A 114,286-nucleotide genomic window follows, 5' to 3' on the forward strand; every position below is an offset into this window, starting at 1 on the left:
GCACGCGGGCGGCATCGACCCCCGAGAAGCCCTTGACAGCCGGCCCGCTTCCCGCGACGCTTTCGAAAGCGGTTACGACGAGATTCGTCGGGACTGGCAGCGACGCAGCTCCAACCGTCCTCACCAGGCACGATGTCGCCGCGTCATCTTGACCGAAGACCGAAACACCGTTTCGACCGGCGACCGGCGCCGGGTCGAGGAACGTCTTGCTCGAGGAGGAGCACATGAGAGGCACCAAGCGCGGACCCCTGCGGGGGACGCTCGCCGCCGTGGCCGCGGCCACCCTGGTCGTGGGGCTCGCCGCCTGCGGCAGCGGGAGCGGCGGCGCAGGTGGCGGCGACCAGACCGCGTCCATCAGCGGCCCCTCCGGCAGCGACGACGGTGCGGACCTGACCCTGTGGACCCGCGCCCCGCTGGAGCTGCAGGCCAAAGCCCTGGTCGAGGCCTACAACGCCTCCCACGAGAACCACGTCGAACTGACGGTCGTCCCCAACGACGACTACGTCACGAAGGTGGGGGCGGCGGCCGGCAGCGGGGGCCTGCCGGACCTGTTCGCCGCCGACATCGTGTACACGCCGAACTGGACCTCCCAGGGCCTGTTCAAGGACATCACCTCGAACATCGACCAGCTCCCGTCGGCGGGCAGCATCAACGAGGGTCACCTCAAGGCGGGCACCTACGAGGGCAAGGAGTACGTCCTGCCCTTCGTCGAGGACCTCTCGGTCATGATGTGGAACAAGGAGCTCTACCGCGAAGCGGGTCTGGACCCGGACAAGGGGCCCACCACGCTGGCGGAGTTCAAGGAGCAGGCCGAAGCCGTCCAGAAGCTGGGCAAACCCGACACCTACGGCACCTACTTCGGCGGGAACTGCGGTGGCTGCACCGTGTTCACCTGGTTCCCGATGATCTGGGCCAGCGGTCAGGACGTCCTGAACGACGACGGCACCCAGTCGCTGCTGAACAGCGACACCGCCAAGCAGGTCTACTCGACCTGGCACGACCTGCAGGCCGCGGGCGCCATCGCCCCCGGATCGCGCGACGAGACCGGGGCGACGTGGACGGGCGCCTTCCAGAAGGGCCAGATCGGGGTCATGCCCTACCCCGCCACCCTGCTGTCGACCGTCAGCAAGACCGTCGACGTCGGCGTCGCGCCCATCCCCGGGGTCGAGGGCGGCGGCTCCACCTTCGTCGGGGGTGACGGGATCGGGATCTCCAAGGACTCCGAGAAGGCCGACCAGGCCTGGAACTTCCTGTCCTGGCTGATGTCGGACGATGCCCAGGTCGGCGTCCTGGCAGCCAACGGCACCACCCCCTCGCGCACCGACCTGGCCCAGAACAAGTACACCGCCGACGACCCCCGACAGGCCACCATCAACGAGATCGCCGGTGCGGCCGACAGCAAGACCCCGTTCGCGCCGAACTTCCAGACGGCCTTCAACGCCACCGGCAGCCCGTGGATCACCCTGGTGCGCGACCAGGTCTACAGCGACGACCCCGGTGACCTCGACGCCCAGAACGAGGCGATCACGGCCGCCCTGGCCGACTGACCGACCGGACGCCACCTCCGTCGGCGGTCCCGCGAGCACCGCGGGACCGCCCGCGGGGGCACGGTCCGGCCCCGGGGAGCCCCCGAACTCCCACCACGACCACGAACCAGACGAGAGAGCCGCACCGTGGCAGTCAGCAGCCCGTCCTCCACCACCGTCCCCGCAGCCCGCACCTCCCGTCCGCAGCGCAAGGGGAAGTCCCTGACGGGTTGGGCCTACGCCGCACCCACCGCGTTGTTCGTCGGGCTGTTCTTCCTCGTCCCCACCCTGCTGGTCCTGCAGATGTCCGTCTCGGACTGGGGTCTGTTCACGGGCAACCGGGGTCTGAACGCACCGGAGAACTTCACCGCGGCGGTGCAGGCCCCGCTGTTCTGGCCGGCGGTCCGGTTCACGCTGCTCTACACGGTGATCACCACCGTCATCCTGCTGGCACTGGCCCTGGGGCTGGCGATGCTGGTGCAGGAGTCCACCCGGTGGAGCGCGGTGCTGCGCACGTCCTTCCTGCTCCCGAGCGCACTGGGGCTGGCGTCGGCGTCGCTGCTCTTCTACGCGCTGTACTCCCCGCAGGCCTCCCCCCTGCCGGGCCTGCTGTCGCTCGTGGGCATCGACATCGGGCGGATCTCCTTCCTGGGGACCCCGGGAGCAGCTCTCACCTCGACCGTGGTGCTCATCGTCTGGCGGTTCGCCGGCTTCTACATGCTGCTGCTGCTGGTCGGCCTGCAGGGGATCCCGGGCGAGGTCTACGAGGCCGCCCGCATGGACGGTGCGAAACCGCTGCAGATCTTCCGGCTCATCACCGTCCCGCTGCTGAGGTCATCCCTCGCGCTGTGCACCATCCTGTGCGTCACCGGCTCGCTGCTGGCCTTCGACCAGTTCTACATCCTGACCAAGGGGGGCCCGGACAACAGCACGGTGACCATCGTCCAGCTCGTCTACAACGCGGCCTTCCAGGGGCAGAACGACCTCGGACGCGCCGCCGCCCTGTCCATCATCGTCCTGGCCGCACTCGTCGTCCTGAACGTCCTGCAGTTCCGCGGTCTGCGCGGCAAGGAGAACTGACCATGCCTCAGAACAGCGCTCCCGCCACACCGATCGCCGAACTCGGCGTGCCGGCCCGGACGGACCTGCGTCCCTCGGGCCGCCGCACCGCCGCGGTGATGCCGCGGTACGTCCTCACCGGCGGGCTCGCCCTCGTGTTCCTCGCGCCCCTGCTGTGGGCGGCGGTCGCCTCGGTCAGCCCGCAGGGCGGGACGGCCCAGGCCGTCGGGTGGGGCTTCGGCAACTACGAGACGCTGGCGAACTACCAGGCGGGTCTGCTCCGGTACCTGTGGAACTCCTCGTACCTGTCGGTCCTCACCGTGGTCCTCACCCTCGTCGTCTCCACCCTGGGCGGTTACGCCTTCGCCGTCTACCAGTTCCCCGGCAAGAACGTCCTGTTCCTGGCCGTGCTGGCCATCCTCATGGTCCCGTACGCCACCCTGCTCATCCCCCTGTACGTCCTGCTGAACCAGATCGGCCTGCAGAACAGCCTGGTCGGCACCTCCCTGGTCATGACCATGTTCCAGCTCCCGTTCGCCACGTTCATGATGCGCATCGCCTTCGAGGCGGTGCCCCGCGAACTCCTCGAATCCGCTCTCGTGGACGGGTGCAACTCCTTCACGGCGCTGGTGCGGGTGCTGCTGCCGGCGGTCAAACCGGGGTTGATCACGGTGGGGCTGTTCGCCTTCCTCGCCGCCTGGAACGACTTCATCACCCCCCTCGTCCTCATCAGCGACTCCGACAAGCTCACGTTGCCCCTGGCCGTGGCGAACCTGCGCAGCCAGGTGATGGGCGTCGTCGACTACGGCGCCACCGAGGCCGGTGTCGTCGTCCTGGCCCTGCCCTGCGTCCTGCTCTTCCTGCTGCTCCAGCGCCACTACGTCGCCGGCTTCATGTCCGGAGCCCTCAAGGGGTGAGCAACCCCCCGGGACGGCCCCGGGTTCACGGACACCGAACGCACGAACGACCACGAGGACCACCATGACCACCACCTCCCCCGTCCCGGCCGCCGCCGACGCACCCGCGCAGCCCGCGGTGACCGTGACGTCCCGCCCCCTGCCCGTGACGGCCGTCCGCCTCGACGACCCGTTCTGGTCCCCCCGCGTCGAGGTGGTGCGCCGACGGACGATCCCGTTCCAGCGCCGGCAGATCGACCGCGTGGGCCACCTGCGGGCCCTCGCCGGGGCACCCGACCCCGGGGACGCGCCCCCGCACGTGTTCTGGGACAGCGACGTCGCGAAGTGGATCGAGGCCGCCAGCAACAGCCTCGCCGTCACGCCCGACGCCCGGCTCGAACGCGACGTCGACGAGGCCGTCGAGGTGCTGGCACGGGCCCAGCACCCCGACGGGTACCTCAACACGTACTTCACCGCCGCGGCGCCGGGCGAGCGGTTCACCGACCTGCGCGACGCCCACGAGCTGTACTGCGCCGGACACCTCATCGAGGCGGGGGTGGCTCACCACGCCGCGACGGGGAAGACGAGCCTGCTGGACGTCGTCCGCCGCTACGCCGACCTCATCGGGGAGGTCTTCGGCCCGGGGCCGGGGCAGCTGCGGGGGTACGACGGGCACGAGGAGGTCGAACTCGCCCTCGTCAAGCTCGCACGGGCCACCGGAGAGGACCGCTACCTCCGGCTGGCGAGCTACTTCGTGGACGAACGCGGCCGCGAGCCGTACTTCTTCGACGCCGAGACCGCGCGCCGGGGGACGGACGGGTGGTTCGGCGAGCACTTCTCCGGTCTGGACCACCCCGGCCGCACCCGCGAGTACCTGCAGGCCCACGCTCCCGTGCGCGAGCAGCACGAGGCGGTGGGGCACGCGGTCCGCGCCACGTACCTGTACAGCGCGATGGCCGACCTCGCGGCCGACACCGGGGACGGCACGCTGCTGGCCGCCTGCCGCCGCCTCTGGGACCACCTGGCCGCGACCCGCACCTACGTGACGGGCGGCCTGGGCAGTTCCCGCGTGAACGAGGGCTTCACCCGCGACTTCGACCTGCCGGCCGAGGACGCCTACGCCGAGACGTGCGCGGCGATCGGGCTGGTCATGTGGAGCCAGCGGATGCTCACCGTGGACCGCGACCGGCGCTACGCGGACACGATGGAGCGCGCGCTCTACAACGCCGTCCTGGCCGGGTTGTCCGCCGACGGGGAGCACTTCTTCTACGACAACCCGCTCGCCAGCCGGGGTGGGGTGCAGCGGCACGAGTGGTTCGAGGTGGCGTGCTGCCCCCCGAACATCGCCCGGCTCCTGACGTCCCTGGGCGGCTACGCCTTCGCCCAGGGCCGCGACGAGCTCGTCGTCCACCTGGCGCTGGGAGCCGCGGTCCGCTTCGAGACCAGCGCTGGTCCGGCGACCGTCGACGTGAGCACCGACGCCCCCTGGGGTGGGCGCACCCAGCTGCGGGTGACCGACTCGCCCGGCGGTGAGTTCACGCTCTCGCTGCGGGTCCCCGGCTGGGCCGAGGGCGGGCAGCTCACGGTCGACGGGCAGCGGTTCGACGTCGCGGACCTCCTCGGCCCGGACGGCTACGTGTCCCTCACCCGCGCCTGGCAGGTCGGCGCGGAGGTCGTCCTCGACCTGGACGTCGCGGTGCGCCGGTGGTGGGCCGACCCGAGGGTGACCGGGGAGGCCCAGCACGTGGCGGTGACCCGCGGCCCGTTGGTCTACGCGGCCGAGGAGGTCGACAACGGCCCCTCGCTCGTCGACCTGCGGCTCGACCGGTCGGCGCCGGCGCGCGTGGTCCAGGTCCCCGGGCTCCCCGACGTCCTCGGGGTGCGGTTGTCCGGTGGACGCGTCGAGCACGCCGGCGCCGGCCTGTACCGCACCGAACCTCCCCGGCGCGTCCCCGCCGACCTGCTGCTCGTGCCCTACTACGCGTGGGCCAACCGCGGCGCGGGCGAGATGCGGGTCTGGCTGGGCGACTCCGAGGACTGAGGCCGCCACCGACGACGGCCCGCAGGACCGGCCCGCCCGGGCGGTCCGACCCCGTTCGACCACGAGAGAGAAGACGTTCGATGACGAACCCCGCAGAACCCCTGTCCCCGGCGACCGGCCGGGGCGGTGCGCCGCTCCCGTCGGATCCGGGGGGATCCACCTCCCGCCGCTCGGTCCTGGCGACCATGCTGGCCGCCAGCGCAGCCGCGGCCCTGGGCCCGGGGGTGCTGGCCCCCTCGCGGGCGGCGGCGGCCACCCGCCCCCTGCAGTCCGCACGCTTCGACGTGGCCGTCGACGAGGCCACCGGCGGGGTGTTCCGGTTGGTGGACCCGCAGGACCCCTACCGGACCAACTACCTGCTGAACCCCGACAACCGCCCGAACTTCGTCGTCGACGACTCGCGCTGGCTCGGGGACATGGTCTTCAGCGTCAAGGGCGCCGGGGACTCCGCACCGCGGCCGGCGGTCACCGGTCTGTCCGACGACGTGCGGACCGTCACCTCCGACGCGGACGGCGTGACGGTGCGGTACGCGGGGACGGCGGCGAACCGCTTCGGGATCAGGGGTTTCACCCTGACCCAGCAGTACGCGCTGACCGGACCCGACCGCAGCCGGCTGAGCTGGACCTTCACGGTGACGAACACGTCCGGCGCACCGCTGGAGTTCCTCGACGTCGGCCTGCCGCTGCCCATGGACTCCTGGTGGGCCAGCGACCAGACCGCGATCTACGAGCAGAACGTCAGCAGGCACTCGTTCGTGGCCGAGGACGGGTCCTACCTCTACTGGCAGCGCCCGAACGGCGAGGCCCCCTACCTGGTGATGGTCCCGCAGGAGGGAACCAGGCTGGAGTTCAAGAACAAGGCCCGCTTCAAGGAGGGGCCCTTCGCGGAGAAGGACCCGGCGTGGGAGGGTCTCGTCGAGTACTACGTCCACTCCAAGGACATCCAGGTGGCCCGCGCGGCCTCCACCGCGGCGTACCTGCCGGCGACCTCGCTCGTCCTGGCCCCCGGGGCCTCCAAGACCTACGGGTTCACGTTCCGGTGGGCCGGCAGCTACCACGACCTGCGTGACGTCCTGTTCGACGCCGGCGTCGTCGACGTGGTGTCCCTGCCCGGCATGGTCGTCCCCACCGACCTCACCGCGACGCTGGCCGTCCGGGCCGCCGGGGGCATCACCTCCGTCGTGGGCGAGGCCGGCAAGGGCATCGCCGTCCGGGCGCAGGGCACGCGCAACGGGTACTCCCTCTACCAGCTCACGATGCCGACCCTGGGGGCGAACGACGTCACGGTCACCTACGCCGGGAACCGGACCTCCGTCCTGCAGTACTGGGCGATCGAACCGGTCGAGAAGGTGATCGCGGCGCGCACCGCGTTCCTGGCGGGCAAGCAGCAGGCCCGGACCGCCCGCGGGTACGACGGCGCCTACCTGCAGTGGGACATGTCGCGCCAGCGGCTCATCACCTGGGACGACTACCCCGGCGGTGGCTGGAAGCAGTGGATGGCCGGTGGGTCCGACGACCTCGGCCTGGGCCCGGCCGCGTTCCTCGCCCGCAAGAACGTCTCCGACCCGGTACCGTCGGAGATCGCCTCGGTGGACCGGTTCATCCAGCGGTTCCTGCACGGGTACCTGCAGGCCCGCACCGAGAACGGCCAGCGCACCTACCAGGTCTACCGGTGGTTCGACGGCCGGGACGGCACCCCCCAGGACCAGGGCGTGTGGCGGGCGTACAACTACGCCCACATCGCCAACACGTACTTCCACATGTACGAGGTGGCGACCACCTGGCCCGACCTGAAGACCGCGTTCGGCGCGCTGGACTACCTCGACATGGCCTTCCGCACCTGGGAGGCGATGTACACGAAGATCCCGCTGCCCACCCCCATCGGGGACGCCGCCCACGACCTCGGCCTCATGGGCGAGGGGACCTACCCCGAGCTCCTCGCCGCTCTGCGGTTCGAGGGGCGCACGGCGCAGGCAGCGACCCTGCAGGGCTTCCTCGACGCGAAGGCGAAGCGGCTGTTCGCCCAGAAGTACCCCTTCGCCTCCGAGGCCAGCATCGACACCACCGGTTTCGAGGCGAACTACACCCTGGCCAAGGCGTACGGCAACACAGAACTGGCGCGCAAGGTGCAGCGCGCCTCCCTGGCGTGCCGGGGCCTGCAACCGCTGTGGTACTTCTACGGGTCCGACAACCGCCACATGGGCGAGTCGTGGTGGAACCTCGGGTACGAGACGCAGATCGGCGCCTGGCAGCAGCAGGACTACCTGAGGAACTACGCCGCACCGGACGACCCGGACTTCGACGACATGGTCCGGTCGACCTACGGCGCCTACCTGGCGGGGTGGGCCAACGTGAACTCCGGCCAGATCAGCCCCGCCGAGGCGAACCGCGGGGCGGCCTCGTGGCAGTTCCAGAGCGAGAAGGGGCGGGCGAACTACGACTGGATCCCCATCCTGGACGGCTGGTGGGCCTGGTCCGGGGAGGCGGACCTCGGGTTCTGGGGTGGGGTCCGCACCGCGTCGACGACGGTCGTCGAGGACCGTGCGGTGGGGACGTACGCGTACGGCGGCGAGGTGAGGACGACGGGCGCGGGGGGCGAGTACGCGGTCGTGCCCCGCGACGGGGTCCGGCAGCGTCTCATCGTGCACCCCGCCCGGGGGCTGACCGTCGAGGTCAGCCGGGCCAAGTACTCCCGGGCGACGGTCTCGCGGGCCGCGGACCGGGTCGGCCTGACCGTGCAGGGCGTGGGCGGGGCGGCGAGCGCGCCGCGCATCGGCCTGGCCAACCTCGCCGCTGGGACCTACGACGTCTCCGTGGGCGGGTCCGCGGTGTCGGCGCAGCTCACCAGCGACGGCCGGGGCGCGGCGGTGGCGCTGGGCTCCACCGCGTCCGACGCCGCGGTGCTCGTCTCCCGGACCGGGAACGCTCCGGGCGAGCGGGAGGTCGGGCGTGACGGTGTCGTCTCGGCCACGTACACGGCGTCGTGGAACCGGGTGGGGGCGCTCAACGACGGGCTCGTGGCCGCGGGCGGTGCGACCGACCAGACGGCGCTGTGGGGCACGTACCGGCGCACCGGCCGGTCGGCGTCGGACACGTTGACCTGCACCTGGGGCGAGCCCGTCACGGTCGCCTCCTCCACCCTGGTCTTCTGGGCCGACGCGGCGCGGGGTTCCGGTGACGGGGTGGCACTGCCCGACTCCTGGCGGCTGGAGTTCCGCGACGCCTCGGGCTCCTGGCAGCCCGTCCAGCCGACCGGGGCGGCCGCCTACCCCGTCAACCCCGCCGGGGCCCGGAGCACGGTGACGTTCTCCCCGGTCTCGACCACGGCGCTGCGGGCGGTGCTCACGGCCAGTGCCGCCGCCGGCGGTTCCCGTTCGGCCGTGGCCGTCTCGGAGTGGTCGGTGTTCACGCCGGCGCCGGCGCAGCCCGTGCCCCCGACGCAGACCCGGCTCTACCAGCAGGTGAACTCCGGGAACCCCGTCCGCGCCAACGTCGGTCAGCCCGTGCAGGTGGTCGTGCAGTTCGGCAACCGCGGAGCGGGCGTGGTGGACGGGAACACCCTGGTGGAGACCTGCCGGCAGACGAACGCCGGCGCCGCAGGTGCCACGACGTTCTCCCTGGCTCCCGCGGAGGGGACGCAGCAGCAGATCGCCCGGCCCTACCCCGCCGGGCAGAACGCGAACCTGACGCTGGTCGGGACCCCGACCTCGCCGGGGCGCGCGGTCTTCGAGTGCACCTTGAGCGGCCAGGACCAGGCGGGCGCACCGGTCAGCGCCACGACCACGGTCACGGTCGACGTGGTGCGCTGAGGTGAGCGCCGGGGCGGCCCGCGACGGTGACGGGGCTCGGCCCCACCCCGGTGCGGGCCGTCCCGGCGCAGGCCTGGCCCCGGGCGCCGGTGCGCGGGTCCGGACGGCGCCCCCGGACGGTACCGGGACCGGCCGGAGCACCGGACCGGGGCGTGGCGGTCCACCGGGGACACGTCGTTCCCGGTGGGTGCTGGTGTGGGCGGCGACGCTGTTGCTGCAGGCGGCCACCCTCGCGCTGGCGCTGCGGCCCTGGTCGTGGTGAGGGGCGCCACCGCTCGCCACCCGGCCACCCGGCGCCCCTCGCCCGGGGAGGGGAGCCGGAACCGGCGGCCGCGCCTTGTGCGGCCGCCGCGACCCCGGGTTGACTGCGGGACGTGCTCATCGTCCTCTCCGGTCTGCCGGGCAGCGGCAAGACGTCCCTGGCCCGTGCGCTCGTCACCGCCGCGGGCGCCACCCACGTGCGCCTGGACACCGTCGAGCAGGCGCTCGTCGACGCCGGGACCGCGACCCACCCCGTGGGTCCCGTCGGCCACTACCTCGCCCGCGCCGTCGCCGGTGACCTGCTGCGGCAGGGGCACCTCGTCGTGGCCGACGGGGTGAACCCGCTACCGGTGACGCGCGAGCTGTGGTGGGCGGTGGCGCGCGCCGCGGGCCGGCCGTGGCTCGACGTCGAGGTGGTGTGCGGCGATCCGGCGCTGCACCGGCGGTGGGTGCAGGACCGGGTGGCCGACATCCCCGGGCACCCGGAGCCCACGTGGGCCGACGTGCAGAGCGTCGACTACGCGCCCTGGACGTCGGAGCGCGTGCGGGTCGACACGAGCACCACCTCAGCGGTGCAGGCCGCCGAGGTGGTCATGGCCCACGTGCGCGCTCAGTCCTCCCAGACGATCCCGACCTTGCCGCCGACGCCGGAGTCGGCGGTGGAGTAGGCCCGCGCCGCCTGCGCGAGCGGGAACCGGTGCGTCACGACCGTCTCGGGGTGCAACCCCCACCGCGCCAGGTTCTCCAGCAGCTCGCCCATGCGGACCGTCGAGGTCACCCACGACCCGTGCACGGTGAGCTGGCGGTGGATGAGCACCTCGCTGACGTCCACGGACAACTGCCCGCCCTCACCGACGAGCGCGACCCGGCCCCAGCGGCGGGTGTGCCGCAGCGCGGTGAGCTGACCCCGGCCGTTGCCCGAGCAGTCGACCGCGGCCTCGGCGCCGTCGCCGAGGGCGGCGTCCAGTTCCCCGTCCGTCCCCGCGAGCGCCTCGTCGACCGCGCCGAGCTCGAGGGCCAGCTCCCGGCGCTGCGGGCTGGGGTCGGTGCCGACGACGCGGGAGGCGCCCATCGCCTTGGCCAGCAGTCCCGCGGCGAGCCCGACCGGTCCGAGCCCGGTGACGAGCAACCGGTCCCGGCCGGAGACCGCGAGCCGGCACAGCGCCTCGTAGGCCGTCCCGAAACCGCAGGCGACGCACGCGCCGTCGAGGAACGTCAGCGCGTCGGGCAGGACGAGCAGGTCACGTTCCTCGGCGAGCAGCAGATCGGCGTGCCCTCCGTCGCGCTGCCAGCCGTAGGCGGCGCGAGCCGGTGCACTGCAACTGATCTGGTACCCGCGACGGCAGTCGTCGCACTGCCCGCAGCCGCTGATGTGGTAGATGACGACGCGGTCGCCGACACCGATCCGGTCCACCCCGGACCCGACGGCGACGACGCGGCCGGCGGGTTCGTGCCCGCCGACGACGCCCTGGTAGGCCTCCGGTCCCTCACCGAGGTGCTCGCGGTAGATGGCGCGCAGGTCCGACCCGCAGATCGTCGAGGCGCGCACCGCGACGACGACCTGGCCGTGGCCGGGGCTGGGGTCGGGGACCTCCCGCAGGTCGACCTCGCGGTTCCCGGGCAGAAACGCTGCGTGCACGGTGGGGCTCCTCATCGGGTGGTACGGGTGGTGCGGGTGGTCGCCGGACGACGGTGCCGAGCATGGCACGGGCCCCCGGGGAGGTCAGCGGACCGCGGCGAACAGGAGGCTGTCGCACCGCCGGCCGCGGACCACGACGTGCGAGCGCAGCAGACCCTCGCGCTGCATCCCGATCTTCTCCAGGACCCGCCGCGATCCGGTGTTCTCCGGGCGGCAGGTCGCCTCGACCCGCGCCAGGCCCGCCGGACCGAACGCGAACCCGAGGACGGCGGCGGCCGCTTCCGTCGTGGTGCCCCCGCCCCAGCGGTCCCGGCGCAGCACGTACCCCAGCTCGCCCCGGGCGTTCTCCGGGCTGGTCACCGTCAGCCCGACGGTCCCGACCAGTTCCCCGTCGAGGACCACCGCCCACGTCCAGGGGCCCCGCTCCCCGTCCCGCTGCGCCGCGCGGACGGCGTCGGCGACGAAGCGGCGGGTGTCCCCGGGCGAGTTGGGACCCCAGGTCACGTACCGGCAGACCTCCGGGTCGCCGGCGTACCGGTGCACGGCGGCCTCGTCGCCGGGGGCGAACGCCCGCAGCCGCAACCTCGCCGTCGTGAGCTCCTGCACGCCACCAGTGGACCGGCCGCCGGTGACCGGGTGCAACCGGCCGGGGCCCCCAGCGGTCGTGTGGGGCGAGGGCGGGGACGGTCCCGGCCCGATCGGGAGGTCATCGTGGAGACGTCCAGCACCGGGCCGGCGCCCGGACGGGCAAGACCGTGAGGGAGGTCGTGGTGGACGGAGCCGAAGCGTTCGAGGCGTTCTACCGCACCAGCTCACGACGCGTCCTGGGGCACGTGCACCTCTCCACCGGGGACTTCGCGGCGTCCGAGGACGCGGTCGCGGAGGCGTTCGCGCGGGCCTGGCAGCGCTGGTCGACCGTGAGCCGGGCCGACTCGCCCGAGGCGTGGGTGCGGACCGTGGCCCACCGCGTGGCGATCGGCCGGTGGCGCAGGCTGAGCAACCGGCTGGTCGCGCAGCGCCGGGCCCACGAGGACGCTCCGCTGCCGGGGCTGGGCCCCGACCACGTGGCGCTGGTCGCCGCCCTGCGGGAGCTGCCCGTGCGCCGACGGCAGGCGGTCGTCCTGCACCACCTCGCCGACCGGTCCGTCGCCGAGATCGCTGACGAGCTCGACGTGGCCGTCGGCACCGTGGAGGCGTGGCTGTCGCGGGGCCGCACGGCGATGCGCGAGCACCTGCAGGAGGACCCGAGACGAGGAGGGACGACGTGACGGGTGACGGGACGGGCGAGCGGATCGAGCGGGCCGCGCACGAGGCCGCGCAGGGGGCCCGGCTCCCCTCGGCCGCCGAGGTGGTGCGCCGGGGTGACCTGCGCCGCCGGCGGGCCCGGACGACGCGCGTCGCCGCAGTGGCGCTGGTCGTCGTGGCGGGGGGCGGGGGGTGGTGGCTGGCCCAGGACGGCCCGGACCGCGGGGTCCCGACGCTGCGGGCGGACGCCGGGTACGTCTCGACGGGTGCGGACGGGGCGCTGACGACCACCACCGACCCGGCCGGGGCCACCCGGTTCACGGTGACGGCCGGGGACGGCGCGGCGGAGTGGACCCCGGGCGGCTGAGGGACGGTTCCCGGGGCCCGGCCGGTGCGGCGATCAGCGTCCGCGGGCGGTTCGGGGGGACTCCACAGCGGAGGTCACGGCAGGGTCAGGACGACGGGGCCGTCGGCCGTCACGGCGACGGTGTGCTCCTCGTGCGCGCCGCGGCTGCCGTCGGCGCTGCGCATCGTCCAGCCGTCGGGGTCGGTGCGGTACTCCGGGTTCCCCCCGGCGGTGAACCAGGGTTCGATCGCGACGACGAGGCCGGGTTTCAGCGTCAGCCCCCGGCCGGCCCGCCCGTCGTTGGGGACGGAGGGGTCCTCGTGCATGGTGCGGCCGACGCCGTGCCCGCCGAACTCGGTGTTCACGCCGCAGCCGTGGGCGTGGCCGACGGCCCCGATGGCGGCCGAGACGTCCCCGACCTTGTTCCCGGGCACGGCTGCGGCGATGCCGGCGGCGAGCGCCTCGCGGGTGACGGCGACGAGGGATTCGTCCTCGGGCCTGGCCCTCCCGACGCTGAACGTGGTGGCGGAGTCCCCCGCCCAGCCGTCGAGGACCGCGCCGCAGTCGACGCTCAGCAGGTCGCCGTCCCGGAGGGCATAGGGCCCCGGGATGCCGTGCAGCACCGCGTCGTTCACGGAGGCGCAGATGACGCCGGGGAACGGGGAGTCGGCGAAGCGCGGCTGGTAGCCGAGGAACGGCGACGTCGCACCGGCTCCGAAGATCACTTCGCGCGCGACGGCGTCGAGCTCGTCGAGCCGCACGCCCACCGCGGCGGCCTCGCGCACGGCGACGAGGGCCTGGCCGACGACGCGGCCGGCGGCGCGCATGGCCTCGACCTCGCCCGGGGTCTTGAGTTCCACCACGAGAACCTCCTGGTAAAAGTATCCCGGTATTACTATCACGTCATGGTCCGTCCCCCGCTGCCCGACGAGGTGCGCGCCCGCGGCCGCCGCCTCGGCGAACTGCTCCGCGCCGCCCGCGGCGACCGCACGGTCCCCCAGGTGTCGGCGCTGTCCGGTGTCCCCGCCGAGACGCTGCGCAAGATCGAGGCCGGCCGGGTCCCGACGCCGGCGTTCTTCACCGTGGTGGCGCTCGCGGACGCGCTGGACCTGCCGCTCGCCGAGGTCGTGAAGCACTGCACCCCACCGGTTCCCGCCGCGGGTGGGCCGATCGTGGAGGGGGTCGCGTGAGCACGCTCCCCGACCTGCTGCCCGGGTTGCTGACGGACGAGGCCGCCCGGGACGCCGTCGCCACCGACCGCTCGGGCCACCGTCCCGCCACCCTCCCCCACGGGGTCGTGCGCGCCCGGGACGTCCAGGACGTCGTCGACACCCTGCGCTGGGCGAGCGCGCACCGCACCCCGGTCGTCACCCGGGGCGGTGGGTCCGGCCTGGCCGCCGGGGCGAGCGCGAGCGCCGGTGAGGTCGTCCTCGACCTGTCCGGCATGGACCGGATCGTGGACCTGCGCCCGCAGGACCAGGTCGCGGTCGTCGAACCGGGCGTGATCACCGCGCACCTGGACGCCGCCGCGGCCGAGCACGGGTTGTTCTACGCCCCGGACCCGGCGAGCGCCGCGTACTGCACGATCGGCGGCAACATCGCCACGAACGCGGGCGGCCTGCGCTGCGCGAAGTACGGCGTGACGCGCGAGGCCGTCCTCGGCCTCGACCTCGTGCTGGCCGACGGCCGCCGGGTCTCGACCGGCCGGCAGACGGTCAAGGGCGTCGCCGGGTACGACCTCACCGGGCTCGTGGTGGGGTCGGAGGGGACGCTGGCCGTCGTCGTCGGCGCCACGCTGCGGCTGCGCCCGAAACCCCTGGAGACGGCGACGCTCGCGGCGCACTTCGACGACGTCGTGGCCGCCGCGGCCGCCGCGGCCGCGATCACCGCCGCGCGACTGCAACCGTCCGTCCTCGAACTGGTCGACGCGGTGACGCTGGAGGCCGTCGACGCCGCCCGCGGGTCCTCGTTGCGCTCCCTGGGGGCCGCGGCGCTCGTCGTGCAGTGCGACGGCCGGGGCGCCCGGGCCGACATCGACGCCGTGGCCGAGGTCGTCGGCCCGTTCGCGTCGTCGTGGCGGGCGACCACCGACCCCGTCGAGGCCGAGGAGCTGCTCGCCGCCCGGCGCGCGGGGCTGCCGGCGCTGGAGGCCACCGGTGACGTGTTCATCGAGGACGTCGCGGTCCCCCGCTCCCAGCTCGCCGCCGCCGTCTCGGGCATCCAGGCGATCTCCGCGCGCACCGGGGTGCGGATCGCGACGATCGCGCACGCGGGCGACGGGAACCTGCACCCGATCGTCGTCGTCGAGCGCGGCGGCACCGTCACCGAGGGCCCGCCGTGGGACGCGGCGTGCGCGGTGTTCGACCTGGCGCTGGAGCTCGGCGGGACCCTCACGGGCGAGCACGGAGTGGGGCTGCTGAAGCGGACGTGGCTGGCCCGGGAGCTCGGCGAGGACTCCCTGGGGCTGCAGCGCGGCATCAAGGCGGTGTTCGACCCGCTCGGGATCCTCAACCCCGGGAAGGGGATCTGAGGGACCCCCCACGAGCATCGTCGGGACCCGGCCGGACGGGCGTCGGCGCCCGCTCCGGTCCCGACTCCGGACGGCGTCGTCCCGCTCCTGCCCGTCCGGGGCCTCACGGGTGGCACGCTGGCGGGAGCCCACCTCACCGGCTTTGCATGTTCATGCACTAGTGTGCATACTGTTCCGCATGTCCAAGGTGCTCACCTCCCTGCCCGCCGGCGAGCGCGTCGGCATCGCCTTCTCCGGCGGTCTCGACACCTCCGTCGCCGTCGCCTGGATGCGGGAGAAGGGCGCCGTGCCCTGCACCTACACCGCGGACATCGGCCAGTACGACGAACCCGACATCGCCTCCGTCCCCGGCCGCGCCGAGGCCTACGGGGCCGAGCTGGCCCGGCTCGTCGACTGCCGCGCCGCCCTCGTCGAGGAGGGTCTGGCCGCCCTGACCTGCGGCGCGTTCCACATCCGCTCCGGCGGCCGCGCCTACTTCAACACCACCCCGCTGGGCCGCGCCGTCACCGGCACGCTGCTCGTGCGCGCGATGCTCGAGGACGACGTCCAGATCTGGGGTGACGGCTCCACCTACAAGGGCAACGACATCGAGCGGTTCTACCGCTACGGCCTGCTGGCCAACCCGGCCCTGCGCATCTACAAGCCCTGGCTCGACGCGGAGTTCGTCACCGAGCTCGGCGGCCGCAAGGAGATGTCGGAGTGGCTGCAGGCCCGGGACCTGCCCTACCGGGCCAGCACCGAGAAGGCCTACTCCACCGACGCGAACATCTGGGGCGCCACCCACGAGGCCAAGCGCCTGGAGCACCTCGACGTCGGCGTGGAACTCGTCGAACCGATCATGGGCGTGCGGTTCTGGGACCCCGCGGTCGAGGTCGCCGCCGAGGACGTCACCGTCGAGTTCGAGCAGGGCCGCCCCGTGCGCATCAACGGCGCGTCCTTCGACAGCGCGGTCGACCTCGTCCTGGAGGCCAACGCCATCGGCGGCCGGCACGGCCTGGGCATGTCCGACCAGATCGAGAACCGCATCATCGAGGCCAAGTCGCGCGGCATCTACGAGGCTCCGGGCATGGCGCTGCTGCACGCGGCCTACGAGCGCCTCGTCAACGCGATCCACAACGAGGACACCGTCGCGAGCTACCACAACGAGGGCCGCCGGTTGGGTCGCCTCATGTACGAGGGCCGCTGGCTGGACCCGCAGTCGCTCATGCTGCGCGAGTCGCTGCAGCGCTGGGTCGGCAACGCCGTCACCGGGTCGGTCACGCTGCGCCTGCGGCGCGGGGAGGACTACTCGATCCTCGACACCTCCGGGCCGGCGTTCAGCTACCACCCGGACAAGCTGTCGATGGAACGCACCGAGGACTCCGCCTTCGGGCCCGTCGACCGCATCGGCCAGCTGACCATGCGCAACCTCGACATCGCCGACTCGCGGTCCAAGCTCGAGCAGTACGCGGGCCTGGGGATGGTGGGCAACGCCCAGGTCAGCCTCATCGGGGCGCTGGAAGCCGGTGGCGCGCAGGCCATCGCCTCGCGCGGGGAGAGCGCCGGGGACGAACTGCTCGACCGCGCGGCCATGGAGTTCGGCACCGACTGAGCCAGCGAGGCGGTCGGCTCGGACCCGCCCGCGTCAGCCGACGTGGGCGGGTTCGGCGTCGCACAGGCGGACGAGCTCGGCGAAGCTCGTGGGGAACACGGCGTGCGGGGTGCCCGCCGCGGCCCACACGACGTCGTAGCGCAGCAGGTCGACGTCGATCACGGTGCGCAGGTGGCGGGGGTGCCCCACGGGCGACACCCCGCCGACGGGCTGACCCGTCGCGGCCCGCACGGCGGGCGCCTTGGGCCGGGCGAGTTCGGAGACCCCCAGGGCCGCGGCCGTCGCGTCGACGTCGACGCGGTGAGCGCCGCTGGTCAGGACGAGCACCGGCTCGCCGTCGGCGAGGAACACCCGGCTGTCGGCGATGGCCCCGACGGGGCAACCGAGCGCCTGCGCGGCCTGGACCGCCGTCCGTGCGGAGGCGGTGAGCTCGACCACCTCCCCCTCGGCCCCGGCCTCGCGCAACGCGCGGGCCACGGCGACTGCGTTGCGGTGCACGGCGGCTCCTCCGTCCGGGGGTCGATCGCCGTCGCTCGTCGTCGTGGCCCCGGCCGGTCGGGATCGCGCTGCGCGGACCGGTCGAGACCGCTTCGACGCGGGACGATGCCCCGAGCTTGGCGAAGATGCGCGAGACGTGCACGCCGGCGTCCGGGGTCCAGGCCGATCCGGGGGGGGGGGACGGCCCACCCCCTACTCACCGAGCGTCACGTCGTAGAACCGAGCGTCAGGTCGGGTGGACCACGACGGTGGAGTCCGGCGCCACGCACCGCGACCGGCTGCGACCGGACCGGTGGCGGGCGAGCATGGAGCCGTGGCCGTCTGGAAGTCGTTCATGGACCTCGTGCACCTCATCGGCGCGCTCGGCTGCCTCGCGATGACGGGCGGGTTCGCCGCGCAGGGCGAGGCGGCGCGCGCGGTCTTCTACGGGCTGTGCACGATGGCGTTCGCCGTCGCCCTGGCACGGCGCTGGCCCGCCCACGGCGCCGGGACCGTCCGGCCCCCGGCCGTGGTCGACCTGCGCGAGCAGGCCCCGGTCCGCGTGGTCCACCCGTCCTGACGACCAGCCCGGCTCCCCCGCCCCGGACGGCTCGGTAGCGTCACGCCATGGCCACCACCACCGCCACCGCCGTCCTCGACGAGGCCCACGTCGGCCCGATGGACAACGTCGCCTACGTCGTGCAGTGCCGCAGCACCGGGCGCCGGCTCCTCGTCGACGCGGCGGCCGAACCCGAGACGCTGCTGGCGCTCGTCGAGGAGGCCCTCGACGTCGTCGTCACCACCCACCGCCACCACGACCACGTCGGCGCGCTCGCCGCCGTCGTCGAGGCCACCGGGGCGCGGACCGCCGCGGGCACCGAGGACGCCGACGAGCTGCCGCTGCCGGTGCAGCAGCGGCTCGAGCACGGTGACGTGCTGCGCGTCGGGGACGTGCTGCTCGAGGTCGTCCACCTGCGCGGCCACACGCCCGGGTCCGTCGCCCTGCTGCTGCGCGACCCCGACGGCCCCGACCACGTCTTCACGGGCGACTCGCTGTTCCCCGGCGGGGTGGGGAACACCTCCGGCGACCCCGCCAGGTTCACGCGACTGCTCACCGACGTGACGGAACGGCTGTTCGACGTCCTGACCGACGACACCGTCGTGCACCCCGGCCACGGCGCGCCCACGACGATCGGCGCCGAACGCCCCCACCTGGCGCAGTGGCGAGAACGCGGCTGGTGACCGCCCGGCACCCCTGCCCCCACCACCACCCCGGGAGTGGGAACCTGGGGGCATGGGACTGGGCGGCGGACCGGGCGAGTACGCCGACTACGAGTGGTTCCGCCTCGAGGACGTGCCCGCCGCGGAGGTGGTGCGACCGGGGCCGGACCCGCTGAGCGACGCCCTGCGCGAACTCGTCGCGGGTTACCCCGTGTGGGCCGGGCAGGGCGCCACCCGGGTCCTGCTCGTCGACCTCGACAACCTGCGCGCCGGCCCGGCGCGGTTGCGGGCCCGCCTGTCGGTCGTCCTCGACCTGGCCCGCCAGGCCGACCGCGTCGCCCTCGCCGGGCAGGTGGGCGCGGTCGCGCGGTCCCGGCCGTGGCTGGAGGAGTTCGCCGACCGGGCGCAGGCCGTGCCGGACGGGGCCGACGTCGCCGACCTGGCGCTGCTCGCCGCGGCCCGGAAGGTGCCGGACCCGGTGGAGTTCGTCGTCGTGAGCAACGACGGCATCTTCGCCGACCTCGCCGAGCGCGGTGACCTCACGCTGCTGTCGCCGGGCACCAGCGCCCTGAGCGACCGCCTGCACGGGGAGGCCAGCCTGCTCGTCGACCTCGCCGCCCTCGAGACCGAGGCCGCCGCCGGCCTGGTGCGGCGCTGAGGCAGGCGCTGTGGCCCAGTTCAAGGTCTACGGCCGGGCCGACGTGCTGCGCCCCGCACGCGCAGGACTGTCCGACCTGCTGCACCGCGCCGCCGTGGAGGTCCTCGGCCTGCCGGAGGCGAAGCGCTTCCACCGGTTCTTCCCGATGGACCCCGAGGACTTCCCCACCCCCGAGGGCCGGACGCACCGGTACACGGTCGTCGAGGTCGTCATGTTCCCCGGCCGCAGCGTGGCGACGAAGAAGGCGTTCCTGCGGCGCCTGTTCGCCGACGCGCAGGCCCAGCTCGACCTGGACCCGGTGGACCTGGAGGTCGTGGTCCTGGAACCCCCGCGCCACGACTGGGGCATCCGCGGCCTGCCGGGCGACGAGCTCGACCTGACGTACCGCGTCGACGTCTGACCCGCGGGGTCAGTCCAGGGCCAGCCCACGCCGTTCGGGCAGCAGGAAGCTCGCCGACGCCGCCACGGCGAACGCGACGCCGAACACCACGAACACGAGGGGCCTCCCGCCGCCGTCGGACAGGAACGGCACCGACAGCGGCGCGAGGATCGAGGCGATCCGCCCGAACCCCGCCGCCGCGCCGGTGCCGCGCCCGCGGACGCTCGTCGGGTACACCTCGGGCGTCACGGCGTACAGCGCCCCCCACGCCCCGAGGTTGCAGAACGACAGGGCCATCCCCGCCGCGAGGATCGAGCCCGGGGTGTCGGCACCCGCGTAGGCGAGGGCCGAGACCGCCGAGCCCAGCAGGAACACCGACAGCGTCCGGCGCCGGCCCCACGTCTCGACGAGGATTGCCGCCACCGCGTACCCCGGCAGCTGGGCGAGGGTGATGAGGAGGGTGAACTCCAGGGACCGGACGAGGGTGAACCCGTCGTCCAGGAGCAGGCTCGGGATCCAGGTGAAGGCGCCGTAGTAGCTGAAGTTCACGAAGAACCACACGATCCACAACCCGGCCGTCCGGCGGCGCAGACCCCCCGACCAGATGCCCCGCCCCGCGACCGGGGGCGGGTCCGGCACCAGCGGGGCGTCCGAGGCCCGCCCCGCCGCCGCCTCGAACTCCCGGACGACCCGCGCAGCCTCCCCGGTCCGCCCCCGCGACAGCAGGAACCGCACGGACTCCGGCAACCCCCACCGCACGACCACGGCGTACAGCGCCGGAAGCGCACCCAGCGCGAGGGCCCACCGCCACCCGTCGTCGGAGGTGGGGACGAGCCAGAAACCCACGAGGGCGGCCAGCGTCCAGCCCACGGCCCAGAACGCCTCGAGCACCACGACGACCCGGCCGCGGATGCGGCGCGGGGCGAACTCGCTCACCAGCGTGGAGGCGACGGGCAGTTCGGCGCCGAGCCCGAGACCCACGAGGAACCGGAACACGAGCAGGGCCGCCAGCGACCAGGACAACGCGGCGGCGCCGGTGGCCAGGCCGTAGACGAGCAGCGTGAGGGCGAACACCTGCCGGCGGCCGATGCGGTCGGCCAGCAGACCACCGAGCGTCGCCCCGAGCGCCATCCCGGCGAACCCCACCGAGGCGATCCAGGACTGCTCGGTGGCGGTGAGGTTCCACTGCATCCTGAGCGCGAGGAGGACGTAGGCGACGAGACCGACGTCGAAGGCGTCGAGCGCCCAGCCCACCCCCGACCCCAGCAGCAGACGGCGGTGCCGGGAGGTGAACGGCAGCGCGTCGAGACGTTCGGAGACGGTGACGGGCTGGCTCACGCACCCGAGCCTAGATGGTGGCGACGGACCCGGAGTCGACGCGGTAGTTGCTGCCGTTGACGAAACTGGCCCGTTCGGAGGCCAGGAACGCGATGACCGCGGCGACCTCCTCCGGTTCCCCGCGCCGCTTCAGCTCCATGAACGGGCGTTCCTCGTCCAGGAAGCTGGTGATGGCTTCCTCGACGCTGACCCCGAGTTCGGAGGAGCGCTTCTCCATCATCTTGTCGGTCATCGGGGTGGAGATGAACGCCGGGGACACGGCGTTGACGAGGATCCCCTCACCGCCGTACGTCTTCGACAACCCCTTGACCAGGCTCAGCACCGCGGCCTTGGCCGCGCAGTACGGCAGTTCGTCGGAGTACGGCTGGACGGCGTCCTCGGAGGCGAGCAGGACGATCCGCCCCCAGCCCTTGCCGCGCATCCCGTCGAGGAACGTGCGGACCACCCGGACGGCGGAGAAGAAGTCGATCTCGAGGGTGGAGCGCCAGCCCTCCTCGTCGATCTCGTGGAAGAGCCCCTGAGCGCCGGTGACGCCCGCGGCGTGGACGAGGACGTCGGGGTCACCCACGCCCACGACGACCTCGCGGTGCAACCGGGCGACGTCGTCGGGGTCGGTCAGGTCCGCGGCGACGGCGAGGACGTCCCCGGGCAGCTTCGCCGCCGCCGCCTCCAGCGAGTCCGCGTCCACGTCGGTGATCGCGACCTTCGCGCCCTCCTCCAGGAGCAGACGCGCTGTGTGCCAACCGATACCGGAATCGCCGCCCGTGACCAGGGCGACGCGTCCCGCGAGTTCGAGATCCATGCCACTCACGCTAGGCACGGCTCAGCAGCACCGCGCGGCGAAACTCACCGGGGTGCGCGCCGCCACACCGACCGCGGGGTGACGGCCATGGCCGCGGCCAGCGCGCGCAAGGCCCCCGGCACCCACACCACCTCCCGACCCGCGGCCAGCCCGGCGGCCACGGCGTCGGCCACCTGGGCGGGCGTACTGGCGAGCGGCGCCGGCGACATCCCCGCCGTCATCCGGCCGACGACGAACCCCGGCCGGACGAGCAGCAGCCGGACCCCGCTGCCGTGGAGCGCGTCCGCGAGGCCGGAGGCGAACCCGTCCAGGCCGGCCTTGGCCGAGCCGTAGACGTAGTTCGCGCGCCGCACCCGGGCCCCGGCGATGGAGGAGAACACGACGAGCCGCCCACCGCGCAGGGGCCGCAACAGGCGCGCCAGGTGGGACACGACGCTGACCTGCGCGACGAAGTCGGTGTGCACGACGGCGAGGGCGTGCGCGACGTCGCGCTCGGCGCGGTCCTGGTCCCCGAGGACCCCGAACGCGACGACCACGTCCAGCGCACCGTGCCGGGCGACGAGGTCGGCGAGCAGCGGCCCGTGCGACGGCAGGTCGTCGGCGTCGAACTCCACCGTCTCGACGGTGGCGCCGAGGTCCTCCAACCGAGCGGTCTCGGCGGTCAGCTCACCGGACCGGCGTGCAGCCAGGACGACCGTCCGGGCGCCGGCGCGCACGAGCCGGTCGGCCACCTCGAGCCCGATCTCGCTGCGCCCGCCCAGCACCAGCACGGGGTCCACCCCGCGGTCCGCCGTCATCCGTGCCCCCCGTCCGAGGACCACGCCGTGCTGCCCGGTCCCGGGCCCAGCCTGCCCGAGACCGGCGCTGCACCGGGAGGCGGGTCAGCGCAGCCGGGTCGCCAGGTGCACCTTGCTCCCGTCCCGACTGCGGACGGCGCTGCTCCACCCGTCGCCCTCGCGCCGCGCGACGTGCCGGACGGTGGACGGCAGGTGCAGGGGGGATCCGAAGTCCACCTCGTACCGTGCGGCCCCGAGGGCCGGACCGCCCAGGTCGGCCAGGGCACGGGAGGCGGTCCACATGCCGTGCGCGATGGCCCGGCGGAACCCGAACGCGCGGGCGGTGAGCGGGGAGACGTGGACGGGGTTCAGGTCCCCGCTGACGGCGCCGTACCGGCGGCCGAGGTCGGCGGGGACGCGCCAGAGCGTCCCCTGGCCCGCCGGGGCGTCCAGCCGGGCGGCGTCGCGCGGGATCCCCGGCCAGTCCACGCCCCGGGCGAGGTACCGGCTCCGCCCGGTCCAGACGGGGGCCCGCTGTCCGGCGACGGTGAGCTCGGTGCGCAGCTCGACGGTCGCCCCGCGGCGGTGCGGGAGCATCCCGACCGCCCGCACGGACAGGTCGAACCGCTCGCCGACGCCGATCGCGCGCGTCTGCTCGAACTCCTGCTGCACGTGCAGGACGCCCACGACGGAGAAGGGGAACGGCTCGCGGACCATGAGGTCGACCTGGAGGCCGAAACCCGCGACCTGGGGGAACGGCAGCGGCACCTCGTCCCGGACGGGGAACCCCGTGAGGCGGCAGAACTCCGTCAGCCGGCCGGGGTCGAAGCGCTGGTCCCGCAGCACGACCCGGGTGCGGGGGAAGTCCAGCCGCCGGGTGGGCCGGTGCAGCAGGGACCGGGCGTAGAGCGCCGGGAAGGACGGTGGCGCGGTGAGTTCGCGGGTGTCCATCACGCCCCCAGGAGGTTCTGGCCGCACACGCGCAGCACCTGGCCGTCCACGCCCGCCGCGTCGGGCCGGGCCAGCCAGGCGATCGTCTCGGCGACGTCGACCGGCAGGCCGCCCTGCTGCAGGCTGGAGGTCCGCCGACCGAGTTCGCGCGGGACGGGCGGCATGGCGGCCGTCATCGGGGTCTCGATGAAACCGGGCGCCACGGCGTTGACGGCGAAACCCCGTTCGGACAGCGGACCGGCGAGCGCCTGGACGAGCCCGACCAGACCCGCCTTGCTCGTCGCGTAGTTCGTCTGCCCCTTGGCCCCGGCGATGCCGTTCATCGAGGACAGGCACACGAACCGCGCCCCCGGCGCCAGGGCCCCGGGGTGGTCCAGGAGGGCGGTGGTGAGGCGGATCGGCGCACCGAGGTTCACGGCGAGCACGGAACCCCAGGCGGCCTCGTCGAGGTTGACGAACGAGCGGTCACGGGTGATGCCGGCGTTGTGCACGACGACGTCGGCACCGTCGAACCGGTCGGCGAGGTGCTCGGCGAGCGTCCGCGGGGCGCTGTCGGCCGTGACGTCCAGGTGCAGCGTCGACCCGCCGACGCGGTTGGCGACGGTGGCGAGCTTCTGCCCGGAGGCGGCGATGTCGACGCAGACGACGTGGTGCCCGGACCGGGCCAGCACCTCGGCCGTGGCCGCGCCGATCCCCTGCGCCGCACCGGTGACGACGGCGACGCGGTGGTCCCGCACGGGGTGCGGCTCCCCGGGCCCGACGACGATCGGCTGACCGTCGACGTAGGCGGAACGGGCCGAGCAGAAGAACTCCACCGCGCTGCGCAGGGCGGACGTGGCCCCCTCGGCGACGCGCAGGAGGTTCACGGTCGTGCCGCCGCGGGCCTCCTTGGCGAGGCTGCGGACGAAACCCTCCAGTCCCTGCTGGACGGCGCGTCCCTCGGGGTCCGCCACGTCCGACGGGACGGCGGACAGCACGAGGACCCGGCCGCGGGTGCGCTTGAAGTCCGCAGCGGTGGCGAGGAGCCCGGCGAGCTGGTCGACGGTCCGCAGCCCGGACGCGTCGACGACCAGGGCCCCCGGGCTCCCGGTCCCCGCGTCGTCGAACTCCGCCCCGGCGGACCGCAGCGCGTCGCGGACGGCGTCGACGTGGGTGGCTCCGGTGAGCCCGGTGACGAGAGCGGGACCGGTCAGCAGGTCCTGCCCCTCCTCGTACCGGCGCAGGCGCGGAGGCCGCGGCAGGCCGGTGCGGGCCGCCAGGAACTTCCCGGGCCCGGTGCGGACGAAGGCGCCGTACGGGTCGCCGCCGCTCGCGCCGGCCATCAGGCTTCCACCAGCGCGACGATGCCCTGACCGCCCGCGGCGCAGACGGAGATGAGCGCCCGGCCACCGCCGCGCTCGTGCAGGAGCTTCGCGGTGGTCGCGAGCAGGCGGGCCCCCGTCGCCGCGAACGGGTGGCCGGTGGCCAGCGAGGACCCCGCCACGTTGAGCTTCTCGCGCGGGACGGCGCCCAGCCCCCTGTCCTCCCACGCGGAGAGCGTGGCGAGGACCGTCGAGGCGAACGCCTCGTGCACCTCCACGAGGTCGAGGTCACCCAGGCTCAGACCGTGCCGGGCGAGCAGGCGCGGGGCCGCCTCGACGGGGGCGGTGAGCAGACCCTCCCCGTGCACGTGGTCGACCGCCGCGGTCTCGGCGTCCAGCAGGTGGGCCAGGACGGGCAGCCGGCGCTGGGCGGCCCACTCGTCGGAGGCCAGCAGGACGGCGGCCGCGCCGTCGGTCAGCGGGGTGGAGTTGCCCGCCGTCATCGTCGCCTCGCCGTCCAGGTCGCGCCCGAACACCGGCTTCAGCGCGGCCAGCTTCTCCAGCGTGGTGTCCGGGCGCAGCAGGTCGTCCCGGCGGACCCCGAGGTAGGGCGTCAGCAGGTCGTCGAAGAACCCGCGCTCGTACGCGGCGGCGAGGTTGCGGTGGCTGGCCAGGGCCAGCTCGTCCTGCGCCTGGCGGGTCACGCCGGACGCCAGGGCGGTGCGCGCCGCGTGCTCGCCCATCGACAGCCCCGTGCGGGCCTCGGCGTTGCGCGGCGGGAGCGGGCGCAGCTGCCCCGGGCGCAGCTTCGCGACGGCCGCCAGCCGCTGCCCGGCGGTGCGGGCGCGGGACAGCTCCAGCAGCACGCGGCGCAGGCCGTCGTCGACGGCGATGGGCGCGTCGGACGCCGAGTCGGTGCCCCCGGCGATGCCCGCCTCGATCTGGCCGAGGGCGATCTTGTTGGCGACGAGGACGGCCGTCTCCAGGCCCGTCGCGCACGCCTGCTGGACGTCGTACGTCGGGGTGGCCGGGTCCAGGGCCGTCGAGAGGACGGCCTCGCGGGTGAGGTTGAGGTCGCGGCTGTGCTTGAGGACGGCCCCGGCGACGACCTCCCCCAGGCGCTCCCCGGCCAGGCCGTAGCGGGCGACGAGCCCGTCGAGGGCGGCCACGAGCAGGTCCTGCGCCGAGACGTGCGCGTACCGCCGTCCGGCGCGGACGAACGGTGTGCGGTTGCCTCCGACGATCGCGGCTCTGCGTGTCACGGGTCTCCCTGCGGTCCGAGTGGGCGAAGTCCTCCGAAGTTAACAGGTACTCCGGGTACCCGATACCCGGAGTGCGAGGTACCGTCGAGGAGTGGAGGTCATCGAGGACGGCACCGCCGTCGCAGCCGTCGCGACCGAGGACGGGCGCCGGACCCGCTGGGCCGAGCACCGCCGTCGCCGGCGCGAGGAGCTCGTGACCGCCGCCCTGCGGGCCATCACGGCCAAGGGGGCCGGGGTCGGGATGGACGAGGTCGCCGCCGCCGCCGGCACGAGCAAGACCGTCCTGTACCGCCACTTCGCGGACAAGGAGGACCTCTACCTCGCCGTCGCCGAGCGGGTGAACGCGCGCATCCTGCGCGAACTGTCCCGGGCCGTCGACAGCGCCGACGACCCCCGCGCCGGCCTCGTCGCGATCATCGGCGCCTACGTGCGGATGGTGGAGGCCGACCCGGAGGTCTACCGGTTCGTCGTCTCGCACCCCTTCCTCGAACGCCCCCTCACCACCGACCCCGTCCAGCGGATCTCCGGCACGATCGCCGCCGAGACCGCCCGCACCATCACCGCGCACCTGCGGGTGGGCGGCGCCCGCGGAGCCTCCGCGGACGTCCTGGCGCACGGGGTCATCGCGATGATCCGCACCGCCGCGGACCGGTGGATCTCCACCCCCGACCGCGTCCCCGCCGACACGCTCGTCGCCGATCTCACGCAACTCGCCTGGGGCGGCCTGCAGGCCGTCCTGACCCCGGAGGAGGTTCAGTGACCACCGTCGAACTGCCCGCAGGAACCCCCGTCGAGACCCCCGCCGCAGCGAGCGTCGCAGCACCGGCCGACCCGACCGCGCCGCTGGACACCGACGTGCTGCGCCGCCTGCTGGACGGCCGCTTCGCCGACGTCAAGGAGCAGTTCCGGGCCGAGGCGCCGGACCACCTGTTCAGCCCGTCGCACGACCTGACCACCGCCGAGCACCGTGACGTGACCCGCGCCCGGCTGCGCACGCTGGCCGAGCTGGGCGGTCACGAACTCGGGTTCTCCTCCCGGTACGGCGGTGGCGACAGCCCCGGTGGGCAGGTCGCCCAGTTCGAGATGCTCGGGTTCGGCGACGCCTCGCTCATGATCAAGTCCGGTGTCCAGTGGGGGTTGTTCGGCGGCGCCGTGCAGGCCCTGGGCACCGGGCGCCACCACGCCGAGCTCCTCGGCCCGCTGCTGCGCCTGGAACTGGTCGGCTGCTTCGGCATGACCGAGTCGGGGCACGGCTCGGACGTGTCCTCGATCGGCACGACCGCGACGTACGACCCGGCCACCCGCGAGTTCGTGGTGCACACCCCCGAGGAGTCCTGCCGCAAGGACTACATCGGCGGGGCGGCCGAGGACGCCGACGTCGCCGTCGTGTTCGCCCAGCTCCTCACCGGCGGCGAGGGGCGCGGCGTGCACGCCTTCGTCGTCCCGCTGCGCCGCGACGGGCAGGACCTGCCCGGGGTCTGGCGCGGTGACGACGGCCGGAAGATGGGGCTGAACGGCGTCGACAACGGCCGGCTCGCCTTCGACCACGTCCGCGTCCCCCGCGAGGCGCTGCTCAACCGGTACGCCGACGTCGCCGAGGACGGCACCTACTCCTCCCCCATCGCCAGCGCCAACTCCCGGTTCTTCACGATGCTCGGCGCCCTGGTCAAGGGCCGGGTCAGCGTCTCCGGCGGGGCGCAGTCGCAGACGAAGGTCGCCCTGGAGATCGCCCTGCGCTACGGCGCCGGGCGCAAGCAGTTCAAGACCCCCGGCGGGTCCGAGGAGGTCACCGTCCTGGACTACCTGGCGCACCAGCGCCGCCTGCTGGTCCCCCTCGCCACGACGTACGCCCTGTCGTTCGCGCAGGACGAGCTCATGGGCGAGATGGACGAGCTGCTGCGCGTCCAGCTCGCGGGCGAGGAGGCCGACTCCGCGCGCCAGCGCGCCTTCGAGGCGCACGCGGCCGCGATGAAGGTGGCCTCCACGTGGCACGCGACGCGGACGATCCAGACGTGCCGCGAGGCGTGCGGCGGCAACGGCTTCCTCGCCGACTCCCGGTTGCCGCTGCTGAAGGCGGACACCGACGTGTTCACCACGTTCGAGGGCGACAACACCGTCCTGCTGCAGCTCGTCGCGAAGGGCCTGCTGACGAGCTACGCCCAGCAGTTCTCCGACCTGGACACCCTGGGCATGGCCCGCTTCGCGACGAAGGACTTCATCTCCACCTACGCCGGGCGCAGCCCCGCGGCCTCGCTCGTCGCGGACGTCGTCGAAGCCGGCCGCGCCCCCGACGACCTGCACGACCGGGCGTGGCAGATCCGGATGCTCACCGACCGGGAACGGCACGTGGTGGAGTCGCTGGCCAAGCGCATGCGCAAGGCGCGCAGCAAGCCCGAGGGCGAGCGCTTCGCCGCCATCGACGACCTGCAGGACCACCTCCTGCTCGCCGGCCGGGCGCACACCGACCGCATCGTCGCCGAGGCGTTCGCCGCCGCGATCGCGCGGTGCGAGGACCCGGCCGTCGCGGCCCTGCTCTCCGACGTCTGCGACCTGCACGTGCTGGCGCTGCTGGAGGCCGAGAAGGGCTGGTACCTGGAGCACCGCCGCATGACCACGTTGCGCGCCAAGGCCATCACGAGCGCCGTCAACGCGCTGTGCCGCAAGCTGCGCCCGCGCACCGAGGAACTGCTCGCCGGGTTCGGGACGCCGCGGCACTGGCTGGGGTCGCGCCTGGTCGGCTGACCGGGGGGCGCGTGCCGGTGCTGCGGGCGCGCTGAGGACGTAGCCTGCGTCCGTGCACGGTGAGTACAAGGTCCCGGGCGGCAAGCTCGTCGTCGTCGACCTCGACGTCCGGGACGGCCGGCTCGCCGACGTCCGGCTGAGCGGGGACTTCTTCCTCGAACCCGACGACGCCCTGGAGTCGATCGACGCGGCCCTGACGGGGTTGCCGGCCGACGCGGAGGCGGCCGACGTCGCCGGCCGGGTCCGTTCGGCCCTGCCCCGCGGCGCGGTGCTCCTGGGGTTCACCCCCGAGGCCGTCGCGACGACGGTCCGCCGCGCCGTCGGCGGGGCCACCGGCTGGCTCGACCACGACTGGCGGTTCGTCCACACCGGTCCGCAGTCCCCGCTGACGCACATGGCCCTCGACGAGGTGCTGACGCGGGAGGTGGCCGCGGGCCGGCGCGGGCCGACCCTGCGGGTGTGGGAGTGGGCGAGCCCGGCCGTCGTCCTCGGCAGCTTCCAGTCCGTGCTCAACGAGGTGGACCGCGAGGCCGCCGACCGGCTCGGGGTCGAGGTCGTGCGCCGGGTCTCCGGGGGCGGGGCGATGTTCGTCGAACCCGGGAACACCATCACGTACTCGCTCTACGCACCGGGTTCCCTCGTCGAGGGCCTGAGCTTCACCGAGTCCTACGCGTTCCTCGACGACTGGGTGCTCGTCGCCCTCGGCGACCTGGGGGTCAGGGCCTGGTACCAGCCCATCAACGACATCACGACCGACCAGGGCAAGATCGCCGGGGCGGCGCAGAAGCGGCTCGGTGACGGGACCGTCCTGCACCACGTGACGATGTCCTACGACATCGACGCCGCGAAGATGCTGCAGGTCCTGCGGATCGGCCGGGAGAAGCTGTCGGGCAAGGGGCTGGCCAGCGCCGCCAAGCGCGTCGACCCCCTGCGCCGGCAGACGGGCCTGCCGCGCGAGGAGGTCATCGACTCGATGGTCGCGACGTTCCGCCGCCAGTACGGGCTGACCGACGGGCCGCTGACGGAGGCCGAGCTCGCCGCGGCGGGCGAGCTCGTGCGCACGAAGTTCGCGACGCCGGCGTGGACCGGCCGCATCCCCTGAGGTCAGCCTCCGGCCACCGTGAACGCGGCCCCCGTCAGCGCGCGCAAGGATTCGACGTCCTCCCCCTCGGCGACGTCGACGAGCACCAACCCGGCGTCGGTGACGTCGAACACCGCCCGGTCGGTGATGACGCGGTCCACGACGCCCTTCCCGGTCAACGGCAGGTCGCACTCCTGCACGAGCTTGGGCGACCCGTCGCGGGCGACGTGCTCCATGACGACGACGACGCGCGGGGTCCCGGCGACGAGGTCCATCGCCCCGCCCATGCCCTTGACCATCTTCCCCGGCACCTGCCAGTTCGCGAGGTCGCCGCACGCCGACACCTGCAGCGCACCGAGGACGGCGACGGCGACGTGGCCGCCACGGATCATCCCGAAGCTCGTCGCCGAGTCGAACACGCTGCCGCCCGGCAGGATCGTCACCGTCTGCTTGCCGGCGTTGACGAGGTCGGGGTCCTCCTCCCCCTCGTAGGGCCAGGGGCCCGTGCCGAGCAGGCCGTTCTCGCTCTGCAGCACGACGCGGACCCCGGGCGGCAGGTGGTTGGCCACCAGGGTGGGGATGCCGATGCCGAGGTTCACGTGGTCACCGTCGCGCAGCTCCGCGGCGGCGCGGGCGGCCATCTGCGCACGCGACCAGGTCACGTGCCCACCTCCTCGCGCCGGCGGACCGTGCGTTGCTCCACGGGTCTGTCGCGGTCGGTCCGCACGACCGACGTCACGAAGACCCCGGGGGTGTGGACGTCGTCGGGGTGCAGGAAACCCCCCTCGTCCAGGACGCGCTCGGCCTCGACGACCGTGACGGGTGCCGCGGTGGCGACCAGCGGGTTGAAGTTCCTGGCCGTGAGCCGGTAGCGCAGGTTCCCGGCGCGGTCGGCCGTCGCGGCGTGGACGAGCGCGAGGTCGGCGACGATCCCGCGCTCCTGCAGGTAGGTGCGACCGTCGAACTCCGCGGTCGGTTTCCCCTCGGCCACGGTCGTCCCGACGCCGGTGGGGGTGTAGAACGCGGGGATCCCGGCGCCGCCGGCGCGCAGCCGTTCGGCGAGGGTCCCCTGGGGCACGAACTCGACGTCGAGGTCACCGTCGAGGTAGCGCCGGGCGAACAGCTTGTTCTCGCCCACGTAGGAGGCGAGGACCTTGACCACCTGGTCGTTCTCCAGGAGAACGCCGAGGCCCTGTCCGTCCACCCCCATGTTGTTCGAGACGATCGTCAGGTCGCGGACCCCGGAGTCCCGCACGGCGTCGACGAGCGCGAACGGCACCCCGCACAACCCGAAACCGCCGACGGCGATCGTCATGCCGTCGCGCAGGACCCCGGCCAGCGCCTGCGCCGGGCTCTCCAGCAGCCTGCTCACGCCGCCCGCCCCCCGTTCCTCTCGCGCCGGCGCGACCGGGCACGGGCTCGGGGCACGACCGGCAGGTCCGTCAGGTCCGAGCCGGCGACCACCCTGTTCTCCACGCTCCCGATGCCCTCCACGTCCAGCCGCACGACGTTGCCCGGCCGCAGCGGCGGCGGGTCCTGGCGGCCCCGACGTCCCCACAGCTCGGCCAGGCACCCGCCGTTGCCGCAGGTCCCCGACCCCAGCACGTCACCGGGACGCACCCACGTCCCCCGGGAGGCGTAGGCGATCATCTCCTCGAACGTCCAGCCCGCGTTCGACAGCAGGTCGTGCCCGACCTGCTCCCCGTCGATCGAGGCCCGCAGCCGCAGGGCGAGGAAACCTTCCTCGTCGCGGAACCCCTCCAGCTCGTCGGGGGTGACGATCCACGGCCCGAGCGTCGTGGCCGAGTCCTTGCCCTTGGCCGGCCCGAGGTTGACCTTCATCTCGCGCCGCTGCAGGTCACGGGCCGACCAGTCGTTGAGGACGGTGTAGCCGAACACGTGCCGCGCGGCCCGTGCCGGGTCCACGTCGCGGCCGGCGGCGCCGACGACGACGGCGACCTCGAGCTCGAAGTCGAAGGCGGCGCACCCGGGCGGGACGGGGACGTCGTCGTGGGCGCCGACGAGCCCGTGCGGGTTCGTGAAGTAGAACGTCGGCGCCTGGTACCACTCGGGGGCCACCCCGCCCCCGGCGGCGCCGTCGACGCTGCGGACGACCCCCTCGACGTGCTCCTCGAAGGTGACGAAGTCGCGCACCGACGGCGGCTGGACGGGGGGCAGCAACCGGACGGAGGACACCGGGACGGCGTCGCTGGACCGCAACGCCCAGTCGGTCGCCTCCCGCGCCGCGCCGTGGTCCCCCCCGGCCAGGTCGACGACGGTCGTCGTGCCCCGCAACGCGTGCAGCACCTCGGCGCCGGGGTCGCCGGCGACGGCGGCCGTGACCTCGCGGCCCTGGAGGAGAGCCCGGGCGAACCTCACGCCGGCACCTCCACGAGAGCGGAGATGCGCCGCAGCAACCCCGGGACGTCGGCCTGCTCGCGCGGGGTGCGGTCGAGCATCCAGCGCCCGATCTGCACCGACGCGTCCACCACCTGGCGCGCCCGGTCCCGCCGTCGGTCGGCGTAGCGGACCAGGACGTCCTCGTCCCACACCGGGGCCTGCAGCAGCAGGTCGGCCAGGACGGCGGAGTCCTCCAGCGCCTGCGCGGCCCCCTGCGCGATGGTGGGCGGGCAGGAGTGCACGGCGTCCCCGACGAGCACCACGCGGCCGCGGTGCCAGGGCCCCTCGACGAGGTGGGTCTCGAAACGCGTGTAGTTCACGGGCGTGTCCGCGGTCAGGCTGTCCCGCAGCGCGTCCCAGGGCCCGTGGTAGGCCGAGGCGAGACCGCGCACGACCTCGACCTGCTCGGCGCGGGTGAGCCCGGAACGGTCCTGCACGTCCTCGACGAGGTAGGCGTAGACCGAGTCCGGCCCCGTCGGGCAGTACCCCGCGATGTGGCAGGGCCCCCCGTAGGTGAGGTCGGTGCGGACGACGTCGGCGGGCCGGGGCAGGCTCACCCGCCAGATGCCCATGCCCGTGCCCTCGGGTTCGGCGTCGATGCCGACGGTGCGGCGCGTCCACGAGCGGATCCCGTCGGCGCCGACGACGAGGTCGTACCGGCGGGCCGCAGCGTCGGAGAACGTCACGTCGACGCCGTCGGCGTCCTGCTCCAGCCCGGTCGCCGCGACCCCGAGGCGCAGCCTCGCCCCGGCCTCGACCGCGAGGTCGAGCACGATCCCCGCGAGGGCGGGCCGGGACATGCCCAGGGTCGCGGGCAGGTCCGGGCCACCCGTGCGGACGTCCGGCACCTCGGCCAGCAGCGTCCCGGCCGCGTCGGGGGCGCGCAGGCCCAGGGAGTCGAAGGCGAACCCGCGCGCCGACACCTCCGGCCAGGCCCCCAGGTCGCGCAGCACCCGCAGGGCGTTGCCCTGCAGGGTGATGCCGGACCCGGTGTCGGTCGTGCCGGGCCGGGCCTCGACGACCTCGACCTCCACCCCGGACCGGGCCAGCAGGACGGCCGCGGCGCAACCGGCGACGCCGGCCCCCACGACGAGGACGGAACGAACGGCGGGCGTCATCGCCCCACCTCCTCAGGATCGTCGGACTACTTCAGGGCCAGCGGGTTCAGGGGCGCACCGACCGCCCCCGTGACGGGCAGCGGGGCCGCGACGAGGAGGAACTCGTGCACGCCGTCCGCGGCGCAGTCGGCGGCGAGCTCCTCCAGCGCCCACATCTCCCCGACGAACAGACCCATGTTGGGGATCACCACCTGGTGCAGCGGCTGGAACGCCACGTCGAACTCGTTCGGTCGGACCTCGAAGCCCCACGTGTCCGTCGCCACGGCCGCGACGTCGTGCGCGTGCAGCCAGTCGGCCGTCCGGAACGACATCCCGGGGGCGGGTCCCCCGGCGTAGTCACCCCAGCCCTCGCGCAGCACGCGGCCGTACTGGCCGGTGCGGACCAGCAGCAGGTCCCCCGCCCCCACCTCGAGGCCCTGCGCGGCGCAGGTGGCGTCGAGGTGCTCGGGGGTGATCGCGAAACCGTCCGGGAGTTCCCCGCCCGTCCCGGCCGGGTCGTCCCCGAACAGCCGGCCGACGTCGAGCAGCACACCGCGGCCGGCGAAGTCGGCCGCGACCGTCTCGATCCCCGTCACCCCGTCACCGAGGGACGTCACGACGGCCCCCGCCCGGCGGCCGTTCCAGGCACGGCCGTGGTCGAAGATGTGCCCGAGCCCGTCCCACTGCGTCGAGCACTGCAGCGGCATCGCGACCACGTCGTCGGCGCCGCCGATGCCGTGCGGGAACCCCTGGACCCCCGCCTCGGCGTCGGTCCCCGTGTCCAGCATGGTGTGCACCGGGTTGGTGCGGCGACGCCAGCCCTTCTGCGGCCCGTCCACGGAGAACTGCTGGGCCAGGGAGAACACGCGCCCCCGCCGGACGAGTCCGGCCGCGGCGCGACGGTGCTCGTCCGTGATGAGGTTCAAGGTCCCCTTGACGTCGTCCTCGCCCCAGCGGCCCCAGTTCGAGACGCGGGTGACGGCCGCCGCCACCGCCCCCTCGGGGTCGGTGCGGTCCGGCGCCAGGGGTCCGGCCGTCACGACGTGCTCCCGCCGAGGCGTTCGGCGACCCAGTCGGCGATGAGGTCGGTGGCCACCGCCCCGTTGTCGACGCTGGAGTGCGCGGTGCCGCCCGTGCGGTCGGTGAACACCACGAGTTCACGGTCCGGGGAGTTCACGAGCTGCTCGTACGTGCGGTGCGCGTACCGCAGCGGGATCTGCCGGTCGTGCTCCCCGTGGGTGACGAGGAACGGGACGCGGATGCGGTCCAGGACCCCGTCGAGGTGCACGCGTTCGGCGACCTCGAAGAAGTCGTCGAGGTCCTCGGTGCCCCAGACCCACTGCACGTGGTCCCAGTAGTGCGGCACGGGCCGCTCACCCTCGCGCTCGCGGCGCGCCTTCTGCACCGCGCGCCAGTCGTGGTTGGCGCCCCAGGCCACGCCGAGGGCGAAGCGGGGTTCGAACGCGACCGCCCGTGGCGCGTAGTACCCGCCGAGGGAGACGCCGAGCAGGCCGACGCGGTCGGCGTCCACGTCCTCGCGCGCGGCGAGGAACTCGTAGACCGGGCTGGCCCAGCGCTCGGACTCCGGGACGGCGTGCAGGTCGTGCAACCGCAGCGCCTCCCCCGTGCCCGGCTGGTCCAGGGACAGCGTGGAGACCCCGCGGGCGGCGAGCTTGGCGCCCGGACCGGTGCGGTGGAGCATCTCCTTGGTCGAGTCCAGGCCGTTCACCATGACGAGCAGGGGTTTCGGGCCGTCACCGGGGGCCCGGGTCAGGATCCCCGACAGGACGGTCCCCTCGTAGGGGATCTCGACGCGTTCGGCGTTCTCCCGCGCCAGCTCGACGCCGCGGTCGAACGTCCGCCGGAACTTGGCGTACAGCGCGACGCGCGGGGCGTGCCCGGCGGCCTGCATGCGCTCGCCCGTGAGGAAGTAGGTCGCGGCACGACCCAGCTTCTGGCCCGCGGACAGCAGGCGGCCGGCGGCCTCGTCCTCGGCGGCCAGCTCGACGAGGGTGTCCCCCTGCGCCTCCCAGGCCGCCATGAGCTCGGCGGTGCCGGCGTCCTCGCCGCGGGAGGCGGCCTCCAGGAGCGGGCGGCAGACCGTGTCGACCTCACCGATGCGCGCCCCCATCTCCATGGCGAGGTTCACGGAGAGGTTCCACACGTAGTTCCCGGGGAAGTACTGGAACACGACGGCCCCCTCAGCCCTGGCCCTGGAGGGCGTACGGGTTCAGCAGCGCCTCCTCGGTGCCGGGCAGGACGCCCTCCTCCGTGGCGGTGGGGCGACCCGGGTCCGGCGGGAAGGACTCGGTCATCGACATCGGCATGGCGCCGTTGCGGTAGATGCTGTTCGACCCCATCGACGGCTTCCAGGTGTTCGGCTCCCAGTCCGGCACGTAGTTGCGGTAGCCGCCGGTGTTGAGCTCGACGCGCATGCCGCCGGGTTCGCGGAAGTACAGGAACGTCTGCTCCCCGACCCCGTGGATGGACGGGCCGTACTCGATGTCGACCCCGTTCTCCATGAGGACGTCCGCGGCCACGAGGAGCTCCTGGTGGCTGTCGGTCCAGAACGCGACGTGGTTGACGCGACCGCCGAGCTGGGAGGAGTCCAGCACGCAGCCGAGGTCGTGGGACTTCTCGTTCGTCGTGAGGACGCCGAACACCGTGACGGGCGCGTGGTCGAGCTCGGTGAACGCCATGGTGCGGAACCCGAGCACCTTCGAGTACCAGGCCGCGAAACCCTTGACGTCGGTGGCCGCGACGGTGACGTGGTCGAGGAACCGGGGCGCCGCGGCGTGCGAGGAGCGCTTCTCCGGACGGTCGGGGAACACCGAGACCAGCCCGGCCGGCGCCGAGTGCCTCGGGACGTCCCAGTAGACCTCCATGGTGTGGCCGTAGGGGCCCGTGAAGCGGAACGAGCGGCCGTGTCCCTGCCGCCCCTGCGACCAGGTGCCCTCGACGCCCTCGGCGGCCACGCGGCGCGCGACCTCCTCGACGGCGTCCTCGCTCGTGGTGCGCCAGGCCATCGTCAGCAGAGCCGGCTGCTCGCCCGGCGTCACGACGAGGCTGTACGGGTAGTGGTCGCCCCAGCAGCGCAGGTAGGCGCTGCCCTCGTCGTCGCGGTGGACCTCGCGCAGACCGAAACCCTTCTCGAAGAAGGTGACCGACGCGTCGACGTCGGGAGAGGAGATCTCCAGGTGGGCGAGGTGGGCCAGCAGGTTCGTCATCGAACGGTCCTCTCGAACGGTCATCTCTGGTGCGTCGTGGGCGGCGCGGGCGCCGGGGCCGTCCCGGAGGCGCTGCGTCGCGGCCTGGCAGCACTCTCCGCCACGCCGGAGGCATCAGGGAAGGTCGACTTGGCGATGCCGGTCATCACGTTCGTTGATGCCGTGCGGGCTGTCGGACCACGGCCAGCACCGCGGCCACGGCGAGCGCCGCGACGGCGACCGCCGCCAGGGCCGCCGGCAACCCACCCAGCACGTCCGCGAGCCCCAGGACGAGCAGCGGGCAGACGAACTCCCCGCCGAACAACGCCGAGGTCCACCAGCCCGTGGCCCGGCCGCGCTGCTCGGTCCCGACCCCTCCGAGGGCCCACGTCAGCAGCACCGGCAGGAGCAGGCCCGTGCCGGCCGACGCCACCGCCGCTCCCGCCAGCAGCGCGGGCACCGACCCCGCGAGCGCCACCCCGACGAGACCGGCGCCGGCCAGGGCGAAGGCCACGGGCAGCAGCGGACGTGAGCCCCGCTGCCGGTGCCGGGCCAGCCGGGCGAAGGACGCCGCCCCCACGCACGTGGCCACGGCGGCCGCCGCGCTCACCGCGCCGATCGTCGCGGTCGACTCCACCCCGATCCGGTCGAGGGCGAAGGAGAGCTCGACGACGGGGGTGTAGAACACGATCCCGCCCACGAACGTCACCAGCAGCGGGACGCGCAACCCCCGCAGGTCCAGCGGGGGCAGCGGACCGGACCGCACGGCGACGGGTTCGCGCAGCAGGACGGGCACCAGCACGGCGCCGAGGAACCCGACGGCGTACAGCCAGAACGGGGTGCGCCAGTCGTGCGCGGCCAGCGCCCCGCCCGCGGCGATGAACACGACGGCGGACAGGCTCGTCGCCACCGTCTGCAGAGCGAAGCAGCGGTTGCGCCGTTCCCCCTCGAACAGGTCGCCGATGAGCGTCGTGCAGCACGTCATGACACCGGCCTCCGCGATGCCGACGAGGGCGCGACTGGCCACGATCGCGGGCAGCAGGTCCAGCCAGAGCGGGGCCGTCCCGACGACGGCGTAGAGGACGAGCGAGGCGGTGAGCACCCGCACGCGCCCGACGCGGTCCACGACGCGACCGGCGACGGGGGCCAGCAGGGCGATCGCCAGGGCGGGGACCGTGAGCGTCAGCGGGACGAGCGCGTCGAGACCGGGTTGGCCGGCGAAGGCGCGGGCGATGCTCGGCTGCACCGGCGCGATGAGCACCGCACCGAGCACGGCCAGCGTGCTGAGGGCGACGAGCAGGGCGGCCTGCGGCGCCCCCGCGCGCGGGGGTCCGGCGGCGGGAGCGCGGCGGGAGAGGGACGTGGGAGAGGAACTGGACACGGGAACCTCCTGGGAGGGCCTGCTCCGTCGCAGGCGGTACCGGGAGTTTCGACGACCCGCTGCACCCCGGTACAGCGCGAATCGCTGAGGTTCCCCATCAGCGCGGTGGATGCCCCTCGACGTCGGGCAGCGTCGCGGCGGCCCGCCGGACGAGGTCGCGCAACCACGCGTGCTCGGGGTCGGCGGTGTACACGGGGTGCCACCACATCGCCTCGAGCAGCAGCCCGACGTCGACCGGCAGGGGCAGCGCCCGGACCCCGGAACCCGGGGGCAGCCGGTCGGCCAACCGCTGCTGCAGCAGGCCGAACCGCGCACTGCCGGCGACGAGGGCGGGGACGGTGAGGAAGTGCTCGGTGACGACCTGCACGTGGGGTTCGACGCCGAGCATGCGCATCTGCAGAGCGGCCGGGGTCGAGGCGACGGGCCCGTGGTAGGTCACGACCCAGGGCGTGGTGCGCAGCTGGTCGACGGTGAGCTCGTCGCCGACGTCGGGGTTCTCGGTGGCGACCAGGCACACCCAGCGGTCGCGGTGCAGGTCCTGGTGCGGCAGGTCGGTGAGGAAACCGTGCGGCAGCAGGAGCAGGTCCGCGTCGACGAGGACGCGTTCGGCGTCCTCCACGACGGGCGGGGTGTTGACGCTGAACCGCAGGCGCATCCGGGGTGCCTCGAGCGCGAGCAGGGCCGTCAACGGGCCACCCAGGACGGTCTCGGCGTAGTCGCTGCTGACGATGCGCAGGTCGCGCTCGGAGGAGGCCGGGTCGAAGTCGGGTTCGGCGCGGAACACCCGTTCGACGCCGGACAGCGCGACCCGCACCTGCTCGCGCAGCCGCACGGCCAACGGTGTCAGCTCGTGCTCGTTGCCGACGCGGGTCAGCAGCGGGTCGTCGAAGTGCCGCCGCAGCCGGGCCAGCGACGCCGACAGCGCGGGCTGGCTCAGCCCGAGCCGTTGCGCGGCGCGCGTGACGCTGCGCTCCTGCAGCAGCGCCTCCAGCGGCACGAGCAGGTTGAGGTCGAGCGAGCGCAGGTTCACCGCGGTGAGCGTAGGACCTGCACCACCACCCCGGCCGCACCTGCGCCGACCACGTGGACAGCACCGCGGCGGCGGAGCACACTCGGTGGATGGAGAAGGCCGTCGACCGCGGGATCCGCACGGGTGTCGTCCGCGACGCCGACCGGGTCGGGCGCGCCCTGCGGGTGACGACGCACCCCGAGGCGGGCCGGGTCGTCCTGTCCACCTGGCAGGACGCGACGTGCGTCTCCACCGTCCGCCTCGACCGCGCCGACGTCGTGGAACTGCTCACCGCCCTCGGAGCGGCGCTGCTCCCCCCGGAGCGCTGAGGTCCCGCCCCCGGACGTGCGCCGCCGTCCAGCAGGATGGCCCCGTGAGCAGTGCACCGCCCCCGCCGGCGCCGACCCCCCTGCGCGCGCTCCGGCGCCGCGTCACCGGCCCGATGAACCCGGCGCGGCTGACGATCGCGGGTTTCGCCCTGGCCGCGGCGCTGGGGACGGGTCTGCTGATGCTCCCGGAGGCCGCGCGCGACGGGCGGGGCACCGACGTGGTGACCGCCCTGTTCACGGCCGTCTCGGCGCTGTGCGTGACGGGGCTGGTCGTCGTCGACACGGCCGGGTTCTGGTCGGGGTTCGGGCAGGTGGTCGTCCTGGTGCTCATCCAGGTGGGCGGCTTCGGGATCATGGCGCTGGCCTCGCTGCTGGGTGTGCTCGTCGCGCGCCGCCTGGGTCTGCGAGGTCAGCTCGCCGCCGCCGCCGAGACCAAGACGCTGACCCCGGGGGACGTCCGCCTCATCCTGGTCGGGGTCGCCCGGACGAGCCTCGTGGTCGAGGCCGCCACCGCGGTGCTGCTGGCCGCCCGGTTCGCGACGGGGTACGGCGAGCCGCTGCCGAGGGCGCTGTGGCTGGGGGTCTTCCACTCGGTCTCGGCGTTCAACAACGCCGGTTTCGCGCTGTGGGGCGACAGCCTCACCCGGTTCGCCACCGACCCGTGGATCTGCCTGCCGATCACCGCCGCGGTGGTGGTCGGCGGTCTGGGGTTCCCCGTCCTGTTCGAGCTGCGCCGCCACCTGCGCCGGCCCTCGCGCTGGAGCCTGCACACCAAGCTCACGCTGCTGGGCTCGGCCGTGCTGCTCGTCGCGGGGCCGGTGATGGTGTGGCTCCTGGAGTGGCGCAACCCGGGCACCCTGGGGTCGTTGAGCGTGCCGGGCAAGCTGCTGGCCGGGTTCTTCCAGGGGGTCATGCCGCGCACGGCGGGTTTCAACAGCGTCGACATCGCGCAGATGAACAGCGGGACCTGGCTGGGCACGGACGTGCTGATGTTCATCGGCGGCGGCAGCGCCGGCACGGCCGGGGGCATCAAGGTGACGACCTTCGCCGTGCTGCTGCTCCTCATCGTCTCGGAGGTCCGCGGGGACGAGGACGCCACCGCCTTCGGCCGCACCCTGCCCCGCGGCCTGCACCGGCAGGCGCTGACGGTGGCGCTGCTGGGGGTGGGCGCCGTGGTCGCCTCCACGATGGCCCTCCTCACCACCACCCGCTTCTCCCTCGACCAGGTCCTGTACGAGGTGGTCTCCGCGTTCGCCACCGTGGGCCTGTCCACGGGGATCACCGCGCAGCTGCCGACCGGGGGCCAGCTGCTGCTGGTCGCCCTCATGTTCCTGGGCCGCACCGGGACGATCACGCTGGCGACGGCCCTGGCCCTGCGCAGCAGGCCGCGGCTCTACCAGCTGCCGGCGGAACGGGCGATCGTCGGCTGAGCACGTCGGGCACCGCGGGCCCGGTGCACCGTGAGCGTGGCGAGCAGGGCGAGCGCCGAGGTGGTGGACGCACCCACGAGGCCCGACAGCGCGCTGTGCAGCGGGGTCGAGACGTCGAAGCGGCTCGTCGTCCCGGCGGCGGCCCCGTCGATGAGCGCGCGGACGAGGCGCCACCGGGTCAGGTGGTCCTCGGAGCCGTCGGTCCGGTCGTGGCCCGTGCGCTCCCCCGGGGGCGGCAGCCCCTCCCGGGCGCAGGACTCGATGTCGGCACGCCCCGCGGGACGAGCGCCGGTGACGTGGCGCTGTGGGCCGCGGGCTCAGCCGACCGTCACCACGGGACGGCACCGTTGCGGTCGCGGAACTGACCCGTCGGGCCGTCCGGGCCGATGGAGGCGAGTTCGACGATCGCGTCCGTCCCCTCCGTCACGGTCTGCGTGCCGCTGCGCCCGTTGAAGTCGGTCGCCGTGTACCCGGGGTCGACGGCGTTGAACTTCACGTCCGGCAACGCCTTGGCGAACTGCAGCGTGAGCATCGTCAGCGCCGACTTCGAGGACGTGTAGAGCGGGGCGACCACGCTCGACTCCACGCGGTCGGGGTCGTGGGTGGCGGCGAAGGACCCGAGCCCGCTGGAGACGTTGACGACGACGGGGTTCTGCGAGGTCCGCAGCAGCGGCAGGAACGCGTTCGTCACGCGCAGCGGTCCGACGACGTTCGTCTCGTAGACGGCCTGCGCGTCGGCGGCGGTCAGGTCCTCGGCCGGCGTGGTCGGGCCGGAGATCCCGGCGTTGTTGACCAGGACGTCGATCGTGCCCTCGTGCGCGGCGACGTCGGCCGCCGCGGAGGCGACGGACGCGTCGTCGGTGACGTCGATCTGGACGAACCGGGCGCCGAGCGCCTCGGCGGCGACCCGGCCGCGCTCGGGGTCGCGCGCGCCGATCAGGACGGTGTGGCCGGCTTCGAGGAGCCGCCGCGCGGTCTCGTAGCCGAGCGACTTGTTGGCTCCGGTGATGAACGTGGTGGTCATGGGCACACCCTGCACCCCCGGCCCGACGACCGTGCCAGCCCCCCGCGAGGCGGGGTGGACGGGGGGAGGACCCGGGCGACCTCGGCGGCGCGAGGGGCTCGCCGACCACGTCGTCCGGCGGGAGCGGGGTCGCGCGGAACACCCCTCGACCCAGGTCGTCGCGGCCTGGGCCCGGGAACCGTCGACCCGTCCCCGTTCGGGCAGGAACGCGGTGCGGCGCAGCCCCTGCACGGGGCCCGCGGCGGTTCCTGCCGGCTCCGGGGCGCGGACGACGGCGCCGGACCCCGGGCAGCGGCGGCGCGAGCGCGCGCCGGGGCGCCGGTCGGGTCAGCAGCACCCCGCCTCGTCCCCTATGCTGGACGGGCTTCGGCAGCAGTGCCCGAGCGCCACGCCCCCATCGTTTAGTGGCCTAGGACGCCGCCCTTTCAAGGCGGTAGCACGGGTTCGAATCCCGTTGGGGGTACGAGCCGGTCTCGGCCCGGGAGGTGGTCACGACCACCGCCGCGGATCGGGTAAGGTCTTCTCAGCAAGCGCACGACAGCAACACCCAGCACAACAAGCAAGGTCTCTCTGAGGCCCCGTAGCGCAGTTGGTTAGCGCGCCGCCCTGTCACGGCGGAGGTCGCGGGTTCGAGTCCCGTCGGGGTCGCTCGTCGTGCCGGTTCGTCCGGCCCGGCACGGCCAGGTAGCTCAGTTGGTAGAGCGTCCGACTGAAAATCGGAAGGTCAGCGGTTCGACCCCGCTCCTGGCCACCTGGAACAGCTTCCCGAAGGGCCCCGGTGCACCGCACCGGGGCCCTTCGTCGTGCCGGGCGGACGGCGTCTACCCTCCTGGCGTGCCTGCGACCTCCTCGATCCCCAGCCCCGTCGTCCTCGCCCCCGCCGTCCTGGGCGGGTACGCCCTCGGCCGCGCGACGGGGAACCGGAAGCTGGCCGGGGCGGCGCTCGCGGCCGGGCTCGGCGTCGTCGTCCCCCGCTGGGCGGCCGTCTCGCCCGTGCTGGCCGCCGCCCTGGCCGCCGGTGCGGTCGGTCTCGTCGGGGCGTCGCACCCGCTGTCGCGGCGGACCGGGCCCTGGCCCGCCGTGCTCACCACGACCGCGGCGGCCGCCGCCCTCGCGGCGGCCGGCGACCGGCTCACGGCGCGCTGACCCTCACCGCTGCGTCGCGGTGAGGTCGCGCACCTGCGCGTAGCGCTCCCGCACGGCCGGCGTCGGGTCGGCCTCGAAGGTCTCCGCCGGACCCAGCGTCCACTCCGGCGGCGCGTCCCCCCCGGCGAGCACCCACGCCGCCTGCCGGGCCGCGCCGTCGGCGACGTACTCCCCGGGGGCGGGCACGACGACCGGACGGCCCAGGACGGCCGGGGCCAGGACGCGCACGGCCTCCGAGCGCGCCCCGCCGCCGACGAGGACCACCCGGCCGATCGCGCAGCCCTGCGCCTCCAGGGCGTCCAGACCGTCCGCGAGCCCGCACAGCAGCCCCTCCACGGTCGCGCGGGCGAGGTGGGCGGGCGTCGACGTCGCCAGCGTGAGCCCGTGCAGCGCGCCCGTGGCGTCGGGCCGGACGGGGGTGCGTTCGCCCTCCAGGTACGGCACGAGGACGAGCCCGCCGCTGCCGGCGGGTGCCGACAGGGCGAGGCGGGACAGCTCGGCGTGGTCCACCCCGAGCACCCGCGCCGCCGCGTCGAGGACGCGCGCCGCGTTGAGGGTGCAGACGAGCGGCAGGTAGCGGCCGGTCGCGTCGGCGAAGCCGGCGACGAGCCCGCTGGGGTCGTGCGTCGGGGCCTCGCTGACGACGCTGACGACCCCCGAGGTCCCGATGGACACGACGACGTCGCCGACCTGCGCGCCGACCCCGAGCGCGGCGGCCATGTTGTCCCCGGTCCCCGGCCCCAGGCGCGCCCCGCGGGACAGGGCCGAAGCGCTGTCACCGGCGGCCTGCGCCGGCCCCAGGACGTCCGGCAGGGACGGCACCGCGCCGAACGCGCGCTCCAGCAGGTCCGTCCGGTAGGTGCCGTCGGCCGGGGAGAAGTAGCCCGTCCCGCTGGCGTCGCCGCGGTCGGTGACCAGGCGCGCGGCGCCCCCGCCGGCGAGGCGGTGCGTCAGCCAGTCGTGCGGGAGGCAGACCGCGGCGGTGCGGCCGACGGCGTCCGGTTCGTGCTCGGCGATCCACCGCAGCTTCGTGATCGTCAGGGACGCGACGAGGACGCTGCCGACCTGCTCGGCCCACGCGCCCGGTCCGCCCAGCTCGGCGGTGAGGTCCGCGGCCGCGGCCGCGGACCTCCCGTCGTTCCACAGCAGGGCCGGCCGGACGACCTCACCGGCCTCGTCGAGCAGGACGGCGCCGTGCTGCTGGGCCCCGACCGCCAGCGCGTCCACGTCGTCGAGGCCACCGGCGTCGGCGACGGCGGTCTCGAGCGCCCGCCACCAGTGCGCGGGGTCGACCTCGGTCCCGTCCGGGTGGGCGGCACGCCCGGACCGCAGCAGCTCCCCCGTCGCCGCGTCCCGCACGACGACCTTGCACGACTGGGTCGAGGAGTCGATCCCGGCCACCACACCCGCACCTTCGCTGGTCATGGGCCCACCCAACACCATCGCGGCGCGGCGCCGGAGCGGGCCCGAACCGTCCCCGTGGGCCGTCCGGGCTGCCACGTCGCGACCGGGATGCCGGAACCTCTGCAGAACATGTACCGTTGGGGGCACGGAGAGATGACAGCTGCTCCGGGGTCAGCACAGACTGCCCCGGCCGACGCGCGAGGGGGTCGACGCCATGGGGCGCGGCCGTCAGAAGGCCAAGCAGACGAAGGTCGCTCGGGAGCTGAAGTACTTCAGTCCCGACACCGACTACAACGCTCTGCAACGTGAGCTTCACGGGCCCGACCCGTACCGCCAGACGGGGCGCGACACCGCCCCCGAGGCGCCGGAGTCTGACGTGGAAGACGACGACTCGGACGACAACCCCGAGAACTGGTCGAAGTACACCGCCACGGACGACTACGACGACTGGACGTCCAAGCGCCGGGCTTGACCGGGCGCACGGAAGACCAGGTCGCGCAGTAGCTCGCGGCACCGCACGAGGCGTGGCGATCCCCCGGACCTCACCAGCCCTGGTGGGAACCCCGGAGGACCGTCACGCCTCCTGCGATCCCCTTGCCGTTGCTCGCGCCGTCCTCCGCGGTCCGCTGCCGGACCTCACCGCACACCCACGCCGGGATGCCGGCCTGCTCGACGGTGTCGACGACGGCCTGCGCCTGCTCGGCGGACACCACGGCGATCATGCCCACCCCCAGGTTCAGGGTGCGCTCCAGGTCGTCGGTCGGCACCCGCCCGAGGTCGCGGACGACCGAGAACACCGCGCCCGGGGTCCACGTCGAGCGGTCGACCTCGGCGGTCACGTCGGCGGGCAGGCAGCGCGCCAGGTTCGCGGCCAGACCGCCGCCGGTGACGTGGCTCATGGCGTGCACCCCGCCGGTGGCCAGCGTCGCGAGCGCGGGCTGGGCGTAGATGCGGGTCGGGACCAGCAGCTCCTCGCCCAGGGTGCGGCCGAACTCCTCCACGTGCCGGTCGTAGGCCCAGCCGGCGTCGGCGACGACGCGCCGCACGAGGGAGTAGCCGTTGGAGTGCAGCCCGGAGGAGGCCATCGCCACGAGCACGTCCCCGGCGCGGACCTTCTCGGCGCCGAGCAGCTCGTCGGCCTCGACGACCCCCGTGACGGCACCGGCCACGTCGTACTCGTCCGCGCCCAGCAGCCCCGGGTGCTCGGCGGTCTCGCCGCCGACGAGGGCGACCCCGGCCTCCTCGCAGGCGCGCGCGATGCCCGCGACGATCGCGGCCATCCGCTCGGGCACGACGCGGCCGCAGGCGATGTAGTCCGTCATGAACAGCGGCGCCGCGCCGCAGACGACGACGTCGTCGACGACCATCCCGACGAGGTCGGCGCCGATGGTGTCGTGCACGTCGAGCGCCTGGGCGACGGCGACCTTCGTCCCGACGCCGTCGGTGCTCGTCGCGAGCAGCGGCCGGCGGTAGTCCTTCACCGCGGACACGTCGTAGAGCCCGGCGAACCCGCCGAACCCGCCGACGACCTGCGGGCCCTGCGTGCGGGCGACGGACGCCTTCATGAGCTCGACGGCGCGGTCGCCCGCGACGACGTCGACGCCCGCGGAGGCGTAGGTCGTTCCACTCACTGCTGGGCTCCCTCGGGGACGTCGTGCTGGTGCCGGGTGACGGCGGTGATCGGGAGGCGCGGCTTGTCCATCGAGCGCTCACCGAGCCGGTCGAGGTCGTTGAGCGGAACGGGGTACTCCCCCGTGAAGCACGCCGAGCACAACCGGTCGGCGGGCTGCTCGGACGCGGCGATCATGCCCTCGGCCGAGATGTAGCCCAGGGAGTCCGCGCCGATGCTCTGGGCGATGTCCTCGACGCTCAGGCCGTTGGCGATGAGCTCGGCGCGGGTGGCGAAGTCGATGCCGTAGAAGCACGGCCACTTCACGGGCGGGGAGGAGATCCGGACGTGGATCTCGGCGGCACCGGCCTCGCGCAGCATCCGGATGAGGGCGCGCTGGGTGTTGCCGCGCACGATCGAGTCGTCGACGACGACGAGCCGCTTGCCCGCGACGACGTGCTTGAGCGGGTTGAGCTTGAGCCGGATGCCGAGCTGGCGGATCGTCTGGCTGGGCTGGATGAACGTCCGGCCCACGTAGGAGTTCTTCACCATCCCCTGGCCGTAGGGGATGCCGGACTCCTCGGCGTAGCCGATGGCCGCGGGCGTGCCGGACTCCGGGGTGGGGATGACCAGGTCGGCCTCGACGGGGTGCTCGCGGGCCAGGACCCTGCCCATCTCCACGCGCGACTCCTGGACGACCTTGCCGTTGATGGAGGTGTCCGGGCGGGCCAGGTAGACGTACTCGAAGACGCAGCCCTTGGGCGCGGCCTCCGCGAAGCGGGTGCTGCGCAGACCGTCCGCGTCGATCGCGATGAGTTCGCCGGGCTCGATCTCGCGGACGAAGCTCGCCCCGCAGATGTCGAGCGCGGGCGTCTCGGAGGCGACGACCCAGCCGCGGTCCAGCCGGCCCAGGACGAGCGGGCGGATGCCCTGCGGGTCGCGGGCGGCGTAGAGGGTGTGCTCGTCCATGAAGACGAGGGAGAACGCGCCCTGCACGTGCGGCAGGACCTCGGCGGCCGTCGCCTCGAGGGTGTGGTCGGGGTCGCCGGCGAAGAGGGCCGTGAGGATCGCGGTGTCCGTGGTGTTCCCGCGGGCGATCTCGCTGGGCGAGGGGCGACCGCGCAGCGGCGGCTGCGGGGCGCTGGGGTAGCGCTCGGCGAGCATGTCCCGCAGCGCGAACTGGTTCGTCAGGTTGCCGTTGTGGGCGAGCGCGACCGTGCCGCCGGCGGTGTCGCCGAGCGTGGGCTGCGCGTTCTGCCAGCCGCCGCCACCGGTCGTGGAGTAGCGGGCGTGCCCGACGGCGATGTGCCCCTGCAGGGACTCCAGCGCCGACTCGTCGAAGACCTGGGACACCAGCCCGGTGTCCTTGAAGACGAGGATCTGCTCGCCGTTGCTCACGGCGATGCCGGCCGCCTCCTGGCCCCGGTGCTGCAGGGCGTAGAGGCCGTAGAAGGTGAGCTTGGAGACTTCCTCGCCCGGCGCCCAGACCCCGAAGACGCCGCACGCGTCCTGGGGTCCCTTCTCGCCGGGGAGCAGGTCGTGGTTCAGACGTCCGTCACCGCGGGCCACGACCCGAGTGTGTCACACCCCCGAGCGCTTGCCGCTCCGCCGACGGGGTTCGGCCCGGGTCCCGGTGCGCCGGTCGACGAGGACCGCGACGAGCGCACCGAGCAGGACGAGGACCAGCCCGAGGGAGCAGAACAGGTAGCCGAAGAGGGCCTGCTGGGAGTACCCGTCCGAGGGCGGCGTGGTGATCGCGATGGCGCCGGAGACGACGAACGCGACCACCAGGCCCGTCAGCCCGAAGGACCGGAACCGGGGCGCCCGACGGCGCGTGACCTGCACGAACGCCGTCCCCTCGCGCTCGACCTCCCCCTGGGGGGCGTCGGGGGTCGGGTCCTGCGTCGGCTCGCTCACGGGAGAACGCTACGGGCTCAGGCGGGCTCCGGCGGCACGAGGGGCAGCAGCTCACCCAGGTCGGTCCGCTGGCCGCTGGCCTGGACCCGTCCGCCGGCGCGGGCCTCGGCGAAGCTCAGCCGCCCGGTGGCCAGCGCGATCCAGGTGGGCCCGTCCATCTCGACGACCGCCGGCGGGGTGCCGCGGGTGTGCCGGGGGCCCGCGACGACCTGGACGGCCGCGAACGGGGGCACCCGCACCTCGACGCTGCCGCCCGGGTAGCGGGCCGCCAGTTCCTCCAGCCCGTACCGGACGGCGGTCGCGAGGAGGGGACGCGGCGGCTTCCCGCCCCCGTCGAGGACCCGGGTCACCTCCCGGACGGCGGCCAGGCCCTCGGCGGGATCGGTGCGTCGACGCGGGGGCACGGGCTCATGCTCGCACCCGTCCGGTGGCGCGCAGCGCGAGCGCCACCGCACCGAGGAGGGCGAGCACGACCCCGGCCAGGACGGGCACCGAGACGGCGAACGCGACCCCGGCGCTCGAGCTGACCCCGACCGCGAGCGCCGGGACGGCCATCCCGAGGTAGCCGGCCAGGAACACCCCGGCCGTGGCCTCCCCGCGCGCTCCGGCCGGGGCCAGGGCGACGGCCGTCGCGAGGGCCCCCTTGAGCAGGGCCCCCACCCCGGCGCCGGCGACGACACCGCCGCCGACGAACAGCGCGACGGAGCCGGCGAGGACCCCCGCGCCCAGGACGACGACCCCCGTCGCGGTGAGGACGAGGCCGAGCCGGAGCTGGTGGTCGGGGTGCAGGTGGGTCAGGAGGACCTGGCTGACCGCGGCGGCCGCGAAGACGGCGGAGGCCGTCGCCCCGCCGGGGACGGGACCGGCGTGCCCGAGGGTGGACAGGACCGACGGCGCCAGCGCGCTGAACAGGCCCAGGACGGCGAACAGCCCGAAGGCGGCGAGGGCGGCGGCGAGGTAGCGACCGCGGGCCTGCGGCGGGACGGCGACGCGCTGGGCGCGGTAGGGCCGGTGCTCGGCGCGGACGTCGGCGGGCACGGTCTCCGGAACGGTCCGCACGGCGACGGTCAGGACGACGAGCAGACCGAGGAAGAGCAGGTGCGGGACGCGCAGCGGGTCGCCGAGGTGCCCGACGAGGAACCCCGCGAGCAGGGAGCCGAGCCCGAGGCCGCCGAGGTTGGCGGCCGTGGCGACGACCGCGGCCGTCCCCGGACGCGTCGAGGCGCTCCGGCCGTGCAGCTCGGCGAGCCAGGCCGTCGCGGTCGGGGTGAGCGCGCCGACCGCGAGACCAGTCAGGACGCGGGCCACGACGAGCACGACGACGTCCGGGGTCAGGGCCAGGAGCAGGGCCGCGACCGCTTCGAGCGCGAGCGCCGGCACGAGGACGCGGCGCCGGCCGAGGTGGTCGGACAGGTGCCCGACGGCGAACAGGCTGACCGCGACACCGGCCGCGTAGACGGCGAAGGCGACGGTGACCACGACGGTCGGCAGCCCGTCGCGCTCGCGGTACAGCGCCCACAGCGGGGTGGGGACGGTGGCGAAGGCCATGGCCGTCGTGAAGGCGGCGGCGACGAGGAGGAAGCCCGCGCCGTGCCGGCGCGGGGACGGGACGTGCCGGGGTGCGGTCGTGCTCGCGGTGGTGGTCACGGGAGCTGCAACCCCGGGGGGAGGTGGTCCTTCCGTCCCATCGGTGGCCGGTGGGACCATCCATCGGGAAGACCGGTGGGAGGGGTCGTGGACCTGACGCAGCTGGAGACGTTCCTCGCCGTCGCCGAGGCGGGGACCATCAGCGCGGCGGGGCGGCGGTCGGGGTCGGCGCAGTCGACCGTCAGCACCGTCCTGCGCGCGCTGGAGGACGACCTCGGGGTCACCCTGTTCACCCGCACGTCGCGGCGGGCCGTGCTGACCGACGCCGGGCGGGCGCTGCTGCCGGAGGCGCGTCGGCTGCTGGCGGGGGCGGCGGAGGCGCGGACGGTGGTCCGGGAGGCCGAGGCGGGACCCGCCGGCCCGCTGACGGTCGGCGTCGTCACGACGATGCACCCCGTCGACCTGCCCTCGCTGCTGAGCACGTTCACCACGGCCCACCCGCGGGTGTCGGTGTCGATGCGCGTGGTGGCGGACGGGTCGCGGGGGTTGCTGCGCGGGCTCGTCGACGGCGAGCTGGACGTCGCGTTCCTGTCCTGGCCGTTCCGGCCACCGGCCAGCGTCGAGCTGCGACCCCTCGTGCGGGCCCCGTTCCGGCTGCTCGTGCCGCCCGCCCACCCGGCGCCGGCGGACCGGCCGGTGGCGCTCGCGGACCTGGCCGGGGAGCGCTGGGTGGACGGCCCGCCGGGGTTCGGCAACCGGCTGCTCGTCGACGCGGCCTTCGACCGCGTCGGGGCACGGCGGACGGTCGCGGTGGAGGTGCCGGACGTCTCGACGTTCGGCAGCTACGTGGCGGCGGGGCTGGGGATCGCGTTCGTCCCCGGGACGGTGCCCGTGCCGCCGGGGGTGCGGGAGCTGGTGCTGACCGAACCACCCCCGCAGTGGTCGCTCGCGCTCGCGACGCGGCGCGCCACCCCGGAGCGGCCGGTGCGCCGCGCCGTCGACGCGTTCGTGGCGCAGGTGCGGCTCAGCGCCCGGGGGCGCCGGCCCCCGCCGTGACGCGGGCGCTCGCGGCTCACCGCTCCCGGCGGTAGAACGGCAGGGCGACCACCTCGACCGGCAGCTCGGTCCCCCGCACGTCCACACCCAGGCGCGTGCCGGGCTCGGCCAGCTCGGCGTCGACGTACGCCATGGCGACGGGGTGCCCGAGGGTGGGCGAGAGGGCGCCGCTGGTCACCTCCCCGACCCCCCGGCCGGCCGCGACGACGGCGTACCCCGCCCGGGGCGCCCGGCGGCCCTCGCCGCGCAGCCCCACCAGGACCCGCGCGAGCGGCTCCTGCGCCGACCGCTGCAACGCCGCCAGGCCCACCGCGCCGGGCTCCTTGTCGAGGACGACGACGCGACCCAGCCCGGCCGCGAAGGGGGTGACGTCCCGGCTGAGCTCGTGCCCGTAGAGGGGCATCCCGGCCTCCAGGCGCAGGGTGTCGCGGCAGGCCAGCCCGGCCGGGACCCCCCCGTGCTCACGGGTCGCGGCGAGCAGGGCGTCCCACACCCGGCGGGTGCGCTCGACGGGGACGAACACCTCGAAGCCGTCCTCCCCGGTGTAGCCGGTGCGCGCCAGCAGGACCTCGACGCCGGCCAGCACGGCGCCGACCGAGCGGTAGTAGCGCAGCGTCGCCAGGTCGACGCCCGCCGAGGGGTCCAGGAGCGGGGCGACGATCGCCACCGACGCCGGTCCCTGCACCGCGACCAGGCCCCAGCGGGCCGTCTCGTCCGCGACGTGGGCCTCGAAGGGGCGGACCCGGTCGGCCAGGGCGACGACGACGGGCTCGACGTTGGCGGCGTTGGCCACGACGAGGAACTCCTCCTCGCCGAGGCGGTACGTCACGAGGTCGTCGACGATGCCGCCGTCGTGGTCGACGACCATCCCGTAGGCGGCCCGGCCGACCGCCATCGTCGAGGGGCGGCCCACGAGGGCGGCGTCCAGCGCGCGGGCGGCCTCGGGGCCGGTGACGCGGATCTCGCCCATGTGCGAGAGGTCGAAGAGCCCGGCGCTGGAGCGCACGGCCTTGTGCTCGGCGAGGTCGGAGGCGTAGCGCAGCGGCATCGACCAGCCGGCGAAGTCGGTGAAGGACGCGCCCAGCTCGGCGTGCGCGGCCGCCAGCGGGCTCGCGGCGGGCGTGGTCTCGGAGGTGGTGCTCGTGCTCACGGGGTTCCTCTCGTCACGGCCGCGCGTCGCGACCGGGCTGGACCCCCTCTGTCGCGGAACCTGAGAGCTTCACCGTCACCCGCTGCGTGGTGACGGTTTTCCCCGTGGGTGAGGACCTGCGCGGTCCTGCTTTCCAGAGCGGCCTGCCCGTGGCGGTACGTGGACCTGAGAGGTTCCGGGGTGGTTGCTCCTTCGGTGCCCACCGCGGACGGCGGGGCTCTCCCGCCGGGGCGGAGCGGCCGAGTGTTCAGTTGTCCCGCACAGCGTGGCACACCCCGGGACCCGGTGCCCCGGGTGTTCACCGGCAGGAGTTCAGGTAGGTCAGGGTGCGGGTCGCGACGGGCAGGGGCGTGTCGAACGAGGCCAGCGGGTACATGTCCTGCTCGACGATCGCGAACAGGTCGCGCCCCAGACCCTCCAGCGCGGTGAGGACGGGGGGCATGGCGGGCACGCCCCGCGGCGGTTCCACCATGACGCCGAGGGCGACGGCCTCGCCGAAGGGCAGGTCCTGCGCCTTCACCCTCGCGACGACCGCCGGGTCGACCTGCTTGAGGTGGACGTAGGCGATGCGGTCCGGGTGGTCGGCGATGATCTTGAGGCTGTCCCCGCCGGAGTAGGCGACGTGGCCGGTGTCGAGGCACAGCTTGACGACGTCGGGGTCGGTGATCTGCAGGAACCGGTCGACCTCGGCGTGGGTGTCGATGTGGGTGTCGGCGTGGGAGTGGACCGCGACCTGCAGCCCGTACCCGTCGCGGACGTCCCGGCCGAGGCGGTCCATCCCGGCGGCCAGCCGCGCCCACCCCTGCGCGTCGAGCTCGCGGGGTTCGATCTGCTCGCCGGTGGTGTCGCTGCGCCACTGGCCGGGGATGACGACGAGGTGCGTGCCGCCGAGGGCCTGCGTGAGCTTCGCGACCTGCTCGACCTGGGCCCACGCCTCGTCGTAGTGGTCGGGGCGGTGCAGCGCGGCGAAGATCGTGCCGGCGGAGACCTTCAGGCGCCGCTCCTCGAGCTCGTCGGACAGTTCCGCCGGGTCGGTCGGCAGGTACCCGTACGGGCCGAGCTCGATCCACTCGTACCCGGCCTCGACGACCTCGTCGAGGAACCGGGACGCGGGGGTCTGCCGTTCGTCGTCTGCGAACCAGACGCCCCAGGAGTCGGGGGCGGTGCCGATGGTGATGGGTCGGGCCATGGGGGACCTCACGTCCTCGTGCGGGTGCGGTGGGGTGGTCGGGTCAGACGAGGGGGCGCTGGCGCGCCTTGTGCCCCTCGTACCAGGTGCGGGCCGTGCGGGTGGAGTCCAGGTGCGAGACCTCCGAGACCGGGACGTCCCACCAGCCGCCGCCGTCGGGCGCCTCGGAGTACAGGTCGGTCTCGACGTGCACGACGGTCGACTCGCTCGACGCCTTGGCCTCCCGCAGCGCTTCGACGAGTTCCTCGCGCGTGCCCGCGCGTACCGCGCGCACCCCCAGGCTCGCGGCGTTCGCGGCGAGGTCGACGGGCAGCTCGTCGCCCTCCAGCCGACCCTCGGGGGTCCGCCGCCGGTACTTCGTGCCGTACCGCTGGGACCCGTGCTGCTCCGACAGGGCGCCGATCGAGGCGAACCCGTGGTTCTGCAGGATGACGACGATGAGCTTGACGCCCTCCTGCACCGCGGTGACGAGTTCGGTCGGCATCATGAGGTACGACCCGTCCCCGACGGTGACGAACACGTCCCGGTCGGGGGCCGCGAGCTTCACCCCGATCGCCCCCGGGATCTCGTAGCCCATGCAGGAGTAGCCGTACTCCACGTGGTACTGCTTCGGGTCGCGGCTGCGCCACATGCAGTGCAGGTCCCCGGGCAGCGAACCCGCGGCGCACACCACGACGTCGCGGTCCTCGGCCACCTCGTCGACCGCGCCGACGACCTCGGCCTGCGCCAGCAGACCCGTGCGCTCGCCGATCCCGGAACGGAAGAAGGAGTCGACGACCCCGTCCCACTCGCGGTTCAGGCGTGCCGCCCGCTCGCGGTAGGCGTCCGGCGTGGAGAAGTCCGCGAGGGCGGCGGTGAACGCCTCCAGCGCGACCTTCGCGTCGGCCTGCACCGGGACACCGGCGTGCTTGACGGCGTCCAGGGCCGCGACGTTGACGTTGACGAACCTCACGTCGGGGTTCTGGAACGCCGTGCGCGAGGCCGTCGTGAAGTCGGAGTACCGCGTCCCGACACCGATGACGACGTCGGCCTCGGCGGCGATCTCGTTGGCCCCCGTCGTGCCGGTGGAACCGATCGCGCCGAGGCAGAGCGGGTGGTCGTAGCGGATCGCGCCCTTGCCGGCCTGGGACACCCCGACGGGGATGCCGGTCGTCTCCACGAACTCCTTCAGCGCCTCGGTGGCCCGGGAGTACACGACCCCGCCGCCGGCGACGAGCAGCGGCGCCTTCGCCGAGCGGACGAGGGCGACGGCCTCGTCGATCGCCACCTGCTCGGGCACGGGCCGGGCGATGCGCCAGGTCCGCTCGCGGAACAGCTCGACGGGGAACTCCCACGCCTCGGCCTGCAGGTCCTCCGGCAGGCAGATCGTCGCCGCGCCCGTCTCGGCGGGGTCGGTCAGCACGCGCATCGCGCCCAGCAGCGCCGACGCCAGCTGCTCGGGCCGCCAGACGCGGTCGAAGAACTTCGACAACGGGCGGAACGCGTCGTTGACCGACACGTCGTAGCCGTGGGGCTGCTCCAGCTCCTGCAGCACCGGGGAGGCGACGCGCGTGGCGAACACGTCGCTGGGCAGCAGCAGCACCGGGATGCGGTTGACCGTCGCCAGCGCGGCGCCCGTCAGCATGTTCGTCGACCCCGGGCCGACCGACGCCGTCACGGCGAGCGTCTGCAACCGGTCCTGCTGACGGGCGTACCCGACGGCCGCGTGGACCATCGCCTGCTCGTTGCGGCCGGTCATGTAGGGGACCTGGGACGGCGCCGTCCAGTCGTCGCCGAGGGCGCCCTCCTGCGCTTCCAGCAGGGCCTGCCCGACCCCGGCCACGTTGCCGTGCCCGAAGATGCCGAACACCCCGCCGAAGAACGGCCGGCGCTCGCCGTCGCGCTCGGAGAACTGGGCCTGGAGGAAGCGGACGACGGCCTGGGAGACCGTCAACCGGACCGTCGGCACGGCGGGGTTCGCAGGGACTGCGCTCATCGGGTTTCTCCCAGTTCTCGGGCGGTGCCCGGTGCGGTCACTTCGGGGCGGAGTAGAACGGTAGCCGCGGGTCGACGCGCTGCCCGTCCCAGGTCGAGCGCACCCAGCCGTGGGCGGGGTCGTCGCAGATCTTCCAGGCCCGCTCGTCCTCGGGGCCGGCCATGACGTTGAGGTAGTACATGTCGTAGGCGGGCGAGGCGATCGACGGACCGTGCCAGCCGTGCGGGATGAGCACCACGTCGCCGGAGCGCACCTCCTCCAGCACGTCGATCGGCCGGTCCGGGTCCTGCTCGTCGCCGTAGACCTGCTGGATCCCCACCCCGCCGGGCACGGTGGGGACACCGTCCGGGGCCAGGGCGCGGAACCGGTAGTAGTAGATCTCCTCCAGCTCGCTCTCGACCTCGCTGCTGCGGTCGTGCCGGTGCGGCGGGTAGGAGGACCAGTTCCCGCCCGGGGTCAGGACCTCGCAGGCGATGAGCTTGTCGGTCTCGAACGCCGCGGGGGTCGCGAAGTTGTTGACCTGCCGGCTGGCCTGCCCGGCGCCGCGCAGTTCCACGGGGACACCGGCCGCCGGGCCGTACCGGGCGGGCAGGCGGCGACGCGCCCGGGCCCCCGGGAACGAGAACACGCCGCCGGCGGCGCTGTGGATCGTCAGCTCGCTGTCGCGGCCGACGTAGGCGAAGTCCGTCACACCGTCGAAGACGCTCCCGCGCCCCGCGAGCTGGAACTCCTGCCCCTCGGCGCGCACGGTGCAGGCGCCCGACAGCGGCAGGACGAGCAGCTCGTCCTCCCCCGTCGCGACGGTGCGCGAGGCGCCGGGCGCCAGGGTCAGGACGCGCAGGCCGGAGTACCCCCAGCCCGCGGACTCGGGGGTGACGACGAGGTCGAAACCGTCGCCCGTCGACGACCCCGCGGGGAGGTGGAGGTTCTGGTCGCTCACGTGACTCCTCACCGCACCAGGGAGACGGCGGTCTTCACGGCCGACTCCACGTCGCCGTCGGGCGGGTACAGCAGCGTCCGCCCGACGGTGAGCCCACGCACCGACGGCAGCGCCAGCGCCTTGCGCCACGTCGCGAACGTCTCCTCCGGGGACGTCGTCGGGTCCCCGCCGAGCAGCAGCGTCGGGAACGTCGTGGACTCCATGACGCGTTCCATGTCGTCGACGACCGGGATCTTCAGCCACGTGTACGCCGTCGTGCGACCCAGCGCCTGCGCGACGTTCACGGACTTCACGACGCCCTCGGCCGACAGGTCGTGCACGACCTTGCCGCCCTCGCGGCGGGACCAGAACGGCTCGATCATCGCCACGAGCCCGCGGGCGGCGAGCTCGCTGATCGCGTCGGCCGAGGCCGTCAGCGTCGGCAGCGTGCCGGGGTCGTCGAGGGCGATGCGGGTGAGGAACTTCCCGCCGTCGAGGTTCATGTCCGCGATCGCGGCCGCATCGTACCCCGTGAACCGGTCGTCGAGCTCGAAGCTGGCGCCCTGCAGCCCGCCGCGGTTCATGGAGCCGAAGACGACCTTGCCCTCCAGGGCCCCCAGGAGGGTGAGGTCCTCGATGACGTCGGCGGACCCGAGCAACCCGTCGACACCGGGGACGGCGAGCGCCACCCGCAGGCGTTCGAGCAGTTCGGTGCGGTCGGCCATCGCCATCGGGTTCGACCCCACGGCGTTGGCGCCGCGGGCGGGGTGGTCGGCGGCGATGACCATGAGCCGGCCGTCGGAGCCGAGCAGCGGGCGGCGGCGGCGGGCGCGGGACAGTTCCCGGACGCGACCGGGGTTCCGGGCGCGGATCTCGGCGACCTCGGCGAGGTCGCGGGCGAACCGCTGGTCAGGCACGGGACGCGACCTCCTCCAGCAGGGCCTCCACCTCGGCGGTCGTCGGCATGGCGGTGGAGCACTCGCGGCGGGTGGCCACGATGGCACCGGCGGCGTTGGCGAACCGCAGGACCCGTTCGAGTTCCCAGCCCGACAGCAGCCCGTGCACGAGGGCACCCCCGAAACCGTCGCCGGCGCCGAGGCCGTTGACGACCGCCACCGGCGTCGGCGGGACCTCGACGACCTCCAGGCCGCCCGCGCCGCGGGTCATGCCGAGGACGCCCCGGGGTCCCTGCTTGACGATCGCGACCTCCACACCGGCCTCGAGCAGCGCCTCGGCGGCGCGGCGCGGTTCGCTCTCGCCGACGGCGACCTCGCACTCCTCGCGGTTGCCGACGGCGACCGTGACGTGCTGCAGGGCCTGGCGGACCTGTTCGGCGGCGGCCGCCGGGGACTCCCAGAACATGGGCCGGTAGTCGAGGTCCAGGACGGTGAACCGTCGGCGCCGCCGCGCCCGCCAGGCCGCGAAGTGGGCGCCGCGGCTGGGTTCTTCCGACAGGCCGGTGACCGTCGCCCAGAACACCCCGGCGGAGCCGATGGCGTCCAGGTCGAGCTCCTCGGCGCGGATCTGCAGGTCCGGCGCCGTCGGCTGGCGGTAGAACAGCAGCGGGAAGTGGTCCGGCGGGTACATCTCGCAGAAGGCCAGCGGGGTGTTCAGGCCCTCGACCCCGGAGACGAACCGGTCCGAGACCCCGAACGCCGTCAGCGCCCGGTGGACGAACGTGCCGAAGGCGTCGTGGCCGGTGCGGGTGACGACGGCGGCGGACCGGCCGTGCCGGGCGGCGGCCACGGCGACGTTCGTCGCGCTGCCGCCCAGGTACTTGCCGAAGGTCTCGACGTCCTCCAGACCCACCCCGTCCTGCAGCGGGTACAGGTCGACCCCGACCCTGCCCATGGTCACCACGTCCAGCGCGGCCGTGCTGCTCACGCGAGGTCCTCCCCCAGTCCGGTGGTCTGCTGCGCCGACCCGGGCCGCGGCGGCGCGGTGGCTGGTCGCAGCCTGCTCCGCCGAGCGTCACCCTGTCAAGATTTGTCAGGACAAACGTACCTCCTGACGTGCAGACCTCCACCCGGCTACGATGCCGGTGCGGCGGTGCGTCGACGTGGTCGGCACGCCCCATCGACCCCAGGAGCGCGATGTGAACGACCTGTTCGTCGACCTCGACCGGTCGAGCCCCGTCCCGCTGTACTTCCAGGTGGCGCGGCAGATCGAGCAGGCCATCGAGCACGGCAAGCTGCCGCCGGGGTCCCGGCTCGAGAACGAGATCCACCTCGCCGACCAGCTGGGGTTGTCCCGCCCGACCATGCGCCGCGCGATCCAGCAGCTCGTCGACAAGGGCCTGCTCGTGCGCAAGCGCGGTGTCGGGACGCAGGTCGTGCACGGCCAGGTGACGCGGCCGGTCGAGCTGACGAGCCTGCACGACGACCTCGCGCGCTCGGGGCAGTCGCCCTCGACGCAGGTCCTGCTGCACGAGATCTGCGGCGCCCCCGACGAGGTGGCCGCCGCGCTGGCCACCGGCCCGGGCACCCCGGTCCTGCACCTGCGCCGGCTGCGGCTGTCCGGCGGCGAACCGCTGGCCCTGCTGGAGAACTGGCTGCCGGCCCCCTACACGGACCTGTCCGGTGAGGCCCTGGGCGAACGCGGCATGTACCAGCTGCTGCGCAGCCGCGGGGTGGGGATGCGGGTGGCGCGCCAGCGCATCGGGGCCCGCCGCGGCAGCGGTGAGGAGTGCACGCTGCTCGACGAACCCCGCGGCGCCCCCCTGCTGACGATGCAGCGGACCACGCACGACGACTCCGGTCGCGTCGTGGAGCACGGCCGGCACGTCTACCGCGCCAGCCGGTACGCGTTCGAGGTCACGCTCGTCGACCGCTGAGGTCCACCGCCCCCCTCCGGCAGGACGGTCGCGTGGGCGACGACGCCCTGCCCGTCGGGGTCGTCGGGGTCGTCGGGTCGGTCGCGGTCTCCGGCCCGCCGCGGGCCGAGGACCACGCGCTCGTCGTGGAAGTGCTCACGCCGTTCCGCACCACCCCCTAGGTTCGGGTCGTGGCGGTGGGAGCGGGGGACGTGCGGGAACCGGTCGAGGAGGTGGGCCCCGACCACGGCGGGCGGGTCCCGCTGCGGTTGCGGGTGGCGTCCCGGGTCCTGGCCGTCGCCGCGCTCGCCCTCCCCCTGCTGGGCGTCGCCGTGGCCGTGCACGTCCTCACCGGCGGCGTCGACGCGCAGTACTTCACCGGCTACGAGTACGACGGCGACGGCAACGAGGTCTCGGCCACGACGAGCGCCACCCTGGCGCAGCGCTGGCAGGCCCTCGACTACCTCGTCCCCCCGGACCACGTGCTCCTGGGCCCGGCGGCCGTGGTGCTGCTGCTGGCCGGACTGCACCTGAGCGGCCGGGGGCGTCCCGCGCTGTCCCCGGGCACCCGCCTCCTCGCCGCGGCGGCCGCGACCTCGTCGGCCCTGTACGCGGTCGGGGGCGGGGTCGTCCCGCTCGTCCTGCGCCAGGGCACCACCGCGGACGAGCAGGGGTTCGGCGGGCCACCCCCCTTCGTGCTGCTGGTGGGGCCTGCCGGCGTGGTCGTCTTCCTGGCCGCCGCCTGCGTGGTGGCCGGGGTGCTCCTGCTCCTCCCGAGGACCCCGCAGGAGGAGCAGGAACCGTGGTCGCCACCGCCCGCCGCGCAGGAGCCCCCCGTCGCGCCGCCACCCGACCCCGCGCCGGAGCCGGTCTCGGACCCGCCCCCCGTCCCGCAGGACGCGCCGCCACCCCCGGCGGTCCCGCGGCTGCGGGAGGAGGACCGCGCGTGGTACCGGCGGCCGGCGCCGTGACGGGCCCCCCGTCCCCGTGGTGGTTCCGCGTCGTCGCGGTGGCGGCGGCCGCGCCGCTGCTGGTCGCCGCGACCGTCACCGCGGTCGTGTTCCAGGACGACGAGGGGGTCTACAGCACGACGGGGGTCCCGGCCACGACGGTCCTGCGGTGGCAGGACCGGTGGCAGGCGGTGCAGAGCTTCGACCACTGGCAGGCGGTGCCGGCCTCCGGGTGGCCGGTCGTGCTGACCGCGGTGGCGTTCCTGGCCCTGGCGCTCGCGGCCGTCCGCGGCCGGCCGGCCCGGCTGGCTCCGCCCGAGAGCCGCGCCGTCGTGACGTGGTTCGCCCTCGGGTGCGGCGCCTGGGCCCTCGGGACGGCCGTGCTGACCACGTGCGCGCAGGTCGCGGGCCCGCCGGGACCGGACGCCGACCCCGGTGGGGGCACCCTCCTGCTGCTGCAGGGGGTCGTCGACGGCGGGCTGGCCCTGTTCGCGGCGGCGGTGGCGGCCGCGACCGTCCTGTGGTGCGGCCGCCGGGACCCCGACGAGCGGGCCGTGGAGGTCCTGGACGAGGACGCGCGCCCCGCGTGAGGACGTGCCCGGACGCCCGACCCGGGGGCTCGGGGGCTCGGGGACTCGGGGACTCGGGGACTCGGGCCGGTCAGGCGAGCACGGCGGCCCGGACGACGTCGGGGTCCACCTCGTACCGGGCGCCGAACCCGGCGTCGGGGACCGCGAGGCGCCGGGCCGACAGGTGCACGTCGGTGACGCCCGTGCGCGCCACGAGGTCCCGGACGCGCGCCGGGCGCACTCCCCCGCCCGCCGTGACGGTCAGGCGCCCCGCGGCCGCGGTGACCGTCCGGGCGAGCCGGTCGGTCCCGTCGTGCGCGCAGGCGGCGCCCCCGGAGGTCAGGACGCGGTCGACGCCGGCCGCCACCAGCGCCTCGACGTTGCCCTCGACGTCCGGGTGCACGTCGAAACCGCGGTGCGCGGTGAGGTCCGCGCTCCCCGCGACCTCGCGCACCGCCTGCAGCGCAGCGAGGTCGAACCGCCCGTCCGGCAGCAGCGGCCCGACGACGAGACCCGCCGCCCCGAGGGCCAGGACGGACCGCGCGTCCGCCAGGACCGCGGCGAGGTCGTCCTCGTCGTGGACGAAGCCACCGGGCCGGGGCCGCAGCAGGACGTGGACGCCGAGGGGGCCGGCGGCCGCGACGACCCGTTCCACGAGGCCCGGCGAGGGGGTCAGCCCGCCCACCTCGAGCCCGACGGACAGTTCGAGGCGGTGGGCCCCCGCCGCGCGGGCGGCGCGCGCCCCGGCGGGGTCGGTGACGGCGATCTCGACGGTCGGCACGAGCACAGCCTGCCGTGCCGGGGCCGCCGGGACCGCCCCGGCTCAGCCGAAGTAGCTGCCGCCGGCCAGGTCCGCGGCGAGCGTCGGTCCGCTGGGCCGCCAGTCGAGCAGGGCGCGCGTCCGCTCGCTCGTCGCGGACAGGTCCAGGCCGAAGAAGGACCCGATCCAGCCCAGTTCCTCCACGGCGCGGGCCGGGTCGACCGCGTCGACGGGCAGCCCGAGCCCGCGGCCGACGGCGGTGGCGATGTCCCGGGTGGGGACGCCCTCCTCGGCGGCGACGTGCAGCACGCTGCCCGCCGGGGCCCCCTCGACCGCGAGGCGGACGGCCCGGGCGGCGTCGGTGACGTGGACCGCGGCCCACCGGTGGCCGCCGTCCCCGACGTGGCCCGAGGCGCCGCGGGCCCGGGCCGCGGCGACGAGGGCGGCCACGAACCCGTGGTCCCCCGTGCCGTGGACGGTGGGCGCGAAGCGGGCGGCGAGGGCGCGGACCCCGCGCTCGGCGAAGTCGAGGGCGAGGCGTTCGGACCCACCGCGGACCGAGACCGGTCCGACCGCCGGGTTGACGTCGGTCTCGACGACCGGGCGCCGGACCCCGAACCCGGCGACCCCGGAGGCGATCAGCAACGGCCGGTCCGAGCCGGCGAGGACCTCCCCGATCGTCTGCACCGCAGCGCGTTCGGCGGCGTTGCTGACCTCGGGGTGGGCGAAGTCGTGCTTGTTGGCGAGGTGGACGGTGCCGTCGGTCGACTCCGCGCCGCGCCGCAGCGCGTCGAGGTCGTCGAGGTCACCGCGCAGGACCTCGGCACCCTTGGCGGCGAGCGCCGCGGCGGAGTCGTCGGAGCGGGCGAGGCCGAGGACCCGGTGGCCGTGGGCGAGGAGCTCGTCGACGGTGTGGGAGCCGATCCAGCCGGATGCACCGGTGGTGAAGACGCGCACGGGGGAACCTCCAACAGTGATGTCAGGACGTGACATCACAGTAGCGTCGATGTCAGGATCTGTCATCACCTAGGATGGTCCCGTGACGAGGTGGGCACCGGGAGCACGCGAGCGGCTGCAGACCGCCGCCCTCGACCTCTTCGTCGAGCAGGGCTACGACGAGACGACCGTCTCCCAGATCGCCGCCCGCGCCGGCGTCACCGACCGCACGTTCTTCCGCCACTTCACCGACAAGCGCGAGTCCCTCTTCACCGGGAGCGAGGTGCTCGTGACGCTCTTCACCGGCGCCGTCGAACGGTCGACGGCGACCGACCCGGTGGACCTGGCCGCCGCCGCGCTCGCCGCGGTGACGGAGTTCTTCCCCGAGGAACGCCGCACGTGGTCCCGGCGGCGGACCGCCGTCGTCCTGGCGAACCCCGCCCTCGCCGAGCGCGAGCAGCTCAAGATGGTGACGATCGCCCAGGCCCTCGCACGGGCGCTGCGCGAACGAGGTCTCCCCGACCCGGCCGCCACCCTGCTCGGGCGGTCCACGGTCACGGTGTTCCAGGTCGCCTTCGACCGGTGGCTCACCGAGGACGAGGACCGCCCGATGGCGGACCTGCTGCAGGACACCCTGTCCGCGTTGCGGGCCACGCTCGCCCCGCGGGGCTGACCCGCGCGGGAGGGGTTCCCCTCCCGCGCGGGTCGTGGCCGGCCGGGGTTCAGCCGAAGTGGCGCGGCAGCGTGGCGGTGTGCGCCTCGCGCAGCTCGGCGACGGGCACGGAGAACCGGCCCTGGACGTCGAGCGCGGCCTGCCCGTCGTCCCCGGTGTCGGTGACGCCGATGCGCAGGTGCGCCAGGCCCCGGGCGGTGCACATGTCGGTGAACCGCACCTCCTCCTCGCGCGGCACGGACACGATCGCCCGGCCCGCCGACTCGGAGAACAGCGCCGTGAACGCGTCGATCCCGTCGCGGTCGAGGAGTTCGTCCAGCCCGACCCGCACGCCCACGCCGTGGCGCAGCACCGACTCCACGAGGGCCTGCGCGAGACCGCCGTCCGACAGGTCGTGCGCCGCGTCGACGAGGCCGTCGCGCGAGCACTGCACGAGCACGTCGGCGAGCAGTTTCTCGTGCTGCAGGTCCAGCGCCGGGGGCAGACCCCCGAGGTGGCCGTGCTCGGCCCACGCCCACTCCGAGCCGCCGAGCTCCTCGCGCGTGGTCCCGAGCAGGAAGACGCCCTGCCCGGCCTCCCGCCACCCGGACGGGGTGCGACGGCGGACGTCGTCCAGGACACCGAGGACGCCGATGACCGGTGTCGGCAGCACGGCGGAGTCCAGCCCGTCGTCGCCGGTCTGGTTGTAGAGCGAGACGTTCCCGCCGGTGACGGGGACGCCGAGCTCCTCGCAGGCCAGGGCCAGGCCCTGCACGGCCTCGGCGAACTGCCACATGACGCCGGGGTCCTCGGGCGAGCCGAAGTTCAGGCAGTCGGTCACGGCGAGGGGTTTCGCCCCCGCCGCGGCGACGTTGCGGTACGCCTCGGCCAGCGACAGCGCGGCCCCCGTGCGCGGGTCGAGCCGGGCGAACCGGCCGTTGCCGTCCAGGGACAGCGCGACCCCGAGGTTCGTCTCCTCGTCCACGCGCACGACACCCGCGTCGTCGGGGGTCGCCAGCGCCGTCCCGCCCATGACGTACCGGTCGTACTGGTCGGTGACCCAGGCGCGCGAGGACAGGTTCGGCGAGCCGGCCATCCGCAGCAGGGTCGCCCGCAGCTCCTCGTCCGTCCCCGGCCGCGCCAGGCGGTCCGGGGTGTCGGCCTGCAGCGCGTCCTGGGACTCCGGACGCGCGTACGGGCGCTGGTACACCGGGCCGTCGTGGGCGACCGTGCGCGGCGGGACGTCGACGACCGTCTCGCCGTGCCACTGCACGACGAGGTGCTCGCCGTCGGTGACCTCACCGAGCACGGCGGCCTCGACGTCCCACTTCGCGGTGACCGCGAGGAACGCCTCGACGTTGCCCGGCGTGACGACGGCCATCATGCGTTCCTGCGACTCGCTCATGAGGATCTCCTCGGGCGAGAGCGAAGGGTCGCGCAGCGGGACGCGGTCGAGGTGGATGAGCATGCCGCCGTCACCGGCCGAGGCCAGTTCACTGGTGGCGCAGGACAACCCGGCACCGCCGAGGTCCTGGATGCCCTCGACGAGACCGGCGTGGAACAGCTCCAGGCAGCACTCGATGAGCACCTTCTCCTGGAACGGGTCCCCCACCTGCACGGCCGGCCGCTTCGAGGGACCGGTCGCGTCGAACGTCTCGCTGGCCAGCACCGAGACCCCGCCGATGCCGTCGCCGCCCGTGCGGGCCCCGAACAGCACGACGAGGTTCCCGACCCCGCGGGCGTTCGCCAGGTGCAGGTCCTCGTGCTTCAGCGCACCGACGCACAACGCGTTGACGAGCGGGTTGCCCTGGTACGTCGGGTCGAACACGACCTCGCCGCCGATGTTCGGCAGGCCGATGCAGTTGCCGTACCCGCCGACGCCGGAGACGACCCCGGGCACGACGCGGGCGGTGTCGGGGTGGTCGATCGCCCCGAACCGCAGCGAGTCCATCACCGCGATCGGCCGGGCACCCATCGCCATGATGTCGCGGATGATCCCGCCGACACCGGTGGCCGCGCCCTGGTAGGGCTCGATGTAGCTGGGGTGGTTGTGCGACTCCACCTTGAACGTCACGGCCCAGCCCTGGCCGATGTCGACGACGCCGGCGTTCTCGCCGATCCCCACCATGAGGTGCTCGGTCATGGCCTCGGTGACGTGGTCGCCGAAGGTGCGCAGGTGGACCTTGGAGCTCTTGTAGGAGCAGTGCTCGCTCCACATGACCGAGTACATGGCCAGCTCGGCGCCCGTGGGGCGGCGGTCGAGGATCTCGCGGATCCGCTCGTACTCGTCGGCCTTCAGGCCCAGCTCGGACCACGGCTGCGGGTGGTCAGGGGTGCCCGCGGCGCGGGTGACGGTGTCCAGCGCGGTGCTCACGCGATCGCCTCCAGACCGGCGCTCAGCACGGAGGTGAACAGGCCCAGACCGTCCAGCCCGGGACCGAACAGCTCCTCCACGGCGTGCTCGGGGTGCGGCATGAGGCCGACCACGTTGCCGCGGTCGTTGCTGATCCCGGCGATGTCGCGCAGCGAGCCGTTCGGGTTGCCGTCCAGGTAGCGGAAGACCACCCGGCCCTCGCCCTCGAGCCGGTCCAGCGTCGCGGTGTCGGCGACGAACCCGCCCTCGCCGTTCTTCAGCGGGACGGTGATCTCCTGGCCCGCGGTGAAGGACGACGTCCACGCCGTGCCCGTCCGCTCGACCCGCAGGCGCTGGTCCTTGCAGACGAACTTCTGGTGGTCGTTGCGCACGAGCGCGCCGGGCAGCAGGTGCGACTCGCACAGCACCTGGAACCCGTTGCAGATGCCGAGCACGGGCATCCCGCCCCCGGCCGCGCGCACGACCTCGGTCATGACGGGGGCGAAGCGGGCGATGGCGCCGCAGCGCAGGTAGTCGCCGTAGGAGAAGCCCCCGGGCAGCACGACCGCGTCGACGCCGCGCAGGTCGGCGTCCGCGTGCCACAGCGCGACGGCCTCACCGCCCGCGAGCGTCACCGCGCGGCGGGCGTCACCGTCGTCGAGGGAGCCGGGGAAGGTGACCACGCCGACCTTCACGCCGTGGCCCCCGCAGCGGCGTCGTCGGCCTCGCGGACGCTGACGACGTCCTCGACGACCGGGTTGGACAGCAGGGTCTCGGCGGCCCTGCGCGCCTGCTCCAGGACCTCGGGCGTGACATCGCCCGCGACCTCCAGCTCGAACCGCTTGCCCTGGCGGACACCGGTGAACTGGTCGAACCCCAGGCGTGGGAGGGCGCCGACGACGGCCTTCCCCTGCGGGTCGAGGATCTCGGGTTTCGGCATGACGTCGATGACGACGCGGCCCATGCGCGGCGCTCCTTCGGGGAGGGGGATCGGCGACCCCCAGGCTACCGCCGCTCAAGGTGGCGCCCGTCCGTGCCGAGGGGGGGACGTGGAGACCGCCTCGACCCCACCCCGGGGACCGCGCCGACCCAGCACCTCGGTGCTGCTGGACGGCGGGGTCTTCGTGCTGGGCCTGGCCGTGCTCGCAGGGGTCCTGCACGCCTGGTGGAGCGCCGGGGCCGACCCGCGCCTGACCACCGCGCTCGCGCTCAGCCTGCCCCTGGGCTGGGTCCTGACGCGCTTCCCGCTCATGGTCACCGGCGTCGCCTCGGGCATCCACGTGCCCTTCTCGCCCGTCGTCCTCTTCTACCTGCTCGTCGTGCACCGCCCGCGGGTGGCCCTGGCGGCCTGGGTCCTGACGGCGCTGCCCGCCTACTTCGTGGACCGGCGCCCCTGGCAGAGCCGGGTCTTCAACACCGGGTCCTCGATCCTGTCCGGCCTGCTGGCCACGCTCGTCGTCGGCTCCCTCGCACCCGCGCAGCCGGTCGACCCGCGGATGCTGCTCGCGGTGCTGGCCGGGGCGGGGACCTACTACGCGACGGACACGGTGCTGTCGGCCGTCTCGATCGCGGTGGAGCGACGGCGCACGCTGGTCTCCGAGCTCGTCGAACCCGGAGCCCTCGTCGGCGGCGGCCTGTTCCTGCTGGTCGCGGCGCTCGGCTACCTCGCCGGTGCCGTCCGGCAGGAGATGCCGGAGTGGGTCGCGGCGCTCACGCTGCTGCCGAGCATGGCCGTCGTCGTGGCGGCCTGGGCGTGGCGGCGGGCCCACCAGAGCCGGCGGCAGCAGCGGTCCCTGTTCGAGGCGGCCGTCCGGATCCACGCCGCCACCACGGTCGAGGAGCTGCTGCGGGCCGTCGAGGCGCACGGCACCTCCCTGGTCTCCAGCGGGAGCCTCGAGGTGCGCTCGCGCCCGCCCGCGGAACCGGAGATCGGCTGCGAGCTCGGCGACGACCCCCGCCGCTGGCTCGTCGCCGCCAGGCCCACGAGCCGGCACGCCGAGCAGTTCGACGCGGTGGCGCTCGCGTCCCTGGGTTCCCTGACCTCGGCCGCGCTGCTGCGCGTGCGGCTGGCCGCCGAGACCGAGCGCCTCGCCCTCGTCGACCCCCTCACCGGGCTGGCCAACCGCCGCGCGTTCACGACGCACCTGGAGCGGGGCCTGGCCGACGGGGCCGTCGTCGCGGTGCTCTTCGTCGACCTCGACGGGTTCAAGGCCGTCAACGACACCCTCGGGCACGCCGCGGGGGACGAGCTGCTCGCCGAGAGCGCCCGCCGGTTGCGGCGCGCCGCGGGGGTGGACGGGTTCGTCGCCCGCCTCGGCGGCGACGAGTTCGCCGTCGTCCTGCCCGACCTGTTCCCCGGCGCGGCCGACGACACCGCGGAGGCCGTCGTCCAGACCCTGCGGCTGCCGTTCCTGCTCGAGGCCGGGCCCGCGACGATCAGCGCGAGCGTCGGCGTCACCGCGTCCGCACCGGGCGACGACGCCGACGCGCTGCTGTCCCGGGCCGACGCGGCCATGTACGTCGCGAAGAGAGCTGGTGGAGGTCGCAGCGTCCTCGGCGTGTGAGGGTCCCGGACCGGGCAGCCTCGGAGCGTGCCCCGCCCCCGTCCCCGCCGCCGCGCCGTGCTCGCCGGAGCCGGCGCCGTCGTCCTCGCCGGCGCCGGTGCGCTGGCCCTGGAGGACCCGCTGCGCTCCTCCCTCCTGCCCGCGGTGCGCCGCCGGCTCGGCGTCGGGCAGGTCGACGCCGCCGTGCCCGACGCCGGGGCCACCGGCCCCGTGTTCGCGACGTTCGCCTCCGCCGCCCGCGGGCGGGACGTCACGTGGGGCTGGGCCGCGCCACCGGGGCACGACCCGTCGGGGTTGCCGGTCCTGCTGACCCTGCACGGCCGCGCCGCCGACGCGCGCGCCGCGTTCACCCAGCTGGGGGTGCACGAGTTCCTGGCCGCCCACGTCGCCGCCGGCGGGACGCCGCTGGCGGTGGTGAGCGTCGACGGCGGCTCGGCGTACTGGCACCCCCGGACCGACGGGGACGACCCGCTCGCGATGCTCTCCGGCGAGCTGTGGCCGCGGCTGTCCGCCGCGGGGTTCGACCTGTCGCGGTGGGCCGTGGCCGGCTGGTCCATGGGCGGGTTCGGCGCGCTGCTGCTGACCCGCGAGACCGTCGCCGGCCGGTTCGCACCGGGCGGCACCCTCGTCGCGGCCGCCGCGGGCAGCCCCGCCCTCTTCGCCTCCCCCGGCGCCACCTCCCCCGGGTCGTTCGACGGCCCCGGCGACTGGCACCGGTACGGCGACCTCGTCACGGACCCGGGCACCGGGGACGTGGCGCTGTCGGTCTCGTGCGGGCGGGACGACCCGTTCCGCGAGCAGACGCAGCGCTACCGGGACGCCTGCCGTCCCGCACCGGCGGGCGGGATCGGCGACGGCGCCCACACGACCGGCTACTGGCGCAGCCTCGTGCCCGGCTGGCTGCAGCTCGCCGGGGCCGGGCTCACGACCTGAGCCGGGCCTCGCCGCGCAGGTCCTCGAGCTCGCCCAGGTCGTCGAGCGCCGCGCTCAGCGCCGTGACCCGGTCGCGGCCCGCCGCGCCCCGCGCCGCGAGCACCCCCTCGGCCAGGACCGCGGCGGCCGTCATGGCGGCGGCGTAGCTGTCGAAGGCGCCGGGCCCCTCGACCGGGACCTCGAACCGGTGCGCCACGGGGACCGCGGGCGGGCCGGCGGCGGGGTCGGTGAACAGGACGGCCGGCACCCCCTGCGCGTGCGCCAGCCGCAGGGCGGCGGCCGCGTGCGGGGTCCGGCGGCGGAAGGCCACGAGCACGACCACGTCCCGCGCCCCCAGGCCGGTGAACTCCTCGGCCACCGTCTGCCCCGGCTGGGGCGCGAGCGCCACGTCGGGGCGCGCCTGCAGCAGCTGCTCGCGCAGGTGCAGGGCCACCGGGAAGCTGTTGCGCCAGCCCGCGACGAGGACGCGACGGGCCCGGGCCACCAGCCGCGCGCACGCGGTCAGGTCGGCGCGGGCCAGCGCCTCGCCCGTGCGGGCCAGGTTCGCCGCGTCGTGCTCGACGTGCAGCGCCACCGGCCCCGCCGCGCTCGGGGGCAGCCCCCCCGTGGGGACGCCGCGCGCCCGCGCCGACCGCGCAGCCGTCCGCGCCTGGGCGAAGGAGCCGAACCCGAGCCGCCGCACGAAGCGGCTCACCGACGCCTTGGAGGCCCCGGCCGCGTCGGCGAGCTCGGTCGTCGTCCACGCCGCGAGGTCGTCGTCGGCCCGTTCCAGCAGCAGCTGGGCGATCCGGCGCTCGACGGGGCTGAGGTCGGGCCAGGACCGCTCGATGCGCTCGCGGACGCCGTCGTCCCCGGCCTCAGCCGGCACTGCGGGTCCGCGCCACGTCGAGGACGGCCGCCTCGAAGGCGTCGAGCCCCACCGCCACGTCGGCGAGCGTCACGCGTTCGTCCGGGGCGTGGCTCACCCCGTCCTCGCACCGCACGAAGATCATCGCCACCGGTGTCACGGCGGCGAGGGCCATGGCGTCGTGCCCGGCGCGCGACCACAGCCGCAGCGGTGCGGTGTCACCCGTGGCGGCGATGCCCGCGGTCACCGACCGCTGCAGCGCCTCGTCGCAGTAGACACCCCGCGCGGAGTGCACCTCGGTGAGTTCCAGCGTCAGACCCCTTGCGGCGCAGTCCTCCTCGGCGGACGACCGGATCGCCTCGACGAGGGCGTCCCGGTCGGCGTCGTGCTCGTCGCGCACGTCGAGGGAGAACTCGACGTGCCCGGGCACGACGTTCACCCCGCCGGGGAACGCCTGCAGCCGGCCGACGGTGGCGATGCCGTCGCGCTCGCGGGCCAGCCGCTCCACGGCCAGCACCACCTCGCAGGCCCCGACGAGGGCGTCCCGGCGGCGCGGGTACGGGGTCCCGCCGGCGTGCCGGGCCTCGCCCACGACGCGGCCGGTGAAGCGCCGGGCGCCCGCGATGGAGGTGACGACCCCGAGCGCGCGGTCGGCGGCCTCCAGGTGCGGGCCCTGCTCGATGTGCAGTTCGAGGTACCCGAGGAGGTCCTCGGGCCGTCGCGCGGCCTCACCGATCCGCGCCGGGTCCAGGCCGAACGCCTCGGCGGCCTCGCGGACGGTCGTCCCGGCCGCGTCGGCGCGGTCCCACCACTCCTCGCGCCACGTCCCGGCCACGGCCGAGCTGCCCATGAGCGCGGTCGCGAACCGGGCGCCCTCCTCGTCGGAGAACGCCACGACCTCGACGGCGAACGGGAGGGCCGCGGCCCGGGGCCGCAGGCGGTGCACCACCTCGACCGCGGACAGGACGCCGAGGATCCCGTCGTAGCGGCCGGCGTCGGGCACGGTGTCGAGGTGGGAGCCGAGGACGAGGGCGGGCAGCCCCGGTTCCCGCCCCTCGAGGCGGCCCCAGAGGTTCCCCGCCTGGTCGGTGCGGGTCCGCAGCCCGGCCTGCGCCATCCAGGCCGCGACGACCTCGTTGACCCGGGCGTGCTCGGGCGACAGGTGCACCCGCTCGATGCCGTCCGGGGAGGCGGACACCGCCGCCAGCTCGTCGCAGCGGTCCAGGACGCGCCGGGCGTCCGCCTCGCCGCCGGCGGAGGTCACGCGTAGACCTCCTGCGCCGCAGCGCACCCCGCCCCGGCCTCGACCCGGGCGCCGTGGCGGCGCAGCACCTGCTCCAGAGCGGCGAGGGTCACGAGGACGGCGTCCTTGCGGGCGTTGTAGCCCATCGACCCGATCCGCCAGACCCGGCCGGCCAGGGGCCCGAAGCTCGTGCCGATCTCGATGCCGTAGTCGTGCAGGAGCTCGGCGCGGACGGCCTCGCCGTCGACGCCGGCGGGGATCTCCACGGCCACGACGTTGTGCATCTTGTGCGCGACGTCGCCGAAGACCTCCAGGCCCAGGGCCCGGACGCCGGCGAGCACGGCCTCCCCGTGCAGGCGGTGCCGGGCGATGGCCGCGTCCAGCCCCTCCTCCAGCAGGAGCCGGGCGCACTCGCGCGCGCCGTAGAGCATCGTCGTGGCCTCGGTGTGGTGGTTCAGGCGCTTCTCGCCCCAGTAGTCCAGGACCATCCCGAGGTCGAAGTAGTTCGAGCGGATCCGCACGGGCGCGGGGGCGGCGTCCTCGTCCTCGGAGCGCAACCCGGCCTCGACGCTGCGGCGGCCGTCGACGACGGCCACGGCCCGCGGCGACAGCGACAGCGGGGCGCTGCCGGACGGCCCGCCGAGGCACTTCTGCAGACCCGCGGTGGCCGCGTCGATCTCCCACGCGTCCATCTCGAAGGCGTTGCCGCCCACGGAGGCCGTGCAGTCGACGTAGAGCAGGGCGCCGTGCCGGTGGCAGACCTCCCCCACCCCTTCCAGCGGCTGGTTCATCGTCGTCGAGGTGTCGCCCTGGACCATCGCGACCAGGTGCGGCCGGACCTCGCGGACGGCCTGCTCGATCGCCTCGAGCGTGAACACCTCGCCCCACGGGACCTCGCGGACGTGCACCTCGGCACCGCACCGTTCGGCGATCTCGCGCAGGAGGTGGCCGAAGCGGCCGAACACGGGGACGAGGACGCGGTCGCCGGGGTGGACGAGCGAGACGAGCGCCGCCTCGATGCCGGCGCGGCTCGTGCCGTCGACCAGGAGCGTCGCCTCGTTGCGGGTGCGGAACACCTCGCGGTACAGCGCCTGCGTCTCGTTCATGTAGGCCGTCATGGCCGGGTCGTACTGCCCGACGAGCTGGGCGGACATGGCCCGCAGGACCCGCGGGTCGACCGTGATGGGGCCCGGACCCATGAGGAGGCGGGGCGGCGGGGCCACCGGGGCCCCCACGGCCGTCCGCAGCAGCGCCTCGTCCACCGTCGTCGTCACCTGCACACCCACCTCACGAACCGTCTGTTCCACGAGAGGGATTCTATGCAACGATCGTTCCACCGCGCCAGACCCCCGGGAGGTCCGCTTGACCGTCCACCTGCTCCCCTCGACGCCCGGCACCGTCCGCTGGGGCGACCTGCCCCGCGCCGGGGACCGTTCCGTCCTGACGGTCGACCCCGGTGACGTGGTCGTCGTCGACACCGTCAGCCACGAGGGGATCCTGGAGGACCAGGGCCGGGACCCGCTGGCGTTCTTCACCGCCCGCGGCATCGCGGCCGACGCCGTCCTGCCCGACGCGGTCGAGATCGCGCGCACGGTCGAGCACGACCCGCTGCGGCAGGGCCCGCACGTCGTGACCGGCCCCGTCCACGTGCGCGGCGCCCGCCCCGGCGACGTGCTGTCGGTGACGGTCGAGGAGCTCGTCCTGCGCGCCGACTTCGGGGTGGTCAGCAACCGGCACGGCCGCGGCGCCCTGCCCGGGGAGTTCCCCCGCGACGGGCAGGACGTCGTCTCGGTGCTCGCCCGCGTCGAGACCGACCCGCGGACCGGCGCCCGCTGCGGGGCGATGCCCGTCGCCGCGGGGTCGCGGGCCCGGGTCCGGTTCCCGCTGCGCCCCTTCCTCGGCCTGGTCGGGGTCGGCACCCCCGGGCCCGAGCACCTGCACTCGGTCCCCCCGGGGATGCACGGCGGGAACCTCGACGTGTCCGTCCTCGGCGCCGGGTCGACGCTCCACCTGCCGGTGCAGGTGGAGGGCGCCCTGTTCCACGCCGGGGACCCGCACTACGCCCAGGGCGACGGCGAGGTCGCGCTGACGGCGTTCGAGGCCCCGCTGCGCGCCCGGCTCCGCCTCGACCTCGTGCCCGAGGCCGCCGTCCGCGTCCGCGACGTGCTGTGGGGGGAGACCCCGGAGTTCCTCGTGCCGATCGGTCTCGACGTCGACCTCGACGAGGCCGCGCGGCGCGCCGTCCGCACCGCCGTCGCGCTGCTCGCCGACCTCGGGATGGACCCGGCCCACGCCCTCGCGTACCTGTCCGCCGCCGGCGACTTCGCCGTCTCCCAGGTCGTCGACCGCGTCAGCGGGGTGCACGGCCTGATCCGCAAGGCCGACCTCGCCGACCTCACCGGCTGACCCACCGCACCGGCTGACCGACCGGGGGCCTGCGGGGGATCTGCGGGGACGCCGGGACGCCCCGACCCGCGGGTGCGGGCCGGGGCGTCCCGGTGGTGCGGGGTCCTCAGCGCAGGTCGAAGCGGTCCAGCTCCATGACCTTCTGCCACGCCGCGGCGAAGTGCCGCACGAACAGCTCCTTCGCGTCGTCGGCCGAGTAGACCTCGACGATCCCGCGCAGGATGGAGTTCGAGTTGAACACCAGGTCGACGGCCGTGGCCGTGCGGACGACGTCGCCGTCCGCGCCCAGGCCCTCGTAGACCCCCTCGGTGTCCGTGGCGGTCCGCCACTGCACGCCCAGGTCCAGCAGGTTCTTGAAGAAGTCCTGGGACAGCACGCCCGGGGTGTCGGTGAACACCCCGTGCTGCACGCCGCCGGTGTTCGCGCCGAGCACGCGCAGGCCGCCGACGAGGACGGTCATCTCCTTCGCGGTCAGGTCGAGCATGGCGGCGCGGTCGAGCAGCAGGGTCTCCGGCTGCAGCTTGCTGCCGGGCTTGACCCAGTTGCGGAACCCGTCGGCCCGCGGCTCCAGCCAGCGGAAGTTCGCGACGTCCGTCTGCTCCTGGGAGGCGTCGGTGCGACCGGGCGAGAACGGCACGGTGATCGAGACGCCGGCGTCGGCCGCCGCCTTCTCCACCGCGGCGGTCCCGCCGAGGACGACGAGGTCGGCGAGGGAGACCTTCGCACCCGTCGCCCCCTCGAACTCGCCCTTGACGCGCTCGAGCACCGGCAGCACGTCACGCACGCCCTCGTTGACGGCCCAGCCGATCTGCGGGTCCAGGCGCAGCCGGGCGCCGTTGGCGCCGCCGCGCTTGTCGGTGCTGCGGAAGGACGCCGCCGACGACCACGCGGTGTGGACGAGCTGGGAGACGCTCAGCCCGCAGGACAGCAGGCGCTGCTTGAGGTCGGCGATCTCCGCCTCGCCCACGAGCTCGTGGTCGACGGCCGGCGTCGGGTCCTGCCACACGAGTTCCTCGGCGGGGACGTCCGGACCCAGGTAGCGGCTGCGCGGACCCATGTCGCGGTGCAGGAGCTTGAACCAGGCACGGGCGTACTGGTCGGCGAAGTACGCGTGGTCGGCGTGGAACCGCTTGGCGATCTCGTGGTAGGCGGGGTCGGCCATGAGCGCGAGGTCGCTCGTGAGCATCATCGGGGCGTTGCGCTTGCCCTCGATGTGCGCGTCCGGCACGAGGTCACCGGCCGCGGGGTCCTTGGGCTTCCACTGCTTCGCGCCGGCGGGGCTCGTCGTGAGTTCCCACTCGTGGGCGAACATCGTGTCGAAGTAGGTGTTGTCCCACTGCGTCGGCGTGGGCGTCCAGGCGCCCTCGAGACCGCTGGTGATGGCGTCGGCACCCTTGCCGGTGCCGTGCTGGTTCTTCCAGCCGAGGCCGTTGCCGTGGACCGGGCACCCCTCCGGCTCCGGGCCGACGAGGGCGGCGTCCCCGGCACCGTGGGTCTTGCCGAACGTGTGACCCCCGGCGACGAGGGCGACGGTCTCCTCGTCGTTCATGCCCATGCGGCCGAACGTGACGCGGATGTCGTGCGCGGAGCCCAGCGGGTCGGGCTGACCCTTGGGGCCCTCGGGGTTGACGTAGATCAGGCCCATGGTGACGGCGGCGAGGTCGCCCTCGTCGAGGTCGAGGGGGTTCTCGTCGGCGTAGCGCTCGTCACCGAGCCAGGTGTCCTCCGGCCCCCAGAACACCTCGGTGGGCTGCCAGGTGTCGGCGCGGCCGAAGGCGAACCCGAAGGTCTTCAGGCCCATGTCGTCGTGCGCCACGTTCCCGGCCAGGACCAGCAGGTCCGCCCAGGAGATCTTGCGGCCGTACTTCTGCTTGACCGGCAGCAGCAGGCGGCGGGCCTTGTCGAGGTTGGCGTTGTCGGGCCAGCTGTTCAGCGGCGCGAAGCGCTGACCGCCCTCGCCGCCACCACCGCGGCCGTCGGCGATGCGGTAGGTGCCGGCGGCGTGCCAGGACATGCGGATGAACAGCGGGCCGTAGTGGCCCCAGTCGGCCGGCCACCAGTCCTGCGAGGTGTGCATGACCTCGGCGACGTCCCGCTTCAGGGCCTCGACGTCGAGCGTGGCAAACTCCGCGGCGTAGTCGAAGTCCTCGCCGAGGGGGTCGGAGTCCCGCGACGGCTTGTTCAGGACCGACAGGTCGACCTGGTTCGGCCACCAGTCCTGGACGGTGCGGGGCCGGCCGTTCGTGGACGGCTCCGGCGCCGGGATCACCGGGTTCTCGCTCTCGGTGGTGGACGCGGTCTGCGCCTTGTCCTGGGCCTTGTCTCGGGCGTTGTCGAGCTCGGTCACGTCACGCTTCTCTCTGCTGGAGGACGACCGGGGTCTGGGGGGTCGGTGGACGGGTCGGTGGTGAGGACCGGGGCCGTCGCGCAGGACCGGCACCGGCCCCAGTAGATGACCTCGGCCTCGTCGACGTCGAAACCGTCGAAGACGGGGGGCGTGAGGCACGGCGCCTGCGCCGTGGCGCAGTCGACGTCGGTGATGTCCCCGCACACCCGGCACACCAGGTGGTGGTGGTTGTCGTGGACCCGCGCCTCGTAGCGCGCCACCGAACCCTGCGGCTGGATGCGCCGCACCAGGCCGTGGTCGGTCAGGACGCGCAGGACGTCGTAGACCGCCTGGTGCGAGACCCCTTCGACGCGCGCGCGGGCGGCCCCGATCAGCGCCTCGGTGTCCCCGTGCGGCAGGGCGTGCACGGCGTCGAGGACGGCCAGGCGCGGACGGGTGACCCGCAGACCCGCGGCGCGCAGCACGCGCTCGAGGTCCGGGGTGGTGGGCACGGCGCCATCCTGACCGCTGGACTTGAACGAGTCAAGACCAGGTGGTCCGCCGGTCACCCGGTCCTGCCCCACCGTCAGACCTGCCCCACCGTCAGACCAGCCGCATCGCCTCGGTGAGCGTCGCGCGCAGGATCTGCTCCATCTCGTCGAACTCCGCCTGCCCGCAGGTCAGCGGCGGCGCGACCTGGATGACGGGCTCGCCGCGGTCGTCGGGGCGGCAGTACAGACCGTTGCGGAACAGCGCCCCGGGCAGGAACTGCTTGATGAGCGTCTCGCGCTCGGCCGGCCCGAAGGTCTCCTTCGTCGCCTTGTCCTTGACGAGCTCGAGCGCCCAGAAGTACCCGTCGCCGCGGACGTCGCCGACGATGTCGAGGTCGAGCAGCCTGCGCATCGTGTCCCCCAGCGCCTGCTCGTTGTCCAGGACGTTCTGGTTGAGGCCCTCGCGCTCGAAGACGTCGAGGTTGGCCAGGGAGACCGCGGCCGAGACGGGGTGCCCGGCGAACGTGTAGCCGTGCGGGAAGAAGTTCTTGCCCTGCAGGAACGGTTCCATGATGCGGTCGGTCGCGATCATCGCGCCGATGGGGCCGTACCCGGAACTCATGCCCTTGGCGCACGTGATGATGTCGGGCTGGTAGCCGAACTTCTCCGCGGCGAACATCGTCCCGTGCCGGCCGAAGCCGCAGATGACCTCGTCGGAGACGAGCAGCACGTCGTGCCGGTCGCAGATCTCCCGCACCCGCTGGAAGTACCCGGGGGGCGGGGTGAAGCAGCCCCCGGAGTTCTGGACGGGTTCGAGCACGACGGCCGCGACCGTGTCGGGCCCCTCGAAGAGGATGGCCTCCTCGATCCGGTCGGCGGCCCAGCGCCCGAACTCGACCGGGTCGGTCGGTGCGCCCATGCGCTCGGCGCGGTAGATGTTCGTGTTCGGCACCCGGAACCCCCCCGGGGTGAGGGGTTCGAACGCCTGCTTCATGGCCGGCAGCCCCGTGATCGCGAGCGCCCCCTGCGGGGTCCCGTGGTAGGCGGTGGCGCGCGAGATGACCTTGTGCTTCATCGGCCTGCCGGTGAGCTTGAAGAACTGCTTGGCCACCTTCCAGGCGCTCTCGACGGCCTCACCGCCCCCGGTGGTGAAGAACACCCGGTTCAGGTCGCCGGGGGCGTACCCGGCGATGCGGTCGGCCAGTTCCACCGCGGGTTCGGTGGCGTAGCCCCAGACGGGAAAGAACGCGAGCCGGCGGGCCTGCTCCGCCATGACCTCGGCGAGCTCCTCGCGCCCGTGCCCGACCTGGACGACGAACAGCCCGGAGAGGCCGTCGAGCACCTCGTGCCCCCGGTCGTCCCAGATGCGGGCCCCCTCGCCCCGCACGATGACGGGCGCCGGCGTGTCCTGGTAGGCGCCCATCCGGGCGAAGTGCATCCACAGGTGGTCGCGGGCGGCCTCGGTGAGCCCGGAGGCCCCCGCGCCCACCACGGTCTGCTCGGTCACGGTCATGTCCGGTCCTCCTCGGCTGCCGGTCCGCCTGGCGGCGCTCCCCGGCGGGACGGGTGTCCCGCCGATCCTCCCACCCTGGCCCTCGACACCGGCCCGGACCAGCGACGGAACGTCGGCGCCCGCCGCTCGGCTCCGACGGTCCGTCGTAGGCTCTCCGGGTGCTCACCGTGGCCGACGTCCTCGCCCTGCCCGTGCTCGCGGCCGGTGAGCCGCAGGTGCGCACCGGCCGGGACCGGCTCGACGTCCCGGTGCGCTGGGTCCACGTCACCGAGCAGGTCGACGTCGCCGGTCTGCTCGGTGGCGGGGAACTGCTCCTGACCACCGGGATGGGCTGGGCCGCCGGCGACTTCGACGTCGCGGCCTACGTCGCCTCCCTCGTCGAGGCCGGGGTCGTCGGTGTCGTCGTGGAGCTGACCGAGCACCTGGGCCAGGTGCCGCCGGAGCTGGTCCACGCGGCCCGCGCGGCGCAGCTGCCCCTCGTCGAGCTGCACCGCGTGGTCCGGTTCGTCGAGGTGACCGAGCAGGTGCACGGGCGGCTGCTGCACGACCAGTACGACCGGCTGCGGTTCGCCGACCGGGTGCACGCGACGTTCGCGTCCCTCGGCGTCGTCGGGACGCGGGTGGAGGAGGTGCTGGACCGCGCGGCCGGGCTGCTGGGCGGGCCCGTCGTGCTCGAGGACCTCGCGCACCGCGTCGTCGCGCACGTGGCGGGGCCGGTGGGGACGGCGGAGCTGCTGGTGGACTGGTCCCGGCGCTCCCGGCGCGACCCGGGGTCGCAGGGGTGGGTCGTCGTCCCGGCCGGTCCCCCCGGCGACCGCTGGGGCCGGCTCGTCGCCCCCGGCCCGCGCGCGGCGCCCGACCCGCTGCTCGTGCTCGACCGCGCCGCCGAGGCGCTCACCGTGGTGCGCCTCATCGCCGGTGGCCCGCCCGAGGGGGAGGACCTGGCCCGGCGGGCCCACGACGACCTGGTCCGCGACCTGCTGCGGGCGCGCCGGGACGACGAACCGGCGCTGCGGCAACGGTTGCGGGCCCTCGGCCTGAGCCCCCGGACGGGGTTCGCGGCAGCCGCCGTCGTCGGCGCGGACCGCCGCGAGGTCTCGGCGGCGCTCGCCCGGACGCGGTCGGCGGGGCTGACGGGGACGGTCGGGCGCGGTGAGGACCCCACCGGGAGCGTCGTCGGGGTCCTGCTCGTGGGCTCGGCCCGCGTGGTCACCGCCGCGCTGGACCGGCTCGCCGCGGCCCTGCCGGGCGCGGCGACGCTCGGGGCCGCCGAACCGGTCACCGAGCTGCACGCCACCCGCGAGGGGCTGGAGGAGGCCCGGCACGTGGCGCAGGTCGCCGCCGCGGCCCCGCGCCGCGCGCCCGGTCGCGTCCACCGGACCGCCGACCTCGGGGTGCGGGGGCTGGTGTGGCGGCTGCGCGGGGACGCCCGGCTGGCGGCCTTCGCCGAGGCCCAGCTCGCGCCGCTGTTCGAGACGCCCGAGGACCTGGGGCTGCTCGCGGACTACCTGCAGGTCAACGGGTCCATGACGCGGCTCGCCGGACGGCTGCACCTGTCGCGCCCCGCCGCGTACGGCCGGGTGGACCGGCTCACCCGACGGCTGGGCCGGGACCTGGAGGACCCCGAGGTGCGCCTCGGGTTGCACCTGGCGCTGCTCAGCGCGCCGGCACCGCCACCCCCGCGCGCGCACCGGGGCGGGTGAGCAGCTCCCCGGCCGGCACCTGCGGGTCGACCTCCGCACCGCGGCGCCACGTCGAGCGGACGACACCGCTGAGCGTCCGGCCCGCGTACGGGGAGACGGGGTTGCGGTGCTGCAGGGCGGCCGGGTCCACGACCCACGTCGCGTCCGGGGCGAAGACCGCGAGGTCGGCGACGCAGCCGGCGGCGAGCCGGCCGCGGTCGGCCAGTCCCACGAGGTCGGCCGTCGCCGTCGCCATCCACCCGACGACGGTGGCCAGCGGGACGCCGCGCGCCCGGGCCGCGGTCCAGACGACGGGCAACCCGAGCTGGACCGAGGCGATGCCGCCCCACGCCGCGCCGAAGTCCCCCTCGTCGAGCCGCTTCAGCTCCGCCGTGCACGGCGAGTGGTCCGACACGACGCAGTCGACGGTGCCGTCGAGCAGCCCGCGCCACAGGGCGTCCTGCTCGGCGCGGTCCCGGATCGGCGGGCAGCACTTGAACGTCGTGTCGCCGTCGGGCACCTCCTCGGCGGCCAGGGCGAGGTAGTGCGGGCACGTCTCGACGGTGATCCGGGTGCCGACGGCCTTCGCGGCGCGGACCTCGGCCAGCCCGGCCGCGGACGACAGGTGCACGACGTGCACCCGGGCCCCGGCGGTCGCCGCGGCCTCGGCGACCGCCCGGACCGCCGACGCCTCCGCCGACGGGGGCCGGGAGGCCACGAACTCCGCGAACGAGGGACCGCCCTCGTGGGGGGTCAGGCCGTCGCCGTCCTCGGCGTGGACGAGGAGCAGCCCGTCGATGCGCGCGAGCTCGGCGAGCGCGGCCCGCAGGCCCGCGGCGTCCAGCGGCGCGAACTCCGGGACCCCGGAGTCGAGCAGGAAGCACTTCACCCCGAACACCCCGGCGTCGTGCAGCGGGGCGAGCTGGTCGGCGTTGCCGGGGACGGCACCGCCCCAGAACCCCACGTCGACGACGCACTGCCCCTGCGCCGCGGCGCGCTTGACCGCCAGGGCGTCCGGGTCGACGGTGGCGGGGACGCTGTTGAGGGGCATGTCGACGATCGTCGTGACCCCGCCGGCCGCGGCGGCCCGCGTCGCGGACGCGAAACCCTCCCACTCCGTCCGGCCGGGTTCGTTGACGTGGACGTGCGGGTCCACGAGCCCGGGCAGCAGCACCTCGTCGGCCCCCAGGACGACCTCGCGGGCCGCGGGGGAACCCCAGTCGTGGTCCCGGTCCCGCACGGCGACGATCCGGCCGGCCGCGACCCCCAGCGAGGCCGCCCGTTCGGTCCCGTCCACCACGGCGCGGTCGGCCCGCACCACGAGCTCCACCACCTGATCAGTCACCCGTTCCACCTTCCTGGAGATCGCGCACGGCGCGCCACACCCGGTCCGCCGACATCGGCAGTTCGTGGAACCGTACGCCGACCGCGTCCCGCACCGCGTTCGCCAGCGCCGCGGCGACCGGGTTGTACGGCGCCTCGCTCATCGACTTCGCCCCGAGCGGCCCGACGACGTCGTAGGTGTCGGCGAACAGCACCTCGGTGTCGGGGACGTCGTCGGAGCGCGGCACGTAGTACTCGCGCAGCGAACCGGTCGGGCTGGACCCGTCGGCGTCGAGGCGCACCTCCTCGAACAGGGCCGACCCGATCGCCTGCGCGACCCCGCCCTCGACCTGCCCGCGCAGCTGGCCGGGGTTGAGCACGGTGCCCGCGTCGACGGCCTGCACCGAGCGCAGGACCCGCACCAGCCCGGTGCCGGGTTCGACGGCGACGCGGAACCCCTGGACGGTGAACGCGACCGAGCGGACGGCCGCGTCGTCCCCGGCCTCGGCGCTGGGGGCGGTCCCGCCGCGGCGCAGCGCCTCGGCGTGGACGTCGGCGAGGTCGACGTGCGCGTCCCCGGCGACGGCCCGGCCCGGGCGCAGGTCCACGTCCGCGACCGGGACGCCCAGGAGTTCGGCGGCGAGCGCGCGCACCTGCCCGGCCACGTCGAGGCACGCGAGGTGCAGGGCCTTGCCCGCGACCACGGACCCCGCCGACCCGAAGGCGCCCGTGTCGTGCCGGACGGCGTCGGTGTCGCTCTGGTGCAGGTGGGTGCGCTCGAGGCTCGACCCCAGGGCCGTCACCGCGAGCTGGTGGTGGACGGTGGTGGTGCCGTTGCCGAACTCCGCCGTCCCCACCCGCAGGTCCCAGTCGCCGTCGGCGCGCAGCGCGACGCCGGCGTCGGCGAAGTGCCCCCGCGGCGGGGTCGTGGCGATCATCGCGACCGCCACCCCCTCCCCCGTCCGCCAGTGCGGGCCGGGCGGGGGTTGCCCGGCGTCCCGGGCGAGCGCGTCCTGGACGAGGTCGAGGCACTGGTCCAGACCGTAGCTGCCGTAGCGCAACCCGTCGTCGCCCTCGGCCCCGTCCGCGGGCAGCGACGTCGCGACGAACGGGTCGCCCGGCACGACGACGTTCCGGCGGCGCACCTCGAACGGGTCCACCCCCAGTTCCCGGGCGAGGTCGTCGAGCGCGGACTCGAGCGCGAACACCACCTGACCGAGGCCGTACCCGCGGAACGCGCCGGAGGGCACGGTGTGCGTGTAGACGGCCCGGGCGTCGACGCGCTTGTTCTCGCAGCGGTACGTCGCCAGGGTCTCGTGGCAGGCGTGGAACATGACGCCCGGGGAGTGGTTGCCGTAGGCGCCCGCGTCGGACAGGACGTCCACGGCCAGCGCCGTGAGGGTCCCGTCGCGGCGCGCCCCCAGGCGCACCCCCACCCGGAAGGGGTGCCGGGTCGGCAGGTGCCGCAACGTGTCCTCGCGCGTGGTCTCGTGGACGACGGGCCGGCCCAGCCGCAGCACCGCGAGGCCGACGAGGTCCTCGACGAGCATCTCCTGCTTGCCCCCGAAACCCCCGCCGACGCGAGCCGCGAACACCCGCACGCGATCGCGGTCCAGCCCCAGGACGCGGGCGAGCTCGTCCCGGACGAGGAACGGCACCTGCGTGCTGCTGCGGACGACGAGCCGGCCGTCCTCGTCGGGCCAGCCGACCGCCGCGTGGGTCTCCAGCGCGACGTGCGAGACGCGCTGGGTGCGCCACGTCCCGGACACCGTGACGTCGGCCGCGGCCAGGGCGGTCTCGACGTCCCCGACGCCGCCGTGCAGTTCGGCGACGAGGTTGCGCTGCGGGTCGGCGATGCGCGACGCCGCCGCGTCCTTGTCACCGTGCACCAGCGGGGCGCCGGGTTCCTGCGCGCTCACCGGGTCCAGCACCGCGGGCAGTTCCTCGTACTCCACGACGAGGCGGCGCACCCCCTCCTCGGCCGTGGCGAGGTCGTCGGCGACGACGGCGGCCACGCGCTGCCCGTGGTACCGCAGCACCGGGTCCAGGACGAGGGTGTCGTCGGGGTCGTCGAGGCGGTTCTCGTGCCGGCCGGTGGAGAACAGCGTCGCGGGGACGTCCTCGTGGGTGAGGACAAGCCGCACGCCCGGGAGGGAACGCGCCGCCGTGGCGTCGACGCCGATCACCCGGGCGTGCGCGTGCGGGCTGCGCAGGAGGGCCAGGTGCAGGGCGCCGGGGGGCGGGTCGTCGAGGGTGAAGGGTTCGACGCCGGAGACGACGCGGCGGGCCGCCGGCGCCGCGACGGTGCGCCCGACCGACCCCGTCGCCTCCGCCGGGTCCTGCGTCGTGCCCGAGACCGCCTCGCGGATCGAGCGGTAGCCGGTGCACCGGCACAGGTTGCCCTTGAGGTGCTCGTCGAGGTCGGCGCGCTGGTCCGCGGTGAGCGCCGAGGCCGTCACGACCATCCCGGCCGTGCAGAACCCGCACTGGAACCCCGCGGCGTCGACGAACCGCTGCTGCACCTCGCTGAGCCGGCCGGGGGTCCCGAGCCCGGCGACGGTCGTGACCTCGCGCCCGGCCGCCCGCAGCGCCGGGTAGAGGCAGGAGTGCACGGGGGCGGCGTCGAGCAGGACGGTGCACGCGCCGCAGTCGCCGGAGTCGCAGCCCTTCTTGACCTCGACGTGGGTGCTCTCGCGCAGCAGGGTGCGCAGGCACTGCCCGGGCCGCGGGTCGACCTCGCGCGCGGTCCCGTTGACGGTGAGCTTCACGACAGTTCCTCCACCGCTTCGGCCGCGAACCGCAGCGTCGTCGCGCGCCGCCAGTCCGGCGCGCCGTGGACGTCGTCGAACCAGCGGCCGGCGACGACCTCCTCGACGTCGGCGGCCACCTGCGCCGGAGGGGGGACCTCGCGGTAGCGCAGCACGTGCGGCCGCGGGGTGGACGCCGTGACGGCGAGGACGAGACCCCCGTCGGGGTCCCGGCGGCCGACGACGAGCGTCGCCGAGCGGCCGAGCCGGGCCAGGGAGGCCCGGCGGAACGCGGTGGTCCCGCGCAGCGCCGCGGCCGGCAGGTGCAGCGAGCGCAGCACCTCACCCGGCGCGAGCGCGGTCGTGCGGTCGCCCGTCACGAACTCCTGCACCGGCAGCCGCCGCACCCCGCCGTCGGCGGCCCACAGCTCGGCGACCCCGTCCAGGGCCACGGCGAGGGAGGTCACGGCCCCGGCGGGCAGCGCGGCGCACACGTTCCCGCCGACCGTGGCGACCGAGCGCACCTTGAACGAGGCGAGCAGGGCGCGCACGCACTGCCGCACCAGGGGCTTCGCCACCCACTCGGGACGCCAGGGCACGGACTCCAGCTCCCCCACGGGGCACGTCGCGGCGAGCTCGATCCCGGCGTCGGAGACGGTGGACGGTTCCCAGCCCAGCGTCGTGAGGTCGACGAGGGTGCGCAGGTGCGGTTGCGGGACGGAGAACAACCACGTCCCGCCGGCGACGACGGCCGTCGCCGGGTTCCCGTCGTGGGCGCGCCGCAGGGCGGCGGCGTCGGTGACGGGCAGGAACTCCGTCACGGTGTTCAGGTCCACGGTGGCACCCCTCAGTAGTCGACCCGCCCGGTGCTCGCGAGCCAGGCGTCGAAGGGGGCGGGCGAGCCCGCGTTCCGCTGCTGCTGCACGGGCACGGACCACTCGGTGCGCGGGGTCTCGAACAACTCGTAGAACGCGCGGTCGTCGAAACCGCCGCGCGCGGCGTCGTCCCGGTCCGCGGCGTAGAGCACGCGGTCGACCCGCGCCCACAACGAGGACGCCAGGCACATGGGGCACGGTTCGCAGCTGGAGTACAGCGTCGCCCCCGCGAGGCTGAACGTCCCCAGGCCCGCGCAGGCCGCCCGGATCGCCTGCACCTCGGCGTGGGCGGTGGGGTCGTTCTGCGCCGTCACGCGGTTCACGCCGGTCGCGACGACGATCCCGTCGCGGACGACAACGGCACCGAACGGGCCGCCACCGGCGGCCACGTTCTCCACGGCCAGCCGGACGGCGAGGTCGAGGTGGTCCGCGTCGGTGCCGGCGCGCCGGTCCTGCACCGGCACGGCGTTCACCGTTCCCACGCCAGCGGTGCGGCCGGGGCGGTGTCGTCCGCGACGACGGCCTGGATGAGGCCGTAGGGCCGGTCGTCGGCGTGGAACACCTCGCCGGCGTTCTCGACGCCGAACCGCTGGAGGTCGTAGAGGAAGTGGTGCTTGTTCGGGGCGGCGAGGCGCACCTCGATGACGCCCGGGACGCTCTCGACGGCCGCTTTCCCCATGTGCCACAACGTCTGCTGCAGGGCCAGGGAGTGCACCGTCGCGAACTGCCCGACGAGGACGGCGCGCACCGCGTCGTAGGCCGCGTCGAAGTCGAAGCCGTCGGCCAGGCAGGTCGCGTCGTAGCGCCACTGCGCGACGAGCGAGGTGGCCATGACGCGGTCCTGCGTGGGTTCCAGCGTCGTGTACCCGTCGACGAGGAAGTCCTTGAACTCCGAGCCGGTGGACTTCAGCAGGGTCAGGTCCTTCAACCCGGCGACGACGTGGGTCTCGCGGTCGGGACCGTCGCCGGCGACGGTGACGGCCGCGGTCCGCACCTCGCCCCCGGCGCGCACCCAGGTGTGGTCGTGCTCGCGGCCGGAGACCGTGGCGCGTTCCCAGCGGTAGGAGTCCACGTCGATCCGCGCCCCGGTGACGGGTCCGGTCTCCTCGATGAAGTGCCGGGCCAGGTCGAGCGCGTAGGACTCGACGGCGACGATCCCCTTCGCCATCCCCTGCCCGGCCGGTCCCTCCTTGGCGAACGCGTAGATCGTGTTCTTCTGCGAGTCGGTCGGCAGGACCTTGCTCTGGTCGCCGGTGAGGTAGGCGTCGGCGAAGTCGCCGCGCAGCGTCGAGGTGACGTTGAGGTCGACGATCTCGTGCCGGGGGGTGTCGCGCTGGAACCGCACGACGCGGTTCTCCGCCTTCCCGTACTGGTGACCCGCCAGGACGACGGCCATGTTCTCAGCTCCCTCGGTAGGTGGAGTAGGCGAAGGGGGACAGCAGGAGGGGGACGTGCAGGTGCTCCCGTCCCGCGGTGACGGTGAACGCGACCACCACTTCGGGGTGGAACGTCTCGCGCCCGGCCGCGGCGAACCACTCCCCCGTGGCGAACCGGAGCCGGTACGTCCCGGGGGCGAGGTCCTCGGCGAGGCGGGCGCGGCCGTCGTCGTCCGTCCGGCCGGAGGCGGCCGGTGCCCCGTCGGCGTCCGTCACGTCGAGCCCGATCCCGGCGGCGGGGGTTCCCGTGACGGCGTCCAGGACGTGCGTGGACAGGCTGGTCACGGGGTCTGCTCCAGCAGGCGGCGCAGACGGAGGTCGGTGATGGCGGCCAGCTCCCGGCGCAGCACCCGCCGCTCGGCCGCCGGGTCGTTGTCCAGCCGCGTCTCGAGCAGGTCGAGGAGCTCGGTGGCGCTGCGGCCGGAGGCGAACACCAGGTACACGTGCCCGAACCGCTCCTCGTACCGGCGGTTCCCCTCGGCGAGGCGGCGCAGGACGTCCTCGTCGGCCGCCAGCGCCCCGGCCTGCTCGCGCCGGGAGGTGGCGCTGTCGCTGCGCTCCCCGATGCGGGGGTGCGCGGCGAGGGCGACCTCCACGTCCTCCTCGGGCGTCACCGCGAGTTCGCGGGCCGCGGTCTCCCGCAACGCCTCGACCGACCCGAACGGGCGCGCGGCGGTGAGCCGCGCGGCCCAGGCGGGTGCGTCGCAGCAGGTGCGCAGGAGTTCCTCGCACCGCGGGGCGTCGAGCGCCTCGAGTTCCGTGAGCTGCACTGTCGTCCCGTCGTCGTGGTTCCGGTGTGCTGTGCTGGGCCCGTGCTCGTGACGGGGGTGGTGCTGGCGGCCGGGGCGGGCCGGCGGATGGGGACGCCCAAGGGGTTGCTGCGCCGACCGGACGGGACGTCCTGGGCGGCAGCGGCTGCGGGCCTGCTGACGGGGGCGGGGTGCTCCCCGGTGCTCGTCACCGTGGGCGCGCAGGCCGACCGCGTCCGCGCCACGCTCCCGCCCGGGGTGCGGGCGGTCGAGGTCCCCGACTGGTCGCGCGGGCCGGGCGCCGGGGTGGCGCGGGCGCTGGCCGACCCGGCCGTCCGGGCCGCCGACGCCGTGCTCCTGCTGCTCGTCGACCTGCCGCACGTCGACCTCGCCGGGGTGCGGACGGTGCTCATGCACGCCCACGCGGGCGCGCTCGTGCGGGCGGTGGACCGCGGCCGGCCGGGACACCCGGTCCTGCTGGGGCGCGAGCACCTGGACACCGCGGCCGCGGCCTGCGCGGGCGGTTCCGGGTTGCGGGGGTTCCTGGCCGGCGCGGAGGTCCTGGAGGTGCCCGTCGGGGGTTCCGCCGACGACGTGGACGTACCGGGGGACCTGCCGCGGGACCTGCCCTGAACCCGCGCTCACGCGCAGACCTCCGCAGCCGCCGCGACCACCGCGTCGAACTGCTCGTGGTGGATGCGCCCGCGGGTGTCGCGCAACGGCCGCCCCGTCCCCCCGCCGCGGACGGCGACGACCTCCGCGGCGATGGACACGGCGGTCTCCTCCGGGGTGCGGGCCCCGAGGTCCAGGCCGACGGGTGAGCGGAGCCGCGCCAGGTCGGCCGCGGTGAGCCCCGCCTCCCGCAGCCGCTCCAGCCGGTCGGCGTGGGTGCGGCGCGAGCCCATCGCCCCCACGACCCCGGCCGGACCGGGCAGGGCGACCTGCAGCAGGGGGACGTCGAACTTCGGGTCGTGGGTCAGGACGGTGAGCACCGTCGAGGCGTCGACCGTGGTCCGCTGCAGGTAGCGGTGCGGCCAGTCGACGACGACCTCGTGGGCGTCCGGGAACCGGGCCGCGGTGGTGAACGCCGGCCGCGCGTCGCAGACGGTGACGTGGAACCCGAGGAACGCCGCGACGCGGCTCAGGGCCGCGGCGACGTCGACCGCGCCGAACACGATCCAGCGCGGCGCGGGGGCGAACACCTCCACGAGCACCTCGAGGTCGTCGGCGCGCCGGTCGCCGTCCGCACCGAGGCGGAGGACACCCGAGGACCCGGCGGCCAGCCGGCCGCGGACCGCGTCGACGACCGCGGCGTCCAGCCGTCCCGACCCCAGGGAGCCGTCGTGGCGCAGTTCCTCGACCACGACCCGGCGGGTGCTCCCGGGGGTCAGCGCGGTCGCGACGGCGACCGGGCGCTGCTCGTCCACCGCCGCGAGCACCGTCCGCAGGACGTCCTCGTCGGCGAGCGCGACGCGCACCTCGATCGTCCCGCCGCACGTCAGGCCGGGGGCGAAGGGGTCGTCCTGCGCCGTGCCGTACCGGGCCTGCCGGGGGCGGCCGTCGGCCAGCACCTCGCAGGCGAGCTCGTGGACGGCGGACTCCACGCACCCCCCGGAGACGCTGCCGAGCACCTCGCCCGGTGTGCCGTCCGGCGCCTGCACGAGCGCCAGGCACGCCCCCGCCGCCCGCGGGGCCGACCCGTCGGTGCGCACGACCGTCGCGACGGCCACCCGCCGCCCCCGCCGCAGCCGGTCGTGCACCGCGCGCAGGACGGCCAGACCCTCAGCCACGCCCGCGCGCCGATCCGGCCGCCGGGCCCCACGTCGCGAGCACGATCGTCTCGACGATGCTCACCAGCGTGTAGAGCAGGATCGACGTGAACGTGACGACGACCACGATCGACCAGACGAGGTTGTACTGCACCTGGCTGTTGGCGCGGAAGATCTCCGCACCCATCCCGGTGCCGGAGAACAGCCACTCGTAGAGCATCGCCCCGATGACGGCCCCGGGGACGGAGATGCGCAGGGCCGCGAAGAGGTTCGGCAGCGCGCTGGGGATCGCCACCTTGCGCAGCGCCGTCCACCGGGTGCCGCCGTTGACCCGGACGACGTCGATCGCCTGCGGGGAGGCCGAGCGCAACCCGGTGGCGGCGTTGACGAGCACGGGGAAGAACACGACGATCCCCCCGATCGCGGCCTGACCGCCCAGGCCCCGGCCGAAGAGGATCCCGATGAGCGGGGCCATCGCGACGAGCGGCACGGAACGCAGCAGCATCGCCAGCGGCATGAACACGAACTCCAGCGGCCGGACGACCGTGAAGACCGCGGCCACCGCGACGGCGGCGACGACCCCCGTGACGAAACCCGTCACGGAGTCGGTGAGGGTGATGAGCAGGGCGTCGAGGATCGCGGCCCGGTTCTCGGCGGCCTTCGGGACGCTCACGAGGTACTCGTAGACGTCCAGGGGTCGTTTGCCGACGAACGCGTCGACGTCGAACAGCCGCAGCAGGGCGTACCAGGCCAGGACGAGCACGACGGTCGAGACGAGCAGGGTCAGGACCGAGGCGCCGACGCGCCGTCCGACTGCGGCCGCCAGCGACGCCCGGCTGCGGTTCTCGTGCACCTCGGGGGCAGGGCGGGTGGAGGTCGAGGCGGTCGAGGTGGTGGTGGCCATCAGAGGTCTCCTCCCCGCGCACCGGTCGCCGACCACGGGGTCAGGACCCGCGCGACGAGGCCGATGAGCAGGTACCCGGCGCCGGCGACGGCGCCGCTGAGCAGGGCCAGGCCCCAGATCTGGGCGTACTGCAGGTTCGTCTGGGCGGCGACGATCATGATGCCGAGGCCGGAGTCGACGCCCCCGAAGTACTCCCCCAGCACGGCGCCGAGGAAGGACGCCGGAGCGGCGAGCTTGAGGGCCGCGAAGACGTTCGGCAGGGCGGCGGTGAGACGCACCTTGACCAGCGCCGTCCACTTCGTGCCGCCGTAGGCGCGCACGACGTCCAGAGCCGACGGGTCCGCGGCCCGCAGACCGAGCAGGCACCCGACGACGGAGGTGAACACGACGCTCATGGCCGCGAGGAACACTGACGTGATGCGCGAACCGGGCGGGGACACGATGAGGACGATGGGCCCGATCGCCGTGAGCGGGATGCAGTAGGAGATGACGGCGACCTGGTTCGCGGCCCCCTCCAGCGGCGGGACGAGCAGGACGACGACGGCGATGCCGATCGCCACGAGGTTGCCCCACACCCAGCCCTGCGCGGCCGAGGCGGTGGTGATCGAGATGTTGTCCCAGTAGGTGGCGAACCCGTTCTCGTGCAGCTGCTGCACCACCGCCCACGGAGTGGGGACGATGCCGCCGCTGGAGAAGAAGAGGCCGACGACGCTCCACACCGCCAGGACGACCACCGCCCCGATGACGCCCCCGGCCCACGGGGGCAGGTCGCCCAGGGACCGCGCGCGGGCACGGGCGGGTGCGGCGGCGCCGGCCTGCCCGGCGGTCCGTTCGGGAGCGGACGTGCCGGCCATCAGTCCTCCTCCCCGGGACCCTGCGCCCCCACCCGCCCGCCGCCGAAGAGGATCTCCGAGAGCCGGTCGTGGTAGGCGTGGAACTCCGGCGTGCGCATCATCTCCGGCGTCCGGGGCCGGGGCAGGTCGATCTCGACGACCTCGACGACCCGGCCCGGACGCGGGCTCATGACGGCGACGACGTCGGACAGGAAGATCGCCTCACCGATGCCGTGGGTCACCATGAGCGTCGTGGCGGGCTTCTCCGTCCAGATGCGCAGCAGTTCGACGTTCAGCCGCTGGCGGGTCATGTCGTCCAGGGCCCCGAACGGTTCGTCGAGCAGCATGACGCTCGGCTGGACGACCAGGCACCGCGCGATGGACACGCGCTGGCGCATCCCGCCGGACAGCTGCGCCGGTTTGGCCTTCTCGAAACCCCTCAGACCCACGAGGCCGATGAGGTCGTCGACCAGGCCCGGTTCCGGTCGCACCCCGGCGACCTCCAGGGGTAGCCGGATGTTCTGCGCGACCGTCCGCCACGGCAGCAGCGCGGAGTCCTGGAAGGCGACCCCCAGCTCGTGCCCGCGCTGCAGCTCACGGGTGGTCTGGCCGTTGACGAGGGCCTGACCACCCGTGGGCGCCTCCAGCCCGGCGAGGATCCGCAGGATCGTCGACTTGCCGCACCCGGACGGGCCCAGCAGGGACAGGAACGCGTCCTTGCGGGTGCCCAGGTCCGTCTTCTCCAGGGCGAGCACGCTCTTGCGGCCCAGGTCGAACCGCTTGGTCAACCCCTGCAGGTTGAAGCCGGTGGCCGCCTCCGGGTGGCGCCCGGGATCGGTGGTCGCGGCCAGCGGGCCGGCGACCCGGGACGTGGACACCGACGGCAGCGGCGGGGCGGCCAGGTCGGTCGGGGGTTCCTGGGACACGGGTCAGCCTTCCGGGATCGGGACGAGGTGGAGGTTCAGCCGGTGATCAGGTCCGGGTTCTCCTCGTAGACCTCCTGCAGGAGCGACAGGTCGAACAGGTCGTCGGCCTCGATGGTGGTCCCCATCTGCGAGAGGGCCTCGACGTTCTGCTCGACCAGCTCGTCGGTCATGGTGAACAGGCCGTTGGCCCTCGTGTCGTCGGAGACGATGAGCGTGTTCTGCGCCTCCGCCTCCTTGGTCTGCTCCTCCAGGTCGAGGTTCTGGTCCTTGCCGTAGGTGTTCACGGCGAGCTCGGCCGATTCCTGCGGGCTGGCGACGGCGTCGGTCCAGCCGCGGATCTCGGCCACCAGGAAGGCCTTGAGGTAGTCGCGCTGGTCGTCGATGGTCGACTGCAGGACGGTGAAGGTCTCGGCCACGACGGGCAGGCCGTTGTCGGCGAACCCGAGGGTGACGGGGACGATGGGCTGCCCGTCGATCTGCCGGGCGGCCAGCAGGATCGGCTCGTTGGTGAGGTAGGCCATGAAGGCGTCGACCTCGCGCGAGACGACGACGGACGGGTCGTACTGCACGGGGACGATCTCGAAGGAGGACTTGTCGATCCCGTTGGCCTGGCAGAACCCGTCGAAGATCGTCTCGTTCCCGCCGGTCTGGATCCCGATCTTCTTGCCGGCCAGGTCGGCGGTGGTGCGGACGGGCTTGCCCTGCTCCATCGAGACGAGGCAGAACGGGTTCTTCTGGAAAGTCGTCCCGATGATCTTCAGCGGTGCCTGCTCGTTGACGATCGCGGGGCCGGTCAGGGTCGGGGACGACAGCCCGACGTGGGCCTTGCGCGAGAGGACCATGGCCTCGGCGGCCGTCCCGGCGCTGCCGCCGGCGAGGAGGTTGACGTTCGAGAACCCGGCGTCGGTGTAGTAGCCCTTGCTGTCGGCGAAGTACTCGCCCGCGAACTCGATGTTCTTGATCCACGACAGCTGGATCGTCAGCTCGCCGAGGCCGTCGGAACCACCGGAGGCCGAACCGGTCGAGGACCCGGTGTCGCCGTCACCGCAGGCCGCGAGCGAACCGAGGCCGGCCGCGCCCAGGAGGCCGAGACCGGTGCCCCGCAGGAACGCGCGGCGCTGCAGGGCGGCGGCCAGACCGGCGGGACGCGGGCGAGGAGGGAGGTTCATGCGCGGCTCCGGGGAGTGAGAGCCCGACGTCACGTGCTGCGGACGGACGGGCGACGGGTGCGGGGGCCGCCGTCGGAGGCGGCCTGCCCAGGTACTGAAGCACCCGTGCGCGGCGCTCTCGTCACATCCGTGTGAACCCCGTGTTACGAGACCGGCCGCGTGTGACGTTCGTGTGACGTGGCCGGCGGGAGGTCACGGAACCGCGCGCGGCCGTGGTCTCATGTGAACCACTCGGTTCAACGGAGGGAGTTCCACCGTGCGCACGATGCACCTGGGGGTCTTCGAGGTGGCCGCGCCGCAGGTCGGCGGGACCCTCTCGTGGTCGCACCCCTACAGCGGTTCCGAACGGCACCGTGAGCAGCAGCACTGGATCGACGTGGCCCGGCTGCTGGAGGCGGCGGGCTTCGACTTCCTGTTCTTCGCCGACGGTTACGGCTACCCGACCATCGGTGGCGACCTGCCCGAGGTGGCCGCCCGGGGCGGGCTGAACTTCTCCGGCCTGGACCCGATGTTCCTCATCCCCACCCTCGCCCACCACACCTCCCGGCTGGGGTTCGTCGTGACGAGTTCCACCGGGGTGGACCACCCCGTCGCCACGGCCCGCCGCTTCGCGACGCTCGACCACCTCACCGGTGGGCGCGTCGGCTGGAACGTCGTCACCGGCGCCTCGCAGGACACCGTCGCCGCGTTGTTCGGCCACGAGCGGATGACGGCCCACGACACCCGCTACGAGATCGCCCGCGAGTACGTCGACCTCTGCCTGCAGCTGTGGGAGGGCTGCTGGGAGGACGGCGCCCTCGTGGAGGACAAGGAGTCCGGCGTCTTCGCCGACCGCGACCGGCTGCACCGGGTCGAGCACGTGGGCAGGCACTTCCGCTCGTCGGGGTTCTTCACGGTGCCGCCGTCCCCGCAGCGCACGCCGGTGCTGTTCCAGGCCGGGACCTCCACGGCCGGGCGGGAGTTCGCCGCCGGGCAGGCCGAGTGCGTTTTCCTGCAGGGCACGACCCTGCCGCACGCCGCGGCCAACGTCGCCGACATCCGCGCCCGCGCCGCCGCGCACGGCCGGGACCCGGAGTCCGTGAAGGTCCTCGTGGGGGCGACCGTGACGGTGGGCGCGACGCACGAGGAGGCGCTGGCCCGTCGCGCCGAGTTCGAGGCGATGCAGACCGACGAGGTCGCCGCCGTCATCTACGCCGGGAACACCGGGATCGACCTCACGGCCCTGGACCCCGACCGGCCCCTCTCGCAGGTGCTGGAGGGCGGCGGGGACGGCAGGGTCGGGCAGATGGGTCAGAGCAACATCGACCGGTTCCGCCGGGCGGACGGCAGCTGGCCGCTGGTGCGGGAGGTGCTGGCGGAGCTGCGGGGCCGCGGGACCCGGGGTTTCACGATCGTGGGGGACCCGGTGGAGGTGGCCGACCAGCTCGAGGAGGTCATGGACGTCACCGGCGTCGACGGGTTCCTCCTGGAGGCGATCTTCTCCCCCGGAGACCACGCCCTGTTCTGCGACCTCGTCGTGCCCGAGCTGCGGCGGCGTGGGCGGTTGCCGGCCGAACCCGACCGCGCCCGGGGCACCGGGTCGCTGCGCGAACGCCTCGGCGCCGCCTCGCCGCGCCTGGCCGCCGACCACCCGGGCAGCGCTCACGTCCGGGTGCCCACCTCCGCGTGATCGAGGGCGCGGGCGCAGAACGCGTCCAGCGCCTGGCGTTGCACCCGTTCCACGGTGCGCAGGTCCTGGGTGAGGATGAGGGTCATCTGCAGCCCGCGCCACAGAGCCACCAGTTCCGTGGCCAGCCCCTCGGCGGCCGCGTGCGGCAGGCCCTCCCGGCGCAACCGCGCGGCCGCCGGCCGGTGCCACTCGGCGATGTCCCCCATCAGCTCGGAGTACCCGGGCTGGCGCGTGACCTGCCCGAACACCTCGAAGAACAACCGCAGGAACGGCAGGTTGCGCGGGGCGGCGATCTCGTCCCAGACGGCCTGCAGGTCCGTCCGCAGCGCCCCGGTGCCGTGCTCCAGGCCGGACCACGCGTTCTCGAACCCCGGGAAGTGGTCGCGGGCGACGGCCTGCAGGGCCTCCCCCACGAGCTGCTCGCGGCTGCCGAAGTAGTACAACAGCATCCGGTTGTTCGACCCGGCCGCGCGGGCCAGCCCGCGCAGGGTCGAGGACGTCACCCCGTGGGCGAGCAGGTGCGCGGCCACCAGGTGCAGCAACCGTTCCCGTTCGCTCACCACCCCAGACTAGCCACAGGAGAGAACGCCGTGCGCGACCTCGCGACCCTGCCCAAGGCCCACCTGCACCTGCACCTCGAAGGGGCGATGCGACCGGGGACGCTGGCGGAGTTCGCCCGCGAGGCCGGCGAGCCCGCACCCCCCGTCCGCGGCTACACGACGTTCCCCGAGTTCGTGCAGGCGTACGACGGAGCCGTCGCCTTCGTGCGCACCCGCGACCAGCTCGCCCGCGTGATCCGCGAGGTGGTCCAGGACGCCGCGGCGTCGGGTGCGGTGTGGATCGAGGCCCAAGCCAACCCGATGTTCTACGTCCCGCAGTTCGGCACCCCCGAGGAGGTGACGGAGTTCATGGTCCGCACCGGCCGCGAGGAGGCCGACCGGCTGGGCATCGGGTTCGGGCTCATGCTCGTCGCGATCCGGAACCTGCCGCCGGCCGACGCCGAATCGCTGGCGCAGCTCGCGGCGGGTTTCGCCGGCCGCGGGGTCGTCTCCTTCGGGCTCGCCGCCGACGAGGCGCTGTTCGGCCCCGCGCCCTTCGCGCGCGCCTTCGCCCTCGCCCGGGAGGCCGGACTCGTGGCCGCCCCGCACGCCGGGGAGCTGCGCGGCCCCGACAGCGTCCGCGAGGCGCTGGACCTGCTGGGGGCGCGGCGGATCCAGCACGGCGTCCGCGCCGTGGAGGACCGCGAGCTCGTGCGGCGGCTGGCGGACGAGGGCACCGTCCTGGACGTCTGCCCGTCCTCGAACGTCGCGCTGTGGGTCGTCCCCGAGATGGGGGCGCACCCGTTGCCGGCGTTGCTGGAGGCGGGGGTCCGGTGCTCCCTCAACGGGGACGACCCGCTGTTGTTCGGGCCCGGCCTGCTCGAGGAGTACGAGACCGCCCGGACGGCGCTGGGCCTGAGCGACGAGCAGCTCGCCGCCGTCGCGCGCGCCTCGCTGGCAGGGGCCGCCGCGCCCGCGGAGTTCGTCAGCGCGCAGCTGGCCGCGGTCGACGCCTGGCTGTCCTGAAACCCGCGCCCACGTCCGGGGCCGCCGGTTCGGCCCGCCCCCGCACCCTGGCCGCGAGGTGCCCGTGGTGCTCGCGAGCGGCGGCGAGGAGGCCGTCGGCGTCCCGCGCCGCGAAGGCGGCGAGCATCCGCTCGTGGTCGTCGTGCAACCGGTCCGCCTCGTCCGCGTCGAGGTCCTCCATGGGCCGGTAGGGCTCGGTGAGGTCCCAGACGCGCGCGAACACCCCGAGCAGGCGCGGCATGGCCGAGGGGCGGGTGAGCGCGTCGTGGAAGGCGCGACTCTGCCGGTGGTACCCGCGGTCGTCGCCGGCCGCGGCCGCCGCGCCCAGGGCGTCGTGCGCGGCCCGCGCCGCGGCCACGTCGTCCGGCCCCCCGGCGCTCACCGCGACCCGCAGGGCGGCCAGCTCGAGGCTGCCGCGCACCTCGACGAGCTCGGCGAGCTCGCCCGGTGCCAGGCGCGCCACGGTGTAGCCGCGGCGGGGCAGGTGGTCGACGAGCCCCTCGCCCACGAGCGTCATGAGCGCCTCCCGGACGGGGATGCGGCTGACGTCGTGGGCCGCGGCGAGGACGTCCAGCTCCAGGACGGCACCGGGGGCCACGAGTCCGGAGACGATGTCCCGTCGGATGGCGTCCAACACCGGTCGTGTCACCCCGTGATGGTGCCAGGGCCCGTCAACCGAAGGGCCAGCCCCGCAGCTCCTTGGGCCGCGGGGCGGCGTAGCTGCGGGCCTTCGAGGTCGACAGGCCGAGCGCCACGAGGGACTCGGCCAGCCGGGCGGCCGCCGCGACCCCGTCGACCACGGGCACCTCGAGCTCGGCGCTCAGGGCCGCGTGCAGCCCGGACATCCCCGCGCACCCCAGGACGACGACCTCGGCCCCCTCCTCGACGAGGCGCGCGGCCTCCTCGGTGAAGGCCTTGGCCGTCAGTCCCGGATCGGTCTCGAGCTCGAGCACGGGCAGGTCCACGCTGCGCACACCGCTGCACCGCCCGGCCAGTCCGGCGAGCAGCAGCCGGTCGTGGATGGCCGGTACCGCCCGGTCCAGGCTCGTGACGACGCCGAACGTGCGCCCCAGGAGGCAGGCCGTGTGCGCGGCGGCCTCGGTGATGTCGACGACGGGGACGGTCAGGACGTCCTGCAGCGCGTCGCGACCCACCTCCCCGAACCCCGCGTGCACGACCGCGTCGAACGGCCCGTCGTACGTCTGGACGGCGTCCAGCACCCCGACCGCCGACAGGTGGCTCTCGTAGTTCGACTCCACCGACGCCGGCCCGAACCGGGGCGTCAGCGGGACCACCGTCGTCCCCGGCGACACCGCGGCGCGCGCCGCGGCCGCGATGACGTCGGTGACGGACCGGGTGGTGTTGACGTTGACGACGAGCAGGGTCGTCATCGGACCCGGGAGGCCGTCGGAGCCTGCGTGGGGATGGAGTTCTTCAGGGCGATGTACAACCCGAACGCCAGTCCGGCCCCGATGAACCAGCTGAAGCTCGCGGCGGTGGCGTTGGTGAAGAACACCACGCAGATCGCGACGAGCGCCGCGACCGCCGTCACCCCGACCGCGACCGGGTTCCAGCCCTTGACGTAGTGGTAGGCCCCGGACGGGTCCATCGTGAACAGGTCGTCCACCCGGACCTGCTGCTTCTTCACGATGTAGTGGTCGGCGATGAGCACGCCGTAGAGGGGGCCGATGAAGGCGCCCAGGGTGTCGAGCGTGTAGTGGATCGTCTCCGGGGAGTTGTAGAGGTTCCACGGCGTGATGAGCACCGACCCGACGGCCGCGATCATCCCGCCGGTGCGCCAGCTGATCCGCTGCGGCGCGACGTGCGAGAAGTCGAAGGCGGGGGAGACGAAGTTCGCGACGATGTTGATGCCGATGGTGGCCACCGTGAAGGTGAGGCAGCCCAGGACGGCGACGGTGATGCTGTCGAGGCGGTAGACCGTCTCCACCGGGTCGGTGATGAGTTCGCCGTAGACCGGGACGGTGGCCGAGGCCGTGACGACGCACAGGACCGCGAAGACGAGGAAGTTCACCGGCAGGCCGAGGAAGTTCCCCTTGCGGACCGCGGCCATCGAGCGGCCGTAGCGGGCGAAGTCGCCGTAGTTCAGCATCGGCCCGGAGAAGTACGACACGACGAGCGCGACGGCCGAGACCATCACGCCGAGGGCGCCCAGCCCCGTGTGGTCGACCGACCCCAGGTTCAGCGAGACGCTGGAGAACCCGCCGGCCTCGTTGACCAGGTAGGCGGCGAGGGCGAACATCACGACGTAGACGGCGGGACCGCAGAAGTCGATGAACTTGCGGATGGCGTCCATCCCGCGCCAGAACACCAGGGCCTGCAGGACCCACATCGTCCCGAAGGCGGCCCAGCCCAGCGCGGACAGGCCGAGGAACCCGTGCTCGGTCACCTGGGCGTACGTCGCCCAGCCGGGTTCGATCTTCAGGGCGAGCAGGACGAGCGCGTTCGAGGCGAGGAACGTCTGGATGCCGTACCAGGCGACGGCGATGAGCCCGCGGATGACAGCGGGGACGTTGGCCCCCACGACCCCGAAGGCCACCCGGGACACGACCGGGTAGGGGACCCCCGTCTCCTGGCTGGGCCGGGCGACGAGGTTGCACAGGACGAAGACGATGACGATGCCGACCAGGAGCGCGACCAGCACCTGCCAGGCGGCCAGGCCCAGGGCGAACAGGCTGCCCGCGGTGACGTAGCCGCCGAGGCTGTGCACGTCGGACATCCAGAACGCGAAGAAGTTGTAGGGCTTCCAGTTCTGGTTCTTCAGCGGCGCGAGGTCGGAGTTCGTCAGACGGGTGTGGTACCCGTCCTTGATGAGCCCCTCCCCCGCGGCGTGCGAGACGGCGCTGAGGTCCGTCCCGGTGCGGGCGACTTCGGTCATGGCGGCTCCTGCTCCTCGTGCCTGCCGGGGACACCGGCGAGGGCCGGTGCGCCGACCACGCTAGGCACCTCAGGTTTCACGGTTGTTTCCCCGGCGATATATCTGACGTGGCCCCGGGTGTCGCGCCCGACCCGGCGCGAGTAGGTTCGGCGACCATGCGGATCACGCACTACGGCCACTCGTGCCTGCTCGTGGAGACCGGCGCCGCCCGGGTGCTGCTCGACCCGGGCACGTTCAGCCACGGCTTCGAGGAGCTCGAGGGTCTCGACGCCGTCGTCGTCACCCACTCCCACCCCGACCACGTCGACGTCGAACGGCTGCCGGCGCTGCTGGAGGCCAACGACGGGGCCGTGCTGCGCGCCGAACCGGCCACCGCCACCTCCCTCACGGAGTCCGGCATCGAGGTGGCCCCCCTGCACGCGGGCGAGTCGGTCGAGGTGGCGGGAGTGCGCATCACCGGTGCCGGCGGACGGCACGCCGTCATCCACGCCGACGTCCCGCGCATCGGCAACGTCGGCGTCCTCCTCGCGACCGAGGGCGAGCCGACGCTGTTCCACCCGGGCGACTCCTACGAGGCCGTGCCCGCGGGCGTCGACGTCCTGGCCGTGCCGCTCAGCGCACCGTGGGCGGCTCTGAAGGAGACGGTCGACTTCGTCCGCGCCGTCGGGGCCTCGGCGGGTCTCGTCATCCACGACGGGCTGCTGGCCGCCCCCGGCCGGGCGGTCTACGGCAACCAGGTGCGGGCCCTCGGCGGGCTCGACGTGCGCGAGAGCGAGGGGACGACCCCGCTGGAGTTCTAGTGCTGCAGCACGTCGGGCAGCACGTGGCGCAGCCGTGGCCACCCGCCGGTCGCGGTCCGGTCCCGCAGCCACCGCCGTCGGGTGACCCCCGGACAGCCGGAGCGTTCGGCCGGCACCCGGCCCCGGGTGCGGCCGGTGACCACGACGCGGTCGATGCCGACTCCTGGACGCTCCCGGACCCGCAGCGGGACGAGCCGCGAGGCACGGATCCAGCACGGTCACCCGGGCGCCACGTGACCAGGTCGTCGGCCACGACGGGGCCCTCCGTCAGGGCACCACGAACGCGCTCCCAGACCTTCACAGCGTGTTCCACGGCACTTCTCGCCGATGAGGCGGACCCGCCACCTGCTTCCTGCCACGACCTGCGCCCTCGCCGCCCTGGGCACCAGACCCCCTCCGCAGCGACGGACACGATCGCGACCGGTGGTTCGCCGACCCGCGAGAGATCGGGGCTAGGCGTCGACGCCCGACACGGTGACGGCCGTGTCCACCAGCCGGCGGACGCCCGCAGCCGTCCCGTGACCGGGCCAGGCGAGGACGACCGTGAGCGGAGCGGCGTCCATCACGGTGACGACGCCGACACCGCGGCCGACACCGTCGACGAGCGTCGGGGCGGACCGCGCGCAGGACCGCGGGACGATGGCGGCCGTCCGCCCCAGGGCGACGAGCTGCGCCAGTTGGACCTGGTCCCGCACGAGGGGTCCCGGCCCGTGCGGGACGGTGCCGTCCGGGCTCCGCCAGCGGGGCGGGGGCAGGTCCGGCAGGGCGGCGACCTCCGCCAGGGTCACCGCCTCCCGCGCGGTGAGCGGGTGCCGGGCCGGCAGCAAGGCCACGAGATCCTCGGAACCGACGACGACGTGGTCCAGGCCGGCCGCCCCGTCGAGCGGCAGGTGCAGCAGGGCGACGTCGGCCCGCCCGTCCCGCAACGCCGGTTCGGAATCGCCGAACTCCGTCAGCAGCAGGTCGACCGGGGACGCCCCCGCCGTGGCCGCGTGCGCGTCGAGCAGCCTGCCGAGCAGCTCCGTCGCCACCCCGGCCTTGACCGCCAGGACGACCGCACCCGGGCGTTCGACGGCACGGCGGGTGCGGCGTTCCGCGGCGTCGACCGCGTCGAGGGCCGCGCGCGACTCGCGCAGGAACACCTCCCCGGGCGTCGTGAGCTCGACCCCCCGCGGGGTCCGCACCAGCAGGTCGGCCCCGAGGCGGCGTTCCATGAGCTGCAGCGCGCGGGACAACGGCGGTTGGGCGATCCCGAGGCGCTGCGCCGCACGACCGATGTTGCCCTCCTCGGCCACGGCGACGAAGTAACGCATCTCCCGTTCCTCCACGTCGCGCAGCGTACGTCCGCACCGTCCATACCCGGCGGGTGCGCCCGGGCACCCGATCGGTGTTGGACGCCCGGACCGCGGCCCGGTGACGATCACCGCATGACACGTGGGACGGCGCTCGTGACGGGCGCGAACAAGGGCATCGGTCGCGAGACGGCTGCGGCGCTCGGCCGGGCAGGTTTCCGGGTGGGGGTGGGTTCGCGCGACCCCGGCCTCGGCGCCGAGGCCGTCGACCAGCTGCGGGGCGAGGGGATCGACGCGTTCCTCGTCCCGCTCGACGTGTCGGACGACGCGAGCGTCACTGCTGCAGCGGCGGGCTGGACGGGTGGGCTGGACGTCCTGGTGAACAACGCCGGGACCTCCGCGGGAGCGTTGGAACGGCCGAGCGCGACGTCCGTGGAACGGGTGCGGACGGTCTTCGAGACCAACGTCATCGGCGTGCTGCGGGCGACGAACGCGTTCCTCCCCCTGCTGCTGCGGTCCGCGGCCCCCCGCGTCGTCAACGTCACCTCGAGCATGGGTTCACTGACCCTGCAGCACGACGAGCTGCCGGGCTCGGGGCCGGTGGACGGGGCCTACGGGCCCTCGAAGACCGCCCTCAACGCCCTGACGCTGCAGTACGCCCGCGAGCTGGCCAGGACCCCGGTCCTCGTCAACGCGGTGTGCCCCGGGTACACGGCCACCGAGTTCACCGGGTTCTCCGGGGCCCGCACCCCCGCACAGGCCGCGGCGGTGGTCGTGCGCCTGGCGACCGTCGGCCACGACGGCCCCCGCGGCGGGTTCTTCGACGAGTCCGGCGCCCTGCCCTGGTGAGGGTCGGGCGCCGAGCGCGGTGAGCAGTTCCCGGGGGTCGAGGACGACGCCGACGCGGGCGGTGCCGGCCGGGCCGACGTGCATCCGGTCCACGACCGGGAACGGCTCGATGCCCGGCAGCCGGGTCCGCACCGAGAACCAGGTGACGGCCTCGTCCCCGCTGTTCGAGGTCCGGGTGGTCGAGGCGGACGCGCAGACCCTGCTGACCCGGCTGCGGTGCGGCGGGCCCGGGCGGAGGTGGAGGCGAACCCGCCCCTCCTGCTCGCGGCGCTGGCCCGCGAGGGGCACGGGGTGGCGGTGGTCCCGCCCTCCGCCACGGCGCTCGTCGAGGGCGTGCGCGCGCTGCGGATCGTCCGCCCCACCCCGGCCGGCCGGGTCGGCGTGGTGCGGCGCCGGTCCGACCCCTCCCCCGCCCTGCGGGCGTTCACCGCGCCGGTCCGCGGTACCCACCCCTGGTCGAGGGGCTCCCGGGCGGCAGGATGTCCCGGTGCTGACCAGCCCCGCCCTGTTCCTCGCCGAGATCCGCCCCGGCGGCGCCACGACGTTCGCCCAGGTCGACCCGTCGGCCCCGCACGTGCGGGTCGACGACCTCGGGGTGACGCGCGGGGACGGGATCTTCGAGTCGGTGGCCGTCGTCGACGGGAACCCGCAGAGCCTGCGGCACCACCTGGACCGGTTCGCCCGCTCCGCCGCGCTGCTGGACCTGCCGGCACCGGACACCGCCGTCTGGGCGCGGGCCGTCGCGGACGCCGCCGCGGCGCACCCGCCGGCCCCGGAACTGCTGGCCAAGCTCGTCCTGACCCGCGGCGTGGAGGGCGGGGACGCACCGACCGGGTGGGTGCACGTGTTCCCGGCCCACGACTACGGCTCCCAGCGGACGGCCGGGATCGACGTGCTGGTGCTGGAACGCGCCTACCCCAGCGACGTCGTGACGCGGGCGCCGTGGCTGCTGCAGGGGGCCAAGACGTTGTCGTACGCCCTGAACACCGCCTCGCTGCGGTACGCCCGGGCGCACGGCGCGGACGACGTGGTGTTCGTCTCCGCCGGCGGTGACGTCCTGGAGGGCCCGAACTCGACCGTCCTCGCCCGGTTCGCCGACCGGTGGGTCACCCCGCCCCCCGAGCTCGGGATCCTCGACGGCACCACGGTCGGGCGGGCGTTCGCCTGGGCCGCGGACCGGGGCGACGGGACGGAGGTCGCGCGCCTGCGCGTGGACGACCTCCGCGTCGCCGACGCGGTGTGGCTGCTGTCCAGCGGCCGGCAGTCCGCTCCCGTCCGCAGCCTCGACGGTGTGCCGCGACCGACCGACGCCGCCCTGCAGGCCGAGCTGCTGCACCACCTGCTCACCGTCCACGACTGACGCCGGCGGGCGGGGGGCTCCGGCGCAGGGCTCCGGCGCCGATCCTTGCCTCCCGCCGAACATCAGTGTTCCGCACTGTCAGGTTTACTGTTACCTTCACCGTCGTCCGGCACCCTTCGACGTGGAAGGTCCCCATGGCAGACACCGCGGTCCCCTCCGACAGCAGCACCGGCACCTACCGCCTCACCCCCCGCACCCTCGTCGCCGCCGCCGGCGGCATCTTCGTCGCCCAGGTGGCGCTGGCGATGCCCGCCGTGCTCAACGGCCTGTTCCAGCAGGACCTCGGCACGAGCGCGTCCCAGCTGACCTGGATCTCCGACGCGTACTTCGTGCCCGTCGCGCTGTTCACGCTCGCCTTCGGCGTGCTGGGCGACCTGCACGGCCGCCGCCGGCTGCTGCTGGCCGGCGCCGCGGTGCTCGCCGTCGGCGAGGTCGTCGGCATGCTCACCCCGACCACCGGCGACCAGGGCCTGCGCGTGGGCTGGCTGCTCACCGGCCAGGTGCTCTGCGGTCTCGGCGCCGCGGCGATCATGCCGACGTCGCTGGCCATGGTGGCCGCCGGCACCCACACCGCCCGGGAACGCAGCCGTGCGATCGGGGTGTGGGCCGCGGCCCTGGCGACGGGCAGTTTCGTCTCCCCCGTCGTCGGCGGGTTCCTCGCGCAGTTCACCTTCCGGGGTTCGGCGACCGGCAGCTGGCGGTGGGCGTTCCTGGCCGCGGCCGTCCTCGCCGTCGTGAGCCTCGTCCTGACCGCGCTGCTCGCGGAGGAGTCGAGCTCGCCCGAGGGGCGGTCGATGGACTGGCCGGGGCAGGCCGCGATCTCCGTCGCCCTGTTCTGCCTGCTGTTCGGGACCATCCAGGGTTCCTCGATCGGCTGGGGCAGCCCCCTCGTGGTCGGCCCCTACGTCGTGTCCGTCGCCGCGTTCGCGGCCTTCGTCCGCATCGAGCGCCGGTCGCCGTCGCCGCTGGTGCGGCTCGACCTGTTCGCCGGGCGGAGCTTCTCGCTGACCGCGGTGGCGACCGTCGTCGGCATGTTCGGGTACCTGGGCTGCGCCTACACCTCGAGCATCCGGCTCTCGGCCATCCAGGGCTTCTCACCCCTGACGACGTCCGTCGTCTTCGTGCTGCTCAACGGTTCGACCCTCGTCCTCGCCCGTCCGGTCTCCCAGCTCATGGAACGCTGGGGGGCGCGCTGGACCATGGTGACCGGGTTCGGGCTCATGGCCGTCGGCTGCTTCTGGGCGGCCGCGGTCCCGGCGTCGACGATGTCCGTCGCGCTCATCGCCGTACCGGTGGCGGTCGTGGGCCTCGGGTTCGCCCTCGCCCTCAACGCCGTCTCCGCCGCCGCCGTCGACGCCGCCCCGCCGCACCTGGCCGGGATGGCCGGTGGCACCGCCAGCCTGCTGCGCGACTTCGGGTTCACCCTCGGCCCGGCGGTCATCGGGTCCATCGCCCTGTCCCGCGCCGCGGACACCATCGCCACCCGGCTCGCCTCGGACGACTCGCTGCGCCGGGCCCTGGACACCTTCGCCGCCGCGCCCGCCGGCGCCTCGGGCGAGCAGCGCGCCGCCCTCGAGGAAGCCGTCGGCGCCGTCGAGTCCGGGCCGCTGGGCGCGAACGCCGTCCCGGGCTCGATCGTGGTCGACGGGAACACCGTCCCGTTCAACCCGCTCAAGGACGTGGCCTTCGCGGCCCTCGACCAGGCCTACTCGTTCGGCTACGTCGTGTGCGGGGTCGCGACCCTCGTCGCCGCGGTGATCGCCGTCCTCGCCGTCAGCACCCGCACCGAACCCGCCGAGCCGCTCCAGCCCGCCCGGTGACGGACGTCCCGTCACCACGGCCGGCGGGGGCGGGTCCGCCGGCCGGCTGGCAGCCCTGGCCGGCGGACCCTGCCCCCGGGGGGACCGGTGGCTACAGCCCGTAGGTCTCCAGCAACCGCAGCCACACCTCGCTGACCGTCGGGTAGCTCGGGACGGCGTGCCACAACCGCTCCAGCGGGACCTCGCCGACGACCGCCACCGTCGCGGCGTGCAGGAGCTCGGCGACGTCCTGGCCGACGAACGTCACGCCGACGACCACCCGGCGCTGCTCGTCGACGACCATCCGCGCCCTGCCGGTGTAGCCGTCGGCCACGAGGGAGGCGCCGGCGACGTTCCCGAGGTCGTAGTCGACGACCGCCACGTCCATCCCGGCCTCGCGCGCCTGCGCGGCGGTCAGCCCGACCTGGGCGACCTCGGGGTCGCTGAACACCACCTGCGGGACGGCGTGGTGGTCGGCCGTCGCCGTGTACTTCGACCAGGCCGGCGTCTGGACGGGGCCGGCGGCGCGGGCCGCGATGACGTCGCCGGTGACGCGGGCGGCGTACTTGCCCTGGTGGGTGAGCTTGGCGCGCCCGGAGACGTCACCGGTGGCGTACAGCCAGGACCCCTCGACGCCCGCGACGAGACCGGTGTCGTCGACCTGCAGGGACCCGCCGTCCTCGAGCCCGACGGTCTCCAGCCCGATGCCGGAGGTCGCGGGCCGCCGGCCGGTCGCGACGAGGAACTCGTCGGCCTCGAGGACCGAGGAGTCGGACAGCTCCACGCGCACCGACCCGTCGCGGGTGAGGCGGGTGGGCGAGACCCCGAGCCGCACGTCGACGCCGTCGGCGCGCAGGGCCTCGGCGACGAGCTCGCCCGCGAAGTCCTCCTGACCACCCAGCAGCCCGCTGCGCGCGAGCAGCGTGACGGTCGAGCCGAGGCGGGCCCACGCCTGCGCGAGCTCCACCCCGACGACGCCCCCGCCGAGGACGACGAGCCGGCCGGGCACCTCGCGCGCGCTCGTGGCCTCCCGCGACGTCCACGGCGAGGCGTCGGCCAGCCCCGTCACGTCCGGCAGCACGGGCACCGACCCGGTCGCGAGGACGACGGCCTGCCGCGCGGTGAGGACGGTCCTCGCCCCGTCGGTCCCGGTGACCTCGACGCGGCGCGGCCCGGTCAGCCGGCCCTCCCCGCGCAGCAGCGTCAGCCCCGCCGAGTCCAGCCACTGCGCCTGCGAGGAGTCGTCCCAGCCGCTGGTGAACGACGTGCGGCGTTCGAGCACCCGCGCCGCGTCCAGGCCGCCGGTGACGGCCTGGGCCGCACCGGGCAACCGCCGGGCGGCGGCCAGGGCGTGCCCGGACCGCAGCAGCGCCTTGCTGGGCATGCACGCCCAGTACGAGCACTCGCCCCCGACGAGCTCCTTCTCGACGACCACCACGTCCAGCCCCGCGCGGCCCGCGCGGTCGGCGACGTTCTCGCCCACCGGCCCCGCCCCGAGGACGACGACGTCGACCTCCCGCGCCTGCACGCCCTGCTGCGTCCCGTCCTGTTCGTCTGCCACGCCCCGGACGCTACGGCCAGGAACGCGGTGGGGCGAGGGGGGCGGGGGTGTGGTGTGATCGACGCGTGGGTCGACGCACGGTGGAGTTCAACGCCTCTCCCCGCCCGACGCTGGGCGTGGAGTGGGAGATGGTGCTGGTGGACCGCCGCTCGCGCGACGTCGCGTCCCGCGCCGCGGAGGTCCTGGAGGCGGTGGAGCGGGAGGAGTCCGCGACCGGGCCGCGGGTGACCAAGGAACTGCTCCGGAACACCCTCGAGGTCGTGACCGGGGTCTGCGACACCGTCGCCGAGGTCACCGACGACCTGCGGCAGACCCTCGGCGCCGTCCGCCGCGTCACCGACCCGCTGGGCCTGGACCTGATGTGCTCGGGCACCCACCCCTTCGCGCGCTGGGACGAGCAGCTCGTCACCCCGGACGAGCGGTACGCCGAGCTGCTGGAACGCACGCAGTGGTGGGGACGGCAGATGCTCATCTGGGGCGTGCACGTCCACGTCGGCGTGAACTCGGTCCACAAGGTGCTGCCGATCCTCAACACCCTGCTGAACCACTACCCGCACCTGCAGGCGCTCTCGGCGAGTTCGCCCTATTGGACGGGTTTCGACACCGGCTACGCCAGCAACCGGGCGCAGGTGTTCCAGCAGCTGCCGACGGCCGGTCTGCCGTTCCAGTTCGGGGCCTGGGGGGAGTTCGAGCAGTACGTCGACGACATGCTCGTCACGGGCGTCATCGACGGCCTGTCCGACGTGCGCTGGGACATCCGCCCCTCCCCCCACCTCGGCACGATCGAGGTCCGGGTGTGCGACGGGACCCCGACGCTGCGGGAGCTGCGCGGTCTGGTCGCCTTCGTCCACGCCCTCGTGGTGCACCTCGACGACCGGCTCGAAGCCGGGGAGCAGCTGCCGACCATGCCGCCGTGGCACGTCCAGGAGAACAAGTGGCGCGCCGCGCGCTACGGCCTGGACGCCGAGGTCATCGTCGACGCCGCCGGCCGCGAACGCCTCGTCACCGACGACCTCGACGACTGGCTGAACCGCCTCGAACCCGTCGCCCGCCGCCTGGACTGCGCCGACGAGCTGGCCCTCGTGGCGGAGATCCCCCGGCGGGGCGCGAGCTACCAGCGCCAGCGCGCGACGTACGAGGCCGCCTGCGCCCGGGGTGCGGACAAACCCCTCTGCGACGTGGTCGACTCCCTCGTCGCGGAACTGCGCGAGGTCTGACCCGGCCGGGTCGAGCCGGCGGGGACCGGTGATCAGGCCAGGGCGTCCTGCACCGTGGTGCTCGCCAACCCGTGCGCCGTGGCGACCTCGGGGCTGACGAGGTCGCCCGCGTGGGTCGACAGCCCGTGGGCGAGGGCGGCGTCGGCGGCGAGCGCGGCCCGCCAGCCGGAGTTCGCCAGCTTCACGACGTAGGGCAGGGTCGCGTTCGTCAAGGCGTACGTCGAGGTGTGCGGGACGGCACCGGGCATGTTCGCGACGCAGTAGAACACCGACCCGTGGACGGTGAACGTCGGGTCGTCGTGCGTGGTGGGCCGGGAGTCCTCGAAGCAGCCGCCCTGGTCGATGGCGATGTCGACGAGGACCGACCCCGGCCGCATCTGCGCGACGAGCTCGTTGCCGACGAGCTTGGGCGCGCGAGCGCCCGGGACGAGGACGGCACCGATGACGAGGTCGGCGCTGCGGACGGCGCGCTGGAGCTCGTAGGAGTTCGAGACGATGGTGCGCACCGCACCGCCGAACCGGGCGTCGACCTCCCGCAGCTTGGGGATCGACAGGTCCAGGACGGTCACCTCGGCGCCCATGCCGAGCGCGATCTGGGCGGCGTTCTGCCCCGAGACACCGGCCCCGACGACGACGACGTCGGCGCCGCGGACGCCGGGGACGCCCCCCATGAGGACCCCGCGACCACCGGCGGCGCGCATCAGGGAGTAGGCGCCGACCTGCGGGGCCAGGCGACCGGCGACCTCGCTCATGGGGGCCAGCAGCGGCAGCGAACGGTCGGGCAGCTGGACGGTCTCGTACGCGATGGCCGTCGTGCCGGAGGCCAGGAGGGCGTCGGTGCACTCGCGGGAGGCGGCGAGGTGCAGGTACGTGAACAGGACCTGGTCCCGGCGCAGGCGGTGGTGCTCGGAGGCGATCGGTTCCTTCACCTTGAGCAGCAGGTCGGCGGCACCCCACACCTCCTCGACGTCGTCGACGACCTTGGCGCCGGCGGCCTCGTACTCGGCGTCGGGCAGCGCGCTCCCGGTGCCGGCGCCCGCCTGGACGAGGACCTCGTGCCCGTGCCCGACGAGCTCGTGCACGCCGGCCGGGGTCAGGGCGACGCGGTACTCGCGGTTCTTCACCTCGGTGGGGACGCCGATGCGCATGGTGCTCACTCCTCGTGGACGCGGGCCATCTCCGTCCAGCGTGAACACGGTTCGAGACCAGGGCAAGGAGATCGCAGGAGATTCGTGCCAAGCTGGCTGCGTGGAAGATCCTTCGCCGGAGACCTCGGGTGGTCCGGTCCAGCCGAAGAAGCTGCGCCGGGTCGTGGACCCCGTCGACCGGGAGATCCTGCACGTCCTGGCCGAGGACGCCCGCACCACCAACGCCGCGCTCGCCCAGCGCGTCGGCATCGCGGCCTCGACGTGCCTGCTGCGGGTGCGCGCCCTGCGCGAGTCGGGGGTCATCCGGGGTTTCCACGCGGACGTGGACCCGGCCGCCCTCGGCCTGGACCTGCAGGCGATGATCGCCGTCAAGCTCGCGGGCCACGCCCGCGGCAGCATGGGCCCGTTCGTGGCGCGGATGCGGCGGCAGCCGGAGGTGCTCGACGTGTACTTCGTCGCCGGTGCGGACGACTACCTGCTGCACGTGGCCGTCGAGAGCACCGCGGCGCTGCGCGACTTCGTCGCCGAGCACCTGTCCCGCGACCCCGACGTCGGCCTCACCGAGACGAGCCTGATCTTCGAGCACACCCGCGCCGCCGGCCGCTCCTGACGCCTCCGCCTCCGCGGCGTCCCGTCAGGGGGGGCTGACGACGCAGGACGTCGCGCCGGGGGGCGGCAGGGGGGCTCCCACGAGGGGGCCGGGCGCGCCCTCGGGCGGGCAGACGGCGTCGACGACGAGCAGGCCGTAGCGGCGCCAGGCCTCGGGCGACTCCTCCCGCGTCCGGTCGGCGATGGAGCCGATCATGGAGGTGACGGCCGGGACGTCGTCGCCGGTGAACCCTTCCCGCACGGCGTTCTCGGCCCGGGCGCGGTCGACGATGCCGTCGACGAGGTGCTGCAGGGTGGCGCGCAGGTCGGCGGTCTCGGTGGTGTGCGGGGCGGCGCGCAGGACGGCGCTCGACAGCGCGCGGTCGCTCGCCCGCAGCTCCATGGCCCCGAGCAGGTAGTCGCGCAGCGCGTCGCGGCCCGTGGGCCGGCGGCCGGCGGTCTCGGCGAGATCGACGAGGGCCTCGAACTTGTCGGCGAGCAGACCCGCGAGCAGCGCGTCCTTGTCGGGGAAGCGCCGGTAGACGGTGCCGACCCCCACCCCGGCGGCCTCGGCCACGTCGTGCAGCGTCACGTCGAGCCCGCGCTCGGCGAACAGGCGGCGGGCGGCGTCGACGACGAGGGCGCGGTTGCGGACGGCGTCGGCGCGCAACGGGCGGACGGCGGTCGTGCTCACGACGTCCAGGGTACGCCGGACCGGGAACAAGTGGACGCACGGTGTCCGTTTGTGTGTACGCTACTGGAAGTGGACGCACCGCGTCCGCTTCGGTCGGCTCGATCCACCCGCCGGCACCTCGACCCCTGGAGGACCCGTGAGCTCCGCCCCCTCCGCCCGGCCCGCCCCGGCCGCCGCAGCACCGGCACCTCCCGCAGCGACCCGCCACCCCCAGCACCGCGCCGCGCGCGAGCACCGCTGGCTGGTGCTGGCGGTCATCGGCATCGCCCAGCTCGCCGTCGTGCTCGACGCGACGATCGTCAACATCGCCCTCCCCTCGGCGCAGCAGCAGCTGGGTTTCGCCGACGACCAGCGGCAGTGGATCGTCACCGCCTACTCCCTCGCGTTCGGGTCCCTGCTGCTGCTCGGCGGCCGCCTCGGCGACCTGTTCGGGCGCAAGAACCTGTTCGTCGTCGGGCTCGTCGGGTTCGCGGCGGCCTCCGTCGTCGGCGGGCTGGCCCAGGACTTCTCCCAGCTCGTCGCGGCCCGGGCCCTGCAGGGCGTCTTCGGCGCGCTCCTGGCCCCCTCCGCCCTCGCGCTGCTCACCACGACGTTCACCGAACCGGCCGAACGCGCCCGCGCCTTCGGGGTGTTCGGCGCCATCGCGGGGTCCGGCGCGGCGACGGGCGTGCTGCTCGGGGGCGTGCTGACGGAGTACACCTCGTGGCGCTGGTGCCTGTACGTGAACGTCGTGTTCGCCGTCCTCGGCGTCGCCGGGGCTGCGCTGTTCATGCCGAACCCGGCCCGCGGCCCCCGTCCGCGCCTGGACCTCGTCGGGACCGCCACCATCACGCTGGGCCTCGTCGGCATCGTCTACGGGTTCTCCTCCGCCGAGACCGACGGCTGGTCGGACCCCGTGACCATCGCCTCGCTGGCGGCCGGTGCCGTGCTCGTCGCCCTGTTCGTCCTCGTCGAGTCGCGGGTGTCGCACCCGCTGCTGCCCCTGCGGGTCGTCCGCGACCGCGACCGCGGCGGCGCCCTCACCGCGATCGGCCTCGTCGGCGTCGCGATGTTCGGGATCTTCCTGTTCCTGACCTACTACCTCACCCAGACCCTGGGTTTCTCCTCCCTCGAGACCGGGTTGTCGTTCCTGCCCATGCCGCTGTCGATCATGGCCGCGGCCACGCAGATCACCCCGCGCCTGCTGCCGCGGGTGGGGCCGAAGGTGCTGCTGCGCAGCGGGGGTCTGGTGGCCGCGACCGGGATCCTGCTGTTCCTGCGCACCGACGTCGACAGCACCTGGGCCGGCACCGTCCTGCCCGCTCTCGTCGTGACCGGCCTGGGCATGGGACTGACGATCTCCTCGGCCATGAACACCGCCACGAGCGGGGTGGCGCGCGAGGACGCCGGCGCGGCGAGCGCGAGCGTCAACACGTTCCAGCAGATCGGCGGCTCGATCGGCACCGCGCTGCTGTCCACGGTGTTCGCGAGTTCCATGCGCAACGCCGGGGGGACCCCCGCCGACGCCGTGCTGCACGGGTACCACGTCGCGTTCGCCGGTGGCGCCCTCGCGGTGCTGCTCGTCGCCGTGGTCTCGGCGACCCTCGTCAACCGGCACTCCGTGCGGCAGGCGCGCCTGGCCGGGTTCGCCGCGGTCCCCGCGCCCGGCACCGCGCACTGACACCTGCGCCGAGGTGCCCCGGCCGGAGAACTCCTCAGGACCCCGCGGCGAGGATCCGGTCGACGTCGTCGAGGACACGGCGCCCGCCGAGCGGCCCGACCCCGGAGACCCAGTACGAGGTGTCGACGACGTGCACCGCGCCGAACGCGGCCGGGTTCCCCGCGACGAGGGCCGGCACGGCGGCGGGGTCGTCCAGGGACCCCGGGTCGGCCGGGACGAACAGGTGGTCGGCCGCGGCGTCGGGAACGCGCTCGGCGGACAGGTCCACCTGGATCCCGCCGTCCCAGTCGCGTTCGGGCAGGCGCAGCCCGGCGCACTCCAGCGCGCTGCCGGCGAACGAGGTCGGGCCGTAGAGGCTGAACGTGCCGCCGTCCCGGGGGCGCAGCAGGTTCGCCGTCACCGTCCCGTCGAGGTCGTGCTCCCGCGCCACCTCGGCGCAGCGGTCCTGGAAGCCGTCGAGCAGTTCCGCGGCGCGGTCGGCCTGCCCGAGGGCCTGCCCCACGAGGCGGACGTTGTCCTGCCAGGGGTCGGACTGCGAGGCCATGAACACGGTGGGGGCGATGCGGCTCAGCGCGTCGTAGAGCCGGCCGTGCCGGGTCTCGGTGCCCAGCACGAGGTCCGGGCGCAGCGCCGCGATGGCTTCCAGGTCCGGTTCCGGGACGGTGCCGACGGACCGCACCGCGTCGCCGACGCCCAGGTAGGCGGGCACCCCCGTGACGTTGCTCGCCACGGCCGCCCCCACGGGTGTCGTCCCCAGCGCGACGGCGGTGTCGAGCTGGACGGGTTCGAGGACCACGACGCGCTGCGGCGCGGCCGGGACGCGCGTCTGCCCGCGCGCGTGCTCGACGACCCGTTCTGCGGCCGCCGTGCCGGTGCCGGGAGCGGGGGCGGTCGTCGACGCCGAGCACCCCGCGAGGAGCAGGGCGGCGGACAGCGCGAGGGCGGACAGGGCGGGGGAAGGACCAGATCGACGCACGGCCGGTGAGCCTAGCCTGACCTAACCATCAGGAGAACGCGCGGGCCACCACCGGCAGGACGGCGGTCATCGCGAGGGCGTTGAGGACCATCGCCGCGCTGGACCAGCCCCCCGCCGCGTCGGACTCGGCCAGCGCCCGCGACGTCCCGATCCCGTGCGAGACCACGCCGATCGCGAACCCCCGGGCCCGGGGGTCGCGGACCCGCACCCGGTCCAGCAGCCACGGTCCGACCGTCGCGCCGAGCACCCCCGAGACGAGGGTGAGCACGACGGCCAGGGTGGTGTTCGCCCCGATCGTCACCCCCAGGGTCAGCGCCACCGGGGTCGTCACCGACCGCGGCAGCGTCGTCAGGACGAGGTCGTCCGGCGCCCCGCACAGCTCCAGGGCGGCCACCGTGACGGCCACGCTGACCGCCCCGGTCGTGCAGAGGGTGAGGAGCACGGCGCCGCGGTCGGCGAGCAGCGCCCGCCCCGAGCGCAGCAGCGGCAGGGCGAGGGCCACCGTGGCGGGCCCGAGCAGGAGGGTGAGCACCGAGACCGACGCCAGGTACTCCTCGTAGCCGATCCCCAGGACCTCCAGCGCGACCGCCACCAGCACCATCGCCACCAGCACCGGCGCGAGCAGCGCGGGCCGCCCCAGCCGCCGGTGCAGCTCCCCCGCCCCGAGGTAGGCGACGAGGGTGAGGAACAGGCCGAAACCGGGGGCGTGCACGACCGCGCTCACGCCGACGCCCTGCGGCGCAGCAACGCCTGCAGGACGGTCCCCGCGACGACGAGCCCCGCCGCGAAGGACCCGACGACGGCCAGCAGCAGCGGCCCGGCGTTCTGCACGAGGGTGGACAGCTGCGTCAACGCGCCCACCCCGGGCGGCACGAAGAGCAGTTGCAGGTGCTTCAGCAGCGGCGCCCCCGCGGGTTCGGCGCGCACCGCGACCCCGCGCCACCGCGCCCCGAGCACCAGGAGGGCCGCGAGGCCGACGACGGCACCCGGGACGGGCAGGCCGGTGAGGTCGACGAGCAGGGTGCCGGCCAGTTGCAGGCCCAGGAGGAGGGCCAGACCGGCCAGGACGGCCGGGACGTGACCGGCCCAGCCGTGGACCGGCGCCGGCTGCGGTGTCGAGTTCCCGGGCACCGGCCCAGGGTGCCAGCCGCCGCCGCGGCCGGCGCACGGCTCAGCGCGCGCGCTCCCGCTCGAGCAGGTCCAGCAGCGCCGGCGGGACGAGCGCCCGCCGCACCTGCCGGCCGCCCTCGGCGACGAGGGTCAGCGGGCAGTCGACGCCGAGGCGCTGCACCTCGGCCGCGACCGAGCGCGGGAGGACCTCCCCCGGCGTCAGCGCGAACAGCTGGTCGCGGCGCCCGCGCGGCAACCGGTCCCACCACGTGAGCAGGGTCGCGGCGACCGTGTCGAGCTCGCCGAACCCGGCCCCGGGTGCGGGGGCGGGGGACCAGGGTTCGGGGGCCGGCAGCGACATGCGCGGAAGTGTCCTCCCCCGCAGCGCCGACCGCCTCCCGGCCCTCGGCCGTCCGGGTGGTGGCTCCCGGGGGACGGCGGCGCAGCACCCCCTGACCCGCACGGCGGCGTGCGGACCCCGCCGGCGGGGTCAGCCGGTGAACGAGCGCCCGGTGAGGCGTTCGTACGCCTCCACGTAGCGCGACCGCGTCCTCTCGACGACGTCGGCGGGCAGTTCCGGCGGCACCTCGGCCCCGGCGCGGTCCCACCCCGACGCCGGTGACGTCAGCCAGTCGCGCACGAACTGCTTGTCGAAGCTGGGCTGGGCACGGCCCGGTTCCCACGTCTCGGCGGGCCAGAACCGCGAGGAGTCCGGCGTCAGGACCTCGTCGCCGAGCACCGTCACCCCGTCGGCGCGACCGAACTCCAGCTTGGTGTCGGCCAGGACGATCCCGCGGTCGCGGGCGATCGACTCGGCCCGCCGGTACACCGCGAGGGTGAGCTCGCGCAGCCCGGCCGCGGCGTCGGCGCCGACGGTCGCCGCGACCTGCTCGAACGTGACGTTCTCGTCGTGCTCGCCCAGCTCGGCCTTCGTGGCCGGGGTGAACACCGGCTCGTCCAGCCGCGAACCGTCGACGAGGCCGGGGGGCAGCGGCACCCCGCACACCGAGGAGCTGCGGCGGTACTCCACGAGGCCGGACCCCGTCAGGTACCCCCGGGCGACGCACTCGACGGGGAACATCTCCAGCCGCCGGCAGACCATCGCCCGGCCCGCCACGGCGGCCGGGACGTCGGTGGAGACGACGTGGTGCGGCACGAGGTCGGTCAGCTGCTCGAACCACCACAGCGACAGGGCGGTCAGCACCTTGCCCTTGTCGGGGATCGGGGTGGGCAGGACGTGGTCGTAGGCGGAGATCCGGTCGCTGGCGACGACGAGGACCGTCCCGTCCCCGGCCCGGTCCGAACCCTCCGCCGGTTCGTACAGGTCGCGGACCTTCCCGGAGTAGCGGTGGGTCCAGCCCGCCAGCTCCACGGCGTTCACGCCCCCACCCCCGGCACGGTCCCGTTCGCCGCGGCCAGGGCGATGTCGCGGCGGAACCGGCCGCCGTCGAGGTCGAGCAGCTCGACGGCCTCGTAGGCGCTGGCGCGGGCGGCGTGCAGGTCGGCGCCGGTCCCCACGACCGACAGCACCCGGCCACCGGAACTCACGACGCCCGTCCCGTCGGCGGCGGGGGA

At 74.6% G+C, this 114,286-nt stretch carries 111 protein-coding genes, 3 tRNA genes and 2 riboswitches (1 of these 116 running past the window's edge); of the genes, 45 read left to right on the forward strand and 69 right to left on the reverse strand.

Annotated features, from left to right (window positions below; genetic code table 11):
- Positions 1–224: 224 nt before the first annotated feature.
- The 6 genes from AB2L28_RS04710 (at position 225) to AB2L28_RS04735 (ending at position 10,260) form a co-directional block, all read left to right on the forward strand.
- Positions 225–1,547 (forward strand): ABC transporter substrate-binding protein, encoded by a 1,323-nt coding sequence (locus AB2L28_RS04710; protein WP_370717574.1) that lies wholly within the window; start codon positions 225–227, stop codon positions 1,545–1,547.
- A 126-nt stretch (positions 1,548–1,673) separates the two neighbouring features.
- Positions 1,674–2,606: a carbohydrate ABC transporter permease gene (locus AB2L28_RS04715; protein ID WP_370717575.1), complete on the forward strand. Its 933-nt coding sequence runs from the start codon at positions 1,674–1,676 to the stop codon at positions 2,604–2,606.
- Positions 2,607–2,704: 98 nt separating this feature from the next.
- A complete protein-coding gene (locus AB2L28_RS04720; protein ID WP_370717852.1) occupies positions 2,705–3,502 on the forward strand; it encodes a carbohydrate ABC transporter permease in 798 nt (265 codons plus the stop codon).
- 64 nt (positions 3,503–3,566) lie between these two features.
- Complete coding sequence (locus AB2L28_RS04725) at positions 3,567–5,522, forward strand: glycoside hydrolase family 127 protein (protein WP_370717576.1); 1,956 nt, start codon at positions 3,567–3,569, stop codon at positions 5,520–5,522.
- Positions 5,523–5,602: 80 nt separating this feature from the next.
- Complete coding sequence (locus tag AB2L28_RS04730) at positions 5,603–9,331, forward strand: DUF5695 domain-containing protein (RefSeq protein WP_370717577.1); 3,729 nt, start codon at positions 5,603–5,605, stop codon at positions 9,329–9,331.
- Between the two features lie 374 nt (positions 9,332–9,705).
- A complete protein-coding gene (locus tag AB2L28_RS04735) occupies positions 9,706–10,260 on the forward strand; it encodes a P-loop nucleotide/nucleoside kinase family protein (protein WP_370717578.1) in 555 nt (184 codons plus the stop codon).
- On the opposite strand, the gene AB2L28_RS04740 is transcribed toward AB2L28_RS04735, so the two are convergent.
- Together AB2L28_RS04740 and AB2L28_RS04745 are read right to left on the reverse strand one after the other, a co-directional pair.
- Positions 10,203–11,231 (reverse strand): zinc-dependent alcohol dehydrogenase family protein, encoded by a 1,029-nt coding sequence (locus AB2L28_RS04740; protein WP_370717579.1) that lies wholly within the window; start codon positions 11,229–11,231, stop codon positions 10,203–10,205. The two genes, AB2L28_RS04735 and AB2L28_RS04740, sit on opposite strands and share 58 nt — an antisense overlap.
- 84 nt (positions 11,232–11,315) lie before the next feature.
- Positions 11,316–11,837 (reverse strand): GNAT family N-acetyltransferase, encoded by a 522-nt coding sequence (locus AB2L28_RS04745; RefSeq protein ID WP_370717580.1) that lies wholly within the window; start codon positions 11,835–11,837, stop codon positions 11,316–11,318.
- 164 nt (positions 11,838–12,001) lie between these two features.
- Between AB2L28_RS04745 and AB2L28_RS04750 the strand changes: the two genes are divergently transcribed.
- Complete coding sequence (locus tag AB2L28_RS04750) at positions 12,002–12,499, forward strand: SigE family RNA polymerase sigma factor (protein ID WP_370717581.1); 498 nt, start codon at positions 12,002–12,004, stop codon at positions 12,497–12,499.
- The gene (locus tag AB2L28_RS04755) at positions 12,496–12,843 is read left to right on the forward strand and encodes a hypothetical protein (RefSeq protein ID WP_370717582.1); all 348 of its coding nucleotides are present in this window, start codon (positions 12,496–12,498) and stop codon (positions 12,841–12,843) included. The genes AB2L28_RS04750 and AB2L28_RS04755 overlap by 4 nt, the downstream gene beginning before the upstream one ends.
- Before the next feature lie 74 nt (positions 12,844–12,917).
- Here AB2L28_RS04755 and map read toward each other — a convergent pair whose 3' ends face one another.
- Entirely contained in the window at positions 12,918–13,685 is a 768-nt protein-coding gene (gene map, locus AB2L28_RS04760) for a type I methionyl aminopeptidase (protein WP_370717583.1), read from the reverse strand.
- A 42-nt stretch (positions 13,686–13,727) separates the two neighbouring features.
- Here map and AB2L28_RS04765 point away from each other — a divergent pair, with 42 nt between their 5' ends.
- From AB2L28_RS04765 to argG, 3 genes are all read left to right on the forward strand, one after another.
- Positions 13,728–14,012 carry a helix-turn-helix domain-containing protein gene (locus AB2L28_RS04765; protein ID WP_370717584.1) on the forward strand — a complete coding sequence of 95 codons (285 nt, stop codon included), beginning with the start codon at positions 13,728–13,730 and terminating at the stop codon, positions 14,010–14,012.
- Positions 14,009–15,352 (forward strand): FAD-binding oxidoreductase, encoded by a 1,344-nt coding sequence (locus AB2L28_RS04770; RefSeq protein WP_370717585.1) that lies wholly within the window; start codon positions 14,009–14,011, stop codon positions 15,350–15,352. The genes AB2L28_RS04765 and AB2L28_RS04770 overlap by 4 nt, the downstream gene beginning before the upstream one ends.
- 178 nt (positions 15,353–15,530) lie before the next feature.
- Complete coding sequence (argG, locus tag AB2L28_RS04775) at positions 15,531–16,943, forward strand: argininosuccinate synthase (protein WP_370717586.1); 1,413 nt, start codon at positions 15,531–15,533, stop codon at positions 16,941–16,943.
- A 33-nt stretch (positions 16,944–16,976) separates the two neighbouring features.
- Here argG and AB2L28_RS04780 read toward each other — a convergent pair whose 3' ends face one another.
- Positions 16,977–17,441, reverse strand: coding sequence for a YbaK/EbsC family protein (locus tag AB2L28_RS04780; RefSeq protein WP_370717587.1), 465 nt, complete (start codon positions 17,439–17,441; stop codon positions 16,977–16,979).
- 313 nt (positions 17,442–17,754) lie between these two features.
- Here AB2L28_RS04780 and AB2L28_RS04785 point away from each other — a divergent pair, with 313 nt between their 5' ends.
- Genes AB2L28_RS04785 through AB2L28_RS04800 form a run of 4 tightly spaced genes read left to right on the forward strand, consistent with a single transcriptional unit; the run spans position 17,755 to position 19,699 of the window.
- Positions 17,755–18,000: a hypothetical protein gene (locus tag AB2L28_RS04785; protein WP_370717588.1), complete on the forward strand. Its 246-nt coding sequence runs from the start codon at positions 17,755–17,757 to the stop codon at positions 17,998–18,000.
- A 47-nt stretch (positions 18,001–18,047) separates the two neighbouring features.
- Positions 18,048–18,662, forward strand: coding sequence for an MBL fold metallo-hydrolase (locus AB2L28_RS04790; RefSeq protein WP_370717589.1), 615 nt, complete (start codon positions 18,048–18,050; stop codon positions 18,660–18,662).
- Between the two features lie 52 nt (positions 18,663–18,714).
- Positions 18,715–19,299 (forward strand): hypothetical protein, encoded by a 585-nt coding sequence (locus tag AB2L28_RS04795; protein WP_370717590.1) that lies wholly within the window; start codon positions 18,715–18,717, stop codon positions 19,297–19,299.
- 10 nt (positions 19,300–19,309) lie between these two features.
- Positions 19,310–19,699 (forward strand): tautomerase family protein, encoded by a 390-nt coding sequence (locus AB2L28_RS04800; RefSeq protein ID WP_370717591.1) that lies wholly within the window; start codon positions 19,310–19,312, stop codon positions 19,697–19,699.
- A 9-nt stretch (positions 19,700–19,708) separates the two neighbouring features.
- On the opposite strand, the gene AB2L28_RS04805 is transcribed toward AB2L28_RS04800, so the two are convergent.
- The 6 genes from AB2L28_RS04805 to AB2L28_RS04830 form a co-directional block, all read right to left on the reverse strand.
- Positions 19,709–21,016, reverse strand: a complete 1,308-nt coding sequence (locus tag AB2L28_RS04805; RefSeq protein ID WP_370717592.1) for an MFS transporter — start codon at positions 21,014–21,016, stop codon at positions 19,709–19,711.
- Positions 21,017–21,026: 10 nt separating this feature from the next.
- Positions 21,027–21,818, reverse strand: coding sequence for an SDR family NAD(P)-dependent oxidoreductase (locus AB2L28_RS04810; RefSeq protein WP_370717593.1), 792 nt, complete (start codon positions 21,816–21,818; stop codon positions 21,027–21,029).
- Between the two features lie 44 nt (positions 21,819–21,862).
- Positions 21,863–22,615 carry a decaprenylphospho-beta-D-erythro-pentofuranosid-2-ulose 2-reductase gene (gene dprE2 / locus AB2L28_RS04815; RefSeq protein WP_370717594.1) on the reverse strand — a complete coding sequence of 251 codons (753 nt, stop codon included), beginning with the start codon at positions 22,613–22,615 and terminating at the stop codon, positions 21,863–21,865.
- 84 nt (positions 22,616–22,699) lie between these two features.
- Positions 22,700–23,545, reverse strand: a complete 846-nt coding sequence (locus AB2L28_RS04820; RefSeq protein WP_370717853.1) for a MaoC family dehydratase — start codon at positions 23,543–23,545, stop codon at positions 22,700–22,702.
- Positions 23,545–24,867, reverse strand: a complete 1,323-nt coding sequence (locus AB2L28_RS04825; protein ID WP_370717595.1) for a 3-oxoacyl-ACP reductase — start codon at positions 24,865–24,867, stop codon at positions 23,545–23,547. Before AB2L28_RS04825 ends, AB2L28_RS04820 begins: the two co-directional genes overlap by 1 nt.
- Entirely contained in the window at positions 24,867–26,108 is a 1,242-nt protein-coding gene (locus AB2L28_RS04830; RefSeq protein ID WP_370717596.1) for an acetyl-CoA C-acetyltransferase, read from the reverse strand. Before AB2L28_RS04830 ends, AB2L28_RS04825 begins: the two co-directional genes overlap by 1 nt.
- A 91-nt stretch (positions 26,109–26,199) precedes the next feature.
- Here AB2L28_RS04830 and AB2L28_RS04835 point away from each other — a divergent pair, with 91 nt between their 5' ends.
- From AB2L28_RS04835 to lplAB, 3 genes are read left to right on the forward strand one after another with little or no spacing between them, the layout of a single operon-like run.
- On the forward strand, positions 26,200–26,868 hold the full coding sequence (locus AB2L28_RS04835; protein ID WP_370717597.1) for a TetR/AcrR family transcriptional regulator: 669 nt from the start codon (positions 26,200–26,202) through the stop codon (positions 26,866–26,868).
- Entirely contained in the window at positions 26,865–28,850 is a 1,986-nt protein-coding gene (locus AB2L28_RS04840; RefSeq protein ID WP_370717598.1) for an acyl-CoA dehydrogenase family protein, read from the forward strand. Before AB2L28_RS04835 ends, AB2L28_RS04840 begins: the two co-directional genes overlap by 4 nt.
- A gap of 52 nt (positions 28,851–28,902) precedes the next feature.
- Positions 28,903–29,952, forward strand: a complete 1,050-nt coding sequence (lplAB, locus tag AB2L28_RS04845) for a lipoate-protein ligase LplAB (RefSeq protein ID WP_370717599.1) — start codon at positions 28,903–28,905, stop codon at positions 29,950–29,952.
- A 2-nt stretch (positions 29,953–29,954) separates the two neighbouring features.
- Here lplAB and AB2L28_RS04850 read toward each other — a convergent pair whose 3' ends face one another.
- The 9 genes from AB2L28_RS04850 to AB2L28_RS04890 form a co-directional block, all read right to left on the reverse strand.
- Entirely contained in the window at positions 29,955–30,593 is a 639-nt protein-coding gene (locus AB2L28_RS04850; RefSeq protein WP_370717600.1) for a 3-oxoacid CoA-transferase subunit B, read from the reverse strand.
- On the reverse strand, positions 30,590–31,246 hold the full coding sequence (locus AB2L28_RS04855; protein ID WP_370717854.1) for a CoA transferase subunit A: 657 nt from the start codon (positions 31,244–31,246) through the stop codon (positions 30,590–30,592). Before AB2L28_RS04855 ends, AB2L28_RS04850 begins: the two co-directional genes overlap by 4 nt.
- Before the next feature lie 53 nt (positions 31,247–31,299).
- Positions 31,300–32,310: a fumarylacetoacetate hydrolase family protein gene (locus AB2L28_RS04860; protein WP_370717601.1), complete on the reverse strand. Its 1,011-nt coding sequence runs from the start codon at positions 32,308–32,310 to the stop codon at positions 31,300–31,302.
- A complete protein-coding gene (locus tag AB2L28_RS04865) occupies positions 32,307–33,449 on the reverse strand; it encodes an FAD-dependent oxidoreductase (protein WP_370717602.1) in 1,143 nt (380 codons plus the stop codon). The genes AB2L28_RS04860 and AB2L28_RS04865 overlap by 4 nt, the downstream gene beginning before the upstream one ends.
- A gap of 26 nt (positions 33,450–33,475) precedes the next feature.
- On the reverse strand, positions 33,476–34,468 hold the full coding sequence (locus AB2L28_RS04870) for a cyclase family protein (protein ID WP_370717603.1): 993 nt from the start codon (positions 34,466–34,468) through the stop codon (positions 33,476–33,478).
- Positions 34,465–35,619 carry an alpha/beta hydrolase family protein gene (locus AB2L28_RS04875; protein WP_370717604.1) on the reverse strand — a complete coding sequence of 385 codons (1,155 nt, stop codon included), beginning with the start codon at positions 35,617–35,619 and terminating at the stop codon, positions 34,465–34,467. Before AB2L28_RS04875 ends, AB2L28_RS04870 begins: the two co-directional genes overlap by 4 nt.
- A 10-nt stretch (positions 35,620–35,629) precedes the next feature.
- Positions 35,630–36,655 carry a VOC family protein gene (locus AB2L28_RS04880; RefSeq protein WP_370717605.1) on the reverse strand — a complete coding sequence of 342 codons (1,026 nt, stop codon included), beginning with the start codon at positions 36,653–36,655 and terminating at the stop codon, positions 35,630–35,632.
- A gap of 145 nt (positions 36,656–36,800) precedes the next feature.
- Complete coding sequence (locus AB2L28_RS04885; protein WP_370717606.1) at positions 36,801–38,015, reverse strand: MFS transporter; 1,215 nt, start codon at positions 38,013–38,015, stop codon at positions 36,801–36,803.
- A 97-nt stretch (positions 38,016–38,112) separates the two neighbouring features.
- On the reverse strand, positions 38,113–39,045 hold the full coding sequence (locus AB2L28_RS04890) for a LysR family transcriptional regulator (protein WP_370717607.1): 933 nt from the start codon (positions 39,043–39,045) through the stop codon (positions 38,113–38,115).
- 89 nt (positions 39,046–39,134) lie between these two features.
- Between AB2L28_RS04890 and AB2L28_RS04895 the strand changes: the two genes are divergently transcribed.
- Together AB2L28_RS04895 and AB2L28_RS04900 are read left to right on the forward strand one after the other, a co-directional pair.
- Complete coding sequence (locus tag AB2L28_RS04895) at positions 39,135–39,353, forward strand: hypothetical protein (protein WP_370717608.1); 219 nt, start codon at positions 39,135–39,137, stop codon at positions 39,351–39,353.
- Between the two features lie 113 nt (positions 39,354–39,466).
- The gene (locus AB2L28_RS04900) at positions 39,467–40,783 is read left to right on the forward strand and encodes a TrkH family potassium uptake protein (RefSeq protein WP_370717855.1); all 1,317 of its coding nucleotides are present in this window, start codon (positions 39,467–39,469) and stop codon (positions 40,781–40,783) included.
- A gap of 328 nt (positions 40,784–41,111) precedes the next feature.
- Here the strand turns inward: AB2L28_RS04900 and AB2L28_RS04905 are convergent, their stop codons facing one another.
- Positions 41,112–41,807 (reverse strand): SDR family NAD(P)-dependent oxidoreductase, encoded by a 696-nt coding sequence (locus AB2L28_RS04905; RefSeq protein WP_370717609.1) that lies wholly within the window; start codon positions 41,805–41,807, stop codon positions 41,112–41,114.
- 390 nt (positions 41,808–42,197) lie between these two features.
- Between AB2L28_RS04905 and AB2L28_RS04910 the strand changes: the two genes are divergently transcribed.
- The 4 genes from AB2L28_RS04910 (at position 42,198) to AB2L28_RS04925 (ending at position 42,953) form a co-directional block, all read left to right on the forward strand.
- Positions 42,198–42,270 (forward strand) — tRNA-Glu (locus tag AB2L28_RS04910).
- A 111-nt stretch (positions 42,271–42,381) separates the two neighbouring features.
- Positions 42,382–42,455 (forward strand) — tRNA-Asp (locus AB2L28_RS04915).
- Positions 42,456–42,485: 30 nt separating this feature from the next.
- A tRNA-Phe gene (locus tag AB2L28_RS04920) sits at positions 42,486–42,558 on the forward strand.
- Positions 42,559–42,641: 83 nt separating this feature from the next.
- On the forward strand, positions 42,642–42,953 hold the full coding sequence (locus tag AB2L28_RS04925; RefSeq protein WP_370717610.1) for a hypothetical protein: 312 nt from the start codon (positions 42,642–42,644) through the stop codon (positions 42,951–42,953).
- Between the two features lie 3 nt (positions 42,954–42,956).
- On the opposite strand, the gene xylB is transcribed toward AB2L28_RS04925, so the two are convergent.
- On the reverse strand, positions 42,957–44,378 hold the full coding sequence (xylB, locus tag AB2L28_RS04930) for a xylulokinase (RefSeq protein ID WP_370717611.1): 1,422 nt from the start codon (positions 44,376–44,378) through the stop codon (positions 42,957–42,959).
- Between the two features lie 193 nt (positions 44,379–44,571).
- On the opposite strand from xylB, the gene AB2L28_RS04935 reads away from it, so the two are divergent.
- Positions 44,572–44,829, forward strand: a complete 258-nt coding sequence (locus tag AB2L28_RS04935; protein WP_370717612.1) for a DUF3073 domain-containing protein — start codon at positions 44,572–44,574, stop codon at positions 44,827–44,829.
- A gap of 70 nt (positions 44,830–44,899) precedes the next feature.
- Here the strand turns inward: AB2L28_RS04935 and purM are convergent, their stop codons facing one another.
- From purM to AB2L28_RS04960, 5 genes are read right to left on the reverse strand one after another with little or no spacing between them, the layout of a single operon-like run.
- The gene (purM, locus tag AB2L28_RS04940; RefSeq protein ID WP_370717613.1) at positions 44,900–45,988 is read right to left on the reverse strand and encodes a phosphoribosylformylglycinamidine cyclo-ligase; all 1,089 of its coding nucleotides are present in this window, start codon (positions 45,986–45,988) and stop codon (positions 44,900–44,902) included.
- The gene (purF, locus tag AB2L28_RS04945) at positions 45,985–47,535 is read right to left on the reverse strand and encodes an amidophosphoribosyltransferase (protein ID WP_370717614.1); all 1,551 of its coding nucleotides are present in this window, start codon (positions 47,533–47,535) and stop codon (positions 45,985–45,987) included. The genes purM and purF overlap by 4 nt, the downstream gene beginning before the upstream one ends.
- Positions 47,536–47,547: 12 nt before the next feature.
- Positions 47,548–47,883: a hypothetical protein gene (locus AB2L28_RS04950; protein WP_370717615.1), complete on the reverse strand. Its 336-nt coding sequence runs from the start codon at positions 47,881–47,883 to the stop codon at positions 47,548–47,550.
- 17 nt (positions 47,884–47,900) lie between these two features.
- The gene (locus tag AB2L28_RS04955) at positions 47,901–48,287 is read right to left on the reverse strand and encodes a sterol carrier family protein (RefSeq protein ID WP_370717616.1); all 387 of its coding nucleotides are present in this window, start codon (positions 48,285–48,287) and stop codon (positions 47,901–47,903) included.
- 4 nt (positions 48,288–48,291) lie between these two features.
- Positions 48,292–49,530: an MFS transporter gene (locus tag AB2L28_RS04960; protein ID WP_370717617.1), complete on the reverse strand. Its 1,239-nt coding sequence runs from the start codon at positions 49,528–49,530 to the stop codon at positions 48,292–48,294.
- Positions 49,531–49,617: 87 nt separating this feature from the next.
- Here AB2L28_RS04960 and AB2L28_RS04965 point away from each other — a divergent pair, with 87 nt between their 5' ends.
- Positions 49,618–50,526, forward strand: a complete 909-nt coding sequence (locus AB2L28_RS04965) for a LysR family transcriptional regulator (RefSeq protein ID WP_370717618.1) — start codon at positions 49,618–49,620, stop codon at positions 50,524–50,526.
- A gap of 16 nt (positions 50,527–50,542) precedes the next feature.
- Here the strand turns inward: AB2L28_RS04965 and gcvT are convergent, their stop codons facing one another.
- The 6 genes from gcvT to iolC all read right to left on the reverse strand — a co-directional run bounded on the left by gcvT (position 50,543) and on the right by iolC (position 57,643).
- A complete protein-coding gene (gcvT, locus tag AB2L28_RS04970; protein ID WP_370717619.1) occupies positions 50,543–51,676 on the reverse strand; it encodes a glycine cleavage system aminomethyltransferase GcvT in 1,134 nt (377 codons plus the stop codon).
- Positions 51,677–51,718: 42 nt separating this feature from the next.
- A riboswitch (glycine riboswitch) is annotated at positions 51,719–51,818 on the reverse strand.
- Between the two features lies 1 nt (position 51,819).
- Positions 51,820–51,911: riboswitch (glycine riboswitch) on the reverse strand.
- A 63-nt stretch (positions 51,912–51,974) separates the two neighbouring features.
- Complete coding sequence (locus tag AB2L28_RS04975; RefSeq protein ID WP_370717620.1) at positions 51,975–52,865, reverse strand: TIM barrel protein; 891 nt, start codon at positions 52,863–52,865, stop codon at positions 51,975–51,977.
- Positions 52,866–52,908: 43 nt separating this feature from the next.
- A complete protein-coding gene (iolD, locus tag AB2L28_RS04980) occupies positions 52,909–54,840 on the reverse strand; it encodes a 3D-(3,5/4)-trihydroxycyclohexane-1,2-dione acylhydrolase (decyclizing) (protein ID WP_370717621.1) in 1,932 nt (643 codons plus the stop codon).
- 37 nt (positions 54,841–54,877) lie between these two features.
- On the reverse strand, positions 54,878–55,780 hold the full coding sequence (gene iolB, locus AB2L28_RS04985) for a 5-deoxy-glucuronate isomerase (protein WP_370717622.1): 903 nt from the start codon (positions 55,778–55,780) through the stop codon (positions 54,878–54,880).
- Positions 55,781–55,788: 8 nt separating this feature from the next.
- On the reverse strand, positions 55,789–56,676 hold the full coding sequence (locus AB2L28_RS04990) for a Cgl0159 family (beta/alpha)8-fold protein (protein ID WP_370717623.1): 888 nt from the start codon (positions 56,674–56,676) through the stop codon (positions 55,789–55,791).
- Positions 56,669–57,643, reverse strand: coding sequence for a 5-dehydro-2-deoxygluconokinase (iolC, locus tag AB2L28_RS04995; protein WP_432525906.1), 975 nt, complete (start codon positions 57,641–57,643; stop codon positions 56,669–56,671). Before iolC ends, AB2L28_RS04990 begins: the two co-directional genes overlap by 8 nt.
- Positions 57,644–57,854: 211 nt before the next feature.
- Between iolC and AB2L28_RS05000 the strand changes: the two genes are divergently transcribed.
- The 4 genes from AB2L28_RS05000 to AB2L28_RS05015 are packed head-to-tail and all read left to right on the forward strand — an operon-like array spanning position 57,855 to position 60,111.
- Positions 57,855–58,592: a GntR family transcriptional regulator gene (locus AB2L28_RS05000; protein WP_370717624.1), complete on the forward strand. Its 738-nt coding sequence runs from the start codon at positions 57,855–57,857 to the stop codon at positions 58,590–58,592.
- Positions 58,593–58,624: 32 nt separating this feature from the next.
- Complete coding sequence (locus tag AB2L28_RS05005) at positions 58,625–58,753, forward strand: hypothetical protein (protein ID WP_370717625.1); 129 nt, start codon at positions 58,625–58,627, stop codon at positions 58,751–58,753.
- Between the two features lie 9 nt (positions 58,754–58,762).
- A complete protein-coding gene (locus AB2L28_RS05010; RefSeq protein ID WP_370717626.1) occupies positions 58,763–59,542 on the forward strand; it encodes a hypothetical protein in 780 nt (259 codons plus the stop codon).
- Entirely contained in the window at positions 59,518–60,111 is a 594-nt protein-coding gene (locus tag AB2L28_RS05015) for a hypothetical protein (protein WP_370717627.1), read from the forward strand. Before AB2L28_RS05010 ends, AB2L28_RS05015 begins: the two co-directional genes overlap by 25 nt.
- Positions 60,112–60,181: 70 nt before the next feature.
- Here AB2L28_RS05015 and AB2L28_RS05020 read toward each other — a convergent pair whose 3' ends face one another.
- Together AB2L28_RS05020 and AB2L28_RS05025 are read right to left on the reverse strand one after the other, a co-directional pair.
- On the reverse strand, positions 60,182–60,871 hold the full coding sequence (locus AB2L28_RS05020) for a copper homeostasis protein CutC (protein WP_370717628.1): 690 nt from the start codon (positions 60,869–60,871) through the stop codon (positions 60,182–60,184).
- 42 nt (positions 60,872–60,913) lie between these two features.
- Positions 60,914–61,807, reverse strand: coding sequence for an NAD-dependent epimerase/dehydratase family protein (locus tag AB2L28_RS05025; RefSeq protein WP_370717629.1), 894 nt, complete (start codon positions 61,805–61,807; stop codon positions 60,914–60,916).
- Positions 61,808–61,889: 82 nt separating this feature from the next.
- On the opposite strand from AB2L28_RS05025, the gene AB2L28_RS05030 reads away from it, so the two are divergent.
- Positions 61,890–62,459, forward strand: a complete 570-nt coding sequence (locus AB2L28_RS05030; RefSeq protein ID WP_370717630.1) for a TetR/AcrR family transcriptional regulator — start codon at positions 61,890–61,892, stop codon at positions 62,457–62,459.
- A 49-nt stretch (positions 62,460–62,508) separates the two neighbouring features.
- Here the strand turns inward: AB2L28_RS05030 and purL are convergent, their stop codons facing one another.
- Genes purL through purS form a run of 3 tightly spaced genes read right to left on the reverse strand, consistent with a single transcriptional unit; the run spans position 62,509 to position 65,755 of the window.
- Entirely contained in the window at positions 62,509–64,812 is a 2,304-nt protein-coding gene (purL, locus tag AB2L28_RS05035; protein WP_370717631.1) for a phosphoribosylformylglycinamidine synthase subunit PurL, read from the reverse strand.
- Positions 64,809–65,486 carry a phosphoribosylformylglycinamidine synthase subunit PurQ gene (purQ, locus tag AB2L28_RS05040; protein WP_370717632.1) on the reverse strand — a complete coding sequence of 226 codons (678 nt, stop codon included), beginning with the start codon at positions 65,484–65,486 and terminating at the stop codon, positions 64,809–64,811. The genes purL and purQ overlap by 4 nt, the downstream gene beginning before the upstream one ends.
- On the reverse strand, positions 65,483–65,755 hold the full coding sequence (gene purS / locus AB2L28_RS05045) for a phosphoribosylformylglycinamidine synthase subunit PurS (protein WP_370717633.1): 273 nt from the start codon (positions 65,753–65,755) through the stop codon (positions 65,483–65,485). The genes purQ and purS overlap by 4 nt, the downstream gene beginning before the upstream one ends.
- Positions 65,756–65,840: 85 nt before the next feature.
- Between purS and AB2L28_RS05050 the strand changes: the two genes are divergently transcribed.
- On the forward strand, positions 65,841–67,355 hold the full coding sequence (locus AB2L28_RS05050) for a diguanylate cyclase domain-containing protein (RefSeq protein ID WP_370717634.1): 1,515 nt from the start codon (positions 65,841–65,843) through the stop codon (positions 67,353–67,355).
- A 27-nt stretch (positions 67,356–67,382) separates the two neighbouring features.
- Entirely contained in the window at positions 67,383–68,288 is a 906-nt protein-coding gene (locus AB2L28_RS05055) for an alpha/beta hydrolase (RefSeq protein ID WP_370717635.1), read from the forward strand.
- On the opposite strand, the gene AB2L28_RS05060 is transcribed toward AB2L28_RS05055, so the two are convergent.
- Genes AB2L28_RS05060 through AB2L28_RS05070 form a run of 3 tightly spaced genes read right to left on the reverse strand, consistent with a single transcriptional unit; the run spans position 68,278 to position 71,577 of the window.
- The gene (locus tag AB2L28_RS05060) at positions 68,278–69,156 is read right to left on the reverse strand and encodes a MurR/RpiR family transcriptional regulator (protein WP_370717636.1); all 879 of its coding nucleotides are present in this window, start codon (positions 69,154–69,156) and stop codon (positions 68,278–68,280) included. The two genes, AB2L28_RS05055 and AB2L28_RS05060, sit on opposite strands and share 11 nt — an antisense overlap.
- Complete coding sequence (locus AB2L28_RS05065; protein WP_370717637.1) at positions 69,146–70,399, reverse strand: allantoate amidohydrolase; 1,254 nt, start codon at positions 70,397–70,399, stop codon at positions 69,146–69,148. Before AB2L28_RS05065 ends, AB2L28_RS05060 begins: the two co-directional genes overlap by 11 nt.
- Positions 70,396–71,577, reverse strand: coding sequence for a pyridoxal-phosphate-dependent aminotransferase family protein (locus AB2L28_RS05070; RefSeq protein ID WP_370717857.1), 1,182 nt, complete (start codon positions 71,575–71,577; stop codon positions 70,396–70,398). Before AB2L28_RS05070 ends, AB2L28_RS05065 begins: the two co-directional genes overlap by 4 nt.
- A gap of 163 nt (positions 71,578–71,740) precedes the next feature.
- Between AB2L28_RS05070 and AB2L28_RS05075 the strand changes: the two genes are divergently transcribed.
- Positions 71,741–72,784 (forward strand): acetamidase/formamidase family protein, encoded by a 1,044-nt coding sequence (locus AB2L28_RS05075; RefSeq protein WP_370717638.1) that lies wholly within the window; start codon positions 71,741–71,743, stop codon positions 72,782–72,784.
- A 106-nt stretch (positions 72,785–72,890) separates the two neighbouring features.
- On the opposite strand, the gene katG is transcribed toward AB2L28_RS05075, so the two are convergent.
- The 3 genes from katG to AB2L28_RS05090 form a co-directional block, all read right to left on the reverse strand.
- Positions 72,891–75,131 carry a catalase/peroxidase HPI gene (gene katG, locus AB2L28_RS05080; protein ID WP_370717639.1) on the reverse strand — a complete coding sequence of 747 codons (2,241 nt, stop codon included), beginning with the start codon at positions 75,129–75,131 and terminating at the stop codon, positions 72,891–72,893.
- On the reverse strand, positions 75,128–75,622 hold the full coding sequence (locus AB2L28_RS05085; protein ID WP_370717640.1) for a Fur family transcriptional regulator: 495 nt from the start codon (positions 75,620–75,622) through the stop codon (positions 75,128–75,130). Before AB2L28_RS05085 ends, katG begins: the two co-directional genes overlap by 4 nt.
- 91 nt (positions 75,623–75,713) lie before the next feature.
- A complete protein-coding gene (locus AB2L28_RS05090; protein WP_370717641.1) occupies positions 75,714–77,114 on the reverse strand; it encodes an aspartate aminotransferase family protein in 1,401 nt (466 codons plus the stop codon).
- A gap of 158 nt (positions 77,115–77,272) precedes the next feature.
- Here AB2L28_RS05090 and AB2L28_RS05095 point away from each other — a divergent pair, with 158 nt between their 5' ends.
- Positions 77,273–78,817, forward strand: a complete 1,545-nt coding sequence (locus AB2L28_RS05095; protein ID WP_370717642.1) for a PucR family transcriptional regulator ligand-binding domain-containing protein — start codon at positions 77,273–77,275, stop codon at positions 78,815–78,817.
- On the opposite strand, the gene allB is transcribed toward AB2L28_RS05095, so the two are convergent.
- From allB to uraD, 7 genes are read right to left on the reverse strand one after another with little or no spacing between them, the layout of a single operon-like run.
- Positions 78,771–80,141, reverse strand: coding sequence for an allantoinase AllB (allB, locus tag AB2L28_RS05100; protein ID WP_370717643.1), 1,371 nt, complete (start codon positions 80,139–80,141; stop codon positions 78,771–78,773). The two genes, AB2L28_RS05095 and allB, sit on opposite strands and share 47 nt — an antisense overlap.
- Positions 80,134–82,887 (reverse strand): molybdopterin-dependent oxidoreductase, encoded by a 2,754-nt coding sequence (locus AB2L28_RS05105; RefSeq protein ID WP_370717644.1) that lies wholly within the window; start codon positions 82,885–82,887, stop codon positions 80,134–80,136. Before AB2L28_RS05105 ends, allB begins: the two co-directional genes overlap by 8 nt.
- Complete coding sequence (locus tag AB2L28_RS05110) at positions 82,884–83,702, reverse strand: FAD binding domain-containing protein (protein WP_370717645.1); 819 nt, start codon at positions 83,700–83,702, stop codon at positions 82,884–82,886. Before AB2L28_RS05110 ends, AB2L28_RS05105 begins: the two co-directional genes overlap by 4 nt.
- Before the next feature lie 11 nt (positions 83,703–83,713).
- Entirely contained in the window at positions 83,714–84,205 is a 492-nt protein-coding gene (locus AB2L28_RS05115) for a nucleoside deaminase (RefSeq protein ID WP_370717858.1), read from the reverse strand.
- A 5-nt stretch (positions 84,206–84,210) separates the two neighbouring features.
- Positions 84,211–85,137, reverse strand: coding sequence for a factor-independent urate hydroxylase (pucL, locus tag AB2L28_RS05120; RefSeq protein WP_370717646.1), 927 nt, complete (start codon positions 85,135–85,137; stop codon positions 84,211–84,213).
- 4 nt (positions 85,138–85,141) lie between these two features.
- Positions 85,142–85,462, reverse strand: a complete 321-nt coding sequence (gene uraH / locus AB2L28_RS05125; protein ID WP_370717647.1) for a hydroxyisourate hydrolase — start codon at positions 85,460–85,462, stop codon at positions 85,142–85,144.
- Positions 85,459–85,947 carry a 2-oxo-4-hydroxy-4-carboxy-5-ureidoimidazoline decarboxylase gene (uraD, locus tag AB2L28_RS05130; protein ID WP_370717648.1) on the reverse strand — a complete coding sequence of 163 codons (489 nt, stop codon included), beginning with the start codon at positions 85,945–85,947 and terminating at the stop codon, positions 85,459–85,461. Before uraD ends, uraH begins: the two co-directional genes overlap by 4 nt.
- Before the next feature lie 42 nt (positions 85,948–85,989).
- On the opposite strand from uraD, the gene AB2L28_RS05135 reads away from it, so the two are divergent.
- Positions 85,990–86,559, forward strand: a complete 570-nt coding sequence (locus AB2L28_RS05135) for a nucleotidyltransferase family protein (protein WP_370717649.1) — start codon at positions 85,990–85,992, stop codon at positions 86,557–86,559.
- Between the two features lie 8 nt (positions 86,560–86,567).
- On the opposite strand, the gene AB2L28_RS05140 is transcribed toward AB2L28_RS05135, so the two are convergent.
- From AB2L28_RS05140 to AB2L28_RS05160, 5 genes are all read right to left on the reverse strand, one after another.
- The gene (locus AB2L28_RS05140) at positions 86,568–87,716 is read right to left on the reverse strand and encodes an XdhC family protein (protein ID WP_370717650.1); all 1,149 of its coding nucleotides are present in this window, start codon (positions 87,714–87,716) and stop codon (positions 86,568–86,570) included.
- Positions 87,709–88,599 (reverse strand): ABC transporter permease, encoded by an 891-nt coding sequence (locus AB2L28_RS05145; protein WP_370717651.1) that lies wholly within the window; start codon positions 88,597–88,599, stop codon positions 87,709–87,711. The genes AB2L28_RS05140 and AB2L28_RS05145 overlap by 8 nt, the downstream gene beginning before the upstream one ends.
- Positions 88,599–89,453, reverse strand: coding sequence for an ABC transporter permease (locus tag AB2L28_RS05150; protein ID WP_370717652.1), 855 nt, complete (start codon positions 89,451–89,453; stop codon positions 88,599–88,601). The genes AB2L28_RS05145 and AB2L28_RS05150 overlap by 1 nt, the downstream gene beginning before the upstream one ends.
- Positions 89,453–90,283: an ABC transporter ATP-binding protein gene (locus AB2L28_RS05155; RefSeq protein WP_370717859.1), complete on the reverse strand. Its 831-nt coding sequence runs from the start codon at positions 90,281–90,283 to the stop codon at positions 89,453–89,455. Before AB2L28_RS05155 ends, AB2L28_RS05150 begins: the two co-directional genes overlap by 1 nt.
- A gap of 110 nt (positions 90,284–90,393) precedes the next feature.
- Entirely contained in the window at positions 90,394–91,527 is a 1,134-nt protein-coding gene (locus AB2L28_RS05160; RefSeq protein ID WP_370717653.1) for an ABC transporter substrate-binding protein, read from the reverse strand.
- Between the two features lie 265 nt (positions 91,528–91,792).
- On the opposite strand from AB2L28_RS05160, the gene AB2L28_RS05165 reads away from it, so the two are divergent.
- Positions 91,793–93,196: an NtaA/DmoA family FMN-dependent monooxygenase gene (locus AB2L28_RS05165; RefSeq protein ID WP_370717860.1), complete on the forward strand. Its 1,404-nt coding sequence runs from the start codon at positions 91,793–91,795 to the stop codon at positions 93,194–93,196.
- Here the strand turns inward: AB2L28_RS05165 and AB2L28_RS05170 are convergent.
- Positions 93,169–93,756 (reverse strand): TetR family transcriptional regulator, encoded by a 588-nt coding sequence (locus AB2L28_RS05170; RefSeq protein ID WP_370717654.1) that lies wholly within the window; start codon positions 93,754–93,756, stop codon positions 93,169–93,171. The genes AB2L28_RS05165 and AB2L28_RS05170 overlap by 28 nt on opposite strands.
- A 30-nt stretch (positions 93,757–93,786) precedes the next feature.
- Between AB2L28_RS05170 and add the strand changes: the two genes are divergently transcribed.
- A complete protein-coding gene (add, locus tag AB2L28_RS05175) occupies positions 93,787–94,761 on the forward strand; it encodes an adenosine deaminase (protein WP_370717655.1) in 975 nt (324 codons plus the stop codon).
- Here the strand turns inward: add and AB2L28_RS05180 are convergent.
- Genes AB2L28_RS05180 through AB2L28_RS05190 form a run of 3 tightly spaced genes read right to left on the reverse strand, consistent with a single transcriptional unit; the run spans position 94,721 to position 97,657 of the window.
- The gene (locus tag AB2L28_RS05180) at positions 94,721–95,410 is read right to left on the reverse strand and encodes a GntR family transcriptional regulator (protein WP_370717656.1); all 690 of its coding nucleotides are present in this window, start codon (positions 95,408–95,410) and stop codon (positions 94,721–94,723) included. The two genes, add and AB2L28_RS05180, sit on opposite strands and share 41 nt — an antisense overlap.
- A gap of 22 nt (positions 95,411–95,432) precedes the next feature.
- Entirely contained in the window at positions 95,433–96,152 is a 720-nt protein-coding gene (locus AB2L28_RS05185; RefSeq protein WP_370717657.1) for an aspartate/glutamate racemase family protein, read from the reverse strand.
- A complete protein-coding gene (locus tag AB2L28_RS05190; RefSeq protein ID WP_370717658.1) occupies positions 96,149–97,657 on the reverse strand; it encodes an NCS1 family nucleobase:cation symporter-1 in 1,509 nt (502 codons plus the stop codon). The genes AB2L28_RS05185 and AB2L28_RS05190 overlap by 4 nt, the downstream gene beginning before the upstream one ends.
- A 155-nt stretch (positions 97,658–97,812) precedes the next feature.
- Here AB2L28_RS05190 and AB2L28_RS05195 point away from each other — a divergent pair, with 155 nt between their 5' ends.
- Entirely contained in the window at positions 97,813–98,457 is a 645-nt protein-coding gene (locus tag AB2L28_RS05195; protein ID WP_370717659.1) for an MBL fold metallo-hydrolase, read from the forward strand.
- 452 nt (positions 98,458–98,909) lie between these two features.
- Here AB2L28_RS05195 and AB2L28_RS05200 read toward each other — a convergent pair whose 3' ends face one another.
- The gene (locus AB2L28_RS05200; protein ID WP_370717660.1) at positions 98,910–99,785 is read right to left on the reverse strand and encodes a LysR family transcriptional regulator; all 876 of its coding nucleotides are present in this window, start codon (positions 99,783–99,785) and stop codon (positions 98,910–98,912) included.
- 99 nt (positions 99,786–99,884) lie between these two features.
- On the opposite strand from AB2L28_RS05200, the gene AB2L28_RS05205 reads away from it, so the two are divergent.
- From AB2L28_RS05205 to AB2L28_RS05215, 3 genes are all read left to right on the forward strand, one after another.
- Complete coding sequence (locus AB2L28_RS05205) at positions 99,885–100,598, forward strand: SDR family NAD(P)-dependent oxidoreductase (protein ID WP_370717661.1); 714 nt, start codon at positions 99,885–99,887, stop codon at positions 100,596–100,598.
- 487 nt (positions 100,599–101,085) lie between these two features.
- Positions 101,086–101,958, forward strand: coding sequence for an aminotransferase class IV (locus AB2L28_RS05210; protein ID WP_370717662.1), 873 nt, complete (start codon positions 101,086–101,088; stop codon positions 101,956–101,958).
- A gap of 134 nt (positions 101,959–102,092) precedes the next feature.
- A complete protein-coding gene (locus AB2L28_RS05215; protein WP_370717663.1) occupies positions 102,093–103,778 on the forward strand; it encodes an MFS transporter in 1,686 nt (561 codons plus the stop codon).
- 91 nt (positions 103,779–103,869) lie between these two features.
- Here AB2L28_RS05215 and AB2L28_RS05220 read toward each other — a convergent pair whose 3' ends face one another.
- On the reverse strand, positions 103,870–105,318 hold the full coding sequence (locus AB2L28_RS05220) for a dihydrolipoyl dehydrogenase family protein (protein ID WP_370717664.1): 1,449 nt from the start codon (positions 105,316–105,318) through the stop codon (positions 103,870–103,872).
- A gap of 65 nt (positions 105,319–105,383) precedes the next feature.
- Here AB2L28_RS05220 and AB2L28_RS05225 point away from each other — a divergent pair, with 65 nt between their 5' ends.
- Entirely contained in the window at positions 105,384–106,535 is a 1,152-nt protein-coding gene (locus AB2L28_RS05225) for a glutamate--cysteine ligase (protein WP_370717665.1), read from the forward strand.
- 32 nt (positions 106,536–106,567) lie between these two features.
- Here AB2L28_RS05225 and ald read toward each other — a convergent pair whose 3' ends face one another.
- Positions 106,568–107,683, reverse strand: coding sequence for an alanine dehydrogenase (gene ald / locus AB2L28_RS05230; protein ID WP_370717666.1), 1,116 nt, complete (start codon positions 107,681–107,683; stop codon positions 106,568–106,570).
- A gap of 100 nt (positions 107,684–107,783) precedes the next feature.
- Here ald and AB2L28_RS05235 point away from each other — a divergent pair, with 100 nt between their 5' ends.
- The gene (locus AB2L28_RS05235; protein ID WP_370717667.1) at positions 107,784–108,293 is read left to right on the forward strand and encodes an Lrp/AsnC family transcriptional regulator; all 510 of its coding nucleotides are present in this window, start codon (positions 107,784–107,786) and stop codon (positions 108,291–108,293) included.
- 24 nt (positions 108,294–108,317) lie between these two features.
- Here AB2L28_RS05235 and AB2L28_RS05240 read toward each other — a convergent pair whose 3' ends face one another.
- Positions 108,318–108,965, reverse strand: a complete 648-nt coding sequence (locus tag AB2L28_RS05240; protein ID WP_370717668.1) for a TetR/AcrR family transcriptional regulator — start codon at positions 108,963–108,965, stop codon at positions 108,318–108,320.
- Between the two features lie 136 nt (positions 108,966–109,101).
- Between AB2L28_RS05240 and AB2L28_RS05245 the strand changes: the two genes are divergently transcribed.
- Positions 109,102–110,625 carry an MFS transporter gene (locus tag AB2L28_RS05245; RefSeq protein ID WP_370717669.1) on the forward strand — a complete coding sequence of 508 codons (1,524 nt, stop codon included), beginning with the start codon at positions 109,102–109,104 and terminating at the stop codon, positions 110,623–110,625.
- Between the two features lie 34 nt (positions 110,626–110,659).
- On the opposite strand, the gene AB2L28_RS05250 is transcribed toward AB2L28_RS05245, so the two are convergent.
- From AB2L28_RS05250 to purD, 6 genes are all read right to left on the reverse strand, one after another.
- Positions 110,660–111,601, reverse strand: coding sequence for an iron-siderophore ABC transporter substrate-binding protein (locus tag AB2L28_RS05250; RefSeq protein WP_370717670.1), 942 nt, complete (start codon positions 111,599–111,601; stop codon positions 110,660–110,662).
- A gap of 28 nt (positions 111,602–111,629) precedes the next feature.
- Positions 111,630–112,325: an LrgB family protein gene (locus AB2L28_RS05255; RefSeq protein ID WP_370717671.1), complete on the reverse strand. Its 696-nt coding sequence runs from the start codon at positions 112,323–112,325 to the stop codon at positions 111,630–111,632.
- Positions 112,322–112,732, reverse strand: coding sequence for a CidA/LrgA family protein (locus AB2L28_RS05260; protein ID WP_370717672.1), 411 nt, complete (start codon positions 112,730–112,732; stop codon positions 112,322–112,324). Before AB2L28_RS05260 ends, AB2L28_RS05255 begins: the two co-directional genes overlap by 4 nt.
- A gap of 40 nt (positions 112,733–112,772) precedes the next feature.
- Positions 112,773–113,072, reverse strand: a complete 300-nt coding sequence (locus AB2L28_RS05265; protein WP_370717673.1) for a hypothetical protein — start codon at positions 113,070–113,072, stop codon at positions 112,773–112,775.
- Positions 113,073–113,201: 129 nt separating this feature from the next.
- A complete protein-coding gene (locus tag AB2L28_RS05270; protein WP_370717674.1) occupies positions 113,202–114,092 on the reverse strand; it encodes a phosphoribosylaminoimidazolesuccinocarboxamide synthase in 891 nt (296 codons plus the stop codon).
- Positions 114,089–114,286, reverse strand: the end of a protein-coding gene (purD, locus tag AB2L28_RS05275; protein ID WP_370717675.1) for a phosphoribosylamine--glycine ligase. Its footprint extends 1,083 nt past the window's final position; 198 of the gene's 1,281 nt are visible here — the last part of the coding sequence; its start codon lies beyond the right edge, outside the window; its stop codon occupies positions 114,089–114,091. Before purD ends, AB2L28_RS05270 begins: the two co-directional genes overlap by 4 nt.

It is taken from the genome of Kineococcus mangrovi (assembly GCF_041320705.1).
GTDB classification, from domain to species: domain Bacteria; phylum Actinomycetota; class Actinomycetes; order Actinomycetales; family Kineococcaceae; genus Kineococcus; species Kineococcus mangrovi.

Bases quoted from the DNA above. Each gene is read 5' to 3' on its own strand.
- AB2L28_RS04880 (WP_370717605.1), bottom strand. From the start codon at position 36,655: ATGACGAACCTGCTGGCCCACCTCGCCCACCTGGAGATCTCCTCTCCC.
- AB2L28_RS04975 (WP_370717620.1), bottom strand. From the start codon at position 52,865: ATGGCCCGACCCATCACCATCGGCACCGCCCCCGACTCCTGGGGCGTC.
- AB2L28_RS05150 (WP_370717652.1), bottom strand. From the start codon at position 89,453: ATGGCCGGCACGTCCGCTCCCGAACGGACCGCCGGGCAGGCCGGCGCC.
- AB2L28_RS05185 (WP_370717657.1), bottom strand. From the start codon at position 96,152: ATGACGACCCTGCTCGTCGTCAACGTCAACACCACCCGGTCCGTCACC.
- AB2L28_RS04725 (WP_370717576.1), top strand. From the start codon at position 3,567: ATGACCACCACCTCCCCCGTCCCGGCCGCCGCCGACGCACCCGCGCAG.
- AB2L28_RS05165 (WP_370717860.1), top strand. From the start codon at position 91,793: ATGCACCTGGGGGTCTTCGAGGTGGCCGCGCCGCAGGTCGGCGGGACC.
- AB2L28_RS04825 (WP_370717595.1), bottom strand. From the start codon at position 24,867: ATGGCCGGCGCGAGCGGCGGCGACCCGTACGGCGCCTTCGTCCGCACC.
- AB2L28_RS05215 (WP_370717663.1), top strand. From the start codon at position 102,093: ATGGCAGACACCGCGGTCCCCTCCGACAGCAGCACCGGCACCTACCGC.
- purS (WP_370717633.1), bottom strand. From the start codon at position 65,755: ATGGGCCGCGTCGTCATCGACGTCATGCCGAAACCCGAGATCCTCGAC.
- AB2L28_RS04865 (WP_370717602.1), bottom strand. From the start codon at position 33,449: ATGACGCCCGCCGTTCGTTCCGTCCTCGTCGTGGGGGCCGGCGTCGCC.
- AB2L28_RS05160 (WP_370717653.1), bottom strand. From the start codon at position 91,527: ATGAACCTCCCTCCTCGCCCGCGTCCCGCCGGTCTGGCCGCCGCCCTG.
- AB2L28_RS05090 (WP_370717641.1), bottom strand. From the start codon at position 77,114: ATGACCGTGACCGAGCAGACCGTGGTGGGCGCGGGGGCCTCCGGGCTC.
- AB2L28_RS04820 (WP_370717853.1), bottom strand. From the start codon at position 23,545: ATGGACACCCGCGAACTCACCGCGCCACCGTCCTTCCCGGCGCTCTAC.
- AB2L28_RS04810 (WP_370717593.1), bottom strand. From the start codon at position 21,818: ATGGATCTCGAACTCGCGGGACGCGTCGCCCTGGTCACGGGCGGCGAT.
- AB2L28_RS05145 (WP_370717651.1), bottom strand. From the start codon at position 88,599: ATGGCCACCACCACCTCGACCGCCTCGACCTCCACCCGCCCTGCCCCC.
- AB2L28_RS05070 (WP_370717857.1), bottom strand. From the start codon at position 71,577: ATGGGTCCGGGCCCCATCACGGTCGACCCGCGGGTCCTGCGGGCCATG.
- AB2L28_RS04905 (WP_370717609.1), bottom strand. From the start codon at position 41,807: ATGACCACCACGTTCATCACCGGAGCCAACAAGTCGCTCGGCTACGAG.
- argG (WP_370717586.1), top strand. From the start codon at position 15,531: ATGTCCAAGGTGCTCACCTCCCTGCCCGCCGGCGAGCGCGTCGGCATC.
- AB2L28_RS05265 (WP_370717673.1), bottom strand. From the start codon at position 113,072: ATGTCGCTGCCGGCCCCCGAACCCTGGTCCCCCGCCCCCGCACCCGGG.
- AB2L28_RS05205 (WP_370717661.1), top strand. From the start codon at position 99,885: ATGACACGTGGGACGGCGCTCGTGACGGGCGCGAACAAGGGCATCGGT.
- AB2L28_RS04795 (WP_370717590.1), top strand. From the start codon at position 18,715: ATGGGACTGGGCGGCGGACCGGGCGAGTACGCCGACTACGAGTGGTTC.
- AB2L28_RS04790 (WP_370717589.1), top strand. From the start codon at position 18,048: ATGGCCACCACCACCGCCACCGCCGTCCTCGACGAGGCCCACGTCGGC.
- AB2L28_RS04730 (WP_370717577.1), top strand. From the start codon at position 5,603: ATGACGAACCCCGCAGAACCCCTGTCCCCGGCGACCGGCCGGGGCGGT.
- AB2L28_RS05190 (WP_370717658.1), bottom strand. From the start codon at position 97,657: ATGACCGAAGTCGCCCGCACCGGGACGGACCTCAGCGCCGTCTCGCAC.
- pucL (WP_370717646.1), bottom strand. From the start codon at position 85,137: ATGGCCGTCGTCCTGGCGGGTCACCAGTACGGGAAGGCGGAGAACCGC.
- ald (WP_370717666.1), bottom strand. From the start codon at position 107,683: ATGCGCATCGGCGTCCCCACCGAGGTGAAGAACCGCGAGTACCGCGTC.
- iolD (WP_370717621.1), bottom strand. From the start codon at position 54,840: ATGAGCGCAGTCCCTGCGAACCCCGCCGTGCCGACGGTCCGGTTGACG.
- xylB (WP_370717611.1), bottom strand. From the start codon at position 44,378: ATGACCAGCGAAGGTGCGGGTGTGGTGGCCGGGATCGACTCCTCGACC.
- dprE2 (WP_370717594.1), bottom strand. From the start codon at position 22,615: ATGACGGCGGACCGCGGGGTGGACCCCGTGCTGGTGCTGGGCGGGCGC.
- AB2L28_RS04900 (WP_370717855.1), top strand. From the start codon at position 39,467: ATGAACCCGGCGCGGCTGACGATCGCGGGTTTCGCCCTGGCCGCGGCG.
- AB2L28_RS04895 (WP_370717608.1), top strand. From the start codon at position 39,135: ATGGAGAAGGCCGTCGACCGCGGGATCCGCACGGGTGTCGTCCGCGAC.
- AB2L28_RS04855 (WP_370717854.1), bottom strand. From the start codon at position 31,246: ATGACGATCGCCGTCGGCGGTTTCGGGTTGTGCGGGGTGCCGTTCGCG.
- AB2L28_RS05195 (WP_370717659.1), top strand. From the start codon at position 97,813: ATGCGGATCACGCACTACGGCCACTCGTGCCTGCTCGTGGAGACCGGC.
- AB2L28_RS04710 (WP_370717574.1), top strand. From the start codon at position 225: ATGAGAGGCACCAAGCGCGGACCCCTGCGGGGGACGCTCGCCGCCGTG.
- AB2L28_RS04935 (WP_370717612.1), top strand. From the start codon at position 44,572: ATGGGGCGCGGCCGTCAGAAGGCCAAGCAGACGAAGGTCGCTCGGGAG.
- AB2L28_RS04720 (WP_370717852.1), top strand. From the start codon at position 2,705: ATGCCGCGGTACGTCCTCACCGGCGGGCTCGCCCTCGTGTTCCTCGCG.
- AB2L28_RS04765 (WP_370717584.1), top strand. From the start codon at position 13,728: ATGGTCCGTCCCCCGCTGCCCGACGAGGTGCGCGCCCGCGGCCGCCGC.